Raw genomic sequence first — 115,343 nt, 5'->3', positions numbered from 1 at the left:
ACCGGCATTGGCGCAATGCCCGCACCATCTCCTCGCACAATCCGGTGATCTACAAGGCCCGATCCATCGGCGAGTATCTGGTCAACGGTGAGCTCCCGAGCTCTTTTGGCACCATCATCGCCCCACGGGAGTAAAGGCCCCGCGGTACGCCGCACCCGGATGCCGTGCGCTGAGCCGGTCGGCTCCGAAGATCTTATGCCGCAACGTGCCCGGCGTGTACTCGCGCTGAGCGAGGCCGCGGTCTCGCAGCACCGGCAGAACCTTGTCGGCGAATTCGGCAAACGATCCCGGGATCACCCAGTTGATCACGTTGATGCCGTCGACCCCGGCATCCTGCCACACCTGCAGGGTGTCGGCGATCTGCTCAGGCGTTCCCACCACAACGGAATTGCGAAGTCGTTGCAGCGCAAGATCGCCGACGGTCGGCTCCCGGTCGGTGATATGGCGACGAAGATGGTCGAGGAACCCGTGGGCGGTGTTGGTGCGGACGTCACGGAGTGGGGTTTCGGCGGGATATACCCGGCCGTTCTCGTCGACGATCGCCATATGTGCCGAGTACCCGTCCGGGCTCACATAGCGTTGATACTCGGCAAACTTCTCGCGCGCCTGTTGCTCGGTATCGCCGATGACAAAGCTCAGCCCCTGGTGGAAGGTGATGTCGCCCGGGTTACGTCCGGCAGCCTGTGCCAGCGCCCTCGTTTGCGTAATCTGCTGGCGGGCGATCTCCGGAGTGGGTGCCACGAGGAAGACGGCCTCGGCGTTGCGGGCGGCAAAGGCCCGACCGGGCCCGGAAGATCCGGCCTGAAACAGCAGCGGCGTTCGCTGTGGCGAGGGCGACGGCAGAAAAGGCCCCTCAACCCGATATCTCTCACCGGAGTGGAAGATCTTGTGGATCTTGCTCGCGTCGGCGTGCACTCCACCGGCCTTGTCGACGAGTAACGCGTCGTCGTCCCAGGATCCCTCCCAGAGTTTGTAGGCAACCTCGACATACTCGTCGGCCCACCGATACCGTTCGTCGTGATCTTCCAGCGCCTCGTACCCGAAGTTGCGATACCCGTTGTCCTGGGTTCCGGTCACGATGTTCCAGGCGATGCGTCCCTTGCTGATGTGATCCAACGTCGCAATCTGGCGGGCAAAGTTCGTGGGGTGTTGCTGAAAGACATTTGACGTCACGGCAAGGCCCAGATGCTGGGTGTGTGTGGCCAACGCGGCAACGAGCACTGTCGGGTCGTTACTGGGGATTTGCAATCCTTCTCGGGCGTATACCGAGTAGTCCGCATCGGCGTCTCCGTAGTGTCCCGAGACGTCTGCGAAGAAGATGGTGTCGAATCTGGCCTCCTCCAGCAGAGTTGCCAGATCGATCCACAGGTCGACATCGTTGAAATCACTCTGCTGCGCATCATTTCTGCGCCACTGACCGTGGTGGATATGACTGGTGGTGTTCATGACGAACGCGTTGAAGAACAGCCGCTTGGGCATCGCAACTTCCTGTAATCGAATACGGTTATGCCGCAGCAACAATCGATCGACTGTTCGGCGTATGCAACTATCGACGCGCGCATCGTGGACCGTCGAGGGTTTGTTGCAGTGAGATCCCAACGGGCTGCGACAAAGTTGGTCCGCCCCACATCTGGCCGTGGGCTTCACCGCGATACGCGCTCGCAGGTCAACAAAGATGACGTCCCAATACCTCGCCGAACCATTGCTGGTCGATGAGGAAGGCATCGTGGCCGTGTCCCCCGGAGTGGACCACCGGCTCACGACCACTCACACTGCCCGGAGAATGCCGGGCGATGAACCGCTGCTGATCGAGCGGGAAGAGCCGGTCGGAGTCGATCCCCACCACCAGCAGCGGATGTGTGGCGGCCGTCAGTGCTGCCCTCGCGCCGCCACGGCCCCGTCCGATGTCATGGCTGTTCTTCGCGTTGACCAAGGTGATGAAGCTGTTCGCATCGAAGGATTCCGCGAATTTCTCCGCGTTGGAGGCGAAATACGATTCAACCGCAAACTGTCCACCCCCATGATCTTGTTGCGCCCGCCCGAAACGGCGGTCGAAGTCGTCTGGGGCCCGGTACTGCAGCATCCCGATTCGGCGCGCCAAGGCCAGCCCACGGATGGGTGCGGTACCCAGCTGCCGGTAGTCGCCATGACGATAGTCCGGGTCCGCCCGGACCACGTCGATTTGCAGCGAGTTTGCGGCTATCTGCTCGGCGGTGGTCACCCAAGGTGCCGCGATCACCGCGACCAGGTCTGCCATATCACCTAGGCTCACATGCCATTCCATAGCGTGCATACCGCCGAAGGACACCCCGATGACCGCCGCCCACCGCTCGATGCCCAACTCCCGCCGCAACTGCGCCGCCGCGGCAACCTGATCTCGGATGGTGAGCGCGGGGAACCGGGCCGCCCAGCGTCGACCATCTGGGTCAATCGAGCCGGGTCCGGTCGATCCGGCACAGCCGCCGAGAACATTGGGAGCGATCACGCAGAACCGGTCGGTATCGAGCCCCAGGCCCGGCCCCACCACGTCCTGCCACCATCCAGGGGCACGATCATCGCCACTCAGGTGCGAGTTGGCGCCGAGTCCGTGAAAGACGAGGACACCGTTGCCTTTTGCCGAAGACAGCCGCCCAAAGGACTCGGAGAACATCTCCGCACCACCAAGCACGGCGCCCGATTCGAGTATCAGATCCCCGATGGCAACCGAACCGCCGGGAGTGGGGACGGGCGGCCTCGCCGCACCCCACCCCCGGCCACCGTCGTTGGTGCAACCACCGGCGACTATCCGGCCGCACTCACCGGTTGACGCAAGCCATATCCCTTCTCCTGCGGCAGATTAGCCGTCGGCCGCGACAGAGCGGGCGCGTCATGGTCGAGATCCAGCAGCGGCAACACCAGGTCGGCGAATCGCTCGGCTTCTTCGGCAAGCGGCCAGTTGGACAAGATCAGCGAGTCGATGCTGTATTACTCCTCGAGTTCGTGAATGCGATCGGCAACCTGCTTCGGGTCTCCGACGATGAACGTGCCCCAGCCCGCACCCTGCGGATCCAGCGGCGACCACGGAGTCACTCCCGACCACAGGTTGGGGGCGATCTCGAGGTCGCGCGCCTTGGGGACCCGCGATGCCTTGAGGGTGTCGATGCGGAACTGCACCTGCGGATCATCGCTGGACAGATCCTCGACACCCCCGGGCACTCCCTGACGCCCTTGAAGCGCCGCATCAGCGAAGGCACGCAAGCCCGGCCCGGTGGTCTGGTCGAGCAGCCACTGGGCGTGCGCCCATGCCTCCTCCTCGGTCTCGCGCTCGATCACACTTCCATGCACACCGAGTTTGACCTGACGTCCCTGCGCGGCCGCTGCCTTCTTGACATCGCCGAAGAGCTTGGCGAGTTTATCGGGACGATCCCAGAAGGCCAAGAACTCGTCGAGGACCCGGGCCGAATGCTCGATTCCGGCCGGTGAGGCCGCCGCACCCCAGATCGGGGTGTGCGGCAGCTGGATGGGCCCCAGTCCCAGTGCCTCGGTTCCGTTGACACCGTCGACTTCGGTGGGCGCACCCTCCGCCAATTCGGTGAGTTCCCAACACTTTCCGGGCTCGGTGATGGGTTTTCCCTGATAGACCTTCTTGAACAGCTCCCAGTACTCCTCGCTCACCGCGTAGCGCACGTCGTTGGAGATGTTGAGACCAAATGATCGAGAGATCGATTCTGTTCCGTTGACCGCATTGAACAGCAACCGGCCACCCGAGTGGTCCTCGAAGGTCAATGCCTGCTGGGCGAGATAGGTGGGTGAGATGACGCCGGGATAGACCGGCAGCAGGAAACGTAGCCGCTGTGTGAGCGGCAAGAGGGTGGAGGCGGTGGTCCACACGTCGTGGGCGTAAGTACCCAGGAGCGCTCCATAGTAGCCCCGCCGATCGATGGTTTGCGCCAGACGCTGCAATCTGCTGTGGTCCACCGGGTATCGTCCATCCTCCGCCCACGGATAACGACCGTCGACCGGGCTGATGTACCAGAGTACTTTTGTCATCGCCTCGCTCCTGTTGTTGACGTATTACCTTGTGAATCAGAGAATTCAGTGTGTGAACTCCACCCGAGAGCCGGCCCGATGTGCCACGCGATCTCACGGAGTATGTGGCGATAGTCCTCGTAGTCGAACTGGAAAGGAAGTTCAATCAGGTAGTCATCGGCTCCGGCGAATCCACGATCGGTCCTGATCTGTTCCACGATCTGCTCGGTGCTGCCGTAAAGGTCGGGAGCGATGATCGTGCCACCCGGATGTACCGTCTGGGTGCGTGCGGTACGTGCCTCGCGATAGTGAACCGCCCCGGGTTTGTCGGAGGCTCTCGAACCTGTGAAGGATGGAGAGCATGGCAGCACCACGCAATTACAGTGAGGAACTCAAGGAGCGGGCTACCCGGATGGCGGTGGAAGCGCGACGGGACCCGGAGTCCTCGCGCGGCGCGGTCAAGCGGATTGCCGATCAGCTTGGGGTGCATCCCGAGGCGTTACGCAACTGGGTTCGTCAGGCTGAGATCGACGGCGGTGTGCGGGCGGGCACCACCACCGAGGATGCCGATCGGATCGCGCAGTTGGAGCGGGAGAACCGCGAGCTGCGGCGGGCGAACACGATCTTGAAGCAGGCGTCGGCTTTTTTCGCGGCGGAGATCGACCGCCCACAGCGTTGATCGTGGAGTTCGTCGCCGCGTATCGCGATGAACACGCCAGTCGATCCGATCTGCGCGGCCCTGCACGGTACGGCCGCCCAGATCGCTGTGTCCACGGTGCGAGCCCACCTGAGCCCACAGAAGACCGAGGCGCCACGAGCAGTTCGTGACCGCGAGATGCTCGGTGAGATCCGCACCGTGCACGCCGACAATCTCGGTGTTTACGGTGCTCGCAAAGTACACGCCGAACTATGCGGAAAGGGGTTCGGCGTGGCCCGCTGCACAGTCGATCGATTGATGAAAGCCGATGGACTGCATCTCGAGCTCGCCGACACCGCCCCAACCACCACGCGGGCGCATCTCACTGGGTTACGAATACACTCGGTTCTGAACCGCGAGTTGAACGCCTCGGCCAGCGAAGTCGCCGAATACATCGAATAGTTCAACCACTGATTGTTCAATGCCCATCGTGATGATCCGGAGTTCGGGTACCGGTTCCTCGCTGATGAAGCGCAGGCTGCTGGTGCGCCGATGGGCGAGAGGACGGCGTGGCGGATCTGCTCGGCAAACAGTTGGTGGTCGAGTTTCGGGAAGAAGCGCGGCCGGAACGGGAAGAAGCCGGGCACGCCGGTGCACGACGATCTCGTCGAACGGGACTTCACTGCCGACTCCCCGAATCAGTTGTGGCTCAACGACATCACTGAACATTGGACCGATGAGGGCAAGCTCTACCTCTGCGCGATCAAGGACGCATGCTCGGGGCGGATCGTTGGCTACAGCATCGACTCCCGCATGCAATCGCGTCTCGCAGTGGCCGCGTTGAACAACGCGGTCGCCCGCCGAGGCAACAGTGTCGATGGTTGTATTGTTCACTCGGACAGAGGCTCTCAATTCCGCTCCCGGAGATCCGTGTTCGCGTTGAACCGCCACGGCCTGGTCGGATCTATGGGCCGAGTCGGCGCAGCCGGCGACAACGCGGCAATGGAATCGTTCTTCGCGCTACTGCAACGCAACGTCCTCGACCGGCAACGCTGGGCCACCCGCGAACAACTCCGGATCGCGATCGTCACCTGGATCGAACGAACCTACCACCGCCGACGCCGGCAAACCCGCCTCGGCCGATTGACACCTATCGAATACGAGACGATCATCAACCCAGCCGCACCAGCGGCATGACACCGCAACTGTCTCTATCGGTGCAGCAGTCCCGTCCGTGAACGGACACGCTGTGACGTTGCTGCAGATGTGCAGATGAGCGAGTAAGAGCACTGGGGCGATCCGTAGCAAGCGCCGCAGAGTGTTGTCTTGGCGGCGGTTGCTGTTGCCGTCCTACCTGCGCTCATGATTCTTCGTCCACGCTGCCAAGCTGCATCGCCAGACGGATTGATCTCGTTCTCCCCCGAACTGGTCAGGCCCTGGTGGTGGCCGCGCGCCACGGGCTTCACGTCGCTGTGTCAACTCGATTCAGGTCCGGGGGTGGTCTGAGTCAGACCCGGGTGACAGGTCGATCTGAGGCCGGAGTTTTCACGCTTGATCGATGCTGCTGCCGGCTGGTGTGATCTCGGTGGGGGTGTGAATGAGCCATCGGGCTGCAATGGGGGCTGCGGTTGCGGCGAGTGCTATGACGGTTGTGGCGCCAACCGCTAGCGCGGTGAAGATGAGACCACGTACCCAGGGGGAGATGTCGGTTGCTGCACTGAGGCTGGCGGCTGCGACCGCCACACCGACGACGACGAGTATCGACAGCGTGAGGACGACCGCGCCGGTCAGTCGTGCAGCTGTGGCGTTGATCCGTTGATGGCGTGTGGTCATGGTTTCCTTCGCGATCGTGGGTGACCCCGGATCTTGGACACAGGGTGGGATTTATGCTGCGTGTGGACGTGTAGCAGCGTAACGGTTTTCGTAAGTGAGTGGTGATTGGTGCCCGCACCACGAGTGTCTTCGGCGGTTGTTGTATCGCACGAGCCAGCCAAAGACTTCACGCCGGCAGGTGAGCTCGTCGGGCCAGGACTGCTCATCTTGAAGAACCTCGCGTTTGAGCGTGGCGTTGAACGCCTCGGCCATCGCATTGTCGGCGCTGGTGCCCACCGCCCCCATCGATTGGGTCACGCCGAGTTCGGAACACAGGTTGGCGTAAGCCTTGCTGGTGTAGACCGAGCCGTGATCGGAGTGGAAGACACTCCCGGACAACGACCCTCGCGTCTGCCGGGCCGCACTCAAGGCGCCGGCGACGAGGTCTGTGCGCATGTGATCGGCCACAGCCCAGCCCGCCAACCGTCGGGAGTAGCAGTCGATCACCGTGGCCAGGTACAGGTTGGAGCCATCGGCGATCGGTAGATACGTGATATCGCCGACATACACCCGGTTCGGTGCCGGAGCGGTGAAATCGCGTTCCACCAGGTCAGGAACGATGCGATCGGCAGGTTCAGGGATCGTGGTGACCACACGGCGGCGCCGCCGATAGCCGGTGATGCCGTGGGCGCGCATTACTCGGGCCACCCGCTTGTGGTTGACCCGATCCTGCAGCGGTACTCCGTCGTTGAGTTCAGCGGTGATCCGCGGTGCACCACAGGTGCTGTCACCATCGTGAACCTTTCGAATACGTTGCGCCAAAACATGATCAGCCTCCGCACGAGCCGCCCGACGCAGGGCTGCCTTACGCCACGCGTAGAACGAGGAACACGCGATCTCGAGGAGCGAGCCAGTGACGCAACGTGCCGCGCTCAACTCCGAGGTCAGCCGCGATGCCGCGCACCGTGGCCCCGGGGGTCGACTCGTACAAGTCCACCGCGTCCTGACGAAACTGCTCTGAATAGTGTCTCCGAGCCATACCTTGATCATCTCGCTTCTCCCCGCGAACTGCGGGATTCAACGTGTCCAAGGTCCCGGGGTCAGGTCCCGACAACCAAGCGAGCGGCGTTGTTCGGCAGACTGCGCAGGGCGGCTGGAATGCGGAGACGGTGGGCGATGCCGGCCAGGATGTGGCGGTAGCCGTGGTCGGCGGCCCACTGCCGTATGTGGGCCTGGTGTCGTGGGAGTCGACTGCCGGGCCGAAATGGATGTCGGAGCGTGAGAGCCGGGCGTAGTGGCGCAACGCCCGGCGAAGCGATCGGGCGTGCAGTGGTGAGGTGTCGAATTCGTAGTAGCGGCCGTCCAGTGACCAGTGCAGGGGCATTGTCGCTCACGCGCAATCGATGCAGGAAGCCAAATCTCAACGCGACATGATGTGGTCGCTGACTTGAAGCAGCGGGCCGGGAGGCCGACGAGGTGAAGTTGCTCAACTTTCTTCGTACTCACCGTCGGTCCCACTCTCGACGAGGCTGTGGCGCGACGAATGGAGCTGGAAGTCGCCGCCGGTATCGGCCGGTATCGAGGAACGACTGGCTCACCTCTCAGTCATCCTCGGACTGCGTCTCGACCCCGCCGACCGACCGGGACAGGCAGCTGATTATCGCCCAGATCGCAGCCCTACGCCCTCATCCGGATTCCTCGCGGGCGCTCCGCGCTGTCGAATTCGCACGCCAGCGGCGGACGCCGCATGAGATCCTCGGTCTCGGAGTGCTCGATCAGGCTCCGTCTCTGGTCGGAACCGCCGCGCAGACCGCGGACACGCTGGAGGAATGGGTGCCGGCGGGGGCCACGGACGACTTCACCGTCGTCATCGACGACCTCCACGACGGGATGGACGCCTTCGTGGACGACGGTCGTACCAGTCCTACGTCGGCGCGGTCTGCGCCGCGACGACTATCAGGGGGTCACGCTGCGCGACCATCTCGGTCTTCCGGAACAAATCGGCTCGGACCCCCGTAGGACGTGAGTGGCACCCATGTTCCTCCGTGTCAAAGCAAGCGAAGGCAATCACGAGACGGGGAGTTCGACCGGCCCGCAGGGCACTTGAGGCTGGGGCGCAGCGGCGATGCGCTCGGACCTGTGGGCACGACCGGGAAAAGGCGCGACTCGTCGATCACATACAACTCTGCAGCAGCCGGGCGCCTCAGACCGGCCGCCTGCCCTCGGCGCGACGCGTCGAGGGCAGGCGAGTGACGATGGCTATCAGTCAGGTCGGTCGGCTCGTTCGAGCCAGGCGAACCCGTCCATCACTTCGTGACGCCATCATCCGAGCCGGAGATCGTCTCTGCAGCCGTGGTCAGGGAGTCACGTCCGCCAGAGAAGCGCCCGTGTCTCGTTGTGAGATCACGCTTAGTGCCGAGAATTCCAGGGTCCATCGGTTTCCGTGAGTCGGGTACTTGGAAACCATCTTCTCGATCAGAGCGTCGGCATCAGCCGCGACCGAGCACTCGGCGGCGAAATCTTCGATGTAGGAGCGCGTTTCAGTGATCATGTCTGCCACTGCGTAGTCGTCGCCGTCCGGCCGACGATGTCCCGCCACGATCATCCGGGGCTCGAGTGATTCGACCAGGTCGATGGTGGCGAGCCAGTCGTTCCATTGCTCGGGTGTGCTCAACCCGAGCATGGGGTGGATCTCGTTGTAAATTGCGTCGCCCGCCACGACCAATCCAATTTCGGGCACGTGCACGATCGAGGTGGGGTTGATGTCAGCCTGCTTCACCTGGATGATATCGACGGAAAAACCGTCGACGTGCAGTGTGCGGCCTTCAATCGGCTCGGGTCGATGGTCTAGGGAGACGCACTTGTCCCCAAAGAGCATTGCCCACTGCGCCGTCTGCATCTCGAGGGTGTCCTCGAGGTTCTGGATCACGTCGGGTAGCGCGACAGTCCGCGCATTCGGAAACCGTTCTTGTAGCTCCCGCGCGCCGCCGTAATGGTCGGCGTGGGCATGCGTGATGTAGATCGTGGTGAGTGACTTCCCGGTCCGCTCGATCAGATCTCCGAGATCACGGACGTCATCCTTCAGGTACTGCGCATCGACGAGGATTGCCTCGGTCGGGCCGGAGATCAACACGGAGGTAGTCGGCGAGAACCTACCGGTGGGAATTCCGGGGACTTCGACCGCGGGGATCTCGGGCCAGCGTCCCACGTACACCGTCGCGTGGAGCGGTGAGGACGATTTGTGGTGTGAGGGGTCGGGTGACATTTCTGCTCTTCTCTTCTCGTCAGGCGTACGCGGGGCCGACGCGTGGGGTCGACCCGGTGCTCAATTCTGTTGCGCGGACTCAGCCGCCAGATCGGGGTTGATTGCCGCGAGTCCCGCCATCGCTTCCGGCGTGAGCTCGGGCTCTTTCAGGCCTTCGTACGGCGAGGGGGCGTTGTCGCGGACCCACTGCTTTTCTGCGGCCGACCCGAAGGGCGGCGCGGGAAGCCCATGCACCCGCCACAGGTCGATCGGCGTCTCGTCGATGTGCAATTCCCAGTCGAGACCGCGGTCTTTGATGTGTGGAGCGAGCTGGGTTTCGAAGAGCTGCATGACGATCGGTCGTGCGTCGACGGGCGTGGCCCGGGCAATGTGGTCGATGACGATGCGAACGAAGTTGTGGACGGGCTCTCCTCCGACATAAAAGGATCCCGACGGCACCTCCTTGAAGATCACGACGACGTAGAAGCGCGGCATTCCGCCATACTGGGCGTACCCGTCGGTCACTTCACTGGCCAATGCTTTCTTCTGCGTCTCCGAGAAGATTCCCTCGGGTGTGTAGATCGTCCAAAACGGCATGTCGACTCCTGTGTCGGTTACTTTGCTACGGCTTTCAGGGATTTCTTCGTGTACGGATCAGGTTTCAACCAACCGAAATTTCTGCACCTTTCCTGTTGCGTTTTTCGGCAACTCGTCGACAACGCGGATGTCTACCGGTCTTTTGAAGGGACTCAGGCGTTCGATGCACAGATCGTGAAGACGATCGACTGACAAGCTCTGGCCCGCGACTGCTACCACAAAAGCCACGACGATCTCGCCGAACTTCTCGTCGGGGAACCCCACCACTGCCGCCTCCTGAACTGCCGGCTCACAGCTGAGTACATCTTCGATCTCGCGCGGATAGATGTTCTCGCCGCCGCGGATGATCATGTCCTTCGCCCGTCCCACGATGACGAGGTACCCGTCATCGTCTAAGTGACCGATGTCGCCGGTCCGCAACCAGCCGTCGCGCGAGATGGTTTGGGCGGTCAGCTCAGGCTCGCCTAGATACCCGCGCATCACAGTGGGGCCTTTGATGAGCACTTCCCCATCGGTGCCCGGTGGGTTGAAGCCGCCGAGTTCGTTGGCTATTTGCACTTCCTGGCCGGGAATGGGCCGCCCGACCGTCCCTGGCTTCCGGTTCTCCACGGTGTTGGCGGTGGAGGCGCATGTGGCTTCGGAGAGCCCGTAGCCTTCGACAACCGGGAACCCGAAGCGCCTTTCGATTCTGGCCGTCAGCCCCGGCGGGCACGGTGCGGCGCCGGTGATGCCCAGTCGAACGGACGACAGTTTCGTTCGAACGTCGTCGCCGAGGTCGTCGAGCATCATCAGAATCGTGGGCACGGCCGAGAAAACGGTGACCTCGGTACTGGAGACGATTTCGAGGAAGCGATGGACCTCGAAGCGGGGCATGATGGTTGTCCGCGCATCTCCCAATAGAGGCGCAAGAATGCTGACGACGATTCCGTTGACATGAAAGAGAGGAAGGATGAGGACGAAGTTGTCAGTGGGAACAACGTTGAGTTCGCGAGCGATCTGGCTCGCCATGGCGTCGATGTTCGCGTGGACGAGCATGACCCCCTTCGACTTACCCGTCGTGCCGCTGGTGTAGACGAGTAGGGCGAGTCCTTCGGGATCGTAGTCTGGCGGGCTGATTCTCCCCGAGCGCTCCGTAGGGATGGAGTCGACGAGCAACTGATTGATTGCCGAGCTCACGTGAGCGTCGGAAATGACGAGCGATGCGCCAGAGTTGTCGAGCTGATGATCAAGTTCGGCCTGCGTGAGCACCGGATTCACTGGGGTGACCGCCGCACCGAGTCGCCACGACGCGAACATGAGAACCACGAACTGTATGCGATTGCCAAGCCTGAGTGCAACGACGTCGCCGCGGCCGATCCCACTCGCGCGAAGCGTTTGCGACGCGGCTTCGATACGCTCGAGAAAATCCCGGTTGGTGAGGACGGTGCCCGGTTCGGCGAGACAGACTCCGTCCGGTTCGTTCGCCGCCCGCCGATCTGGAAGCGACGGAAAGTTCGCAGCGGTCACTGCTGCCTGCCACCGTTGCTCTTCGTGCGAACCTCGGCTCGTTCTTCAGCCGTGTCCTCTCCTAGGAGAAACTTCCGCAGAAATGCGGCTTGATCTGTCGCGAGTTGTTGTTGCGCGGAACCGAGATAGAAGTCGAAATGTCCGGCTGTGTAGGTCTTGATGTCGCCATGCGGCGCTTGTTCGGCGTAGTGGAGCGTTTTCTCCGGGGGGGCGACTGAATCGGTTGTACTGACACAGAAAAGAATGGGAATGGCGATTTTTTTCGCGGACCGCCCGGGCCGATATCGGATTATGTTCGGCAAACTCCGCGCCGCGACATGATTTGTCCAGTGAAAGTCGGCCGGAATGAGGCCCTGATATCCGTTCAGTGCGTCCGGGGTGTTCATCAACGCCATGTGACCAGGCGCGGCAGCGATAGGCAGCGTCGATCCGCGCGCGCCGAAGCGTGCGAGTTGATCCAGGCCGACCCGGGCCATCATGGCGACGGTCGTCGAGAAGTCAGAGACCCCGGCTGACGCCGTGCCGTCTGTGAACGGGCATTGTGCAACTGCGGCCCGCAGTTCGGGATGTCGCGACGCCACGGTGATCGCGTGCCCCCCACCGAACGATGTGCCCCAGATGCCGATACGCGTCGAGTCGAAACGCGCGTCTGACGATACGAACGACAGCGCCGACTCCCAGTCTTCGAGCTGACTGGTGACCGACACGAGTTGCCGCGCAGTCCCGCCACTGTCGCCGAAGTTCCTGTACGTGAACGCGACAACAGCGATTCCCTCAGCGGCAAACCGCTTAGCAAATGGCTCCAGGCCCATCTCGCGGGTGGCACCCATTCCGTGGCCCATGACGACGACGGGCAGTGGCCGCCCGCTGGATGTGTTCGTCGGCGTGTAGAGCCATGCCCCGCAGAAGCTGTCGCCTGATGCAAAGCGAATCGTCTCGCGACGGGGGGAGGGCACTTTCTCGGATATCAACACCAATTCTCTTTCCTTTCTCAGGATTTACCGCACTCTCTGATCCGGTGCTCGTCGCGACGGGACCCGTCTCGGCCGAGGTCGACGGTGACGGCGTCTTCCGCGCTCGAGAGCCGGGGGCGCTCCTTCCGCCGGGCTCCTGCGTTCACGTTGAGGTCGACACTCGCAGATCAGAACTTCGTTCCAACACGGTACGTCTGTGTGAGTCGGGACACAAGGGCTACCGGGTTCGACGAGCAATCAGGACGGCAGCGCGTAGCTATCGTGGGCACCTGAATCGAGTGGTCACGGTTCGCATACGCTGACCATCGGGTCCGCAATCGCATGGAGGGAAGCCGGGTGTGACAGGTGCGAAAACGGTCGGTGCGCGGAACGCCGACGGGCCCGATGATCGAACTGAAGTGACGAGTCGGCTGGTCGAAGCGGCAACGAAAATGCTCGCAGACCACGGTCCGTCCGCGATCAAGGCGCGATCGGTGGCCGAGTTGGCCGGCACGTCGGCGACGACGTTGTACTACCACCTCGGGGGTATCCCTGAACTCCTCGCCGCAGTCGCGCGCGAGGGATTCGCAGCGCTCGAGCGCTCGTTCGCGCAGATGTCGGCTACTGACGACCCTGTTGCCGACCTGATGGCCATGGCGTCGGCATGCCGAGGCCACGCTCAGGGGAACCCGCACCTCTACGACCTGATGTTCGGACTGTCAACACGTGGCAGTTACAGGCCGAACCGGCCGATTTCCGCGGTGACCGACGTCCACCCGTTTCATTCTGCATACCAGCTCTGTGTCGACGCCGGGCATCGTCTGATCGGGAGTGGGCGAATTCGCGCACAGGATGACGCGGAACTGCTCATTGCGCAGTTGTGGAGCGCTGTCCACGGCTTCATCGAGCTCGAGCTCGCCGGAAACTTCAGCGATTACGACGACCCGCTGGTGGACGTGCTCCTCGAACTGACGGTCAATGTAATGGTCGGATTCGGCGACTCCCGTGAGTCGGCACTCCGCTCGGGTTTGGATGGGGTTGCGCGATACAGGGTGTGGGAATCGCGTGTATGACGAAAGCCCGCCCCGCGGTGCCGGACCCGGTCGAGTGGCACCGCGCCGATGTTGCCCATCCATCCCGGCGGAGGCGTGCCCGCGGCATCAGCGCTGAGACGTCACGCGAATCGGTCGCCCATCGCCGGAGTCTGCGGGATGCGGAACGTCACTTCACATCCTCACCCCGACCGAATCGGGAAGAGCCAGGACGATCTGATCCAGCTCACGGCCTACCGTCGACACCGCCTCCACTTCGAGACTCGACATCACCGAGCTGGGCCGATCCATGGAGATCACCGCAGCGATCGGAAGCGTCGCTGTAGAGAAAAGTCCTGAGCGGCGCGCCCAGAAAGTTCCACCGCGAAGCTTCCCGACATCGACCTCTTGTGGTAGAACGAAGTTCCATCGTTGCCGTTCTGCGACGCCATGCATCGCGGGCCCGTGCAGCGGTGACGGTCCGTACGAATTAGATCGCGTCGGGAGATGGGAGGAGCAGGCGGTGTCCAGCGTCCGCGACCGGCTTCTGGCGGCCACAGCCCGGCGTCCTGCGCGAGCTCGGGCCCACACAGGTGAAGGCACGCGTGATAGCGGATGCCGTAGGCACGTCGACGATTTCCATCTACCACCACTTCGGTGGCCTTCCTGAACTCCTTGCAGCGGTGGTCATGGAGGGTATCGCCGAGCTGGAGGCCGCTTTCGTCGAGGTCGGCGAGCTTGCCGCTGATCCCGCCGCCGAACTGTTTGGAATGGCGCAGAGCGTGCGCGAACTCGCGCAGTCGAACGTGCACCTCTACGACCTCATGTTCGGGTTGTCGATACGCGGTACGTACCGCCCCACGCCCACGAACATCACCGATCCGCCCGGCCGGTTCGCGCCGTGTTACAGGATGATGCGCGCAGCGTCAGGCCGTCTGGTCGGCACCGGTCGACTGCAACCGCTGTCCGCCGACAACGTCGCCGCCGAACTGATGAGTGTGGTCCACGGGTTCGTCACCCTGGAAGCGTCTGGCCACTTCGACGGGCACCTAGACCCGGCGCACACCGTCCTACGCCCGCTGTGCGCGCGCGTTCTCGTCGGGATGGGGGACGATCCTGAGCGCGCCGCGAGCAGCGTGGACAACGCGGTGCGGTGGTGGGCGGACCGCAAGGGTTTCGGCACGCGCATCAGATGACCCACGGTGCGAAGGTGGTACGACCGCTGTCGGACAAATCATCCGGCGCTGCGGACCCCGTCCGCGATGTGAACGCCGCCCGGGCGGATCGGTCGGCCGCAAGCACGGCTGGTCATCTCGGCGACGAACACGTGCCCGCACTCGTCGTGGACGAACTCGAATGCCTCACCCGGTGCATCGCAGCGCTCGTCACACCCCATCGCTCGTCACCCCATCGCTTCATCGCCAGGATGGCCGGGCCCAGATCACGGCCAAGGCGCTTCTTGAAGAAACTGGAGGACAAAGCATTTGGCGAGTCTCCGTCGAACAGCCCGAGGGCGTCCACCGCGGCGACATGACCTGGTTACGCGCCGGGAACTTCGCCGAGATGACCGCCTACGCACACAACTACTGGACCGGCACCGCCAGCGAAAGTCCCCGATGGGAGCTACTACTGCCGCTGCCGGTCACAGTTCGCTGAACCCACGGATGCCGTGACTGGCGGAATCACGAAGGGAGACAAAGACAAATGTCGAGTGGGGTGCTGCCGCCGTTCATCTACTACGGCGGGAAGGGCCGTCTGGCTGCCCGGATCGCCGCCATGCTGCCTGAGCACACCCAGTACGTCGAGCCGTTCGCCGGCAGTCTCGCGGTGCTGCTCGCCAAGGCACCCGCCCGGCTGGAGACTGTCAACGACCTCGACGGTGACCTGATGCTGTTCTGGCGGATGCTGCGCGATCACCCGGACGAGCTGGCCCGGGTCTGCGCCCTGACACCGCACTCGCGGGCCGAGCGGGACGCCGCGCTGGACCGACCTGCAGGCCTCGACGATCTCGAACGGGCCCGGCGAGTGTGGGTGTGCCTGTCGCAGGGCCGGTCCGGGACGCTACGGCCCACGGGGTGGCGGTTCACCGTCGACGACACCGCCAAGGTGCCCATGCCGCGGGTCTTGACCAGCTACGTCGACCGGATGACCGCGGCCGCCGACCGCATCCGCACCGTCTCTTTGGAGAACCGTCCGGCACTGGAACTCATCGAGGCCTACGGCCGGCACCGTAACACCGTGCTCTACGTCGATCCGCCCTACCTCGCTCAGACTCGCAGTGTCGGCGGCGCCCACAACTACCGGCACGAAATGCCCCGAACCGACCAGCACAACGAACTCGCCGCCGCACTCACCGCATGCCGTGCGAGCGTGGTCCTCAGCGGATATCCCAGCCCGCTCTACGACGAGCTCTATCGGGGCTGGCACCGCTACGCACTCGACTCGTCAACAAGTCAGGGCGGCACCCATCAACACCGCACCGAAGTGAACCACCCCGGGTTTCGTGCCGTTTCGTTGGTGGGCTACCGGGTGGTAGCTAGGGCCTTGACCCCGGCATCGTCGCCTGTCGGTCCCGGTTGCGGTGCTGTGGGCTGGGTACCGCCAGTGTTCGGGTTGGCCGGCCCCGAACCGCCGTTACCGTCACCGACCGCGGGTGGTTGTGGGGCGGTTTGTCCGGGGACGGTCACGATGGGTGTGCCGTTACCTTCGCCGGGGCCGGGCCCGATATTGGAACCGACCTGCGGGCCACCCGAGCCCGCACCATTCGCACCGGTCGTGGGTGCCGGGGTGTTGGTGGTTGGTTGGAAGGTGTTGGTGGGCACGCTGATGCACGGCCAGTTCGAGCCGTACTGGGCGCGCATCTGATCACACAACGCATCCGCGTGCGCGGGGGCCGGGTCACTGCCCAACGCGGCCACTGTGACCCCACCGCCGATCGCCAGCACGGCGGCGGCGAGCAGGCCGGCACCGAGCCGGCGACGAGGGAGCCGGTGACGCCCCCGACGAACACGTGGCGCCACCGGCTCCTCTGTCCCCGTTCGGCGGTCCGGGGTCATGTGTTTTTGCCCCAGATGAGGGCTGCGAGGATAGCGTCTGCGCCGGTCCAGAACCAGCGGCCGGCGATCGACATCAGCAGGAAGAACGCGAGAAACACTGGGATCACGCCCCATCGATCCGACCACTCACCGAGATTCGACAGGTTTGCTGCTGCCAGCACCAGCAGCACACACCCGGCGAGGAACACCACCACCTTCAGTACCGGTACCCCACCACTGGGGGTGTCCTCCGACAGGTCAGGGTCGCTGTTGATCGGCGCGCTGGTCGTTGCCGTCAACGACGGTGTGGAGTGTTCGGCGGGCGCCGCGTCAGCGTCGCTGCGGTGCGCCCCGCCCTCAGTGGCAGACATCGTTGGCGCGGTCGTCAGAACTCACGGTCCCTTTCGATCACAGGTAAAGGACTATTCACAGGTAGTGGGGTTGTCCGTAGACGTTGACGGTGTTGTCGTTCAGTGCCGTCGAGACGGCGACAGTGACGTAGGCGCGCACGGCGACCGGGCCCAGCATCCGTCGACTTTGACGTGCACGCCGTCGGCGGTGATGCCGGCTTTCCCGGTCTGCATCCTTTTGCTGCCGAACGGGATATCGGCGATCGTGCCCGGCCGCAACGTGGTCGCGATGTTCGGGGTGACCGTCGCCCCGATCACCACCGCGGGTGGGTAGGAGATGTTCATCTGCGCTGACGGACCACCCGAGATCCCCACCGTGGCGCCCGAAGTCACATCAGTGTTGCAGCCGATCTGAAACCCGGCCGCAACGGTCCCAGACTGCACCGGCACCGACCCGACACCGGCGATCACACCCTCACCCTTCAGCGACAGGAATCCCTCACGGGTCCAACTGGATTGGTTGAGCGGCGGCACACTACGCACCTGCTCCTGCGATTTGATCGCCGTGACCCGCCAGCCGTCATCGGCGACCTTGGAAACCTGCCGATCAGCAAAGGTGGCGGCGTGTGACGATCCCCCACCGATGACACTCGCGACCACCGCCATCGCGGCGGTGAGTACTGCCAGCACCCCGGGCATGAGGTCGGTGCGGCGCCGTGTGGCGCCGGCTGGTGTGGTGGTGCGCGTCGTCATTGACTCCCCTGCAACTCTCGGCACGTCCATGTTGTGGTCGTGTTCCGGGTGCCTTTAGCGGTTGGCGGTGTAGATCGTGCTGTTGCCGCCCGGCAGGGTGCGGTAGCTGATGTAGAGCGACTGGTTGTTCTGCGCGGCGATCCCGGACCGGTACTCGATGGCCTGGCCGACGGTGCGCCCATACTCGGTACGTCCAAACTGCGGTAACGCCGCATCGACCACACCGCCGATGTGCGCGTCATGAACCACCCGCGCCTCACCGGAAGTCAACTCCACCGCGCCCCCACCAGGCACCGGACTGACAGTGAACGCCGACGCAGCAGGCGCCACCGCGACCGCTCCCGCGGCCGACAACAGCAGACCGGCACCCACAACCATCAACCGACGCTTCACATTCACCACGACTACACACTCCCCTTGAGATAGACGAACGTCCCGCAACGTCGGACGATCTGACGCAACGCAAACTACCACACCATGCGCTACATGCAACCGCAGATGTGATGAGTTAAACATGCTGGGCGGTGTGCTCCCCTCGACGAGCATCACACCCCTGCCGAGAGCCAGACCCGACAGCAATGTGGTGATGGGTGCGCCGATAACTCAGCCGACGCCCCTGATGTAGCGGAGTCACCCCTCACTCCCCCAAGATCGGCCGCTGCCAGCGGGCTCAGGCAGTCGCCCGCGGTTGGGTGACAACGTAGGCGGTAGCAGTGACAGGCACCTGGGAGCGGCCGACCAGCGACGATCGCCAGGCCCGGATTGATCTGCGTGACAAGTGATCTGAGACAAGACGACTGACGCGGCCGATGAGCCGATCGACTGACAACGAATGCGGAAGGGACACGCGGAATCGTGCCAGGTCGAGGACCCCGGCCTCCCGAGTAGGTGTCATCAAGTCCCAAGTAGGGTGCCAAAGTCTCAGTTACGTTGTCACCCGACAATCACCGCGCTTCACTGATGTCGGGGCCGCGTGCCGTGCCTGCCCCGAATGAGCGGGTAAACGTAATATAGGTTATCGGCACTTGAAAAAGGCTGGGGGAGAACCCCTCTCGTAGGTGAGTGGCACAAGTTCCCTTCACCTTTCACCCGCCGTCGGTGGGCGAGCCTGCGGTGGCCTGGCGTGTTCTCGTTTCCGTGTGATGTGAGGGTTGTTGTCGCGAACTGTGGTGTCGCGCTGGGTGGTGCGTGCGTGTCAGTTGAGGTGTGGTGAGTCGGGTTCTGGTGAGGAGTTGCCGTCGGTGCCGTCAGCTCCATCTGCACCACTTGGTGCGATGCCGCCGGCGAAGCCGTTGCCGCCGTTGCCGCCTCGCCCGCCGTTGCCGCCGTGTCCGGGGTCGCCGCTGCTGCCGTCGGCGCCGAAGAGTCCGCCCGGTCCGCCGGTGCCGGGTGTTCCGCCGGCGCCACCGTCGCCGCCGTCGCCGCCCTGGCCGCCGAGACCTGAGAACCCGTCTGGTGTCTGCATGCTCCCGTCGCCGGCGTTGCCGCCGTTGCCGCCTTGCCCACCCGTACCGCCCGTGCCTCCGGCTCCGCCGGCGCCGCCCTGGCCGCCGTGACCGATGATCAGGCCGCCGGAGCCGCCCTGCCCGCCGGCACCACCGGCACCGCCGGCGGTGCCGGAGAAGCCCCGGCCGCCGTTGCCGCCGTTGCCGCCCCAACCGCCTGTGCTGCCAACACCGGCGTTGCCGCCGTTGCCGCCATGTCCGCCGACGCCGCCGTTACCGCCGTTTCCGCCGTTACCACCGACTATTTGGCCGTTGCCGCCGTTGCCGCCGTTGCCGCCAGCGGCTCCTGATCCTCCTGTTCCCCCGTTGCCGCCGTTGCCGCCGACGTAATATCCGTCGCCGCCGTCGCCACCGGTCCCGCCGGTGATTCCGGGGGTGGTGCTGTCGGAACCGTTGTCGCCGCCAAAGGCAGTCCAGTCCGAGCCAGACGGCCCACCGTCGGCGCCGTTGAGGGTGGGGTCGACGGTGCTCGAGCCGCCGGGGGCGGCACCGTCGGCGCCGAGGGCGCCTGCCCCTCCTGCCCCGCCGGGTCCGCCGGCGCCGAACAATCCCGCGCTGCCGCCGGTACCGCCGGCGCCTCCGGTGAAGTAGACGATCCCGTCGGCGTCGGCTCCTGTGCCACCTGTCCCGCCGTGGCCGAACAGCCAACCACCCCGGCCACCGGCCCCGCCGGTGCCACCGTGGACGCCGGTCACGCCGTCACCGCCGCGACCGCCAGAGCCCACCAGGCCGCCGTTGCCGCCATCACCCCCGCCGTAACCGTCGCCTCCGTTGCCCCACAACAGGCCACCGTTGCCGCCGTCGGGGTTGTCCGCGGTGCCCTCGGCACCATCACCGATCCACAGGATTCCGTTGGGCCCCAACACCTGCAGCCCGGTCACCGGATCGCGGGTCACGGTGAACAACACCTGCACCCGCACCGAACCATCGCGGCCGGACACGACCGCCGCGGGCACCGAGGTTGCTGACGGCGGCACAAACTCCACCACAGGCCCGTTCGAACCCGCCCACGCGGGTCGCGGCGACCGTGCTGTCGGCCCGCCCGTGGTGCTGTACCCGGGGTCTGTCGTGGCGCGGTGAACCCCCAAAGGGGCGTCGATAGTGCGGCCCGCACTGATGCCCGCAGTGCCCGACGATCGCCGCCACCCTATCGATACGGATGGTGGAGAGGTCAGGTGTGCCGCAGCGGTTGCTAGACGTGCTGCGAACACATCCGCCCCGCCACCAGTGGTCGGGTCGCCCGCCCGAGCGGTCACCGCGGCGATCAACCGCGCAGAATCAACGATGCGCACCTGCCCACCCCGCCATGCCACCGGCCCCCCGCCGTCGGCCGACAGTGCCTGCCCAGCGACCTGCTGCGACCACCACACCTGACCCGGCACCGTCGCGTGCGCAGCGACTCCGCCCACACACAGCAACGGCGCCGCCAGCACCGCCACCCCACCCGACACCACAACCCCAGACACCCTCATCGCCACACCTCTACCCGTCGAAACGTCGCAAGGCATCGACGACACCCGCGCTGCTGAACAGGAACAATATCTCTTCCAATAAAGTTTGACTACATCGAAAATGGGACAAGCGACCACCTGCGCCTCGGATTCCGCCACCTCTCTCTGTCGGTCCCCTCGCCGAGTGATGCGCTTGACGATCTCATCTACACTTGAGAACGTAAAGCACGGAGGAGATGTGATGAGAACTTATGGCCAGTACTGCGGGCTTGCTCGTTCTCTCGAAGTCGTGGGTGACCGATGGAACCTGCTCATCGTCCGTGAGCTGCTCATCGCTCCGGCCCGGTACCGCGACCTAATCCAGGGGCTCCCTGGCATCGCCACCAACCTGCTCGCCGACCGGCTCCGAGACCTCGAGACCGCGGGCGTCATCGAACGGCGACTCGCCGGTGAAGGCAGCGCCGTCGAATACGCACTGACCCCGTGGGGTGCCGAGCTACGTCAGCCGATCGCGAGCCTGATTCGCTGGTCCACCCCACTCATGCTCCGCGGCCCCGACGGTGACACCTTCCGCCTCGAGTGGCTCACCCTGGCCGTCCCCGCGCTCCTCGAGTCGCGAGTCCCGATCCGCCCGCGACCAGCTGTCGGCCTCGACGTCGGCGGTCCACTACTTCAACTCCACGCGACAGATCACGGCTTCGATGTCGGCCCCCGCGTCGAACGTGACCTCGCTGCAGTCCTGCGCACCGAGCCCGCGTTTGTCCTCGGCCTAGCCGCCAACGCACTGAGTCTCGACGACGCGAACGCCGCCGGGCTAATCGAGATCGACGGCGACGAATGGACCGTGCGCGGGTACTTCACCGACGAGACTGTCAAATGACCGATCAGCGCCATTAGATTCACTGCTGCCTGACGTAGTCTCTGTTATCGGCGAAATATATTGTGCCGCAAAGAGTTTCGTCACCAGTGACGAAACGTCACTGGACTGACTGGTCTGACACATGCACGCGGTGGGTGTTATTCGCGTAGGCGGAATCGGTGGCGTGCGTTGGCTACTGCTGAGCCGGTGCGTCCGAGTAGTGTCGCGGCTTCCCACACGGTGAGGTCGGTGCGCAGGGCGACGGCGATGTCCTCGGTGGTCCAGGGGCGTTGGTGTTCGCGCGCGTTGGCGCGGGTGTCGACCTGGCGGCGGTCGATGTAGTCCTTGGTGCGGGCTTTGCTGGCGTCGGTGGGTGCGCGTGGTGTGCGGCGGGCGTCGATCGCTCGCCGCTGCTCAATCGTCATGGCCCGGCGGCGCCGGGTTTCGGCAGCGGCTTTGGCTGCCCGGCAACGCTCACAGCGGCACTTGTGCCTGTTGTAGCCGCCGAGCGTGCCGTGTCGCGGATCAGTAGACCCGTCGAGCATGGATGGGTCCTCCGAAAGTGTCAGTCGTGGGGCGGGATAGCAACTATGGCCATGGCCACGGCAGGACGGAAAGTGCATTGATGATCCGCTTGGTCCATGGCCTTCGTTTCAGGCGTTCCAAAGGCTTCTCGTCGCCATCGTGGCGATGCTTGCCGGCTCCCGACACACAATCGATGCTACCGGGCGCTTCACATGTCTCCCTGCTCGTTTCATGATCTACGGCTCGTCTTCTTAACAGGATTCGAGTGTTGCCTGATCGTCTGCGATGCACCAGTTCAGATATCCGATGAGGTCGTCGAACTGCTGGTAGGGAGGCCTGCGGCAGGTGCTGTAGATCGCGGGATGCGTGGTGGCGTTGCTGTGGGCGAGGATCTGTCCCCCGCTGTCGGCACCGTCAGCTATTGGATAGAGCTGCCGCCAATCGTCGAGGTTTGCTGGAAGAGATAGTTCGGCCTGTGTATCAGCGGGCTCTGAGAGGTCGAAACACGCATTTCGGTAGTACATACGCGCTGCCCACGTACCGGGCTCGTCTGGTTGGTAACTGATGGGGAGGTCCATGCCTGGCTGGATGCGCGGATCGCCGAGCTCCTCAGTGCTCAGAATCGAATTGAAACCGTGCTGTTCGTACCAGCCGTTGGTGATCATCAGCAACTCGCGGTGTTGCGGAGATAATTCACTACCGAGCCGATCTTCCGCTGCTGCGATTTGTCCCGGGGTGGCTGGCGGGTGCAGCGCCGACGGCCCGTGCAGGTAGATCCCTGCATCTATGAGCCGCTGATGGAGCTCCAGTTGTGTGTGAATCAGGTCTGTCAAGATTGTCCGCACGATATCCTCGCTTTTCGGCTCGGCTAGTTGCCCGCTGGCATGCAGTTACTCCCTACCCACACGCCTTTGACGAAAAGGCGTGCCCGGTAGCCGACGGGGTACTTCGTGGCTTGGTTGCCGATCGCGGCGTTCACTGACTTATGCATGGGCATGAACGGATACTGTGTTGCTCCTGCCCACGTAAGGTCCGGAACGTGGCCGGCCTCGATACTGGCGTTGGGATAGAGGTCTGGGTGGGCTGCACGTTCAGCGGCCCGTGCCCTGGCCTCCCCGGTCCCAACACGGGGATTACCGATGCGGGTGAGGTAGCCGCCGGCTGGGATGTTCGCGTTTGCCCCTACGATGTACTGAAGCACTTCCGCACGGTACTCCCCGGAGTCGTTGCCCTGGGGTGTGCATACTGCCACGACTCCTTCACAGCGCGGTCCGATCTCGCCTTCCTCGCAGTCAGTTTTGGTGTCGGAGAACCGTTTCGAGAAGTTGCGGATCATGATCTCACGCAGGGTGGGTAGGACTCGGGTGCAGCCTTGGGAGGCGATCTGGTCGGTGGAGGCACCGAGCTGGTTCTGTTTGACCATGCCGTCGTCGCCGGACCACATTTGTTCCTTCAAGGATTGGATCTCGGAGGGGCTCAACCCGAGTGGTATGATGCGGCATTGGGCGATCGCTGCATCGGTGGTCTTTGTCTTCAGCGTGTGGTCGTCGACGGTGGGTCCACCGCTGTTCCCGGATCCGCAGCAGGCGCTGTGTTTGGCGGGGGCGAGGATGTCACCGATCGTCGGCAACGCGGTGCCGGGACGAGTGAATGTGCCGATCAGGGTGGTGCCTGAGTTGGTGAGGGTGAACCCAGCCGAGTCGCCTGTGCCGGTGTAGCCGAACGTGTTGGTGAGCAACGCCACCCGCTGCCCGGTGAGCGTTTCCAATGCCATGTCCGCCGATCCCAGCCGATGCCAGCGGGTCCCGAACGGCAGGGTCGCGGTGAACTCGAAGCGGGTGGGTGCTCCTGCCTGGTAGCGCGTGACCTCGATGATCTGGGTCTGGCCCATCATCGAGACCCGCAACGCCGACCCAGCGGTATCAGCGGGCAGCTGCAGCACAATGTCCTGACCGGCCAACGCGGTCGGAATACGGACGGTGCGCACCGCGGCCGGCGCAATCGACGGCGCGGGTGTTGACGGTGCCGGCACTGCGGTGCTCGGCGACGGGCTGCTAGCCGACGGCGGGGGCGTCGAGCCACCGGGTACCGGGACGATGGGTGTGGTTCCGGGTGCGGGGATGTCGGTGGCGCCGTGGGCATTGATGTTGGGTCCGCCACCAGGACCGGGGGTGGTGGTCGTCTGATCCGTCCCGGTGTTTCCGGAGGGTTCGTCTCAAGGGAGGATGAAACCTATGGCAGCGTCTGGATCGATGCGGTATTCGGCGGAGTTGAAGCGCGACGCGGTGGACATGGTCGAGCAGTTGGTGGCCCAGGGCTCCACCGAGTGGGCGGCGATGGGCAAGACCGCGGACTTGTTGGGAGTCGGCTCGGCGGAGAGAGTTCGGCAGTGGGTGCGTAAGGCGCCGTCGTCCGCCGCTGGCGGTGGTGCAGCGAACGCTGTCAGCGAGGAGATTCGACGGCTCAAGCGCGAGGTGGCCGAGCTCAAACGGGCCAACGGGATCTTGAAGGCGGCGTCGGCTTTCTTCGCGGCCGAGATCGACCGGCCACACCGCTAATTGTGAAGTTCATCCGCGCTCACCAGGGACATCGGGTGGGTGCGGATGGCCTTGTCTGGGGCGTCGATTCGATGTGCGCCGTGCTCTGCGAGCACGGTATCAGCATCGCCCCTTCCACCTACTACGAACACATCAACCGCGGTCCGAGCGCCCGTATGCTCGCCGACGCACAGGTCATCGATGCGATCTTCACTTTGCGTCAGAAGCGCCCGCTGATGCGGGTTCTGGGTTCACGCAAGATGTGGATAGTGTTGCGCAGCGGAGGTATTGATGTCTCCCGATGCACTGTTGAACGAGTGATGCGCGAGATGGGATGGCGTGGCGCGAGTAAGAAGAAGCGGGTGCGGACGACCATCCCGGACTCGGCAGCGTCGCGGCCAGCAGATCTGGTCGACAGACAGTTCTATGCTGCGGCTCCAAATCGGTTGTGGGTAGCCGATTTTACGTACTGCCGCACCGAGTCGGGGTGGGCGTACACGGCGTTCGTCATCGATGTGTTCGCCCGCAAGATTGTCGGCTGGAAAGTGGCCTCGGAAATGACGGTGAACCTGGTGACTGACGCTATCAACAAGGCGATCGACAGCCGAAAGCGTTGCGGTGTAGTTGATTTAACGAATCTCATACACCATTCAGGCGCGGGATCGCAATACACGGCGATTGTGTTTGGGCAGCGGTTGGCCGAGGAGGGAATCGCGGCTTCTATTGGCAGCATCGGAGATAGCTACGACAACGCGCTGGCGGAATCGGTGAACTCTGACTACAAGAACGAACTCGTCGACAACCAGCCGCGATTTCACGGCGCGACCGAACTGTCACTGGGCACGGCCGAATGGGTGGCGTTCTACAACCGGGAACGGCCACACAGCTACTGCGACGACCTCACCCCCGACCACGCCGAGCGACTCCATTACGATCGCATGCGCACCCTCAATCCGGAGGAGGCACTCACAACCTGAGCTCTCCGGAAACGCCGGGGTGGATCAATGCTCGCGCAACCCAGACGTCGGCGCGGTGGCCACTACCACCAACACAGTACCCGCTCAACCTCCCAGCCGACTCCGTCCCCAATATAGGAGACACGCCCTAACCGAGCCTCCAGCAAACCCGGGGCGATTCAATAGGCTTGGAACTTCGTGCGTTGCTCGGCGGTTGCGTTATCGGTCGGCAGGATCACGTGGCTGGGCACGGTGGCCGCCTTACCAGACCGATGATGGCTGCGAAACAGATCGATCTGCTGGCGCTGGGCTGACGCAAAGTCATCGTGGTCTTCGGCTGTACTGATGTTGCTCACCAGGAGTTTCAGGCCACTTTGACCAGCCCACCGCGCCGAGCGCAGCGAACCACCGCCGTACCAGATCCGCCCGCCAAGACCCGCACTGTGCGGCTCCACGCGATCCGAGGACAACTCGGTGACTCCACCCAAACCGATGGGGTATTCACCTCACAATGTGGCCGCCGACCGCGCCGGGTCGGCGAGGTCGGTATCGGCCTCGGCCCACGCCTCACGCAACGCTTCGACACCCTTGAGGCGCAGCCACGCCGCTTCGTTCGCGGTGATCGGGATCGCCCGCAGAAACCGCACCGGGTCCATCGGTGCCGGTAACCCCAGCGTGCCGAGATCATCGTCGGAGACCATGACTGCGGTGAAAGGCGCACCATCCCAGAGTGGTTCGCCGAGATCGAGGAGCGCGTCGGCCACCAGCACCAAGCCCTCGACGGCCGGGGCCGCGGCCAGTGTCGCCAGCCGTCGATGCAGGCCCGGCAGCGCAGTACCGGCGTGCATACGAACGACCAGTTCGGCCCGCGGGCCGCGCACCGGGTCCGGATTGAGGTCGGACGGATCGGTCATCGGATGCCGCGCACAACCGACCGTGACGTAAACGACCTCGGTGCCGAGAACAACGCGCACCACATCGATCGGCTCAACCCCGAGAAAGGTCACCGACGCACGCTGCGGCGTCCCGCCGAGCGAGTCGACGAGGTATCGGTTGATGGCATCGCTGGTGGAGTCGCTCACGACCCCCACGGTAATCGCAGCGGCGCCGTCAAGGCCGCGGGAGTCGACGGTGCAGCGGATTGGCACTCACCGGCGTCCGTCTGCGTGCTTCGGTGATGGACGAGACCACTGCGGGCGTCTCGGCGCTCGAGCGCGTCGCGTCCTGCAGCCGCATGGCGATACTCGCGCCGGCACCGAGCGCAGGTGCCCGCACCCTCCGCGTCGCCGCATCCCCGCAGTCGGGACAGGCGATCGCGTCAGGGACCGCAGTCATCGGATAGTGTCGTTCGACTATCGCGCACCGCCGGTCACACCGGAACACATAGGTCGGCATGTCAGCCACCCTAGCGCGATCGGCGTCATCCCGCCTCGGATTGAGCTGCGAACTCAGACAACGTCATACGCTCGTAACGCGCATTGGCTGCGAAACCAATACGAACGTAGTTGAATAGTTTCACCCGGAAACAACCACGTCGCACGGAGGTTCTGTCGATGCCCGAGCTTCTCTTTCCCCTCGATTCCGCGAAGCCCTTCACCGAGCAGCGTCACATCGGGCACAACCGTTGGCATCCCGACATCCCGCCCGCGGTGACCGTCAAGCCCGGGGACACCTTTCGCGCGCATTGCCGGGAATGGTTCGACGGCGCGATCCACAATGACGACTCCGCCGACGACATCCTCAACGCGCCACTCAACAACGTCCACACCTTGTCGGGTCCGTTCGCGATCGAGGGCGCCGAGCCCGGTGACCTGTTGATCGTCGACATCCTCGACGTCGGGCCCATCCCGCAGGAGGATTCGGGACCGCTGGCAGGTCAGGGCTGGGGGTATACCGGTATCTTCGCAAAGCTCAACGGTGGCGGTTTTCTCACCGAGCAGTTTCCCGACGCCTACAAGGCGATCTGGGACTTCGCCGGCCAGTCGGCCACGAGTCGCCATGTGCCGCATGTGAAGTACACGGGTATCGTCCATCCCGGTCTGATGGGCACGGCGCCGTCGGCGGAGTTGCTCGGCCGGTGGAATGCGCGCGAAGCCGCACTCATCGCCACCGATCCGAACCGCGTGCCCCCGCTGGCACTTCCGCCTGAGCCCGACGGCGCGATCCTCGGATCGCTGACCGGTGACGAGTTCACGCGGGTCGCGGGTGAGGGAGCGCGCACCGCTCCCCCGCGCGAGAACGGCGGAAACCAGGACATCAAGAACCTCACCAAGGGCACCCGCGTCTTCTATCCGGTCTTCGTGCCGGGCGCCAACCTGTCCTTCGGCGATCTGCATTTCTCCCAGGGCGACGGCGAGATCACCTTCTGCGGTGCCATCGAGATGGGTGGTTTCATGGATCTCCATGTCGATCTGATCAAGGGCGGGATGGAGACCTACGGCGTGAGCGAGAACGCGATCTTTATGCCGGGCAACACCGATCCGCAGTATTCGCAGTGGATCGCCTTCTCGGGCACGTCGGTCACCCTCGACGGTGAGCAGCGGTATCTCGACTCGGACCTTTCCTACCAGCGTGCATGTCTGCATGCCATCAACTATCTGACGAAGTTCGGGTACAGCCCCGAGCAGGCTTATCTGCTGCTGGGCTCGGCGCCGATCGAGGGACGCCTCTCGGGAGTGGTCGACATACCCAATTCCTGTGCAACCGTGTATATCCCGACCGCGATTTTCGACTTCCCGGTGGCCCCGTCGGCGTCGGGACCGGTGCAGATCGACCCGGGGATGGGCGCGCCGCATTCGGCGTTCTAGGGCGCGCGTCCGCTCAGTCCAGTCGGGGGATCGGACGTGAACATCGACGGTGCCGATCGGCCGTAGACCGGAACCAGCACCGGCACAGCCGGTCTCGAGGCTACTCGCTGCGCTCGTCACACCTCGACCAGAGGGCATAGGAACTCCGACCGGACCCGACTCCGCTCAGCCGGTCAGATCCATCGCCCCAAGGGCGCCAAGAGCACTCGCCAGTCGGGCCCCCGGCCCGTCGGCGTCGTCGATCACCCTGGCAACCGCGGACGAGCGCGCGATGCGCGCCTTGGACCGCGAATGGAGCATCGCGCCCCGTCGGGTGGCGAAGACCACTACTCTGCGTCGGTCGGTCTCGTCGGGCCGCCGGTGCACGAGGTTGTCGTCGATCATCCCGTCGATCAGCCGGGTCAGACTCGGCCCGGGCACCAAGGTGACTGCAGCCAGTTCCGACATCGACCTGCCCACCCCGCCCTCCAGAGCCGCCAGAACGTGCCACTGCGCCGTCGTGAGGCCGTCGAGTTCTGCACTGACCGCGGAGTCGAGTTGGGCCGCAGCAGCATTCAGCAGACGCGACAGCTCCTCGACGGCAGCGGCACGCGCGTTCGGGGCAGTGGACATGATGGGTCATCGTATCGTGATCGACTCCGGTGCGACAGCGCAGCCGGCGTTGCGCAACCGTCGATTCGTGGGACACTGTGCAGGTCAGCACGTATCCACCCGGGGAGTCGGTTGTGGCCTCACCAGTGGTTCTCAGAGGCGACGACGCCACCCTCGACGTCGCTCTCGCAGTGCCGCTGAGCGGTCCGGCCGGCATGTTCGGTCCCTCGTGCGAAGCGAGTGCCGAACTGGCCGTCGCCGATGTCAACGCGGCCGGTGGCATCCTCGACCGCCAGGTTCGGGTGCATCTCGTCGATGCGGGTGCGCCCCTGGACCGGTTGTCGGACACCGTCGACCGTCTCGTCACCACCGGACGCGTGGAGAGTGTGATCGGGTGGCACCTGTCCAACGCGCGCAACGTGATCACCCCGCACACGGCCGGGCGGGTGCCATACGTGTACACGACGTTCTACGAGGGCGGCGAGGACGCCGACGGCGTGTACATGGTGGGTGAGACCCCCGATCAGCAGTTGTTCCCGGCCATCCGCTGGCTGCGCGAGAACCGAGGAATCCGACGCTGGTGCGTGATTGGCAACGACTACGTGTGGCCTCGCGTGACCTCTGCACGTACCCGCGACTTTCTCCGTGGCGTGCACATGGACTTCGTCGGCGACCACTTCGTCCCGCTGCGCGGCCGGGATTTCGGGCCTGCATTGCAGATGATTGCCGATACCCGCCCCGACGGGGTGCTCGTCCTCATGGTCGGCGCCGACGCCGCCGCATTCCACCGCGCGTTCGCCGCGGCGGGTCTCGACGCCCGGCACATCCGACTGTCGATGATGATCGGTGAGGACGTGCTGTGCGGCTGCGGCGCCGAGGCCACCCACGACCTCTACACGGCGTGCGGATACTTCGAAAGTGTGGTCACCCCTGAAGGTCTCGAGTTCGGGTCCCGATACGAGCGTCGATTCGGTCGAACGGCACCGGCATTGAACAACATCGGCGAATCCTGTTACGAGGGTCTGATGTTGCTCGCGGCGCTGGCCCGGGCCGCGGGCTCCCTCGACACCGCCACGATCGGCCGAACGACGCGCGGCGTGACCTACAGCGGACCGCGCGGCGAGGTCGAACTCCGTGGCCGGCACACCCGTCAGCCGGTGTACCTCGCGCGAGCCGACCACCTCGCGTTCGACGTGATCACCGAACTGACCGCCTGACGCATCGACTCGTCGTCCGATCCGGACGTTCCACACCGGGGCGACGGTCGATTACGGTGTGCATGTGGTGAACATCCTGGCGGTCGCCGACGAGGTGGTGGAGTCACTCACCTTCGGGGTGGGCATCGAGACCAAACCCGACCTCATCCTGGGCGCGGGCGATCTCCCCTACAAGTATCTCGACGTGCTGTCGAGCCTGTGCGGTGCGCCATGTGTATTCGTTCCGGGCAACCATGACGGTGATCTGCGCGGCTACCGGCCCTCGCGTGTCGGCTGGACCCGCGCGGGATTGCCGACCAGCTATCCTGGACCGGAGTGTGCGGTCAACGCCGACGGTCGGACGGTGACGGCGGCCGGCGTCCGGATCAGCGGCCTCGGGGGCAGTATCCGCTACAACTCCGGCCCCAACCAGTACACCGAGGCGCAGCAGCGATTGCGGTCGTGGGTGTTGCGCGCTAGAGGTGGTGTGCGTGCCCCCCGCCCACACATCCTGCTCACCCATTCGCCGGCACGCGGCGTGGGCGACGCCGAGGACCGGCCGCACCGCGGGTTCTCGTGTTTCCATCCACTGGTCGACCGACTCCGACCGAGGATCATGGTGCACGGGCACATTCATCCCTATGGTGCACACCCGCGTGACCTGATCATCGGGACCGACACCGTGTCGATGAACGTCGTCGGCTACTGCCAGTTCGATTTCGACACCGACACCGGCGATTTCAGGATCGTGAGGCGCCGATATGGCTCGTGACACCGGATTCCCGGACGCCGACGCCGAGAACGACTTCCAGCGGATGCGACGGCAAGCCGAACTCGCCCGGCTGACACAGTGGTTCACCCGACAACCCGCCGACGTCAATGCGATCCTCCCCTTTGACGAGGTAGTCGCCGCATTGGGCCGCACCGGCGAGACCTACCTGGGACTGCAGACGGTCGAGGTGTCCTCGATCGTCGGAAGTGTGGACCGCACCAAGGATTTCGACCGCTACTTCCGCCCGACTTCGGTCCGGATTCGCAGCCGGTGGCAGCGACTCGCGGCCGCGCAGCGGCGTGGTGAATCGATGCCCCCGGTGCGGCTGTACCGGATAGGTGGAATGCATTTCGTCATCGACGGACACCACCGCATCTCGATCGCCATCGCCCGTCACCTCGACACCATCGAGGCCTACGTCACCGAGATCCATACCCGCATCTCCCCCGAGGGCATCAATGTGCCCGGAGACCTCCTCCTCAAGGACCACCGCCGACTGTTCCTGTCGCGGGTGCCGCTGTCGGGTGCACAGGCCGAAACCATCCGGTTCGCCGACCCCTTCGACTACGCCGAACTCGCAGAGGCGGTGGAGGCGTGGGGATTCCGTCTCAGCCAAGAGGTCGGCGAATTCCTCGGCCGTACCGAGGTGGCACGGCGGTGGTTCGGTGAGGAATTCCTGCCGGTCATCCGTATGGCCCGACGCGCCGATGTCCGGTCCGACCTCGACAGCGACGCCGAACTCTACCTGTGGCTCGCGTGCGAGCGCTATCGTCTGGTACGCAAGCACATCTGGGACGACGAAATCATCGACGAACTCCGCGAACAGCCGCGGCGCCGGCGCCGGTGATCACCGCCGCCGACCGCAGCGCTCACCCCTTCGACAGGGCCGGCCCGCCTGAAACCGAATTCGCCGGTGCACCACGCAGGCTGGTGCCGGTTTGTTGGTCGAAGATGGTGATTTTGGTGGGGTCGAAGTAGAGTTCGGCGGTGTTGCCGCGGCGGATGTGTGATTCGGGGGAGAGTCGGGCGATCATGTCGCCGCCGCCGAGGGTGGCGCCGGAGTCGGCGGATAGTTCGGCGAGTGCGTCATTCGCCGTGTGTTGGGAGTCGATGCGGAAGTAGGCGTAGTTGTCTGATCCCATGGATTCGAGGACGTCGATCCCGGCGGTGAATGTCATGCCGTGGGAGCGGGTGTCGGTGTCGATGAGGTGGGCGTCTTCGAGGTGTTCGGGGCGGATACCGACGAGGACCTCCCCGGTGCTGTTGACCCGGCCGGCGGCATCGGCGACGTGTTGCCGGTCGTGCAGGGTGATCGTGCCGATGGGGGTCGAGATGCCGTCGGCGCCGAGTCGTCCGGGTAAGAAGTTCATGGCCGGTGAGCCGATGAACCCGGCGACGAAGATGTTGGCGGGGTGGGTGTAGAGCTCTTGGGGGGAACCGATTTGTTGGACGTATCCCGAGCGCATGACCACGACCCGGTCACCGAGGGTCATGGCTTCGGTTTGGTCGTGGGTGACATACACGGTGGTGGTACCCAACCGTTGTTGCAGCCGGGAGATCTCTGCCCGCATCTGCACCCGGAGTTTCGCATCCAGGTTCGACAGGGGTTCGTCCATCAGGAACGCTTTCGGCGAGCGCACGATCGCTCGGCCCATCGCGACGCGTTGGCGTTGCCCACCGGACAGATTCGCGGGTTTGCGATCGAGGTAGGGGCCCAGGTCGAGGATGCGGGCGGCGTCGTCGACCTTCGCGGCGATCTCGGCTTTCGACAGTTTCGCCAGGGTCAGTGGGAACGCGATGTTCTCCCGCACCGACATGTGCGGATACAGGGCGTAGGACTGGAACACCATGGCGATGTCGCGGTCTTTGGGGGCGCGTTCGTTGACGCGTTGCCCGGCGATCCGTAGTTCCCCGCTGGTGATGTCCTCGAGCCCGGCGATCATGTTCAGGGTGGTCGATTTACCGCAGCCGGACGGGCCGACGAGGATGATGAACTCGCCGTCGGCGATATCGATATTCACCTCGTGTACCGCGGTCGAGCCGTCGGGATAGGTTTTGCTGACGTGGTCCAAAACGATGTCTGCCATGGGTTTATCCCTTCACCGCGCCGGAGGTCAACCCGGCCACGATTCGACGTTGGAAGAACAACACGAAGATGATGATCGGAATGGTGATCACGACCGCGGCCGCGGCGATCGACCCGGTGGGTTCCTCGAACTGGGAACTCCCGGTGAAGTTCGCGATCGCGACCGGCGCGGTGATCGCCCGTTCGGTCGAGGTCAACGACAACGCCAGCAGCAGGTCGTTCCACGCGAAGATGAACACCAGGATCGCCGCGGTCACCACCCCCGGCGCGGCCAGCGGGGCGATCACCTTCCGGAACGCCTGGAACGGGGTCGCGCCATCCATTTTCGCGGCCTTCTCCAACTCCCACGGGATCTCCCGGAAGAACGCCGAGAGCGTGTAGATCGCCAACGGCAACGCGAAGGTGATGTAGGGCAGGATCAACCCCGGCCACGTGTCGAACAACCCCAGGGTGCGTTCGATGTTGAACAGTGGGGTGACCAGCGAGATCTGCGGGAACATCGCAATCAACAACGCTGCGCCGATCAGCAGGCGTTTACCCGGAAAGTCCAGCCGGGCCACCGCATAGGCGGCCATCGTGCCCAACACCACCGCGATCACCGTGGTGATCAACCCGATACCGATCGAGTTGATCAACGCCGAGGTGAACGCGCTCGTGGAAAAGATCGACGAATAGTTGTCCCACGTCCATTCTTTCGGGATGAACGAGCCGTCGGTGACACTCGACGCGGGTTTGAATGACAAACTCACGATCCACAACAAGGGGATGATGGCATACAGGATCACCACCAGGTTGGCGATCGCCCACCACACTTTCGGTTTGGTACCGGTCTTCACCGCCCCTTACCTCCCCTCGTTGTCCGAGCCCGGTGCCGCAGTACCGAACCCCTTGATGAAGATGAACGCGATGATCGCCACACACACGAAGATCAGGATCGAGATCGCCGACCCCACACCCAGATTGAAACCCTTGAACAAATTGTCGTAGCCGAGCATCGACACCGAATAGGTGTTGTTCGACCCGGCAGTCAACACATAAATGTTGTCGAACACCCGGAACGCATCCAACGTGCGGAACAACAACGCCACCAAGATCGCCGGCTTCATCAACGGCAAAATGATCCGCCACAACCGCGTCCACGCCCCCGCCCCATCCACCTGAGCGGCCTTCAACAAATCATCAGGCACCAACGCCAACCCCGCCAGCAACAACAACGCCATGAACGGGGTCGTCTTCCACACCTCGGCCAACACGATGATCGCCAACGACGGCCACTGCTGGGTCAACGGGGCACTCCCATCCGGCAACAAATTCGCCAGATACCCCGTCCCCGGCGTCCACGCGTAATACCAGGAGAACGCCGCCGCGACCGTCACAATCCCGTACGGAATCAACACCACCGTGCGAATCGTGCCCCGCCCGAACAACGTTCGATGCATCACCAACGCGATCGCCAACCCCAACACGAACTCGATCACCACCGACACCACCGTGATCCCCAACGTCACCCCGAACGCCGTCCACCAATACCCATCCGACAACACAGTCCCGTAATTGGCGAACCACACAAACTCACGCTTACCCGGCGCCGACAAACTCGCCTTGTTCAACGACAACCACACCGCATAAACAATCGGATACCCCGTCACCACCGCCATCATCACCACCGCAGGCAACACCAACCAGAACGCCAACCGACGCTCGGCCTTCTTACCCTCACTCCGCTTCGGGGCGGCGGCCGCCGGTGCAGGGCGATCGATCACCGCGGTGGCCGGTGCGGCCCGCGTCGAGCCGGCTGCATCAGCATCCGGAACCCGGCCTGCCGCCGGTGATTCCGCAGGCGCTTCCCACACCGGGGAATGCACCGTGGGCCCGAAGGTGTGCGGAGCGGTCACGTCGAGACCGGGTTCGGCCGGGGCCGTGGGCTGTTCGCCCTCCGGCATCGCGTGCCGGCCGCGGCGTGAGGCCTCGTTGTCGTCGTTGGTCATGGGATGATGCCCTCCCCGTTGATCGCCTTCTGTACCGCATCGGCGAGCTGATCGACCAGATTCTGTGGGTCCCACGCCCCGACCGGTGACAGCTTGGCCTGAACCAGCGTCGAGATGGACTGATATTGCGGCGATTTCGGACGCAGCGCCGCGTGATCGGGTTCGAGCTGCAGCTTGATGTCGTCGGCCATGGGATAGGCCGCCCGGAACTCCGGGTCGGAGTAGAGCGACGAGATCACCGGCGGCGTACCCGCGTTGAGGCTGTAGTACTTCTGCGCGTCGGCGCTCGTCAGGCACATCGCCGCCTTGAACGCGAGATCCTTCTGCTGCGAGGTGCTGGCGACGGCGATGTTCAGTCCACCCAGCGTGCTCTTGGCGGGTAGATCACCCACCCCCGGATACGGCCGGAAGTCGAACTTCTGGCGCACGGCCTTGGTCACCGGCGCCAACTGCGCGTCGGTGGGCGAGTTGTTCGCGTCGGCAAACAGACTCTTGTACTTCTGCAGATCCGTCAGATACGGGACACTGCCCGCCGACGCGTTCTCTCGCATCGAGGCGAGCACGAACGGCCAATTCACCTCGTAGAGCGCCGATCCGTTCTCCATGCCGAGGCGCGAGCTGGTCTCATCACCGTTGGTCAGCGACGGATCGTGGCCCGGCGCGTTGGCAACCGCCTTGAGGATCTGCAGGGCCTTGACCGTCGCGGCACGGTGCGCCGGGGTGTCGTTCAGCGTCACCTTGCTGGGGTTGTCGGGATCGACGATCTGGCCGCCGGCACTGGCCAACACGGAGTTGAACCACACCATCAGACCTTCATATTGCTTGCCCTGCACCATGATCTGGCCGGGACCGCCCTTGCCGAGACTGACCTGGGCCTGTTCGAGCATCCGCTCCCAGTTGGTCGCGGCGGGCTGGCGAACCGTATCGGCGAGAACATCCTTGCGATACCAGAGCAGCTGCGTATTGGTCCAGATCGGGATGGCGTAGAGGCGCTGGGCAGCATCACCGGGGGTCTTCCACTGCGCTGTCTCCAGCGGACCCCCGAGCGTGCGCGCGGTGACCTGCGCGACGAGATCATCGGGCACCGGGACAAGCCAACCGGCGTCGGCGAACTCGGCGGTCCACACCACGTCCATGCCCATCAGGTCCAGGCTGTGATCGTTGCCCGACAGGCGTCGGGCCAGTTGCAGACGCTGATCGTCGGCCGCCTTGGGCAGCGCAGTGGTGACGATCCGGTATTCGCCCCCGGACTCCTTGGAGCACTTGTCCGCCTGGACCTTCACCGAATTCGCGCCATCGGCAGGCGGATACAGGTTCAGCACGCCTGCCTCGTACCCGGAGCCGCAGGCCGTCACGATCGGCGCCAGCGTGGCCAGCGCAGCCGCGGCGATGACCACCTTGCCGCGGATCCCCAAAGACGACTTCCGGTTTCGCGACCCGTCACCGGGGTCACGACTCGCACCGCCCATCCTGCGCCGCACGCGGCCTCCTCCATGTCGTGCACATGACGACGCCGACGCGTTGTGCGCGACGCGATCATGGCCGTCTCGGAGGTTACGCTATCCCGACATGCATGTGACGGGCAACACAATGTGTGCGGCCGTGCCAATTCGAGACCGTGTGGATCACGTGGATCACGGCGAGCCGATCAGGCCCGGGATCGCGTGACCCGTCTCAGGGGTTCAGTCGGGCCAGCATGTTCCGCGCCTTCTCCGCGCTCTTGGGATCACACAGCACGTCGTAACGTCCCGCCACCAATTGCATGGTCGAGGCGAAATCACGCTGACCGCGGGTCGCCGCATAGGGGATGGTCGCCGAGATCAGACCGAAGATGACACCGCCGACAAGACCGAAGAGGATCGGCACCAGCGGATTTCCGGAGACGACGATTGAGACCAGCAAGCCGAAGAACAGACCCAGCCACGCTCCCGACACGATGCCGCCACCGATGACCTTGCCCCACGTCAGCCGTCCGATGACGCGCTCGACTTGCATCAGGTCGACGCCGACGATGGTGACGTCCTCGACCGTGAAGTGCTCGTCGGACAGGTAGTCCACCGCCCGCTGAGCCTCGGCGTAGGTCGAATACGAGCCGATCGGCCAACCCTTGGGCGGCGTCGGCAGTCCCGGCGTCTGCCGCGACGGCTGCATGGGATTGGTCATTCTCACTCCTTGCGGGTCAGTCGGGTCCGCAACCGGCCTCGGGTCCTCGACCCGCCGCCGGCATGCATTCGTCCCCGGTGCGATGCCACTACCCTTACTCCCATGTCGGCGGTGAGCAAGGTGTTCGTGGCCAGGTTAGTCGGATTGGCCGTCCTTGGCCCGGACGGTGAATCGATCGGGCGTGTGCGCGACGCGGTGATCTCGGTGCGGTTGCCCGGCCAACAGCCGCGCGCACTCGGACTCGCGGTGGAACTGACCACGCGGCGACGCATCTTCGTCCCGATGCTCCGGGTGACCTCGATCGAACCCAATGCGGTGACACTCAACACCGGAACGGTCAGCCTGCGCCGACTGCATCTGCGCCCCGGTGAGGCACTGGCGATCGGGCAGATCCTCGACACTCGGGTCCGCGTCGTCGACCCCGATCTGCCCGATCTCGCCGGAATCGATGTGCCCGTGGTCGACCTCGGCATCGAGCGCACCCGTACCCGCGACTGGGTGGTGGCCCGCGTCGCGGTGCGTTCCGGCCGACGGGGGCTGCGCCGCGGCGAGACCCACGTCGTGGAGTGGTCCAACGTGCACGGTATGACGCAGAGCAGCCTCGACCTGCCCGGACAGGGGGTGGCACAAGCCCTCCTGCAGTTCGAGGGCATGCGTGCCGCCGACGTCGCGAATGCGTTGCGCGAGTTGCCCGTCAAGCGTCGCGACGAGATCGCCTCGGCTCTCGACGACGAGCGCCTGGCCGACGTGCTGCAGGAGTTACCGCCCGACGATCAGAAGGATTTGTTGTCGCATCTGGAGCTCGATCGCGCCGTCGACGTGCTCGAGGCCATGGATCCCGACGATGCCGCCGACCTGCTCGGCGAGCTCTCCGACACCGAGGCCGAGTCGTTCCTGGCGCGCATGGACCCGGAGGATTCCGAGCCGGTTCGGCGACTGCTCACCCACTCCCCCGACACCGCCGGCGGACTGATGACCTCCGAGCCGATCATCGTCACCCCGGCGACCACGGTCGCCGAGGCGCTCGCGCGGATACGCGACCCCGACATCAATCCGGCCGCCGCGAGCCTGGTCTTCGTCGTCCGGCCACCGACCTCCACACCCACCGGAAAATACCTCGGCTGCGTGCACGTGCAGGCGCTGCTGCGGGAGCCACCCGCCAACATCGTGGGCGGCATCCTCGACACCGATCTCGCCCACCTACGACCGGAGGACTCCCTGGAGACCGTGACCCGCTACTTCGCAACCTACAACCTGGTGTGCGGGCCGGTCGTCGACGATCAGCACCACCTGCTCGGCGCGGTCAGCGTCGACGACCTCCTCGATCAACTGCTGCCGCGTGACTGGCGCGAGACCGAGCCGATCGACCAGCCCGACGAGGTGCGGTCGTGAGCGAACCCCGGGGCCGCAGGCTGGACACCCCCCGCGAGCGTCGACGTCCGGCCTTCAACCTCGACTCCGACGTCGTCGGCGTCTACAGCGAACGCATCGCCCGATTCCTCGGAACCGGCCGCTACCTCGCAATCCAGACCGTGATCGTGGTGGTGTGGATCGCCATCAACCTGTTCGCGGTCTCGCTTCGATGGGATCCCTACCCGTTCATCCTGCTCAATCTCGCCTTCTCCACCCAGGCCGCGTACGCGGCGCCGCTGATCCTTCTCGCGCAGAACCGGCAGGAGAACCGCGACAAGGTTGCGCTCGAGGAGGACCGCACCCGGGCCGCGCAGACCAAGTCCGACACCGAGTTCCTCGCCCGCGAGCTGGCGGCGGTGCGCCTGGCCGTCGGCGACACCGTCACCCGCGACTACCTGCGCAAGGAACTCGACGACCTGCTCGACGACCTCGTCGACCGGCTCGCCAACCGCGACCTCGACCAGCCGTCGGATCACGTCTCCCGACGAGGTGGCCCCGACCGGGCGTAACACCGCACCCGAGACCACCGACTACACGTTCGGGTCGGTCGTTCCCCGTATCAGGGTGATCCCCGGGTTCCAATCCCTGAGTTCACCGACTGGGACATCCGACCCATATGTATGGTGGACCACAGTGCCGGTCGGTTGCCGCTCGTGTCACCCACGGGACCCGGCCCGACCGCATCCGCTCTCTCGGGGGGCGACGACGGGTGGACGTTGACAACGGAGTGAACGACGTGACAGGGCAGACAGCGCGTACGGGGAGTACCAGCGCAGCGCGGCGCGGATCGATGGCGCGCACAGTGCGCACGGGACAAACCCACGACCACGGGGACCCGCGATGAGGGTGCCCCATCCCTTCCACCGGTCCCGCGGCCCGCATCGTGGTTCGATGCTGACCCGGCGAACGTTGTCGGTCGGCGCAGGCAGTCTCCTCGTCGGCGCGATGGTCTTGGGTGCGGCCACCTCGAGTGCCCACGACGGCGGTGGCATCCCACTCGCCGCGAACGTCCCGATCGATGTGGCGGGAGTCGCTGCCGCACAACCTGTTTCATTGCTGGGCTTTGCCCCTCCGGCGGCCCGTCCCGACGCTGCCGACGTGGCGCCGCAGTTCCGGTTGTCGGCGGATCTGCCGTCGGGGCCACTCGGCATCCCGGGAATCGTGCTGCAGGCATACAAACTCGCCGCCGACCGAGAGGCCTCCGAGAACGCGGCGTGCAAGATCCCGTGGTTCCTGCTCGCCGGCATCGGACGCATCGAGTCCAATCACGCCGACAATGGCGATGTCGACCAGTACGGAACCACCCTCGCCCCCATCGAGGGGCCGGTGCTCGACGGTTCACTGGCGGGCAACGAGGTCATCCGCAACGAGGACGGATCGCATGCGCGGGCGATGGGACCGATGCAATTCATCCCGAGCACCTGGGCCGCCTGGGGCAGCGACGGCAACGGAGACGGCAAGGCCGATCCCAACAACATCTTCGACGCCACCTACTCGGCGGCGCGCTATCTGTGCGCGGGCGTGTCCGACATCATGGCCGACAGCAACAAGGTCGCCGCGGTCATGCGATACAACCACTCCCTGGCGTACGCGCAGAACGTGCTGGCCTGGGCGGCGGCGTATGCCACCGGAGTGATGCCGACGACCCCGATCCCGGAGATGCGCCCGCCGTCGAGTTCGTCGTCGAGTTCCCCGTCCCGGCCGTCCGCCCCGTCGAGCGGTGCACCCTCATCGGGTCCCTCGGCCCCGTCGACGACCACCCCGACCCAACAGTGTCTCGGCATGATCTGTCTGCCACCGGGGATCACGCTGCCCGGTCAGCCACCCGCGCCGGCCCCGCGAGCGACCCCGCAGACCACCCCGCAGACCACCCCGGCTCGCTGATCGGACGAATGCCGACAACGCCTGACCGCGCCTGCACCAGGGGTCACTCCGACGGAGAGGTCATCACCGGCGGTTAAGCTGGCAGGTGATGACTACAGCAGTGACGCCCAACGAATCCGCGGTTCGCGCCGCCCTGTCCAAGGTGCGGGACCCGGAGATCGGCAAACCCATCACCGATCTCGGCATGGTGAAATCGGTGGCGGTCAACGACGACGCCAGTGTCGACGTCGCGGTGTACCTGACCACCTCGGGCTGCCCGATGCGCGGCGAGATCAGCGGCCGGGTGGAAACCGCGGTCTCCGACGTACCCGGGGTCGGCGAGGTGCGCGTGACCCTCGACGTGATGGACGACGAACAACGCTCCGAGCTCCGCAAGAAGCTGCGTGGCGACTCCGCCGAACCGGTGATCCCCTTCGCCCAGCCGGGATCGCTGACCCGCGTCTATGCCGTCGCCTCGGGCAAGGGTGGCGTCGGGAAGTCGTCGGTCACCGTCAATCTCGCCTGCGCGCTCGCCGAGCGCGGACTGTCTGTCGGGGTGCTCGACGCCGACATCTACGGCCACTCGGTGCCCCGAATGCTCGGCAGCGACGCCAAGCCCACCCAGGTCGAGAAGATGATCATGCCGCCGATCTCCCACGACGTGCGATTCATCTCGATCGGCCAGTTCACCAGCGGCAACACCCCGGTCACCTGGCGCGGGCCGATGCTACACCGGGCACTGCAGCAGTTCCTTGCCGACGTGTACTGGGGTGACCTCGATGTGCTGCTGCTCGACCTGCCGCCCGGCACCGGCGACGTCGCGATCTCGATCGCCCAGCTGATCCCGGGTGCGGAGATCCTGGTGGTCACCACCCCACAGCAGGCGGCCGCCGAGGTCGCCGAGCGCGCCGGTGCGATCGCCCTGCAGACCCGGCAGAAGATCCTCGGCGTCGTGGAGAACATGTCGTGGATGGAACTGCCCGACGGTACACGGATGGAACCCTTCGGTTCCGGTGGCGGCCAGACGGTCGCCGACCGGCTCACCCAGATGGTCGGCGCGCAGGTCGATCTCCTCGGTCAGGTGCCACTCGAACCGGCATTGCGGGAAGGCGGCGACTCGGGCACACCGGTCGTGCTCGCCGAGCCCGACTCCGCGTCCGGATCGGCGTTGCGTGCGATCGCCGACAAACTCGCGGTCCGTCGACGCGGCCTGGCCGGCATGAGTCTGGGCATCGACACCACTCGGCACTGACGTTCACCTGCCGACACTTCGTCGATCAGCGAATTATGTTGCGTCCCAATCGGAGACGTCGTGATGACCGCGTGCGGGCCGGTGTTCGGACGAGTCCGCGGCACTCGGCTTCCTCAGCGACGGCCCGGGCTCACCGACGGGACCGTCGGGCATGGGCTTGGATACAGGCTTGATCGGCGGGGTGTCGGTGGCCGACTTGAGTACCGAGCCGGCGTCGGTGAAGGTCTTGAAGACCGAGTCGTCGCCGTCGAGCAGGTGCTTGGTGATCATCGATTTCGGTGTCATACCGCGTAGCTCGTTGAGATCGGCGAGCGGTTTGCGGAGGTCGTCGAAGTCCGTACCGAAGTCGTTCTTGAGCTGATCGGTCGCGCCGGTCGCATACTCGCGAACCTTGCGCAGCGACTGCATCGTCCACGAAATCGCTCCGGGCAACCGCTCCGGTCCCAGGATGACGAGTCCAGCGACGATCAGGATGAAGATCTCTCCCCAACCCACACTGTCGAACATGGCACTTCCCCGCTCTCGCGCGTCCGCTGGTGGTGGACGTTCTCAGTCACTCGCGGGCGTCATCGTGCCCTCGAAGGTACGCCCGTCGCGCCAGTAGGTGAACTTGACCGGCTCCCCGATCTTCGCGGTGCGCACGGCGACGGTCAATTCGTCGGCACTTTCGATGGTGCGGCCGTTGAACGAGACGACCACGTCGTTCTCCCGCAGCCCGGCCTGGGCGGCCGGGCCGCCGGCCACCACGTTGCGGACCTGGGCGCCGAGCACCCTGTCGTTGCGGACGTCGCTGGCGTTCACGCCGATCTGCGGATGGTTGACCTTTCCGTCGCGGATCAGTGCCTGCGCGATGGGGACCGCCTCACCGATCGGGATGGCGAACCCGAGTCCGATCGAGCCACCGCCCGGGACGAGTCCGGCGGTGTTGATACCCACCACCTTGGCCTGGGCGTCGACGAGCGGACCGCCGGAATTGCCGGGGTTGATCGCCGCGTCGGTCTGGATGGCGTCGATGACGGCGTCGGTGTCGGACTCGGAGTCCGGACGCAGCGGCACCGCACGATGCAGGGCGCTGACGATACCGCTGGTCACGGTGCGATCCAGGCCCAGTGGCGAGCCAAAGGCCACGACCTCCTCACCGATCTGGAGGTCGTTGGAATCGCCGAGTTGGGCGACGGTGAGGTTGTCGACGTTGTCGACCTTGAGCACGGCCACATCCGTCTTGGGGTCACGTCCGACGATGCGGGCGGGCACCCGGTTGCGGTCGGAGAAGACGACCTCGAGTTTGGCGGTCCGGTCGGACGCGGCGAGTGAGATGACGTGGTTGTTGGTGAGGATGTAGCCGTTGCGATCGATGACGAAGCCCGACCCGGTGGCCGATCCATTGGACAGTCGCACGTCGACGGCGACCACCGACTTCTCCACGGCCTGCGCCACCCGGGCCACCGACGACCGCGGTGCGTCACCGTTGTCGTCGCCCTGGGTCGACAGTTCGACGGTGTTGCTGTTGAGCGGGGCCGCGACCTCCGCGGTGAACCTGCCCATCAGTCCACCGACGACGCCGATCAGCAGTGCGATCACGGCCAGCGCCGCCAGCGCGTGCCATGCGATCCGACGGCCGAGCAGGACCTCGCGGATGCCCAGCTTGGGGCCGGCGGCGGTGGGAATCGCGGGTGCGGATTCGGCGACCGCAGGCCGGGCCAGCGTCGCCGGGCTCTCCGGATCGCGCCACGGGTCGGCCGGCGGTGCGGGTTCGTCGGGAATGCCGTAGGTGGCCAGCGGGTCACGCTGCAATGTCTCGCCACTACCGTCGGGACGTCCGAAGGCCTCGGCGAGAACCGGATCCGGCGGACCGACGGCGGGTGCGGGACGGTCGGGTGCCGCCGCGCCGGGCGCGAAGGAGCCCGCCACTCCGGAGGGCCGACCGAAGACCTGAGCCGTCGCCGGGGAGACCGGGGCGTGCCGAACAACGCGAGCGGACCCGTCACCCTCGGAGGAGTTGCCGGGCGCGACACTCGCCTCGTTCACCGTCGGCGCCGACCACGGCATGACGGGCGCGTTCGAACCCGCGGCCGGCGCCGGTGAGGCAGCGGCCTGCGGGTGCTGTGCTTGCGGTGTCGCGGAGGCGGGGGTTTGGGGCTGAGAAGCGTCGGGCCGGGAGACGTCGGGCTGGGAAGCGTCGGGATCCACGTGTCAGCGGCTCCGCCAACGCTGCATGCGACCTCGGTTCGAGTCGTGGCCGGGCGAGTCGTGGCCGGGCAGGGGCGTGGGCTCGCCGGGCACGCGACCGGGATGGGTGCGGCGCAGGGCGCCACGCTCGGCACCGTCGACCGGTCGACTCCTGTCGCGATGATCGGTCATGTCGAACTCGCGAGTGGGGATCTGACTGAGCTGACCCAGCAAACCGGTCGGAATGGGCATGGTTCCCGAGGAACGCAAGCGGGTCCGAGCCGCGGTCTGGGCCTCGACTGCCGCGACACACTCGGGGCACAGAGCCAGGTGGTGGGTGGCACGCATGTGGGCGGTCATACCGAGTTCTTCGTCGACGTAGGCTGCGACCGCCTCGGGCGCCAGATGCTCGGTGGGTGCGAATCGCCGGTCTCGTGGAGCACTCGGCCGGCGGTTCGGGGTGAAGGACGAACGTGCGGGTGTCCAGGCCGCCGGATTCCAGGCGCGGCGTCGGCGAAGATTGTCCGGATGCTCGATCCGGTCGGTCGCCGAACTCGCGTCCGACCGTCGTTGTGGGTCGTCCATCATCGTGTTCATCACCCCTTCTCCCCCGTCGTGACCCCGGCTTTCGGCGGGGACGACGCCCCAGCCTACCGAAAGACCCAACGATTGCGCGGTCGGTGGGGTTCCCGGCGGACGACACGTCGATGAGGGTCGTCGGTGGTCTTCGGTGTGGTCGACGTCGATGTCGTACTCAGTGACCGACCGCGACCGAGCGGCGGTCGCTGTGGCCACGGGCGAGGAGGAAATCGCGGATGGTCTGACGTCCGCGGTGGATGCGGCTGCGTACGGTGCCGAGCTTGACCCCGAGGGTCGCTGCGATCTCCTCGTACGACAGTCCTTCGATGTCACACAGGACGACAGCCGCGCGGAACTCGGGACTCAGTGAGTCCAGGGCTGCCTGCAGATCGCCGTCGAGGTTCGCATCGGCGAAGATCTGCTGCGGGTCGGGTGTGTCGGCGGGCACGCGATCGTATTCCTCGGGCAGTGCCTCCATGCGGATCTTGTTGCGCCGACGAACCATGTCGAGAAAGAGGTTGGTGGTGATGCGGTGCAGCCAGCCCTCGAACGTTCCCGGACGATAGTTCGACAACGACCGGAAGACCCGGATGAACGTCTCCTGGGTTAGGTCCTCGGCGTCGTGCTGATTGCCGGACAGCCGGTAGGCGAGCCGGTAGACGCGATCGGCATGCTCGCGGACCAACTCATCCCATGACGGCATGAGCAAGTCGTTTCCGGTGGCATCGAATCCCGCGGTTCCGCCGGGGACAATGTCTGCGGACGCCTCGTGGTCGCTCATCGTGGGTGGCCGGTTCCCTTCTCACAAACCATCATCGCGGTGACGCCGGATGGATTCACCATACTGAACCGGACACCGGGTGGTGATATTCCCCCTGTATCCGATTCGATGCCCTCACCCTCTCCCATCGTGGTGTGGTCGCCGTATGAGGGCCCTGAGTGTTGTCTGAGGAAGCAAACCCCGAGGTGCGACGCGGCAATCCGGGCGTGCCGTCGGCTGTTTGCGCCCGGCATGTCTAACCTTGCGAGCATGACCGATACCCAGCCGAGCGACCCGCGGGTGGCACTGATCGACTATGCCGAGTCGGCGATCGTGGAGGACGATGCGCTCGTCGCCGCCCGTGCCCGCGGGATCGAACTCGGTGCGATTCCGGTGAGTCCGTCGGTCGGCGCACTGCTCGCGGTGCTCGCCCGGGCGGTCGATGCGCATGCGGTCGCCGAGATCGGTACCGGGACCGGGGTCAGCGGGTTGTGGTTGTTGGCCGGAATGGCGACCGACGGGGTGCTGACCACGATCGATCCCGAGCTCGAACATCATCAGGCCGCGCGTGCGTCGTTCGCCGGAGCAGATATCGCGCCGGGTCGGACACGGCTGATCAACGGCACCCCGCGCGATGTGTTGCCGCGACTGTCGGACAGCTCCTACGACCTGGTGTTCATCGACGGGCCGCGGCTGGACATGCCGCGATTCGTGACCGAGTCGGTGCGGATGCTGCGGCCCGGCGGGATGCTGGTCATCCACGACGCGGCAGCTCAGGGTGCGGTCGCCGATCCGACGCGCACCGATCCGATGACCGCCGCGGCCCGCGAGGCCGCGATGCTGGTGGCCGACGACGATCGGTTGTTGCCGGTGGTGATCCCGTTGGGCCCCGGGGTGCTCGCCGCGGCGAAGTCGCGATGAGATGACAGCGGCGAAGTCGCGATGGGTGACAGCGGCGAGGGCCCCGTCGGGTTCTCAGACGTCGGTCGAGAAGCGCAGACCGCCGTCGGGGATTTGGACGCCGGGCCATACTCGCGCGCCGCGCAGCAGTTCGCAGCGGGCGCCGACCTCGGCGCCGTCGCCGATGACGGTGTCGCGGATGAGGGCGCGCGGACCGATGCGAGCACCGAAGCCCACGATGCTGCGTTCGACGACCGCGCCGGCCTCGATGACGGCTCCGTCGAAGACGACAGCACCGTCGAGGCGGGCGCGGGGACCGATCTCGGCGCCTCGGCCGACGACCGTTCCACCGATGAGTACCGCTCCGGGCGCGACGCCCGCGCCCTCGTGGACGAGGGATTCGCCGTGGCGGTCACCGAGGGCCGGTGAGGGCGCGATGCCGCGGACGAGGTCGGCCGAGCCCCGCACGAAGTCCTCGGGGGTGCCCATGTCACGCCAGTAGGCGTGGTCGACGTAGGCGTGGATGTGCCGACCTTCGGCGAGCAGGCCGGGAAACACCTCGCGTTCGACCGACACCTCGCGACCTGCGGGGATGTCCTCGATGACCGAGCGACGGAAGACGTAGGTGCCCGCGTTGATCTGGTCGGTCGGCGGGTCCTGGGTCTTCTCGAGGAAGGCGGTGACGCGGCCGGTCTCGTCGGTCGGCACGGACCCGAAGGCGCGGGGGTCGGAGACCCGCACGAGGTGCAGGGTGACGTCGGCGTCGGACTCGCGGTGGGTGGCCACGACGTGACGGACGTCGGTGCCGCCGAGGACGTCACCGTTGAATACGACGATCGTCGACGCGGTCAGTTCGGGGAGCACGTTGCGGATACCGCCGCCGGTGCCCAGCGGCTCCTCTTCGGTGACGTACCGCATGTTGAGGTCGAGTTTGGAGCCGTCGCCGTAGTACTCGGAGAACACGTGGGCCTTGAACGACGTCCCGAGCACGACATCGCGGATGCCGGCCTTGCGGATACGTGAGAGGAGGTGGGTGAGGAACGGCAGTCCCGCCGTCGGCAGCATCGGCTTGGGTGCCGAGAGGGTGAGCGGTCGGAGTCGGGTCCCCTTGCCGCCGACGAGTACGACAGCCTGCACATCGGACATGTCGATGTCGGGGACATCGTCGGCGCTGACCGCGGGGTTGTTCACCGAGAACTGCATCACGGGGTGTTCCTCTCCGAATGTGGATGATCGTGGGACGACGTGGTGCGCGCTGCGGCGCGTACGGCCAGACGTGACCGCACCGCCAAACCGGCCCGTAATGCCCATCGCAGCGGTGCCTGCAACACCCCTGGATGACGGTCGGCCTGGAAGCGATAGGCACTGCGATGGTGAGCGGGCAGCATCGCCTCGGGACGTTTGTCGGCGCTGTGTCCCTTGGTGTGGACGACCTCGGCTCCGGGCACGTAGACGTTGAGCCAGCCGGCGCGGCCGAGGCGGTCGCCGAGGTCGACGTCCTCCATGTACATGAAGTAGCGCTCGTCGAATCCGGAGATCTCGTCGAAAGCGGTGCGGCGCACCAGAAGACACGATCCGGACAGCCAGCCGACCGGGCGTTCGCTGGGCTCGACGTCGTCGGCACGGTAGGCCGCGGTCCACGGATTGGACTTCCAGATGCCGCCGAGGAGCGCGTGTCCGGTGCCCGAGACGAGGTCGGGGACGCGCCGCGCGGAGGGGTAGACCGAGCCGTCCGGCTCGCGGATGAGGGGACCGAGCGCTCCGGCCCTCGGCCACCGTGCCGCCGCGGCGACGAGCTCGTCGATCGATCCCGGTGACCATTCGACGTCGGGGTTGGCGATCATGACGAATTCGACGTCGTCATCGAGTTCGGCGACCGCGCGGTTGATACCGCCCCCGTACCCGACGTTGCCGCCGCTGTGAATCAGCGTGACGTTGCTGTGCTCGCGTTCGGCGGCCTCGGGGGCGCCGTCACCGGATCCGTTGTCGGTGATCACCACGCGCGGCGACGAAGAGGTGGCGTGCGACAGACTGCGCAGGAAGGTCTGCAGGTGGTCGCCCGACCAATAGGTCACCGTCACCACGGCCAGCTTCGAGGTCACCGGGTCAGCGTAGCCAACCGTCGGGGTCTGTCCCATTCGTCCGGGCTGCGCGGCGCCCGCTGTGGTCGAGGTCACCGTACCCGCGCACCACCGGATCGAGTGGCGTCGACGCCGAGGGCATCGGCCAGCGCGGCCGACCACTCACGCAGCGGGGTGAGCCCGGCATCGCGCCACGAGCGCGGTGAGAGCACCGAATACGCGGGCCGGGGTGCGGGCCGCGGGAATTCGGCGGTGGTACACGGGCGCACCCGGTCCGGATCGGCGCCGACGCCTGCGAACACCGCGCGCGCCACCGCATACCAGGTGACCGCGCCGAGGTTGGTGGCGTGCAGAATCGCACCGGCAACCGGCGCATGGTGGCCGTGACGTACCAACTCCCAGAGTCCGGCGGCGAGGTCGGGGGCATAGGTGGGTGAGCCGACCTGATCGTCGACGACGGACACCGTGTCGCGGCTCTTCTCGAGACGACGCATCGTGCCGACGAAGTCGGGACTGTCGGGTCCGCCGGTGTAGACCCACGCGGTCCGCACGATCGTCGACGACGGGTCGGCGGCGAGTGCGGCGCGTTCACCGGCTCGCTTGGTCGCGCCGTACACGCTCGGCGGGGTGGTCTCGGGGTCGGTGTCGTCGGGCTCGAGGGGTTGCTCACGAATGCCGGTCCCGGCGAACACGTAGTCGGTGGAGACGTGGATGAGCCAGGCCGAGGCGGCCGCGGTGATCTCGGCGAGGATCCCGGGCGCGACGGCGTTGACCGCTGCAGCCTTCTCGGGATCGGATTCGGCCTGATCGACGGCGGTGTAGGCCGCGGTGTTGAGGATGACGTCGCCCGCACCCACCCCGGCGAGCGCGGAGCGAATGGCGGAGGGATCGGCGAGGTCGGCGTCGGCGGAGGTGAGCGGCACCAGGGCGATGTCCGCATCGGCCTGGGCACGCAGTGCGGTACCGAGTTGTCCCGCCGCGCCGAGTAACCACACCGTACCGACGGGGCGGGGTTCGGCCGGCCGCGGATCGCTCCCGGAATCGCTGCGCACGCGGTCAGTGTGCCCCGGTCGCGCGGCGGCCACCACTCCGGCGCACCCGGATGGGCAGGGGGTGTGGCGATCACCACTCGATCGGTGTCCGGGGAAGGTTTGTCCGTCCACGATCCCTCGGCGTGTGCGACGCCGAGTTCACCACCACCTTCAGTAGCCTTGGCGGACGTAAACCACATCAGAAACGCCTGACACTCAGGCAACTGCTGCCCCGCACGACGGCAGCCACGACCGCAAAGGACTGCCCACTCGTGGACTCCCGCCCCGATGGTGCGCGTAGGCGACCGGCCGGTCACACGCGTGGCGACGAGGTCCGCGCGCGCCGCCCCCGGACCGACGAGTCGGCGCCCGAACGCCCCCGTTCCCCGAGGGGCGAGCACTCCGACCGCGCACCGCGAGCCGACGGGACGCGGCGACGGCGCCCGGCCGACCCGGATCGCGCACGAGGTGCCCAGCAACGGTCGTCCGGCGAGATCCACACGCGCGCAAACGATTCGATCGACAGCGACCACCGCGAGCCCACCGAACGGCCGCGTCGTCGGCGTCCGCCGGGACAGCGCCCGGCACAGGGCCGGTCGGCGCCGACACCGAATGCGCAGGCGGCGAAGCCGAACGCGCAGCGGGCGACCGGCGCTGCGGCCCCCGGGAACCCCGCACCCGAGAAACCGGTCCGACGCAAGCCCCGCCCGACCGGTGCCGACCGACCCGCTCCCAAGCCGTCCGCCAGGACGACCACCGCTGCCGCACCCGACGCGTTGGTCGAACCGCAGACACCCGGGCCTCCCCCAGCGCCGCCCCGCGGGGGCGGAGTGCTGTCGGGCTGGCGCGGTGGACGCGCGGCGGCTCGCGGGCTGATCGCAGTGCTCTCCGTCATCGTGCTGGTGTGCACCGGGTACGCCTGGAGCAGCATCAACAACCTCGAGTCCGACATCACCAGACTCGGCGGCCTGGCACTCGGCGGGGCCGACGACGGCGCCACCGACATCCTGCTGGTCGGTACCGACTCGCGCACCGACGCCAAGGGCAACCCGCTCTCGGCCCAGGAATTACGGTGGCTGCGCTCGGGCGATGACATCTCCACCAACACCGACACCATCCTGCTGATCCGCGTTCCCAACGACGGGTCGTCGGCCACGGCGATCTCGATTCCCCGCGACTCCTATGTCGAGGTCCCGGGAATCGGGATGAGCAAGATCAACGCGGCCTACGGCACCACCCGAGAAGGCGTGCGGCGCAAGGCCGTCGAGGCCGGGCAGAGCGAGGCACAGGCCGAGCGGGAGGGCACTCAGGCCGGCCGTGAGGCACTGATCGACACCGTCGCCAACCTCACCGGCGTCCACGTCGATCACTACGCGGAGGTCGGCCTGCTCGGCTTCGTGCTGCTCACCAACGCCGTCGGCGGCGTGGACGTGTGTCTCAAGAACCCGGTGAACGAACCGTTCTCCGGTGCCCACTTCCCCGCCGGACGCCAAACCCTCAACGGCCCACAAGCATTGAGCTTCGTCCGGCAGCGCCACGACCTCCCGCGCGGCGACCTCGACCGGATCACCCGTCAGCAGGCGTACATGGCCTCCCTGACCCAGAAGATCCTGTCGGCAGGTACCCTGACCGACCCGACCAAGCTCAACCAGTTGCAGGCCGCGGTGTCGCGGTCGGTGGTCATCGACGACGACTGGGACGTCCTGACCTTCGCCGAGCAACTCAAGGATCTCAGCGGCGGTCGGGTCAAATTTGCGACGATCCCCATCGTCGACGACCACGGGTGGAGCGACGACGGGCAGCAGAGCGTCGTCACCGTCGACCCGGCAAAGGTCCGGGCCTACACCAGTTCCCTGCTCGATCCCTCCCGCAACACCGGACGCCCCGAGTACACCGTCGACGTCAACAACGCCGGCACGGTGGACGGACTGGCCAAGAACGTCGCGGGCATCCTGACCGCCAAGGGCTATCAGGCGGGCAAACTCCTCAGCGATCCGGGCAACGAGCGCGATTCGGTGGTCCTCGCGAAGACCGCCGACGATCCCGGTGCCCGCCTGCTCGCCAAGGATCTCGGCGGACTGAACGTCGCCGCCGATCCGACCCTCGGGGACCACGAGTTGCGGGCCGTGCTCACCAACACCTACAGCGGTCCCGGCTCGGTGTCGGACATCGGCGGCGGCTCGACGGGTGGCGACTCCGGCGGTGCCGGCGGCGGCACCGCGACCCCGGCGCCGAGTTCGGCGATCACCGCGGGCACCGACGGCCCGATGTGCGTCAACTGACCGGACCGGTGGCGACCCCGTCGATCTCGTCGGCCGAGCCCGACGAGACAATGAACCGATGACCGCCACCACCATCACCGCCGCCGTCTTCGAGGGCATCGACGACCACTCGCGTCCCGCGCTGACCTTCTACGACGACGCCACCGGCGAGCGCACCGAGCTCAGCTGGGCGACCCTGGGTAACTGGGCGGCCAAGACCGCCAACCTCCTCGTCGACGAAGTGCTGCTCGAGCCCGGCGATCCCGTCATCGTCGACCTTCCCGAACACTGGCAGACCGCGGGCATCCTGCTCGGCTGCTGGTGGGCCGGCGCCCGGGTGCACACCCGCGCCGAGGCAGACCAGTTCGGCGATGCCACGGTCGGATTCACCGATCGAGACCACGTCGATGCTCATCCCGATGTCGAAGACCTGATCGTCGCACCGCTCGACCCGTTCGCCATGCCGGTGCCCGGCCTGCCGCCCGGCGTCTCCGACTACGGCACCCGGGTACGCATCCACGGCGATCAGTTCACCGGACCGGCCCATGCCGGTGATGCCCTGGACGGCCGCACCACCTCCGAGGTGCTCGACGCCGCGCACGCGGCCGCCGCCGGCGCCGGCGCCGGGATCAGGCCCGGCGGCCGGGTGCTCTCCACTCTCGAATGGGCAAGCGCCACCGGCATTGTCGACCATTTCCTGGCGCCACTGTCGGTGGGTGCCGGATTGGTGTGGGTGGCCAATCCGGACGGCGACCAGTCCGCGCGCGCAGCCACCGAACGGGCCGAGGTCGTGCTGACCTGACACACGCGTGCCCGCCGTACGGCACAGTGGTCTCATGCAGCTGCCCGCCACCCTGGCCCGTATCAACAAACGCGTCACCAACCCCATCCAACGCCGATGGGCACCGCACCTCGCGCCATGGGCGATGGTTGAGCACACGGGACGACACTCCGGTCGCCGCTACGCCACCCCGGTGCTGGCCTGGGCCCGCGACGACACCCTCGCCGTCGTGCTGGCCTACGGTCGCGACACCGACTGGGTGCGTAACGTCCTCGCCGCCGGTGGCTGCAACATCACCCGGCGCGGCAAGCACTTCCATCTGGTGCGGCCCCGGATCATCCCGGCCGACTCCCCCGACGTCGTGCGCGGTGCGCGTCCGTTCGCCTCGGCGTTCTCCTGGGTCCTCATCGGCACCCTGGAGCCGGCATGACCGACGATTCGCTCGACGACTTCTCGGCAGCCGACGAGACCTACCTCGGCACGACGCGGCGGGTGTACCGCAAGGGCACCGGTCCGGCGGTGATCATCATCGCCGAGATCCCGGGCATCTCCCCGGAGGTGGCCGATTTCGCGCGGCGCGTCGTCGACATCGGTGCGACCGCGGTGATGCCGTCGGTCTACGGCGTCGACGGTCGGGATCCCTCCCCGGCCGCGCGCGGAACCGTCAGGGCCGCAGCGGAAATGGTCGGGACAATCGCCAAGGCGTGTATCTCCCGAGAGTTCTCGGTCCTCGCGACCGGCAAGACCTCGCCCATCGTCGACTGGTTGCGCGCGCTCGCCGCCGACGAGCACCGGCGCTGCGGCGGCGTCGGGGTCGGGGCGATCGGGATGTGTTTCACCGGCGGCTTCGCCCTCGGCATGGCCACCGACGAGCGACTGCTCGCCCCGGTGCTGGCCCAACCGTCGCTGCCGTTCGCGATCACGCCACACCGGGCTCGATCGATCGACGTCTCCGACGCCGACCTCGCCACCGTCGCCACCCGCTGTGCGGCCGGACTACAGGTGATGGGGGTACGTTTCGAGGGCGACCGGATGTCCCCACCGTCGCGATTCGAGAACCTGCGACGCCTACTCGGCGACGCATTCATCTCGATCGAGTTGCCCGACTCGGCGGCCAATCCGGAGTCGCCGATGCCGACGCCGCACGCGGCACTCACCGTCGATCTCGTCGACGAACCGGGAGAACTCACCCGCGACGCCCTCGATCAGGTTCTCGACTTCCTCACGCGCCGACTGCAACTCGAGCGCGGCCCGGAGTCACCGGGCTGAGTGGCCCCGGTCACAGGGGCGGCCGGCGCAGGCGCGGGGACCCCGCATATCAGTCGCCCAGCAGCTTCTGACGCAGGGCCGCGTCCTTGTCGAGGACCATCTGTTCGAGACCGGACTGGAACGCCGACATCCGTGCTCGCAGTGCGGCATCGGCGGCCCCGAGGATGCGGACCGCGAGCAGCCCCGCATTGCGGGCGCCGCCGATCGAGACCGTCGCCACCGGAACGCCGGCCGGCATCTGCACGATCGACAGCAACGAATCGAGACCGTCGAGATGACGCAGCGGCACCGGCACGCCGATCACCGGCAGCGGGGTCGCCGCGGCGACCATCCCCGGCAGGTGCGCGGCACCACCGGCACCGGCGATGATCACCTCGATGCCGGCGTCGGCGGCACCGGTCGCGTAGTCGAGCATCCGCTGCGGGGTGCGATGTGCCGAGACCACACCCACCTCGAACGGCACATCGAACTCGGCGAGCGCCTCGGCCGCGAGTTGCATTGTGGGCCAATCGGAGTCGCTGCCCATGATCAGGCCGACCCGGGCGCGGTGCACATCCGCCCGGGTGTCGTCGGCCCGGGTGTCGTCGGCCTGCGCCCCGCTCTCGGTCTGCTCGCTCATCAGTGCCCTTCCCATCCGTCGGTCCACACCGCGTGCGACATCCAGTGCGCCGCCCGCTCGGCACGCTCCCGAACCGTCGCGAGGTCGTCGTCGCGTGCCCCGACGATATTCACATGCCCGATCTTGCGGTCCGGCCGCTCCCCCTTGCCGTACAGGTGCACCTTGGCGTCGGGCATCCGCGCCATCAGGTGATGGAGTCGCTCGTCCATCGACATCGTCGGCGCATCCGGTGCCCCGAGAATGTTGGCCATCACGGTCAACGGCGCGCTCGGGGCGGTGTCGCCGAGCGGATAGTCACACACCGCGCGCAGATGTTGCTCGAACTGCGAGGTGACCGCCCCGTCCATGGTCCAGTGGCCGCTGTTGTGCGGGCGCATCGCGAGTTCGTTGACCAGCAGCGTGCCCTCGGCGGTCTCGAACAACTCCATCGCCATCACCCCGACCACGCCGAGTTCGCGGGCCAGCCGCAGCGCCATCTCCTGCGCCGCCGCGGCGAGATCGGCGTCGAGATCGGGAGCGGGCGCGAGCACCACCGCGCACTGCCCCTTGCGCTGGATGGTCTCCACCACCGGCCACGCAGCACCCTGGCCGAACGGCGATCGGGCGATCATCGCCGACAACTCGCGGCGCATGGCCACCTTCTGCTCGGCGATCAGATCCACCCCGGCGTCGAACTGCTCGTCGAAGACCGCCAGCGCGGCGTCGCGGTCGTCGAGAATCCACACCCCGCGACCGTCGTATCCGCCACGGACCGCCTTGAGCACGATCGACCAGTCATGCCGGTCACCGAAGTCGATGAGGCGCCCGCGCGCCAACCCGAGATCGCCGGCCAGATCCGCGAAGTCGGGCACCGGCAGACCCAGTTCCGACAGCCGGACGCGCATCGCCTGCTTGTCCTGCGCGAAGTGCAGGGCCTTCGACGGCGGCAACACCGACACCCCGTCGGCCTCCAATGCCTGCAGGTGGGCCAGCGGCACGCCCTCGTGGTCGAAGGTCAATGCCACCGCACCCGCGGCGGCGCGGCGCAGATCATCGAGGTCGTCATGCGAACCCAACACCACATCGGCACTGACCTGCGCGGCCGGATCGTCGGGACCGGCGGCCAGGACACGCAGGCACTGACCGAGCGCGATCGCCGCCTGATGGGTCATCCGGGCCAGCTGACCACCTCCGATCATGGTCACCGTCGGCATACCGGCGAAGCGGCCGCCGACACGCGCGGAATCAGGAGCGGGAGGGGTCGTCGGCGCGCCGGGATCGTCGGCAGCGCCACCGTCGGATGAGCTCACGCGCTCCATCGTGGCACGCCCGCCATGTCCGATGCATGACCGACCGGGAGAAGTCACCGGCCGCCGCGAGTCCTACACTCGACTCTTGTGCCGTTCATCGATGACGTGGTGGCCCGCCTGCCCGAGCCGGTCCGGCACCAGCTCATGCGGCACCACGAACTCATCAAGTTCGCACTCGTCGGTGGCACGACCTTCGTGTTCGACGCGGCCATCTTCTACACCCTGACGCTCACCGTCCTCGAGACCAAGCCCGTCATCGCCAAGATCATCTCGGGTGTGCTCGCCACCATCCTCAGCTACATCCTCAACCGTGAGTGGGCGTTCAAGAATCGCGGCGGGCGGGAGCGCGCGCACGAGGCCTTCCTGTTCTTCGTCATCAGCGGCATCGGCGTCGTCCTGCAGGCCGCGCCGCTGTGGGTGGCCAACAACCTCTTCGACATCCGGGCCAATCTGTCGACCACCGAACTCGTCGTGGTCGACTTCATCCTCGGCTTCCTCATCGGCAACGTGCTGCAGATGGCGTTCCGCTTCTGGGCGCTACGACGATTCGCCTTCCCCGAGGAGAACCTCCGCGGCGGCGACGCCGGCTCCACCGACCTGCATCCCAACGCCGACGAACTCAACGATGAGGAACTCGGTCATGCCTGAGGTGAGTGCCTGATCCGGATTCGTCGGTGGTCTCCGACCCCTGCGCCGCCGAGGGCACCACGATCGAGAACACCGGCGGACGCCGATGCGCGAGTTCGAGGCGTCCGCCGTCGGCCTCGACCAATGCCCGGGCCAGAGAGAGCCCGACGCCCGTTCCCGCCGGTCCGGTGCCACTGCCCGCGGAGAAGCCGCGTCGGAAGATCGATTGGGCGATGTCGTCGGCGACACCCTTGCCCTCGTCGGCGACGGTGATGCGCACCATGTCGCCGGCGAGCTCGCCGACGTCGATCCGGCACCGACCGGCGCCGTGCTGCAGGGCGTTGTCGACCAGGACGCTGACGGCCTCGCGCAGCCGCCCGGGCTGCGCGCTCAACGCACACACCGGCCCGCTGAAGGCAACGGTCACCTCCCGGCCCTGGGCGACGAAGGCGTTCTCGAAGTCGCCGACGAGCCGCGTCAACAACTCGGTGACATCGATCGACTGCATCGGCGCCGGGTCGTCACGCGACGCCGCGACCATCTCGTCGAGTTCGCCGGAGAGCCGCTCGACCTGATCGAGGGCGGCCTCGGCCTCCCCGACGACCGCCGGATCGTCGTGCAACGACAGTTCGTCGAGACGCAATTGGATCGCGGTAAGCCGGCTGCGCAGCTGATGTGACACGTCGCCGACGATCTCGCCCTCACGTTCGAGACGTAACGCGATCTCGGTGTTCGCGTCGCCGAGGGCGCGCGAGACCCGGTCGAGTTCGACGATCCCGTATGTTCGCCACTCCGAGCGGAAGTCGCCGCGCGCCATCGCGGTGGCCCGATGGGCGAGATCGATGACCGGGTCGGCGATGCGTCCCGCGGTGACCGCCGCGACGACGGTACCCGCGGCCAGCGACGAGGCCACTACGATCGTGACAATGCCGACCGCGGCGAGCTGATCGCCGCGGACGTCGTTGCGGGGGATCTCCAGGATCAGCGAGCCGGCATCACCGAGGCCGATGGAATCCGAGATCGTCGCGCCGTCGATCTCGGCGCCCACGGCACGGGTGGCCGAATGCCCGTCGGTGGCCACATAGGTCAGGATCAGACGGCCCTGATCGGGGATCAGCGATCGCAGCGGCGGCGAATCCAGTAGTGCCGGATCGAGCGTCGCATCGCGCCCGTCGTCGGTCCGGATGAGTTGGTCCGAGATCGACTTGAGCCGGCTGTCGAGGGTCTGGTGGGCACTGTCGGCAACCCACCACCACGCGATCACCGACAGCGGAATGCCCAGTGCGGCACCGACCGCCAACAACATGGCGATCATCGTGTACAGGATGCGACGGCGCATGGAAGGGCCGCCGGTTACGGATCGAAGCGGAAACCGACGCCCCGCACGGTGACGATGTGGCGCGGGCGGTCGTGCCGGTCGTCGCCGATCTTGCGACGCAACCAGGAGATGTGCATGTCGAGGGTCTTCGACGACCGCAGATCCGCCGAACCCCACACCTCCGTGAGGATCTCGTCGCGGCCGACGACCTGCCCGGCGCGTTCCATCAGGAACCGCAGCAGATCGAATTCGCGGTTCGCCAACACCAGGTCGGTGCCGTTGAGCGTCGCCCGACGCGCCCGGGCATCCAACCGGAGATCGCCACCCTCGAGGACGACGTCATCGGGAGTCTGGCTGCGGCGCAACAGCGCTCGCACACGCGCGAGCAACTCGGCGAGCCGGAAGGGTTTACCGACGTAGTCGTCGGCGCCGGCGTCGAGCCCCACCACGAAGTCCACCTCGTCGGTGCGGGCGGTCAGCATCAGCACCGCGAGTTCGGGCTGTTCGACCCGCACCCGCCGACACACCTCGAGCCCGTCGATCTCGGGCAGCCCGAGATCGAGGATGAGCAGTTCGAACCGGCCGTCGGCAACCCGCTCGAGGGCCTGCGTCCCGGTGCCCACGACCTCGCAGCCGTATCCCTCGCGGGCCAGCGCGCGAGCCAGCGGTTCGGCGATGGCCGCATCGTCCTCGGCCAACAACACGTCGGTCATCGGCGTCTCCCCCATCTGCCGTGTCCGGCGTCGGTGCCGTGGGTCGCGCCCACATCGGCGCCGCCCATCCGAGTGTCGTCATCGAAGCGCTCGTCGTCGGGATCCGGATCGTCGGTCACCTCGAGCACCTCGTGGTAGAGCAGCGCGTGCACCCGCTCGACCTGGGGGATGTCGTCGAACGCCAACGGCTCGTCGGAGGCCGATTCGATGAGCAACGTCCCGGTACGCAGCAACCGATCGATCGGCCCGTGCCGGAACTCGACGGTGTTGATGCGCCGGATCGGGATGTCGATCCCCGATCGCGTGAGGATGCCGTGCCGGAAGATCACCCGGCGGTCGGTCAGCACGAAATGGGTGGTCTTCCAGGAGATCAAGGGCCGCAGGAAGAACCAGATCGTCGCGGCCGCCCACAGCACCGCCACGGCGACGTAGGCGATCAGGGCCCCGGTCCCGGTTAACGACGACGCGTTCACCAGCCCGGCGAGCAGGCCGGCGATCGCGGTCGCGAGGATGAACAACAGGAACGGACCGAGCAGACACTTCCAGTGCGGATGTCGGTGCAGGACGATCCGCTCGCCGGGTGCGAGGTTCTCCCGCGGATATGCCATGGCAGCAAGCATAGGCCGAGCGGCTGTCAACTCCGCCCGCTCGCCGCGGTCGCACTCGGGCCCTGTCCGATCTCGGTAGAATGACGCAGACCACAGCGACGAGAGGTTCAGGAGCTTTCATGACCTATCGCGATCCCCGGGATCCCCGCACCGCGAAGTACGAGCCCGGATACGCGCCGGAGTCGCGTGCCTACAGCCAGCAGGATCCGACGTATTACCAGGACCCGGGCCATGCCGGGCAGGGCTATCAGCACACCGGATACCAGGACCCCGGCTACGCGCAGCAGCCCCCGGGCCGGGCCGCGCGCCCGCGCCGCACCATCGGACCCGACATCAACGTGGGGATGTTCGTCGGCGGCATCGTGATGACCGGCGTCGTCACCGGCCTGGCCGCCTGGCTGGTCGCCTGGATCATTCGGGCGATCGTCGAGCGGGTGAATGCCGCGGGCAAGTTCGGCGTGTGGAATCCGGTGGCGCAGGACGAGTTCTGGTTCGCCATCGTCGGCTTTCTCACCGCGCTGGCCGCCGGCGCGCTGTGGTACGTGCTGCAGGTCATCACACCGTCGCCGGACCAGTTCTTCCGGTGGGTGGTCGGTCTGCTGATCGCCGCCGCGGTGATCATCCCGCTCGTGCTCTCGGCGCAGTTCTCGGTCGGCCTGGGTACTGCGGTGATGCACCTGGTGATCGGGTTGCCGATCTTCTCGCTCGTACCGGCGATGGGCCACAAATCCCGCAGTACCCGCTGACGTGTGCGCCGAGTGTCCGGCGCACACGCTCAGTCCGTGACGGGACGAAGGTGCACCACGTCACCCGCCGCCGCGGTGAAGCGTTCTCCCCCGTCGCGTTCGATGACGATGCGCCCGTTGTCGTCGACGTCGACGGCCTGCCCGACGATCTCGGTGTCGCCGGGTAGCAGTAGCCGCACGCGGCGCCCCAAGGTGTCGCAGCGCTGCCGGTAGGTCTCGGCGATCGCATCGAGTCGGTCGGGCCACCCCTGCTCGTCCAGCGCGCGCAGATACTCGATGGCCAGACCGGCCAGGTCGTCGACGCCGAGTTCACGGCAGGTTTCGATCCGCAGGCTGGTCGCCGTCGGAACGGGCAGGTCATCGGAGGTCAGGTTGGTGTTGAGTCCGGTGCCCACGACGACGACCCCACCGTCGGAGGAGGTCACGTATTCGGCGAGGATGCCCGCGATCTTGCGATCGTCGATCAGTACGTCGTTGGGCCACTTGAGCACCGGCCGCTGCCCGCTGTGCCGCTCGATCGCGGTCGCGGTTGCGATCCCGGTCGCGAGCGACAGCCAGCCCAACTGTTCGGTGTGCGCACCCACCGGCACCACCGCCGAGATGGCGAGCTGAGCACCGGCGGGCGCCGACCAGGTCCGCGCCCGACGCCCGCGCCCTGCGGTCTGGTCGGTGGTGATGCGCACCGTGCCCACGAGATCGGACTCGCCGGCGCGCGCGGCGAGGTCGGCGTTGGTCGAACCGGTCGAGTCGACCACCTCGACCCGTCGCCAGATGGTGTCGGCGAGATCGGTGGTCCGGGCGTCGATGGCCGACTGCAGACCGTGCACGGGAGACGTCGCTGGAGTGTTCATGACCACTGAGCCTACGACTGAGACCCACATCACCGCAGGTAGCCGACCGATCGCTCGGAAACATGAGGAATCTCTCACATTGGGGCAGTTGACGGGGCGCGCCACGATCTGGCTAGCATCGACGTTCATGACCACTGCTTCGTCCGATTCCGGCGCCGCGCCAGACATTCACACGACGGCCGGAAAGCTCGCCGATCTGCGTCAGCGACTCTCCGAGACCCAGCATCCGGTCGGCGAGGCCGCGGTCGAGAAGATCCACTCGCGGGGCAAGCTCACCGCCCGCGAGCGCATCACCCATCTCCTCGACGACGGCTCGTTCGTCGAACTCGACGCACTCGCCCGCCACCGCAGCACCAACTTCGGGCTCGCCGAGCGCCGCCCGCTCGGCGACGGCGTGGTGACCGGCTACGGCACCATCGACGGCCGCGAGGTCTGCGTGTTCTCCCAGGACGTCACCGTCTTCGGCGGGAGCCTCGGCGAGGTCTACGGCGAGAAGATCGTCAAGGTCATGGATCTCGCGATCAAGACCGGCCGTCCGCTGATCGGTATCAACGAGGGCGCCGGCGCCCGCATCCAGGAGGGCGTGGTCTCGCTCGGTCTCTACGGCGAGATCTTCCACCGCAACGTGCGCGCCTCGGGCGTCATCCCGCAGATCTCACTGATCATGGGCGCGGCGGCCGGCGGCCACGTGTACTCCCCGGCGCTGACCGACTTCGTGGTGATGGTCGACCAGACCAGCCAGATGTTCGTCACCGGCCCCGACGTCATCAAGACCGTCACCGGCGAGGACGTCACCATGGAGGACCTCGGTGGCGCCAACACCCACATGACGAAATCCGGTGTGGCCCACTACGTCGCCTCCGACGAGGAGGACGCCCTCGACTACGTCAAGGAACTGCTGGGCTACCTGCCGAGCAACAACCGGGCCGACGCTCCCCGACTGCCGGTCGCCGCACCCGCCGCCGGATCCATCGAGGACACCCTCACCGACGAGGACCTCGAACTCGACACGCTGATCCCGGATTCGCCGAATCAGCCCTACGACATGCACGAGGTCATCCGCCGCATCCTCGACGACGACGAGTTCCTCGAGGTCCAGGCCGAGCGCGCGACGAACATCATCATCGGTTTCGGACGCGTCGACGGACGCAGCGTCGGCATCGTGGCCAATCAGCCGACCCAATTCGCCGGGTGCCTCGACATCAACGCCTCGGAGAAGGCCGCCCGCTTCGTGCGGACCTGCGACGCCTTCAACATCCCGATCGTCACCCTCGTCGACGTTCCGGGCTTCCTGCCCGGCACCGATCAGGAATACAACGGCATCATCCGCCGCGGCGCCAAACTGCTCTACGCCTACGGGGAGGCGACCGTCGGCAAGATCACGATCATCACCCGCAAGGCCTACGGCGGCGCGTACGACGTGATGGGGTCCAAGCACATGGGCGCCGACGTCAATCTCGCCTGGCCCACCGCACAGATCGCCGTGATGGGCGCCTCCGGCGCCGTCGGCTTCGTCTATCGCAGCCGCCTCAAGGAGGCCGAGGCCAACGGGGACGACGTCGACGCGTTGCGCCTCGAACTCCAGCAGGAGTACGAGGACACCTTGGTGAACCCGTATGTCGCGGCCGAGCGCGGCTACGTCGACGCCGTCATCCCGCCGAGCCATACCCGCGGTCAGATCGCCACCGCCCTGCGCCTGCTCGAGCGCAAGATGGTCACCCTGCCGCCCAAGAAGCACGGGAACATCCCGCTGTGAGCGCCTCGGAGCAGACCGGAGCAGAGAGTTCGGAAGCCCCGGCGAAGCCGTTCCTCACCGTCGTACGCGGCAATCCGACCGACGAGGACGTGGCCGCGTTGGTCGCCGTTCTCGCCGCCGCGTCCTCCGGTGGCGGCGGGGAGCAGACCCCCGCGATCCGCGACGACTGGGGCAGCGCGATCGATCGGCTCCGCCCGCAATGGGGTGGGCCGGGTAGCTTCACCAACTTGCGATACTGATCGGGTGAACCCCGCCGGCAGCACTCGTCGTCACGACGTCGTCCTCGGTTCGGCCTCCCCGGCCCGCCTGTCGGTCCTGACCCGCGCCGGTGTGCATCCGCGCGTGCTGGTCTCCGACGTCGACGAAGACGCCATCCTCGACGACCTGACCGGGGTTCCGCCGAGCGACGTCGTCGCCCGTCTCGCGATGGCCAAGTCCGACGCCGTCGTCGCCACCCTGGTCGCCGAACGCGACGGCTCGGAATCGGCTGCGGCACAGGATGCTTCGATGCCCGACACGGTCGTGTTGACCTGCGACTCGATGCTGCTGTTCCGGGGTGCGCTCACCGGGAAACCGCATACACCCGACGTCGCGATCGCCCAGTGGAAGCGGGTCCGCGGACAGTCGGCGGAGTTGCTCACCGGCCACCACCTCGCGGTGCTGCGCGGCCTCGACGTCGTCGCATCGGCGTCGGAAACCGCCTCGACCACCATCGATTTCGCCGATCTCGACGATGCCGAGATCGAGGCGTATGTGGCCACCGGCGAGCCGCTGGAGGTTGCCGGAGGCTTCACCCTCGACGGTCTCGGCGGCTGGTTCGTCGACGCCATCGACGGCGATCCATCCTCGGTGCTCGGAATCGGTCTGCCCACCGTGCGCCGACTGTTACGTCGAGTCGGGATCGGCGTCGCCGAACTCTGGTGAGCCGGGGGTCGATCGGTTCTTCCTCGACGCCCTCAGCCGAACTCCTCCGGCCAGTACTCGGCCAGACATCCGATCGGCTGGCCCTGACCGCCGCCGCTGACCGACCCACCGAAGAATCCTCGGGAGATCGCCGCGATCCGCTGGGCCGAGGTGCCGTGCCCCTGTCCCGGCTGCGGATCACCGATCTTCTGGATCAGGGTCACCGCCTGCACGATGTCGGTGGCCGACAGCTCATCTCGCCGTAGCACGGTGGCCGCCCAGTTCCCGGCGAGACAGTCGGCGATGAGTTCGGAGTTCTCCCCCCGCGGCCCCCGCGAGTCCGACAGGCGACCTGCGCGAAGGATCCGATCGACGACCGCATGCCCGTACTCGTGCGCGACCACCGTCGCCGCGGTGAACTCACCCTGGAATCCGCCGATCGAATCCAATGGGCCCTCCACGAGGAACGTGCCGGTCCAGATCCCGACGAACGCCTCGACGGGCAGGATCACCGATCCCTCGACCCGAGTTCCGGCTCCATCGCGGGCCTTGTCCACACCACAGAAGAACGCGTTGGGCGTATCGGAAGCGACGACGATCGCACCGTCGGCGTCCTCGCAGCCGGACCGGTAGGTGTCACCGGCCTCGACCAGCACACGCCCCGGGGCGGGGTCACCCCACCCGAGTTCGCGGAACCACGGTGTCCAGGTGCTGTCGAGATCGTCGAGCACCGAGGTCAGGTAGCCGGAGACCTTCTGCTGCGCGTTGTCGCGGGTGATCGCACCGGTCATCAGGGCGGCCGAGGGTACCGGCAGGCCCGGGCATCGACTCCGCGTGCAGAGCCCGGGGACGGCTCCGTTCGCCTGCGGGGTACTCGCCGGCGACGAGGCCGTGCGACTACCCGTGGTCGAGGTCGTCGCGGTGGAGGTCGTCGCGCTCGTCGAATCCCCGCCACCCCCGTTCCCCGAGCAACCCGCCAGGGCAGCGATCGACACGGCGACGAGCAACACGGTCAGGACGGCGCGCAACCGGCGCCGTGACACCCCAGGGCGGATCATGGCGACGAACGTAGCAATTCCGGCGTGGCATGCCACGTTCTTGTCACCAGTCGAATGACACCCGGCTTGTGCGCACGCGTGTGGTCGCCACTGGGTAGGCTCTCCACGGGGACCGCGCAGGCCTCCGGGGTGTGTCGTGGACACATCCTGATCAGTCACCACCCTGGGAGGGGATCTCCAGTTGAGCGTCGAGACCGACCCGAATCCCAAGTTCGCCGGCTACGCCCACCCCGAACGGCTCGTCAGCACGCAGTGGCTGTCGGCCCACCTGGGCACCAAGGGACTCAAGATCATCGAGAGCGACGAGGACGTGCTGCTCTACGACATCGGCCACATCCCCACCGCGCAGAAGGTCGACTGGCACCTGCATCTCAACGACCCGGTGACCCGCGACTACATCAACGGCGAGCAATTCGCAGAGTTGATGCGCAGCAAGGGAATCGAACGCGACGACACCATCGTCATCTACGGCGACAAGAGCAACTGGTGGGCCGCCTACGCGCTGTGGGTGTTCACCCTGTTCGGCCATGAGGACGTGCGGTTGCTCGATGGCGGCCGCGACGCGTGGATGTCGGAGGACCGCGACACCTCTTTCGATGTCCCGGAGTACCCGCGGTCGGACTATCCGGTGGTCGATCGTGACGACACCCGCATCCGCGCCTTCGCCGACCAGGTGCGCGCGGCCTTGGGCACCGAGCCCCTCATCGACGTGCGGTCGCCGCAGGAGTACACCGGCGAGCGCACCCACATGCCCGACTATCCCGAAGAAGGGGCCTTGCGCGGCGGGCACATCCCCACCGCGCGTTCCATCCCGTGGGCCAAGGCCGCCGCTTCCGACGGACGGTTCCGCAGCCGCGCCGAGCTCGACGAGATCTACGGCGGGCTCGACCCGCACACCCCGACGATCGCCTACTGCCGCATCGGCGAGCGCTCGAGCCACACCTGGTTCGTGCTGACCCATCTGCTCGGTTTCGATCACGTCCGCAATTACGACGGCTCGTGGACCGAGTGGGGCAACGCGGTGCGCGTCCCGATTTCGGTCGGCGAGGAACCCGGCGACCCGCCGGCCGGCGCATGACGACTTCCGGCGAGCGGCCAGAACTGTCATGAGCCTGCCCGCAGCCCTCGCCGAGATCGTCGATGACTTTGCCGCCCTGGATGATTCGGACAAGGTCACGCTGCTGTTGGAGTTTGCGGGAGAACTTCCGGAGCTTCCCACCGAACTGACGACGGAGGCGATGGAACCGGTACCGGAGTGCCAGTCCCCGGTCTTCCTGTCGGTCGATGCCCACGACCCGGACGCCGTCCGCCTGTATTTCAGCGCGCCCCGCGAGGCGCCTACGACCCGCGGTTTCGCCTCGATCCTCCATCAGGGCCTCGACGGCGAGTCGGCGCAGACGATCCTCGACGTCCCGGCCGACTTCTACTACGACCTCGGTCTCGGTAAAGCGGTGAGTCCGTTGCGATTACGCGGCATGGCCGGAATGCTCGGTCGGATCAAGGCCCAGGTCGGCCGCCAGACCGGAACCGGGCCGCACGCCCCTGCCGGGCCGACGGGATGAAGTTCATCCAGATCCTCGAGGAGCCGATCGAACCAGGTGGCCTCGTGGAGTGGACCCCCTATGTGCCCGGCGGCCTGGGTAAGTGGAGTCGCGATCCGCGGCTGACCTCACACAATCACGAACAACACCTGCGGGGGGCCTTCGAGTATCGCGTCCGCACCCGCCGGGAGGGTGGGCGTGAGTCGTGGCTGGGTCTGCAGATCCACTTCGACGAGCCGCTGTCGATTCCGGCGCTACGAACGGCGTTGCGGCGCTGGATCGATCGTCACGAGGTGCTGCGCAGCCACGTGGTCATCAAGCATGACGGACTGGCCCGTCTGTCGACGCCGGCGGGCACCGTCGAACTCAAGATGGGCCGGATCGGCTGGTACAACGAGTCGGGGCCGCTCGTCGAACAGATCGCGGGCTCGTTCGACCGTGCGACCGCGCCGCTGCACTGGCCGGCGTACATGTTCGCCACCGTCGGACGGGAGTCGTCGTTCACGCTGCTGTTCGCCGCCGACCATTCGCTCGTCGACGGCTATTCGCTGATCATGGCGCAACACGAGTTGACGGCGTTCTACCGCTCGGCGCGCGACCACACCGAGCTCACGCTGCCCGAGGTCGGCAGCTACGTCGATTTCAGTGCCGCCGAGCGGCGACAAGCCGATCAGACCGGGGCCGACCATCCGGCGGTGGCCACCTGGCACGGCTTTCTCCAGGCCGGGCCGGGCGACATGCCGCGCGCGCTGCGCATGGCCCCCGCGCCCACCCCGGAGCCCGACGACTCGGACAACGAGTCCCCGCTGCTCCCCCAGGAGTCGGTGTCGGGCGTGATCGCCGACGACACCACCGCCAACAAGTTCACGGCGGTGTGTTCGGAGGCGGGCGGCTCGCTGACCGCGGGGGTGCTGGCGGCCTTCGCGATGGTTCATCAGAGCCTGACCGGTGACCCCGAGTTCCGGTGCGTCCTGCCGCGCCACACCCGCGACGAGGCCCGATGGCTGACGTCGCTGGGCTGGTATGTCGCGGTCGCACCCTTCTGGCTCGACATGACGGGCTCGCCGACCTTCGATCAGACCGTCGCCCGCGCGACCACCGAGCTCAAACGCTCCCGGCAGGGGGCGTCGCTGCCGTTTCTGCGCGTCGCCGAGCTGATCGGCTACCGCGGCGAACCGCGCTTCGTGATCTCCTTCATCGACACCCGGTACGCACCGGGCGCCGCCGTGGCCGACGCGGGCCGGGCCACCGTGCTCCGCAGCCACTCGTACTCCGCGGAGGAAGTCCTGATCTGGATCAATCGGACTCCGTCGGGATTGCGGTATTCGGCCCGGTTCCCGGCCGATCCGGCCGTCGGGGAGGCCGCCGGGCCCGACGACACGCGATTCGACGGCGCCCATCCCGACCGGGACCCCCTCGACCGCAGCGGGCCGGTGCCCGAGTTGCTTCGCGGTTTCGCCCGTATCGTGCATGCTCTGGCCGACGAGAGCACATTCAACGCGCGGATGTGACAACCACCTCCACCGAACGATTGCTCGGTGCGTTAGTGTGAAGCCCGGAGCACGCCCCCTAACCTCCAGGGGGTGCGCGATGTCGCTCGCGGAACCACCCCCCGCGGGTGGCAGTTCAATCCCCACGGCGCCGCACACGGTCGCCGACGAACACCGTGTGTGCCGCACCCCGGGGGCGCGGTGCACCTCGATGTATGGCCCAGGAGAACAACAGTGCCCACAATCAGCAAGGTCCTCATCGCCAATCGTGGCGAGATCGCGGTACGTGTCATTCGCGCAGCCCGTGACGCCGGCATCCCCAGTGTCGCCGTCTACGCCGAGCCCGACGCCGACGCGTTGTTCGTGAAGCTCGCCGATGAGGCCTTCGCCCTCGGTGGTCAGACCTCCGCCGAGTCCTATCTGGTGTTCGACAAGATCCTCGACGCGGCCGCCAAGTCCGGCGCCAACGCCGTGCATCCCGGCTACGGCTTCCTCTCGGAGAACGCCGACTTCGCCCAGGCCGTCCTCGACGCCGGGCTGATCTGGATCGGCCCGTCGCCGCAGTCCATCCGCGATCTCGGTGACAAGGTCACCGCCCGCCACATCGCCCTGAAGGCCAACGCGCCGATGGCACCGGGCACCAAGGACCCGGTCAAGGACGCCGACGAGGTCGTCGCGTTCGCCAAGGAGCACGGTGTGCCGGTCGCGATCAAGGCCGCCTTCGGTGGTGGTGGTCGCGGCATGAAGGTCGCCTACACCATCGAGGAGATCCCGCACCTGTTCGAGTCGGCGACCCGCGAGGCCGTCGCCGCGTTCGGCCGCGGCGAGTGCTTCGTCGAGCGCTATCTCGACAAGGCCCGCCATGTCGAGGCCCAGGTCATCGCCGACACCCACGGCAACGTGGTGGTCGCCGGTACGCGCGACTGCTCGCTGCAGCGCCGCTTCCAGAAGCTGGTCGAGGAGGCCCCCGCGCCGTTCCTGACCGATGAGCAGCGCACCAAGATCCACGAGTCGGCCAAGGCGATCTGCCGCGAGGCCGGCTATTACGGCGCGGGCACGGTGGAGTTCCTTGTCGGCGCCGACGGCCTCGTCTCCTTCCTCGAGGTCAACACGCGACTGCAGGTCGAGCACCCGGTGACCGAGGAGACCGCGGGCATCGACCTCGTCCGTCAGCAGTTCCGTATCGCCAACGGCGAGAAGCTGGAGTTCTCCGAGGATCCGACCCCGCGTGGTCACGCCTTCGAGTTCCGGATCAACGGCGAGGACCCGGGCCGCAACTTCCTGCCCGCACCCGGACCGATCACCAGGTACCGCGAGCCCTCGGGCCCGGGCGTCCGCGTCGATTCCGGCGTCGTCGAGGGTGATGTGATCGGCGGCCAGTTCGACTCGATGCTGGCCAAGCTGATCGTCGTCGGCGAGAACCGCGAGCAGGCGCTCGAGCGTGCTCGGCGTGCGCTCGCCGAGTACGAGGTCGAGGGTCTGGCCACGGTGCTGCCGTTCCACCGGCACATCGTGAGCAATCCGGCGTTCCTCGGGCACACCGACGACAACGGTGTGGAGACCTTCGACGTCTACACCAAGTGGATCGAAACCGATTGGGAGAACCCGATCGAGCCGTACACCGGTGGCGAGCCGATCGAGGACGACGAGGCCGCTCCGCGCCAGAAGGTGGTCGTCGAGGTCGGCGGACGCCGCGTCGAGGTCGCGTTGCCCGGCGATCTGGCACTCGGCGGCGGTGGCGGTTCGGCCAACGGGGTCATCCGCCGCAAGCCCAAGGCCCGCTCGCGCAAGAAGGGTGGGGGCGCCGCCGTCTCCGGTGACGCCGTGGCCGCACCCATGCAGGGCACCGTGGTCAAGGTCGCCGTCGAAGAGGGCCAGACGGTCGCCGCGGGCGAACTCGTCGTCGTGCTCGAGGCGATGAAGATGGAGAACCCGGTCACCGCCCACAAGGACGGCGTGGTGACGGGTTTGAGCATCGAGCCGGGTGCCGCCGTCACCCAGGGCACCGTGCTGCTCGAACTGAAGTAGTCACCTCCACCGAATGGAACCCGTCGAGATCAACGCCGGGACGTGGTATCTGCGTGGGCTTCGTGCCGACGAGCGGATCACCGACGTCCCGGCGTTGTCCGATCTGGGGATCGCCGATCCCGCGGCCTATGTCGCCGCCACCGATGCCGCGTGGCGCGATGACACCGGCTACGTGTGGGCGGTGTGCGAACCGACCACCGGTGAACTGCTCGCCGTCATCGGCGTCCTCCCGACGGCGGGGACGGCCTCGATCGTCGGCCGCTGCCGCACCGGTCACCATGCGGCGTTGGCTGCCGCGGTCGGGCCGGTTGCCCGATTCGCGCGCGGCGCACTAGATCTCACCGTCGGTGAACTCTCCCCTGACGGGGTGATCACCGACGCCATCCCGGCCCTCTGAGGCCGCTACGGTTCGTCCCGGTCGACGCCGGAGGCCAGATCACCGCATTCGACCGACTCGACGATCTCGGGGTGCGCCCGAAGATAACGTGCCGCACCCACATCCCCGTCGAGCGAGGCGAGGACGCCGTCGAGGTGATCGGCACCGAGTAGGACCGGATGGCCGGGCCGTCCGTGGTAGACCGCGCGCACGATCTTCTCCGGTACGCCCGCAGCGATTTCCACGATCCGGGAAACCACCGCCGCGGTGACATCGGGCATGTCAACAACATGTAAAACCACGCCGCCCGGATCCTCCCGAACCACCGGCGCGCACAGCACCGCGCGCACGCTCGCCGACAGACCGATAACCCAGTCCTCGACGACGATCGCCGTCGCCCGGCCCGGCGGCGTGACGATCGCCGCGCCCATGGCGACGACCACCTCACCGCAGCCTCCCGCACTCAGCGCGCGCACCGCATTGTCAAGCCAAAGACCTTGTTCGGCAAGTATTTTCGGCATTCCGTATCGCCGGCCGGCCCCGGCGGCGAGCACCGCTCCCACCACCACCGCATCCACCTCCGCCGCTCGGCCCCGCACACCCTCCCACCACTGTCCTCGGCCGGGCGAACCGATGAGGTCTCGATGTCGGCGATGCCCGATTTACTCCGGCGCAATATACGATCGCGCGGTCGCCGAATCGGTTGTGGGGGTCCACTATTTACCTGCCGGTGGGCCGGACGTGCGCTACGCCGTCGGCTCACCGGCAGCCATGATCTCACCGTCACGAGGAGTATGTCGATGGCCACGGATTCGGCTCCGGCCGCCGCCCCCCAGGGACGCCGCAAGCGCGTCCATCCGGTCGATCAGGTACCACCGTTCGGCAAACTCGTCACCCTCGGGTTCCAGCACGTGGTCGCCTTCTACGCCGGCGCCGTCCTCGTCCCACTGCTGATCGCGAACGCCATCGGGCTCGACGATCAGGCGCTCACCATGCTCATCACCGCCGACCTGTTCACCTGCGGCATCGCCTCGCTGCTGCAGGCGGTCGGCATCTGGAAGATCGGTGTTCGGCTCCCGCTGCTGCAGGGCATCACCTTCGCGACGCTCGCCCCGGTCATCAAGATCGCCAACGATCACGGTGGTGGTCGGGTCGGCCTGCTGACGGTGTACGGCGCGGTGATCTCGGCCGGCGTGTTCACCTTCCTGATCGCACCGTTCTTCGCCAAGCTGATCCGCTTCTTCCCGCCGGTGGTCACCGGCACCGTCATCACGATCATCGGCATCAGCCTGATCCCGGTCGGTGCGGGCGATGCGGTGACCGACCCCAACAGCGCGACCGGCGCACACGATGCGGGCAACGGCCGGTGGGTCGTCTACTGCATCTGCACCATCGTCCTGATCGTGCTGATGCAGCGATTCTTCCGTGGCTTCTGGGCGACCATCTCGATCCTGCTCGGCCTCGGCGTGATGACCTTCGTCGCATGGTGTTTCGGCGACGCCCACTTCGACCGGGTCGCCGAGGCGAGCTGGGTCGGCTTCACCCCGCCGTTCGCCTTCGGATGGCCCCGATTCGATCTCATCGCGATCGTGTCGCTGATCGTGGTACTCATGGTCACCGCGGTGGAGTCGACGGGGTCGGTCTTCGCGACCGGGGAGATCGTTGGCAAACGGATCCGCAAGGAGGACATCGCCGCCACCGTCCGGGCCGACGGCATCGCCACCATCATCGGCGGCAGCTTCAACTCCTTCCCGTACACGGCGTTCTCCGAGAACGTCGGCCTGGTTCGGATGACCGGGGTCAAGAGCCGGTTCGTCGTGGCCTGCGCCGGCGGCATCATGATCATCCTGGGCGTCCTGCCCAAGACCGCGAACATCGTCGGGTCCATCCCCTCCCCGGTTCTCGGCGGCGCCGCACTCATCATGTTCGCGACGGTCGCGATCGTCGGCATCCAGACGCTGACGACCGTCGACTTCACCGACCACCGCAACCTGTCGATCGCCGCGACCTCCATCGCCGTGGCCCTCTACGTCCAGTTCTCACAGTCGTCGGCCCCGACAACCATCTTGGACAAGGGGGCGGAGGTCAAGGTCCCGGAATTGCCCGGCGTCGACATCGCCGTTCCGGGCATCCTGCAGATCCCCTTCTCCACCGGCATCACCATGGGTGCGATCACCGCGATCCTGATGAACATCCTGTTCTTCCACATCGGCAGCAAGGGACCGGCCGTCGCCGGGGGCGGCTCAATCACGCTCGACGAGGTGAACACGATGAGCAGGGAGAAGTTCCGCGAGACCTTCGGCGAGGTCGTTCAGGGCGTCGACTGGGTTCTCGACAGGGCTTGGGAGCAGCGGCCTTTCGACGATGTCCACGATCTGCGCAGCGCCTTCCAGGAGGCGATGCTCACCGGCAGCGACACCCAACAGCTCGACCTCATCCAGGCCTTCCCCGACCTCGGCGCCGAGGACGAGGAAACCGGCGAGCTGATCGCGGTCGACCACAAGGGTCTGTCGCACCTCGAGGAGACCGAGCACGAGAACGTCGTGAATCTCGCTGCCGCCTATCGGGAGCACTTCGGGTTCCCGTTGGTGATCTGCGCCCGCGAGACCGAGCGTTACGACCGCGTGCTGCGCAACGGCTGGTCCCGCATGGACAACTCGGAGACCTCCGAGAAGTCGTTCGCGCTCATCGAGATCGCCAAGATCGTCAACTATCGCTTCGACGATCTGGTTGCCGATGCCAACCCGCTGACGTCGGTGCGATTCGGCCGTCAGCCCGAACTCTCCTAGGCTGATCGGCGTGCGACGAGTCGACTGGCGCGGGTTGCCCAGTTTCAACGAGCTGACCGAACGGCAGGCCATCGGCACGCTCTACGAGTGTTGTAGTTCGTCGATCTGGGCGCTGCGTGTGGCCAAGGCCCGACCCTTCTCCGACGACGAGGCATTGCTCTCCTATGCCGATCTCATCCTGGCCGAGCTCACCGATGCCGACCTCGACGAGGCCCTGGCCGGTCACCCCCGGATCGGCGACCGCCCGGACAACGCGTCCTCCACGCGTGAGCAGTCCGGGGTGACCGGCGCCGATCCGGCGGTGTTGGTCGAACTCAAGGAGCTCAACAAGGCCTACGACGAGAAGTTCGGGCACGTGTACCTTGTCTTCGCCAATGGGCGGCCGGCGGCGGAGTTGCTGGCCATCCTCAAGGAGCGGATGCGCAACGACCCGGCGACCGAGCGGAGGGTGCTGCGGATGGAGTTGGCCAAGATCAACCGAAGTCGACTGCAGCGCATGCTCACCCCGGCGATCGAGTATGTTGACGACTGAGAATCGCAGGCGATCCACGAGGAGCGAACCACCGAGATGACCGGTCTGTCCACCCATGTCCTCGACGCGGTCTCCGGTGCACCCGCGGTGGGCGTCGTGGTCTCCCTGCAGGATGCCGCGGGCGGCGAAGTCGCCTCCGGCGTCACCGATTCCGACGGTCGCATCGCGCAGGTGAACAGCGACCCGCTCGTGCCCGGCATCTACCATCTGGTGTTCGACACCGGAGAGTGGTTCGCCGACAACGACATCCGGGGATTCTATCCGGAGGTCGACATCTGCTTCACCGTCGACGATCCCGAACGGCATCACCACGTCCCGCTGCTGCTGAGCCCGTACTCGTACTCCACCTATCGCGGTAGCTGACCGGGCGCGCACACCGGTATTCGGGGATATCCTCTATGCTCGGCGGTGCAGTTGGTTCGCCGCCCCGTCTGTCGTGGCCTCCGATGTCGTGGGGCCCCGCGTCCGGGTCCGGCGTCGTAAGAGGGAATCCGGTGCGAATCCGGAACTGTCCCGCAGCGGTATGTCGGAACGACCGCCGTCATCGAGCACTGGACGCATGCGTCCGGGAAGCGACGGCCACTAGGACCGCGACCTGATGGTCGCCCGCCGACGAGTCCGAAGACCTGCCTGCTGTACCGGCCGCGCCGCGGCCGGTGGCTCGTCGCCTCGTGGAATGGGCGCAGGTCGAAGCGAGTGCCAGGTGATGCGCGGATGCCGTGCACGTTCTCTCCGGCGTCCCTTCGGCACGCCCTGCAACGGCGGCGGACCGTCGGAAACCATTGCAGGAGTGCACCACCCATGTCCCAACGGACGACCCCGTTTTCCGCCACCGTGCTCGGCACACCACGCATCGGGCCACACCGTGAGCTCAAGCGCGCGATCGAGAGCTACTGGGCCGGGCGCATCGACGCCGCCGGCCTCGAGACCGTGGCCGCCGGGCTGCGGCGCGACACCATCGCGGCGCTCACGGCGGCCGGCCTCGACTCGATTCCGGTCAACACCTTCTCCTACTACGATCAGATGCTCGACACCGCCGTGCTGCTCGGCGCCCTGCCCGAGCGGGTCGCACACATCACCGATCCCCTCGACCGCTACTTCGCAGCGGCCCGCGGCACCGCCGACGTCACACCGCTGGAGATGACCAAGTGGTTCGACACCAACTACCACTACCTCGTGCCCGAGATCGGTGACGCCACCGCCTTCTCCCTGCACCCGGAGAAGGTTCTCGCCGAGGTGGCCGAGGCGCAGGCCGCCGGCGTGACCGCACGCCCGGTCGTCATCGGGCCGATCACCTTCCTCGCGTTGTCGAAATCCGCCCACGACACCGCAGACGAGGGCTCTCCGCTTGATCGCGTCAACGAGCTGCTGCCGCTGTATCTCGACCTGCTGGCCCGTCTCGCCGCGGCCGGGGTCGAGTGGGTACAGATCGACGAACCGATCCTGGTCACCGATGCCGCAGACCGCCTCCCCGCGCTGGCCGGATCGGTGTACTCGACCCTCGCGCAAGCGAACTCACGACCGGCACTCTGCGTCGCCACGTACTTCGGCGACGCCCGCGACAGTGTGCGCGCCCTCGCGCGCACCGGTATCGAGGCGGTGGCCGTCGATCTGATCGAGGGCTCGGTCGAAACGGTGGTCGGCGTTCCCGAACTGGCCGACATGCTCGTGGTGGCCGGCGTGGTCAACGGGCGCAACATCTGGCGAACCGATCTCGAGAAAGCGCTTGCCACCCTGGGCACCCTGCTCGGGTCGGCGGGGTCGTTGGCGGTGTCCACCTCGTGCTCGACGCTGCACGTGCCGTATTCCGTCGAACCCGAAACCGAACTCGACGACAACCTGCGCGGTTGGCTGGCCTTTGCGGCCGAGAAGTACCGCGAGGTCGCGATCCTGTCGGAGGCGCTGCGCCACGGTCGGCCGTCTCAGGCCGACGCGTTCGATGCCGCTGCCGCGGCACTGGCCACCCGCGAATCCGATCCGCGCGTGCACGATCCGGCGGTGCGTGAGCGTCTGGCCGCCCTCACCGACGCCGCACGCACGCGCGGCGATGCCTCGGCCCGCGCGGCTGCGCAGACCGAGCGGCTGAATCTCCCGCCGTTGCCCACCACGACCATCGGCTCCTACCCACAGACCTCGGCGATCCGACTGGCGCGCGCCGCGCTGCGCTCCGGTGGGATCGACGACGCCGAGTACGTCCGTCGGATGCGGGCGGAGATCGCCGATGTGGTTGCGCTGCAGGAGGAGATCGGGCTCGATGTGCTCGTCCACGGCGAACCCGAACGCAACGACATGGTGCAGTATTTCGCCGAGCAGCTCGACGGCTTCTTCGCCACCGCCCACGCCTGGGTGCAGTCCTACGGGACTCGGTGCGTGCGTCCGCCGATCCTGTTCGGCGACGTGTCCCGCCCGGCGCCGATGACCGTCGACTGGATCGCCTACGCCCAGTCGCTGACCGGCAAGCCGGTCAAGGGCATGCTCACCGGACCCGTCACGATTCTCGCGTGGTCGTTCGTGCGTGACGATCAGCCCCTGTCGGACTCGGCCGACCAGATCGCCCTCGCGATCCGGGACGAGACGATCGATCTCGAGCGGATCGGCATCGGCATCATCCAGGTCGACGAGCCGGCCCTCCGTGAGCTGCTCCCGCTGCGCGACGCCGACAAACCCGCGTACCTGGACTGGGCGGTGCGGGCATTCCGCCTGGCCACCTCGGGTGTCGACGACGCCACGCAGGTCCACACCCATCTGTGCTACTCGGAGTTCGGCGAGGTCATCGGTGCGATCGCCGAACTCGACGCCGATGTCACCTCGATCGAGGCGGCACGGTCGAGCATGGAGGTCCTCGCCGACCTCAATGCCATCGGATTCGCCAACGGCGTCGGGCCGGGTGTATATGACATCCACTCACCGCGTGTCCCCGACGTCACCGAGATCGAATCGTCGTTGCGCGCGGCGCTCGATGCCGTCGGGCCGCAGCGCCTGTGGGTGAATCCGGACTGTGGCCTGAAGACTCGCGGCACCACCGAGGTGACCGCGGCGCTGACGAATCTGGTCTCGGCGGCCAAAACCACTCGCGCACTGGCCAACTGAGCACGACAATCAGCTGAGCCGATTGCGGAGCGGGAGAGCTCGGGTGCGCGCCCCGGGTGCGCTCCGCAGTCGGTCGGCAGATGCCGTACCGACCAGTGTGAGGTCGCTTGTCGGCCGCGAGCAATCCCGCGGCGGCGAGTGCGATCGATCCCGTGCAGACACTGGTCACGTACTGCGCGGAACGCCCGAGGTTAGGAGAGCTCTCTGCGAAGAATGGCGGCGCCCTGGGCGAGCGCGACCATCTTCTGCCGTGCGACACCACGAGCAAGCGGCGCCATGCCGCAGTTCCCGCTGGCGTAGAGCTTGTCCTTGTCGACGAAGGGGAGTGCTTTGCGCAGTGTCGCTGCGACTTCCTCCGGCGTCTCGATGGTGTCGCTGGCCACGTCGATCGCTCCCAGCATGACCGTCTTGCCACGGAGTAGTTCGATTACCTCGACAGGAACCCGCGAGTTGTGACTCTCCAGGGACACGATGTCGATCGATGATTGTTGCAACAGTGGAAACGACTCTTCGTACTGGCGCCATTCGGGCCCCAGCGTTGCCTTCCAGTCGGTGTTGGCCTTGATGCCGTAGCCGTAACAGATGTGGACGGCGGTTTGGCAGCTCAGTCCTTCGGTGGCCCGCTCGAGTGCCGCGATGCCCCAGTCCAGTTCGTCGAAGAACACGTTGAATGCGGGCTCGTCGATCTGGATGATGTCGACGCCGGCCGCCTGCAGATCCGTTGCTTCTTGGTTCAGGATGGTCGCGAACTCCCACGCGAGCTGCTCGCGGCTCCGGTAGTGGTCGTCGTAGAGGGTGTCGATCATTGTCATCGGGCCGGGGAGGGCCCATTTGATCGGCTGATCGGTTTCGGCGCGAAGACGCTTCGCATCCTCTGCGAAGACCGACTCTTCGCGACTCACCGCGCCGACAACCGTCGGGACGCTCGCGTCATAGCGGTCACGAATGCGCACGGTCTCGCGGCGGTCGAAATCGACGCCACCGAGGTGCTCGATGAACGTGGTCACGAAGTGCTGACGTGTCTGTTCACCATCGCTGATGATGTCGAGCCCGGCCCGACTCTGATCGTGTGCCGCGAGCGTCTGGGCGTCGAGCTTCCCCTGCCGCAGTTCGTCGCCGTGTAACTTCCACGGGGACCAGAGCTTCTCCGGCTCGGAGAGCCACGCGGGCTTGGGCAGGCTGCCGACGATCGTGGCGGGCAGAAGTGTATTCATCTCGGATACCTCAGTTCTCGCGCCGATCAGGCCGATTGCTTTGTCGCCCAACGAGCAAGGACATCGCCGTACGGTTTCATGAGCCTCACCTCGGTGAATTTTCCCTGGGTGGCCGCGAGCTGGGTGCGTTCGACCCGGTCGTAAGTCACCTGCGGGAGTGAGTAGTTGCCGTAGTCGAGACTCGGCCGGTACACCTGCGCCGCCGCGGTGTTCGCGCTGTAGATCTCGGGACGGTAGATCTTCTGGAACGTCTCCATCGTCGCGACCGTTCCCGCGAGCGCGATGAACGAGTAGTCGTTGAGCAGGTCACCGCGGTGGTAGAAGGCCAGCGGCGCAACGGAACCCGGAGGCATGAAGTAGCGGACCGTGAGCCCCATCTTGCCAAAGTAGTCATCGGTGAGCGACAGCGCGTCCGACACATACTCCACCCCTAGAATGGGGTGATGGTTCGTGAGGCGGGTGTAGGTCCGCGACGTCGAGACGCTGATGCAGATGACCGGCGGCTGGGAGAACCGTTGGCGGTACTCGTCCGATTCGAGGAAGCGCTGAAAGACCTGCCCGTGCAGATCGCCGAAGTCGCTGGGGATACCTGTCGCCTGGTGCCCGGGGAGCCGAACGCTGAAGTCGTAGTCGCGAATGTAGGAGGAGAAGTTGTTTCCGACGATGCCCTTGGTACGGGTTCCCGTGGCGGTCTCGACGATGTCCACGTCGAGCACCTCGATCACCGGAAATGCGGCGTCGTCCCCTACCGAGGCGAGATGTAGGTCCACCGAGACGATGTCGAGTTCGAGTTCGTAGCGGTCACCGCGCGGATTGTCCCAGTGGAGCAGTTCATTGACCCTGGTGTTCATCATCGTCACGGCATTGCGAAGATTCTGCTCACGGTCGTCGCCGCGTGCGAGATTCGCGAAGTTCGTCGTTCCACGTGAGCTGCTCGACGGGGTGTAGCCCTCGTCGAAGCGCGTCGTGCCGATGCTGAAGACACATTCGTTTGTCATGTTGATCAGATGCCCCATCCACTTGCGCGGCGTTCGACGACGACAGGCGTCACCGCACGATTCACTGTCTGAGTTTCGCGGCACTTCGATCTGACTTCCCATGATCGAGGCCTATCGGCGCGACCGATGGCACATGGGAGCCAGTGGCCCGAAGTGGCGTTGACAGCAGTGTATGAAGGCGCCTCTCCATAGCCTAATTACACGTAGCGATACCTGGCGATAGGAATCAGCTATGTCAGCAGATCGACTCCGAAGCTCGAGACCACATCGCGCATCTCCGCCACGAATCGCTCGGCTTGGGCGGTCAACGAGACCGACGCATGTCCGATCCAGCCGATCTCGATGCGCTCGTCCACCTCGAGCGGCACAGCGACTATCGACGGGTCCAGATCGTCGGAGATGATGCCGGTCGAGATGGTGTACCCGCCGAGACCGATCATCAGGTTGAAGATGGTTGCTCGGTCGCTCACGCGGATGTCTTGCTTGGATGAACGCGTGGAGAGGATCTCTTCGGCGAGATAGAACGAGTTGTTCCCACCCTGGTCGAACGTGAGCCGCGGGAGGTCGTCGAGATCCTTCAGCGTGACACTTGCCTTGCCTGCGAGGTGGTTCGTGCGGGCGATGAAAATGTGCGGTGTCGTGAAGAACAGCGGCGTAAAGGTCAGCCCCGCTTCGCGGAGCAGCTTGTTGATCACGTTTGCGTTGAAACCGTTGCGATAGAGCACGCCGACTTCACTCCGCAGAGTGCGGACATCTTCGATGATGTCCCAAGTCCGGGTCTCGCGAAGGCTGAACGCGTATTCGGCGGCCTCAGAGGCTTTCACCATGCGAGCAAAGGCATCGACGACGAAGGAGTAGTGCTGAGTGGAAACGGCGAGGAGTCGGCGCGAGGGGCCGCGCCCGAGGTACCGCTGTTCCAGTAGTTCCGCTTGCTCGACGACCTGGCGCGCGTAGCTGAGGAACTCCGCCCCGTCGTCGGTGAGGGTGACTCCCCGGTTCGAGCGGACGAACAGTGAACGTTCGAGCCGGCTTTCGAGGTCCTTGAGCGCGGCGGACATGGTCGGTTGAGCCACATAGAGCATGTCCGCCGCGGCACTGATCGATCCCTCCGCTGCCACCTCCACGAAGTAGCGCAACTGCTGCAGCGTGATTCCACGCAGCGCCCCTGCGGCGTGCCGTGCCATATCAGAAGACTAACGAACCGCCGTGGAGATCCGAAGTCCACACGGTCTCCACCAGACCCAGGTCGGTTCGCTTCGGCGCCACAGTTCTTCATCTGATCAACAGCCCACTCGCCTTCTACGTGCGCACGTCGACCGATGGTGACCGACCGGGGCCCGAGGCGTCCACCCACGCCGGGCGCCTGTCGCGTGTCCTGCACCCCGTACTCGTAACGCTCGCAGCACAACTGGCCTCCGACGACCCCCGCCGCCAGGGGGTGGACACCCCACCCTCGCCCGGTCCCCGCCTCTCCGGCGTCCGCCGCCTGACAGGCCACAACACGAGGAGACACCATGAACTCCCCGCGCCCTGCTTGCCTGCCTCAGTGAGCGCCCGCGAGGTGCCCACTGAGGCGCTCGAGCCGCTCGGCACTGTCGGGGTTCAACCCGATGATGTTGGCGCTCTTACCCTTTGCCGCGTACTTGGTGACGACGGCGTCGAGTGCCGCGACGGTGGACGCATCCCAGACATGCGACGCACTCATGTCAATGATCACGGTCGTCGGGTCGGCCGCATAGTCGAACTGGTAGACCAGGTCGTTGCTGGACGCGAAGAACAGTTCTCCGCGCACCTGATACAGGCACGTGTCGGGATCCGGGTGATCCACCACGACGACCTCGGTGACGTGGGCGACCCGCCGCGCGAAGAGCACCATCGCGGTGAGCACACCGACGACGACACCGTAGGCCAGGTTGTGTGTGGCCACCGTGACGGCGACGGTGACGAGCATGACCACCGTTTCGCTCTTGGGCATGCGCCGCAACGTCGTCGGGTTGATGCTGTGCCAGTCCATCGTGCCGACCGACACCATGATCATCACGGCGACGAGCGCGGCCATCGGGATCAGCGCGACGATATCGCCGAGACCCACGACCAGGATCAGCAGGAAGACACCGGCGAGAAAGGTCGAAATCCGGGTGCGCGCACCGGAACTCTTGACGTTGATCATGGTCTGCCCGATCATCGCGCAGCCGCCCATGCCGCCGAAGAATCCGGTGACCACGTTCGCCACGCCCTGCCCCATCGCCTCGCGTGACTTGTTGGAGTGGGTGTCGGTGAGGTCGTCGACGAATTTCGCGGTCATCAACGATTCGAGCAACCCGACCAGCGCCATGGTGAACGCGTACGGCGCGATCACCGACAACGTGTGCCAGGTCAGTGGCACGTCCGGCAGGACCAGTGAGGGTAGGTGCTCGGGCAGTTTGCCCTCGTCACCGACATCGGGCACCGACCAGCCGACCGCGAGCGTCACCACGGTCAGCGCAACGATCGCGACGAGCGGCGCCGGGATGACGCTCGTCAGTCTCGGCAATCCGACAATGATCAGAACACCCACGGCGACAAGCGGATACACCAGCCACGGCACGCAGATCAGATGGGGCAATTGGGCAGCGAAGATCAAGATGGCCAGCGCGTTGACGAATCCCACCATGACGCTGCGCGGAATGAACCGCATCAGCCGGGCGACGCCGAGGCCGCCGAGGATGAGCTGGAACACCCCGGCCAGGATGACGGCGGCGATGAGGTACTGCAGCCCATGGCTTTTCACCAATGGGGCCACGACGAGGGCCACCGCACCGGTGGCCGCGGAGATCATCGCCGGGCGGCCACCGACGATCGCGATCGTGACCGCCATGGTGAACGAGGCGAACAGACCCACGCGCGGATCGACACCGGCGATGATCGAGAACGAGATCGCCTCCGGGATGAGCGCGAGCGCGACCACCAGCCCGGCCAGAACCTCGGTGCGCAGCCGTCGCGGTGAACGCAGCGCCGCCCACACCAACTGGTCGTGCGCGGGAGAGGTCGTCGTGGACAGTGACACGCGCGGGGACATGTGCTCCGACTCCGTTCCGGCGCGCCGGGACATCCGGTGTCACCGCGGGATCACCTGGTGGCACGCAACCCGGCACACCTTACCGGAGAGTGCGGAGCGGCTCGCACGCTCGCAATTCGACGTCAGAAGGTGAGCGAGATGGTCAGGGGAAAGGGCGTGGTCGACGTGTGATGCCCGGTCACCGGAACGCCGGAGTAGCCGTGGTCGGTGAGGGTGAGTGGGGTGAGCGTGGTCGGCCGCCCCAGGTCGACGATCCAGTAGTGGGCGATCCCGGCATCGGCGTACTCGCTGCGCTTGGTGACGTGATCAGTCCGTCGAGAGCCTGGCGACACGATGTCGATGGCGATCGCCACGTCCGCCGCGGCCAGAGGTTCGGGTGCGTCGCTACGACACACGACGATATCGGGCACTCGGGCCGTAACCGGCGTCGCAGGATCGATGACCACCTCGACCTCCGAGAGCGCTTCCCAGCCAGTCGGAAGCGCCTCGTCGACCTGGGCACACAGCCGGAAGACGGCGCGCGCGTGTGCCTTCGTCGGTCGTGGCGACACGATGCGCACACCCTGCTGGAGTTCGACCCGATACTCGGGTTCCTCGGGCAACGCACGCCACTGATCCAGCGACATCAAGCCGAGCTGGACGTGTGCAGCGGCCATGCATCACATGGTACGACGATGCCGCGCCCCGGCGCCCTGAACGACCGACCTCGGCTGGTAACTACCGACCGCGCGTGCGGGCGACATCGGACGGTGCCACGCCGTACCTCTTGCGGAATGCCGCCGCGAACCGGCCGGTGTGGGTGAATCCCCAGCGCATCGCGACGGTGGTCACCGAATCCGCGTCCTCGCAACACAATTCGTCGTGCACACGGTGTAATCGGATGTCGGTGAGGCATTCTCGCGGCGATTTGCCGACGTAGTCACGAAACCCTTCCTGCAGACGGCGCACGCTGATCCCGGCCACCTCCGCCATGTCGGCGGCCGTCCACGGCCGGGCCGGATCGGCCCGCATCGCATCGAGCACCCGGGTGACGATCCGCGGTTGCGGGCGCGTGTGCTCGGCGGGGTCGTCGGGAACCGCGGCCAACAAGAAGGCGTCGGTCAACGAGCCGGCGAGTTGCTCGGCGATGAGTGGGTTCGCCAACAGCGGGTCGTCGGCGGGCTGGCCGGCGATCGAGCGGACCAGCCGGAACCAGCTCGCCCCTTCCGGCGAGTGCAGGTCGAGCTGTTCGGGGATCGTCGTGTCCGGACGCCCGGTCACCCGACAGGCCTCGCGCTGCAGTAAGTCGCGGTCGATCTTGACCCCGACGATCGTGCAGGTACTCGACCAGCGGGTGATCTCGGCGGGCGTGTCGGGCGGGTTGATCGTGGCGAGACCACTCGTGGAGACCACCGAGGTCCCGGCGACGCTGGTTTCCAGGACTCCCCCGAGCGGGACGTTGATGCCGTAGGCGCCGGGATGGTCGGAGTGGATGGCCACCTCGGCTCCCCACCCGATCCGCGCGATACGCAACGGTCCGAGCACGGTGACCGCGACGTCGACGTCGAGGGCGGTTCCACCCGCGTCCCGCGGACTCAGTTCATGCGGGAAGTACGCGTCGGAGACCGCCGCCGACGCCGCTTCCCACTCCGGATCCCCCGGGATGCGAAGCCGCTCGATCTGGCTCATCGGACACTCCTCACGACTTCGCCGCGCAATGTGGATCGTCATCGCGTTCAGCGGATCGTGGACACCGCGGCCGTCGCCTTATGTTCTACCTCACATCCTGCCTCATCGAAAGGAGAGATCACGTGGAACGCAAAGCCCTACAGAATGTCTTCGGCCAGTTCGCGAGTGGCGTCACCGTCATCACGTGTGCGAATTCCGACGGCGAGCCGCACGGTGCAACGGTTACGGCCTTCACCGCGGTGTCCCTCGAACCGCGCCTGTGTCAGGTGACGTTGACGCGAAAGTCCAAGGCGTGCAACTACTTGACCGACGCACCGTTCGCGGTCAACATCATGGCCGCCGACCAACTCGACATCGCGATGCACTTCGCCGGGCGGCCCGCCCAACCCGGCCCCACCTGGGTCGACGGCCCGACCGCCCCAGTCCTGTCTGGCAGCGCCGCGGTACTCAGCTGTGTACCGTGGCGCAGCTACGACGGCGGCGACCACATCATCTACATCGGCGAGATCGTCGATGCCCATACCTCGGGGAAGCCTCCACTGCTCTACTACCGCAGTACTTTTCACGATCTCGGCGAGCCGAGCGTGAATTCGCTGTGGACGCTGTGCGCCGACGACCCGCACTCGGGCTGGTTCGACTCGACGACCACCTTCACCCCATTTCACCTGGCCCACAACGACGATCCCGAACACACCACCGCATCCGCCTGATTCATCACGGTTTTCATCCCATCCATCAGAAAGAGGTATCAATCATGACCACGATCGAACGTCCCGCGGGCGACCCGACGGCCACCGGCGCCCCGCAGACCAACCCGGCTGCCGACGCCCCCGCCAACAACACCAAGAATTTCGCGACCCGGCCGATGACCGGCGACGAATACATCGAGTCGCTCAAGGACGGCCGGGAGATCTGGTTGCACGGCGAGCGCGTGGAGGATGTCACCACCCACCCGGCGTTCCGCAACCCCATCCGCATGACTGCGCGCCTCTACGACTCGATGCACGACCCGGCCACCCGCGACAAGGTGACCGCGCCGACCGACACCGGCAACTGCGGCGTGACAATGCCGTTCTTCAAGGCCTCCACCAGCTCGGCCGATCTCATCAAGGAACGCGACGCGATCGCCGAGTGGGCGCGCATGACCTACGGCTGGATGGGCCGCTCCCCCGACTACAAGGCCAGCTTCCTCGGCACCCTGCACGCCAACAAGGATCTCTACGCACCGTTCGAGGCCAACGCCGAGCGCTGGTATCGCGAGTCGCAGGAGAAGGTCCTCTACTGGAATCACGCGATCATCAACCCGCCGGTCGATCGCCAGCTGCCGCCCGACGAGGTCGGCGACGTGTTCATGAAGGTGGAGAAGGAAACCGACGCCGGGCTCGTGGTGTCCGGCGCGAAGGTGGTCGCGACCGGCTCGGCGATCACCAACTACAACTTCATCGCCCACTACGGCCTGCCGATCAAGAAGAAGGAGTTCGCGCTCATCTGCACGGTGCCGATGGACGCACCCGGCATCAAACTGATCTGCCGCTCGTCGTACACCCAGCAGGCCGCGGTGATGGGCTCGCCGTTCGACTACCCGCTCTCCAGTCGGATGGACGAGAACGACACCATCTTCGTCTTCGACAAGGTGCTGGTGCCGTGGGAGAACGTGTTCATGTACGGCGACGTCGAACGCATCAACGCGTTCTTCCCGCAGTCGGGTTTCCTGCCGCGCTTCACCTTCCAGGGGTGCACCCGTCTCGCGGTGAAGCTCGACTTCATCGCCGGCCTGCTGATGAAGGCCCTCGACTGCACCGGCTCGGGTGGGTTCCGCGGTGTGCAGACCCGCGTCGGCGAGGTGATCGGCTGGCGCAATCTCTTCTGGACCCTCACCGATGCCATGGCCCACAACCCCGAACCCTGGATCGGCGACACCGTCATCCCACGCCTGGAGTACGGCCTGACCTACCGCATGTTCATGATGCAGGGCTATCCGCGCATCAAGGAGATCATCGAACAGGACGTCGCGTCGGGGCTGATCTATCTGCCCTCGAGCGCCGCCGACTTCAAGAGCCCGACCGTGCGGCCCTACCTCGACAAGTACGTCCGTGGCTCGAACGGCATCACCGCCGTGGACCGCGTGAAGGTCATGAAGGCACTGTGGGATTCGATCGGCTCCGAATTCGGTGGCCGCCACGAACTCTACGAGCGCAACTATTCGGGCAACCACGAGAACGTGAAGGCCGAGTTGCTCTTCGCCGCACAGAATCGCGGCGGGGTCGATCAGATGAAGGGTCTCGCGGAGGCCTGCCTGGCCGAGTACGACCTCGACGGCTGGACCGTTCCCGACCTCATCGGCAATGACGACGTCAGCTACTTCGGGAACTGAGACTGCCATTTCTGGAAACAAGACCCATTTCGGGGAACAAGACAAGGACAAGCTCATGCACACCCTGATGGTCGCGTACCGGCATCCGGACGACCCGGCAGCATTCCGCCAGTACTACGCCGACACACATCTGCCTCTGGCACAGAAGATTCCGGGGGTCCGCGCGTCTCGCTACACCCTCGAGGTCGCGACTGCCGACGGTTCTCCCGCGCCGTACTTCGCGGTGTTCGAGGCCGATTTCGACAGCGCGAAGTCGATGGGCGAGGCGTTGGAGTCCTCGGCCGGCCAGGCAGCCCAGGCCGATGTGGCCAACTTCGCGTCGGGCGGCGCGGAGATCATGCATTTCCCCGCACGCCACGGCTCGCCCTCGGTATAGTCCGCTCCGATCGGCGCCTCCCGCGGTCACGGCATGACGTCGTGGCCGCGGGACACCGCCCGTATGCGACACCTGAACGCATCAACGGCCGCGATGAGGAGGTCGGTTCGATGCATGGCGCAGAGCCCCACGATCAGCACCCCGCCACCGGCTCGGTCGTGCTCCACAGTGAGGATGTCGAAGAAGCCACCGAGCAGGTCGGCAGACTCTTCCATCCGCACCAGCTGACCCGAGTCGAGAAGATCGGGCATTTCGAGGCCGATCTCAGCGCGGTCGCGATCGGCCCGGTGGTTGCCGGACGCATCCACTACAACAGCAACAGTGATCTGTACTGCCCGTCCATCGACGGCTATCACGTCAACATCGCGACCGGCGGACCGCTGCTGTCGGAATCGGAGGGTGACCGGACCACGGTCGAACACCTCAATGCGGTTGTCTACGACCACGAGACCGATGCACGGCTGCTGACGCCACCGTCGAGTCGACTCAACATCGTCGCCCTCAAGGTGACCCGCGAGACCATCGAGTCCGTGTTGGGCGACATGCTCGGATTCCCGGTCGGGCGACTGCGGCTGCGCGGCAGGCTCGATCTCTCCCGCGCCGACGGTTCTGCCTGGCGATCTCTGGTGCTCTCCACCCATGCCGGCCCCGAGCCCAATCCGATGCTGAGCAATCCGGCCGTGGCCGACCCACTGAACTACGCGATCGTGGCAGGTCTGCTGTCACTGATCCCGCACGATCAATCATCGGCGCTCGCCGCCGAACCGCTGTCGACAGCGCCTGCGACGATTCGCAACGCCGTGGAGTTCATCGAGGCGCACGCCGAACTGCCCTTGACCCCGATCGTCATCGCGAAACATTCCGGCGTCAGTGTTCGCGCACTGCAACGCGGCTTCCGTGAACACACCGGCCAAAGCCCGATGCAGTACCTCCGCGGCGTGCGCATGCGCCGTATCCATCACGATCTGCTCGATGCGGATCCCGAATCGAGCACGGTTGCGGCGGTCGCGGGACGTTGGGGCATCGTCCACCTCGGACGATTCTCGGTGGAATACAAGCACTCATACGGCATCAGCCCATCAGAAACGTTGCACCGCACCAGTTTTGGTCTCACCGACCGGAACCGGTAGTCGCCGCCGCCACTGTCGCCCAACGGACAGGGTCGTGCCGCTGCACGGATAGTTGTGGTGCGCATCACGTCGATACGGTCGAGTGACACAGTCCATTACCGAGTAGGAGGTACTCGAGATGACAGCTCTGACAACCCCGGCACTCGAACCGGCCTCGACGCTCGACCTCGTCGTGGACGAGGTCCGCACCGAGTGCTCCGGGGTCGTCTGCGTCAGTCTGATCGACACCGACGGCCAGGAGTTGCCTGCGTGGCAGCCGGGTGCACACATCGACCTCATCCTGGGCAACGGCATCACCCGCCAGTACTCGCTGTGCGGCGACACCGACGATCGTGCGCGCTACACGGTCGCCGTACTCGACGACCCCCGGAGCCGGGGCGGTTCGCGATACATCCACCGCCAACTCCGCAAGGGCGATCAGATCTCGACGTCCCTGCCGCGAAACACATTCCGCTTGGTCGACGCCGCCGAGTACATCTTCGTGGCGGGCGGAATCGGGATCACCCCACTGCTACCGATGATGGCGCACGCACGGCGCGTAGGCCGCCCGAGTCGTCTCGTCTACGCCGGCCGGGACCGGGCGCGGATGGCGTTCGTCGAACAGCTCGCGGCCAATCCTGTCGTCGACTTCCGCGTGTCGGGCGAAGGCAGACGACTCGATCTCGCCACCGTCCTCGCAGACATGACCGAGCACTCGCATCTCTATGCGTGCGGACCGGAACGACTCCTCGACGAACTACACGACCTGTCGCGCGCCGCGAGCCTCGGCCACCGCGTGCACATGGAGCATTTCGGTGGCATCGCCGTCGAACTCGACGCCGACTCCGAGCGCGCCTTCGACGTCGAACTGGCCCGCAGCGGTGATGTCCTGCGAATAGCCGCCGATCAGACGATCCTCGATGCCGTACTCGCACACGGCATCAAAGCCCCCAACAGTTGCGCCGAGGGCGTCTGCGGGTCGTGCGAGACCACCATCATCTCCGGCGAGGTCGATCACCGCGATCAGATTCTCGACGACGACGAGAAGGCCGACAACGAGGTGATGATGATCTGCTGCTCCCGAGCAGCATGCGACCGTCTCGTCCTCGACCTCTGAGCCGATACCGACTCACCACCCACCCATCGATCCCAGCCCACCCATCGATCAAGAGGACCCATCATGACCGAAACCACTGTCCACGAGTCCGATTCAGCAAACGGCCGGTGCCCGGTAACTCACTTCGCCGCGGAGTTCAATCCGTTCGACGAGGCGTACCTGCAAGACCCGTACGCGGTCTTCGCCCACGCACGAGCCGAGGAACCGGTCTTCTACAGCCCCGAGATCGACTACTGGGTGGTGAGCAAGTACGACGATGTCCTGTCGATCTTCCGCGATACGGAGTCCTACAGTGCCACCGCAGCCGGCGAACTGATCAAGCCACCTTGCCCGGCCGCGATGGAGAAGCTCGCCGCCGTGGACTACGTCCCGTCCACCATGCTCGTCGACGAGGATCCGCCTCTTCACACCAAGCGCCGCCGTGTCCTGCGCAAGGGCGTGACACCCGACAAAGTGGCCGAGATCGAGCCCTACACCCGGCGATTCGTCCAGGCCTGCCTGGACGACATCGTCACTCGTGGTCAAGCGGACATGGTGTCGGACATGACGTTCCAGGTCCCGGCACAGACAGCCTTCGTGCTCATGGGTGTGCCCGAGGCCGAGGTGGAGCGCGCCCGGCGGTACGCCTCCCGTTTCGCCCTGTGGATCTGGGGACGGCCATCCGACGAGCAGCAGGTCACCCTCGCCGAGGAGTTCGCCGCCTACCTCACCTATGCGCGCGAGCACATCGACCGGCTCATCGCAGATCCGGGCGACGACTACATGAGCAACGCCATCAAGGCGTGGCAGAAGGCGGGTAACGACGACGTCTGGGATCGGACGTACCTCGCCTCGATCATGCAAAGTCACCTATACGCGTCCCACGAGACGACCACCAACGCCATGGCAAGTGGCTTCAAGGTGCTTCTCGAACATCCGGACCAGTGGCGGGCGATCTGCGCCGATCCGTCGTTGATACCCAACGCCGTCGAGGAGATCCTCCGATACGCGTCGTCGGTGCCGGCCTGGCGCCGAGTGACGACGCGACCGGTGACCATCGGAGACTTCGAGATTCCGGCCGGACAGCGCATTCTGGTCCTCACCGGCTCCGCCAATCACGACGAGGCACATTTCGACGACGGCGACAGCTTCGATATCGGCCGCGCCAATGCCGAGGACCATCTGGCGTTCGGCTGGGGGATTCACCACTGCCTCGGTCAGGCACTGGCACGGATGGAGATGACGGTGATGCTCGAGGAGACCGTCGCCCGTCTACCCCACCTGCAGTTGGTGGCCGATCAGAAGTGGACCTATTCGCCGAACACCTCTTTCCGTGGACCGGAATCGGTTCTGGTGGAGTGGGATCCGGCGCAGAACCCGATCCCCGCGGACCGACCCTGACCAACCTGGCACACCGGCGGGCCTCCATCTCGTATCGTCATCATCCGTGAGCAATCCGACGACGGAGATCATCGAGGCGGCCGCGGACACACCACGATTCGTGGCCGGCTTCACCGGGCCGCCGGGCGCGGGCAAGACCACCATCGCCCGCCGCGTCGTCGCCGAGCTCACCGAAAGGTTCGGCGACGACGCGGTCGGCTATCTACCGATGGACGGGTTCCATCTGGCGACCACCGTGCTGCGGCGTCTGGGCCGTACCGATCGTCGCGGCGCGCCCGACACCTTCGACGTCGACGGATTCGTCTCGCTGCTCCGCCGCGCGGCCGCCCCCGGAAAAGAGGTCTACGCACCGGATTTCGATCATCGCGGGGTCGGGGGCGGCGTCGCCGAGCCCATCGCGGCGGCGCTGATCATCCCGGCCACCGCGAAGGTGCTTGTCGTCGAGGGCAATTACCTCGCCCTCGACGGTGAGTGGTCGCCGGTACGCGACCTCATCGACCGTCTGTGGTTCGTTGACGTCCCCGATGATGTTCGGCGGGAACGACTATCGGTTCGCCATGTCGGCGCCGGCCGCAGCGCCGAGAACGCCCGGCGGTGGATCGAGTCGGTCGACGACCCCAATGCCGCCCTCATTCGCAGCTGCCGGCACCGGTGTGACGTCCTGCTCGACGGCACGTCGTGAGCGTGGCCGCCATTCACTGACCAGCACGCCGAGAACGATCAGCACTCCACCGAACAGGGCCGCGGGCGGGAGCCGGTCGCCCGCGAGACGCCCGAAGATCCCCGCCCACACCGGTTCTCCGGCGTAGATCACCGTCGCCCGGGTCGGGCTGACGTGGCGCTGGGCCCAGTTCATGGTCAACTGGATGACGATGCTCGCCGACGCCATCGCCAGCGCGGCACCCAGCCAGACCCAGGAGAACGACGGAACATCTTCGCCGGCAACCGGCATCGCGGCAAAGCAGAAGACGCCGCCGGCGAGCAACTGGATGATGGTGACGCGGGCGATGTCGACCTTGCCCGCGAAGAACCCGATCAGCACGATCTCCCCGGCACAGGCCACCGCTCCGATCAGGGTCGCCAGTTCACCTGTGCCGAAGCCGATCCCGCCGCCGGTCCCACCGGCGAGCAGCATCAATCCCGCGAAGGCCGCCACCACGCCCACCCAACTCATCACGCCCGGGGCCTTGCGGAAGATCGCCCATTGCGCCACCGGCACCAACGGGACGTACAACGCGGTGATGAACGCCGAGGCACTCGAGCTGATGGTCTGCAGGCCGAAGGTCTGCAGACTGTAGGCGACGGCCATCATCGCCCCGATGGCCAGCCCCGCACCCATGTCCGCGCGGGTCACCCCGCGCAACTTCCGCCCGAACACCATCAGCCCGAGGAGCCCGGCGAGCACGAACCGCAGCCCGACGAAGAACAACGGCCCGCTGTGCTGCACTGCGGTGTGGACGACGAGGAAGGTTCCTCCCCACACCGCGGTGACCGCGAGCAGCGCCGACTCCGGCCGGAGCACCAGCTCCGGATTGCGCAACATAGTGCACCTGACCATGGTCGACAAGCTATCGGTACTATAGTGCGCATGGCAAATCGGGCGGACGTGTTGGCGCATGTGTCCCACAACCTTCGACACTTCCGCCAGGAGTCCGGCATGAGCCAGGCCGCACTCGCCGACGCATCGGGCATCAGTCGCCGGATGATCGTCAAGGTCGAGGGCGGCGACACCAACATCAGCCTGGCCAGCCTCGACCGCCTCGCCGAGGCACTCGACGTCACCTTCGTCGACATGGTGCGCGACCCGGACACCCTCGGCGACGGGCCGACCGACCTCAACGTCCTCGCCTGGCGCGGCGACCACGAGGCGAGCGTCGGCCGGCTGCTCGCCAGCGTCCCCGCCTCCCAGGAATCGCAGTTGTGGGCGTGGACGCTGGGCCCCGGCGATCGGTACGACGCCGAGCCCGATCCACCCGGATGGTGGGAGATCATCGTGGTGGCCACCGGCCGGTTACGCATCGAATTCGAGTCCTCGGCCACCGAACTCGGCCCCGGCGAGAGCATCAGCTTCCCGAGTTCGCAGCCGTACCGTTATCTCAACGCCGCCGACGAGGTCACCCGTTTCGCACGCAGCGTCGTGCGCTGAGACCCCACCGCCGACATCAGGAGGCCGATCCCGGGTGACCGACCCACAGCCGTCCGGAAAACATCCGCACGAGCCGCATCCGCATGATGCCGACGAGACCGCGGCCGCGCGGCATCTGGGCCATCTCGGGGCACTGCTCCTCGACGCGGGACTGTCGGTCACCGACGTCCGCGCCGCACTCGAGCAGGCGGCCGAGACACACCCCCGCACGGCCCGGGCGTTGACGTTCTCGGTGCTGCCCGAAGCCGTTCTCGTCACCAGGCCCGAGACCGGCACGGTCCGGATGTTCCACTCCGACGCCACCGAGCTCTCGTTCCGGCAGTCGGCCCACGCGAGCAGATTGGTCCACGAGACGACCTCGGCGGCGGTGCCGCTCGACCGCCTACCCGAACGGATCGACCGCATTCGTGCGATGCCGCGCACCCACCCGCAACTGTCCTGGATTCTCGGCAGCGCACTGGTCGCCGGCGGGTTGGCCACGGTGTTCCGCTGCCCGTGGTGGGCGATCCTCGTCGCGATGGCCGCCGGCGGACTGGTCGGCATCGGAAAGACGATCCTCGACCGGATCGAGAGTGGTGCGGCGATCATGCCGTTCGTCGCCGCCTTCGTCTCGACCCTCGTCGTCGCCTCCGTCGCGTCGGCGGTGGGTGCCGGCTCGGTGCCGCTGTTCGGGGTGTGCGCGCCGATCGCGATCCTCGTGCCCGGCGCACTGATCACCAACGCCCTGCTGGAACTGACGGCCACCGACATCGTCACCGGCTCCGCGCGCCTGCTCTACGGACTGATCATGCTCGGCTTCATGGCCGGCGGCATCGCCGCAGGCGCCGCGGTGACCGGCCTACGGATCGATCCGGATTCCGCAGCCCTGGTCGGGCAGATCTCCTCGGTGGCCGGCAGTGACGGATGGCAGGCACTACCACCGCTGTGGCTGTCGTGGATCGGCGTCGTCGCACTCGCCGTCGGCGTCGGCTGCGCCTTCGGCTCCGGGCTCAAGCTCACCGCGCTCAGCGTCGGCGTGATGGTGTGCACCTACGCGGTGCTCACCGGGGCATCCGCCTGGGTCGGCAATGTGGTGGCCACCGGGGTGAGCGCCGCGGTGCTGTTCGTCGCGGCCCGAATGATCGAACGACTCACCGTCGCCGTCCCCGCGACCATCTCCTTCCAGCCCGCATTCCTGCTGCTGGTGCCCGGCACCGTGGGGCTGGTCGCCCTCGCCTCCTTCGACACACACGCACTTCAGACGACGCCCGCGACCTTCGCGAGCCTGTGCATCGGCATCAAGATCGGCGCGCTGGTCGCCGAGATCGGAACACCCGGCGACCGCGGCCGGCGGGCCTAACCGATCTCGATGAGCAGGTCCCCCGGCGCCACCGAGGTGACCGCGCCCACCGCGACGCGAGTGACCTTCCCGCCGACGGGCGCGGTGATGGTGGCCTCCATCTTCATGGCCTCGATGGTGCCGATCGCCGCACCGGCAGCCACCTCGTCGCCGACCTCCACCGAGATCGACACCACACCCGCGAACGGCGCCCCGACCGAACCCGGATTCGCCCGGTCGGCCTTCTCGGCAGCCTGCACCGCGGAGTCGATCGAACGGTCACGCACCGCGATCGGGCGGAGTTGGCCGTTGATCACACACATCACGGTCCGCATGCCGCGCTCGTCGGCGTCGCTGATCGCCTCGAGGCCGATGAGCAGCACCACACCGGGTTCGAGTTCGACGTGGTGTTCTTCGCCGTAGCGCAACCCGTAGAAGAACTGGTTCGCCGAGAGCCGTGAGGTGTCGCCGTAGGCCTCCTGGTGTTCGGTGAACTCCTTGGTGGGGCCGGGGAACAGCAAGCGGTTCAACGTTTCCTGCCGGGTCCGCCCCGCGACGTCGAGCGCGGCGGAGTCCTCGGCGGCGAGGTCGACGACCGGCTCGGCGGGGCGGCGGCCCTCGAGTGCCTTGGTGCGCAACGGTTCCGGCCATCCGCCGGGCGGGTCTCCCAGCTCACCGCGCAGGAATCCGATCACCGAGTCGGGGATGTCGTAGGCGGCCGGGTCGTTCGCGAAGTCACGCGGCTCGATGCCCTGCCCGACCAGTGCCAATGCGAGGTCACCGACCACCTTCGAGGACGGGGTCACCTTCACCAGACGGCCCAGCATCGCATCGGCGGATGCGTAGGCCTCCTCGACGGCCTCGAAGCGATTGCCGAGGCCCAGGGCGATCGCCTGCTGCCGCAGGTTGCTGAGCTGGCCGCCCGGGATCTCGTGCGAGTACACCCGCCCGGTGGGCCCGGGAATGCCGGACTCGAACGGCGCGTAGACCTTTCGGATCGCCTCCCAGTACGGCTCGAGGTCGCACACCGCACCCAGATCCAGACCGGTGTCGTGCTCGGAGTGCGCGAAGGCGGCCACGATCGCCGACAGCGGGGGCTGGCTGGTCGTGCCCGCCAGCGCCGCCGATGCCCCGTCGACCGCGTCGGCACCGGCGGTGACCGCCGCCAGATAGGTGGCGAGCTGACCACCGGGGGTGTCGTGGGTGTGCACGTGGATCGGCAGATCGAATTCGTTGCGCAGGGCGGTGATCAGTTTGGTCGCCGCGGGCGCACGCAGCAGGCCCGCCATATCCTTGATGGCCAGGATGTGCGCTCCGGCGTCGACGATCTGCTCGGCCAGCCGCAGGTAGTAGTCCAGGGTGTAGAGGTCCTCGGCCGGGTTCGCCAGGTCACCGGTGTAGCTCATCGCCACCTCGGCGACCGCTGTGCCGGTCTCGAGGACCGCGTCGATCGCCGGGCGCATCTGCTCGATGTTGTTGAGCGCGTCGAAGATCCGGAAAATGTCCACGCCGGTGGCGGTGGCCTCGGCGACGAAGGCGGTGGTCACCTTCGTCGGATACGGGGTGTAGCCGACGGTGTTCGCGCCGCGCAGCAGCATCTGCAGGCAGATGTTGGGCATCGCTTCGCGCAGCTGCGCCAACCGATCCCACGGATCTTCCTTCAGAAAGCGCAGCGCCACATCGTAGGTTGCGCCACCCCAGCACTCCACCGACAGCAGCTGCGGGGTCAGCGCCGCCACATACGGGGCCACGGTGATCAGCGCCGAGGTCCGCAACCGTGTCGCCAGCAGCGACTGGTGGGCGTCGCGGAAGGTCGTGTCGGTGACCCCGACGGCCGGCGAATCACGCAGTGCCCTGGCGAATCCCTCCGGGCCCAGCTCGGTCAGCCGCTGCTTGGAACCAGCAGGCGGCGCACCGAGCACCGAGCGCTCCACGGTGGGCAGCTTGTCCCGCGGATACACCGTCGACGGCCGCTCACCGTGCGGCTTGTTGACGGTCACGTCGGCGAGGTACTCCAGGATGCGGGTACCGCGGTCGGCCGATCCGCCGGTGGTCAGCAACCAGGGTCGCTCGTCGATGAACGACGTCGTCACCCGCCCGGCCCGGAAATCCGGGTCGTCGAGAACCGCCTGCAGGAACGGGATATTGGTGGCCACACCACGAATCCGGAACTCCGCCAACGCCCGTCGGGCCCGGCGCGCGGCGGTGGCGAAGTCCCGGCCGCGGCAGGTCAATTTGACCAGCATGGAATCGAAGTGGCCGCTGACCTCACCCCCGAGGTTGGCTCCGCCGTCCAGGCGGATACCGGCACCACCCGGCGTGCGGTAGGCGGTGATCCGCCCGACGTCGGGCCGGAAGCCGGCGGCCGGGTCCTCGGTGGTGATCCGGCATTGCATCGCCGCGCCGTGCACGGTGATCGCGTCCTGCGTCAGACCGAGGTCGGCCAACGATTCACCCGAGGCCACCCGCAGCTGCGCACCCACCAGATCCACATCGGTGATCTCCTCGGTCACCGTGTGCTCCACCTGGATTCGCGGATTCATCTCGATGAAGACGTGTCTGCCCTGCTCGTCCACCAGGAACTCGACCGTACCCGCACACGAGTAACCGATCTGCCGGGCGAAGGCGACCGCGTCGGCGCAGATCCGTTCGCGCAGCACCGGATCGAGATTGGGCGCCGGGGCCAGCTCCACCACCTTCTGGTGGCGGCGTTGCACACTGCAGTCCCGTTCGAACAAATGGATGACGTCGCCGTGGGTGTCGGCGAGGATCTGCACCTCGATATGACGTGGATTGATGACGGCCTGCTCGAGGAACACCGTCGCGTCTCCGAAGGCCGCCTCCGCCTCGCGCGAGGCCGCCTCGATCGACTCCCGCAGGGTCGAGGGGTCGTCGACGCGCCGCATGCCGCGGCCACCACCGCCGGCCACCGCCTTCACGAACACCGGGAACTGCATCTGTTCCGACGCCGTCACCAACGCATCGACATCCGACGACGGCTCCGAGGAGGACAGCACCGGCAGACCCGCGGCCCGTGCCGCCGCGATCGCCTGCGCCTTGTTGCCGGTCAGGTCGAGTACCTCGGCCCTGGGGCCGACGAAGGTGATGCCGGCCGCCGCGCATGCCCGCGCGAGACCGGCGTTCTCCGAGAGGAACCCGTAGCCGGGATACACCGCATCCGCGCCGCATCGCTGCGCCGCGCCCACCACCTCGTCGACCGAGAGATACGCGCGGACCGGATGCCCGGGAACGCCGATCTGATAGGACTCGTCGGCCTTCAACCGATGCAGGGAGTTGCGATCCTCGTAGGGGAAGATCGCGACCGTCCGGGCACCGAGCTCGTACGCCGCGCGAAACGCCCGGATCGCGATCTCGCCGCGGTTGGCCACCAAAACCTTGTCGAACATGCTGCTCATCCGTTTCTGTCGTTGTCCCGCTACAAATGGACCCGATGCACATGCCCCCACGGTGACCTTATCCCGCGGAGCCCAGCAGCAGGGCAACCAGTCCTAAGCAATGAGAACGCGTTGCGGCGGTCCGTCGTAGGACGACAGCGGACGGATCAGGGCATTGGCCGCGGTCTGCTCGACGATGTGCGCCGTCCAGCCGGTGATCCGGCTCATCACGAAGATCGGTGTGAACGAAGCGATGTCGAAGCCCATCAGGTGATAGGCCGGTCCGGTCGGGAAGTCCAGATTGGGCTTGATGCCGGTGCGACTCGACATCTCGTCGGCGAGCTCGTGATAGATCGCGAGCCACCGGGTATCGCCGAGATGGTGCGAGATCTCCTCGAGCGCGGCGTGCATCGTCGGCACGCGGGAATCGCCATTCTTGTACACGCGATGACCAAATCCCATGACTTTCTCTTTTCGAGACAGTTTGGCCTCCAACCATTCCCGTGCACGTTCGGGACGATCGATTTCGATCATGTCGTACATGACCGCCTCGTTCGCCCCGCCGTGCAGCGATCCCTTGAGTGCTCCGATCGCCGCGGTGACCGCACTGTAGATGTCGGATTGCGTGGAAGTGACCACGCGTGCGGCGAACGTGGAGGCATTGAAGCTGTGTTCGGCATAGAGCACCATCGACTTCTCGAATGCCCGAACGATCACGGGATCGGGTACCTCACCGAAGCACATATTCAGGAAGTTCTCCGAATAGCCCAGTCCGTGATGCGGCCCAATCGGATCGAGGCCACGGCGGCGGCGCATGTCGGCCGCGACGATGGTCGGCAGCACCGCGAACATGCGTTGTGCCTTCTCGATATTCGCCGCCGGCGACGCGTTGTCCTCGTCGGGATCCTCGGTACCGAGGAAGCTGATCGCGGTCCGCACCACATCCATCGGATGGCAGTTCTCCGGAATGCGAGCCAGCACGGCCTGGGTCGAACGGTCGAGCCGACGGAGCGCTCGCTCCCGCTGCGTGAAGGCCGCCAGCTCGGCATCGGTCGGCAGTTCGCCGTGCCAGAGCAGATAGGCAACCTGCTCGAACGAGCAGTGCGCTGCGAGATCCTGAACCGCGTAGCCGCGGTAGGTCAGGGAATTCGACTCGGGCACCACCTTCGAGATGGCGGTGGTGTCGACGACCACGCCGGCGAGACCCTTGTAGATCTTCGGGGTTGTTTCTTCGGGAGCGGGCTGAGGGGTGACGGACTGGGGAGACACGGAAGCTGTCTTACTGGTCGGTGTCACGGCCGGGTTCCTTCCAGAGTGAAGTTGAACAGTTCGGAGTCGAACGTGTTGTAGTCGGCGTACCGGAGCAACTCGTACAGTCTGCTGCGGTGTTGCATCTCGTCGAGTAGCCCGGATTGCGTTCCCACGGAGTCGATCTCGCGGAGTCCGCGCTCGACTGCACCCATCGCGATCCGCAAGGTGGTCACCGGATAGATCACCGCGTTGTAGCCGACATCGCGCAACTGCCCGGTGGTGAGCAACCGAGACTTGCCGAACTCGGTCATGTTCGCCAGCAGCGGCACATCGACAGCAGCACGGAACTTTTCGAACTCGGCGAGATCGGTCAGCGCCTCGGTGAAGATCAGATCGGCGCCCGTGTCGGCGTAGGCCTTGGCCCGCTCGATCGCGGCATCAAGACCTTCGATACCCGCGGCGTCGGTGCGGGCACAGATGACGAAGCTGTCGTCGCGGCGCGCCGACACCGCCGCGCGCAGCCGGCGCAGCATCTCGCCGGTGGGCACTACATCCTTGCCGTCGAGGTGACCGCACCGTTTGGGGTTGACCTGATCCTCGAGATGACAGCCGGCCAGCCCGGCGTCCTCGAGTGCGGCGATGGTACGGGCCGCGCTCATGGGCTCACCGAACCCGGTGTCGGCGTCGATCAGGCTAGGCAGGTCGGTGGAGTTCGCGATCTGTGCGCCGCGCCCCGCAACCTCGGTCAGGGTGGTGAGTCCGATGTCGGGGAGACCGAGGTCCGCCGAGAGAACCGCCCCGGAGATGTAGATGCCCTCGAAGCCGATATCGGCAATCAGTTTTGCCACCAGCGGCGAGAAGGCACCGGGCCAACGCTGTAATTCGCCCGATGCCAGGGCCGCGCGCAGAGCCTTGCGTTTGTCACCCGGTGAAGTGCGGGCCGAGAACAGTCCTGAGGTCGGCTCGCTCATCAGAAGATCCCCGAGCCGATGGTCGGCGCCTTGTCCAGAACGGTCGGCTCGACGCGCACATTGAGCGCGCCGAGCTCGCCCGCCCCGAGGTCGCCGAGCCCGGCAGCAGCCACCAGGAATCGCTGCTGCTCCTCCGCGTCGACCACCCCCTGCGCCATCGCCGCGAACTTCGCCTCGTAGGCGGCTCGCGCGAACGGCGCAGCGCCGAGCGGGTGGGCGTCGGCGACCGCGAGTTCATCGGTGATCACCTCACCGTTGGTCAGTGTGATCACGGCCTTGGCGCCGAACGCCTTCTCGGCCGGATCGGTGGAATGGTATCGGCGAGTCCACTCGGGGTCCTCGACCGTGGAGATCTTGCGCCACAAGGCAATCGTGTCCGGGCGGGCGGCGCGCTCGGGGGCGTAGGACGCCTCGTGATGCCACGTGCCGTCCTGCAAGGCAACCGCGAAGATGTACATCACCGAGTGGTCGAGGGTCTCCCGGCTGGCGGACGGATCGAATTTCTGGGGGTCCCCCGAGCCCGTGCCGATCACGTAGTGCGTGTGATGGCTGGTGTGCAGGACGATCGACTCGATGTCGTCGAGGTTGCCGATGCGCTCGCGCATACGCCGCGCCAAGTCGATCGGAGCCTGGCTCTGATATTCCGCGGAATGCTCCTTGGTGTAGCTGTCCAGAATGGCGCGCTTCGGTTCTCCCGGGCCAGGAAGCGGGATCCGGTAGGTCTTCTCGGGGCCACCGAGCAGCCACGCGATGACACCGTCCTCACCCTCCCAGATCGGCGCCGGTGCCCCCTCGCCGCGCATCGCGCGGTCCACCGCCTCGATGGCGATCTTTCCGGCGTGCGCCGGTGCGTAGGCCTTCCAGCTCGAGATCAACCCCTTGCGGGACTGACGCGTCGCGGTGGTCAGGTGCAGTGCCTGTCCGATCGCCTGGTAGATCGTCTCCTCGTCGAGCTTGAGCATGGTGCCCAAACCCGCTGCGACGGACGGTCCGAGATGGGCGACGTGGTCGATCTTGTGCTCGTGCAAGCACATTCCGCGGACCAGGTCGATCTGGATCTCGTAGGCGGTGGCCAGACCCCGGATGAGATCGGCACCCGAGGCACCCACGTGCTGGGCCACCGCGACCAGCGCCGGGATGTTGTCACCGGGATGGGAATACTCCGCGGCGAGGAAGGTGTCGTGGAAGTCGAGCTCGCGCACCGCCACGCCGTTGGCCCACGCCGCCCACTCCGGCGAGTAGCGGCCATCGACGCCGAACACGGCCGCACCAGCGGCACCTGCGGCGGGCGGGTGCGCCAGGGCCTGCGCCCGAGCGCTGGTGACCGGGCGTCGGATCACCGAGGCTGCGCTGACCGCGGCGTTGTCGATGATGCGGTTCACGACCATCTCGGCGGTCTCGGCGGGCACCGCGACCGGGTCGGTGGCGACCTCGGCGATCTTCTGCGCGAGATGCTCGGCTTGCGGGAAGTCCTCGGAGCTGCGGTGGGTCCGCACGTCGTGATTGATCATGTTTGCACCGTACGCAGGCCCGGAAGGTACGCGAAAGACCTGGCAGATGTGTATTTTGGTGGATCTGTCCGTGAGATTCTGCAAATGTTGTGAACATCGCGGCGGGTACTGTGCCTGCCATGGCGAAGATGTTCGTGGGCGCGCGACTGCGCCGACTCCGCGACGAGCGCGGGCTCTCGCAGGCCGCGCTGGCCCGGCGCATCGAGATATCGACGAGCTACGTGAACCAACTCGAGAACGACCAGCGCCCCATCACCGTGCCCGTCCTGCTCGCCCTCACCCGCGAGTTCGAACTCGACGCCGACTACTTCGCCACCGACACCGACGCGCGGCTCGTCGCCGACCTCGCCGAGGCGCTCGGCGCACACAGCGATTCCGCCGAGGTGACGCGCGCGGAGATCACCGAACTCGTCGGACGCATGCCCGCGGTCGGACGAACACTGGTGGCGCTGCACCGCAGGCTCACCGCCGCGACCACCGAGCTCGAAACCTATGGCGGCCGGATCACCGACCCGGGAATCGCGAATGAACCCATGCCGTTCGAGGAGGTGCGCGACTTCTTCTACGACCGCAAGAACTACATCGGCGCACTCGACGAGGCCGCCGAGCGACTCTTCGACGACGAGGACCTGCACATCGGCGGGCTCGATCTGCAACTGGCGCAGGTGATACGGCGGCGCTTTGACATCCGCGTGTCGATCACCCATGACGCCGACCCGCATTCGGCGGTCACGGTACCCAAACGCCGATTCGACGCGGGCGAGAAGGTGATTCATCTCGCCGGCCGCCTGAGCGCCGGACAACGCGCTTTCCAGCTCGCCACCCAGCTGGCGCTACTGGATCAGGGCGCCACCATCGACGACATCCTCGCCGGTGCCGAGAACCTCAGTGCTGCAACGATCCCGGTCGCACGCATCGGTCTCGCCAACTATTTCGCCGGAGCACTGCTGCTGCCCTACGAGCGATTCCGTTCCGCCGCGGAGAGCGCCCGCTACGACATCGAACTGCTCAGCGTGGGCTTCGAGGTGGGCTTCGAGACGATCTGCCATCGGCTCTCGACCCTCCAGCGACCCGGCAGTCGCGGCATACCGTTCATCTTCGTCCGCACCGACCGGGCCGGGAACATCTCGAAACGGCAGTCGGCGACGGCGTTTCATTTCTCTCGCGTCGGCGGCAGTTGCCCGCTGTGGGTGGTGCACGATGCCTTCGCCACTCCGGGACGCATCGTGACCCAGGTGTCGCAGATGCCCGACGGCCGTTCGTACTTCTGGCTCGCCCGCACCACCGGCGACCCGCACGGCTTCCTCACCCCGCGCACCGGCTTCGCGATCGGCCTCGGCTGCGACCTCGCCCACGCCGATCGACTGGTGTACTCGACCGGCGTCGATGTCACCGACACCCGGATGGCCGTGCCGATCGGAGCGGGATGCAAGGTGTGCGATCGCCCGGCATGCCCGCAGCGGGCCTTCCCCCAGCTCGGCCGGGCCATCCACGTCGATGCCACCATCGGCGACGCCGTCCCCTACCGACCGGCGCCCATGTGACCCCTCCGGCAATACCACCGATCGCTCGTTCGGCGGCGTCGGATAGCGTGAGCGGCGGAGGTTGATGCTGGTGTCGGCGACGAATCGCGCTGGGGGTTACGAGTCAGTGGGTCCCGGCTCAGGGGGTTCTGGCTCAGGGGGTTCTGGATCAGCGGATCCTGGGTCCGGGAGCCATCCGCAGACCCACCCGCGCGCAGCCGTCGCGGTGCTGTGCGCGGCCGGGATCGTGGTGGCGTTGATGCAGACGATCATCGTGCCACTGATCCCGCAGCTGCCCGACCTCCTGCACGCCGCACCGTCGGACACCACCTGGGCACTCACGATGACCCTGCTGGCCGGCGCGGTGATCACCCCCATCGGCGGTCGACTCGGTGACATGTACGGCAAACGACGAATGCTGCTCGCCAGCATGGGATGCGTTGCAGCCGGATCGATCCTGTGCGCGCTCTCCGGTGCACTGCTGCCCTTCCTCATCGGACGCGGACTGCAGGGACTCGGATTCGGCACCATCGCACTGGGCATCAGCGTGATGCGCGACATCGTGCCGGCCCGCCACCTCGGCTCCTCGGTCGGCACGATGAGCGCATCACTGGGCGTCGGCGGAGCGCTGGGATTGCCGGTGAGTGCGTTCATCGCCCAGAACATCGGATGGCACGCCCTGTTCTGGTTGTGCGCAGGCGCCGCCGGAATGGCCGCGGTCGGGATCGCCCTGACCGTCCCGGAGAGTCGCGGTCGGGCCGGGGGCCGATTCGATTTGCTCGGCGCCGCCGGTCTGGCGGCGATGCTCGTGTGTCTGCTCCTTCCGCTCTCCAAGGGCGCGAGCTGGGGGTGGACCTCGCCTACGACGCTCGGCGTGGTGATCGCCTTCCTGATCGTCGCCGTCGCCTGGTGGCGCTGGGAGCGCCGCCGCGACACCCCGCTGATCGACCTCGGCGTCGCCCTCGACACGCCGGTCCTGCTGACCAACATCGCGTCGGTGGCCACCGGGTTCGCGTTCTACTCGATGCAGTTGATGCCCATCCAACTCCTCATGGCGCCCACGAGCGCACCGATCGGTCTGGGCTTCGACATGCTGATGGCCAGCCTCGTCCTCGCCCCCAGCGGCATCCTCATGTTCGTGTTCTCCCATGTCAGCGCCTGGCTGACCGACCGCGCGGGCCCCCGGGTCTCGCTGGCCGTCGGCGGCCTGGTCATCGGCCTCGGCTACGTCGTGTTCCTCGTCCTCCTGCTCACCGGCGGATTCACGTGGTGGATCATGCTCATCGTCGCCTGCCTCACCGGAGCAGGCCTCGGGATCGCCTACTCGGCCATGCCCGCGCTGATCATGCGCGCGGTGCCGGTCGCGCAGACCGGCGAGGCCAACGGGGTCAACGCACTCATGCGTGTGGTCGGCACGTCCACCTCGGCCGCGGTGGTGGGCATGGTGCTGACCTGGTCGACGGTGCAGATCTCGATACCCGGCGGCGCGATCGTCGTGCCCGACACCAACGGCTACCTCATCGCGTCGATCGTCTCGCTGGTCGCGTGTGTCGTGGCCGCGGCGCTGGCCATGGCCATCCCCACGTCGCGTCGACTCGAGGTCGAGACGATCGACGCGCTCGGTGGTCGCGACCCGTCTATCCCTGATGGCCCTGACGGTGCCGTGGGCACCACAGACACTGAAGGCCCCGACCGGGCGCGCGAGATCCGCGGCGAAATATCGCCGTAACCGAGCCGTCGTAGCGTGTGGCGGTGGCTGGAACCCTCATTCACAACGCACACGTCATCACCGTCGACGAGCACCGCCGCGAGCTGTCGTCGGCATCGGTGCTGATCGACGGCGCCACCATCACCGCGGTGTCCACCGACCCGATCGACGACCTGCCCGCCGAGGTGATCCACGTCGACGGCAGCGGCTGCGTGCTGACCCCGGGTCTGGTGAACACCCATCACCACCTCTACCAGTGGATCACCCGGGGTCTGGCCGCCGATCACACGCTGTTCCAGTGGCTGACGACGCTCTACCCGATCTGGGCCGGGATCGACGAGACCGCGGTGCACACCGCCGCTCTCGGTGGCATCGGCCAGCTGGTGATGTCGGGCTGCACCACCACCACCGACCACCACTACGTCTTTCCCCGGGAGGGCGGTGATCTCCTCGGCGCCGAGATCGGTGCCGCGGCCACCATCGGCCTGCGATTCCATCCGACCCGCGGATCAATGGACCTCTCGGAGAAGGACGGCGGCCTGCCGCCCGATTCGGTGGTGCAGGGCATCGACGAGATCCTCACCGCCTGCACCGACGCCGTCGCACGCTGGCACGACCCGAGCCCGGAATCCATGCTGCGGATCGCTCTCGCACCGTGCTCCCCGTTCTCCGTCACCACCGACCTGCTCCGCGAGTCCGCCACGCTGGCACGCGAACTCGGTGTGCGGATGCACACCCATCTGGCCGAGTCGCCGGACGAGAACACCTACTGCGACCAGCATTTCGGCTGTACCCCATTGCAGTACATGGAGTCGGTCGGGTGGGTCGGCGACGACGTATGGTTCGCGCACGGCATCGAATTCGCCGACGACGAGATCGCACGCCTGGCCGCCACCTCGACCGGGGTCGCGCACTGCCCGACCTCCAATGCCCGTCTGGGCAACCGGATCTGCCGCACCCGTGAGCTCGTCGATGCCGGTGTACCCGTCGGACTCGGCGTCGACGGCGCGGCCTCCAACGAGTCGGCGCGACTGCTCGAGGAAGCGCATCAGGCGGTGCTGATGGCGCGCGCCCGCGGCGGCCCGACCGCTCTGACCACCCGCACCGCGATCGAGTTGGCCACCCTCGGTGGCGCCCGGGTCCTCGGGCGCGACAAGGAGATCGGGTCAATCGAGGTCGGCAAACTCGCTGATCTCGTGCTGTGGGACATCAGCGGACTCGCGCACGCGGGCATCGACGATCCGGTCGCCGCCCTGGTCCTCGGCGCCATCCCACCGATTCGCGGAACCTGGGTGGGCGGGCGCCGTATCGTCACCGACAACGACCTGGTGACCGCCGACCTCGACGCGGTGGCCGCCGACTGTGCCGCCGAGCATCGTCGCCTGCTGGACAAGGCCGGATAGGAGGAGTCGTGGACCTCAACACCATCAGCTCGTATCGACACGCACACACGCGCGACGACCTGACGCTGGCGCCCGGTGAGCGGATCGTCGCGGGCGGAACGTGGTTCTTCAGCGAGCCGCAGGTGGACGCGACCGGCGTCGTCGACATCACCGGGATGGGGTGGTCCGATATCGAGGATCTGCCCGATGGCGGTCTTCGTGTCGCGGCCACCTGCCCGATCGCGACTCTCGCCTCGTTGCCCGAGCGGCCCGGCCGGCGCGCCCACCCCCTGTTCTTCCAATGTGCGACAGCATTGTTGGCGTCGTTCAAGATCTGGAATGTGGCCACTGTCGGCGGCAACATCTGCCGCTCGTTCGCGGCCGCGTCAATGGTGTCGTTGGCCGTCGCACTCGATGCCGAGGCACTGATCTGGTGTCCCGGCGGGGGTGAGCGCCGCGTGCCGGTGGCCGAACTGGTCACCGGTAACGGCACCAACACCCTGGCACCGGGAGAGGTGCTGCGTGCCATCGACTTTCCGGGCTATGCGCTGCGCGCACGGACCGGCATGCGCAAGATCGCACTCGCCGAGCTCGGGCGCTCCGGTGCGGTGGTCACCGGGCGCGTCGACGAGGACGGCACCGCGGTCTTCGGCATCACCGCGGCCACCGGGTGGCCTACGGTACTGCGCTATCCGACGCTGCCCGATGCGGAGGTACTGCGCGCCGACATCGACTCCGCGCCCGGCTATTACACCGATCCGCTCGGCTCCGCGGACTGGCGCCGCGCGGTCAGCGCGGTGCTCGCCGACGAGATCCGCGCAGAACTCGCCACCGACCCCGGTCGGGGGTGGTGACCGTGCACATGGAGATCAACGGCGAATCCGTCGACACCCGACCCCGCCCGGGGCAGTGCCTGCGAACCCTGTTGCGCGACAACGGCCATTTCGAGGTCAAGAAGGGCTGCGACGCCGGCGACTGCGGCGCGTGCTCGGTGCTGGTCGACGGCACACCGGTACACTCGTGCATCTTTCCGGCGGTGCGCGCCGACGGGGCGTCGGTGACCACGGTCTCGGGCCTGGGCACCCCGGGCGCTCTGCATCCCATGCAGCAGTCCTTCGTCGACAACTTCGGGTTCCAGTGCGGTTTCTGCACCGCGGGGATGATCGTCACCGCGTCCACCCTCGAGCCCGCCGACCTCGAGGACCTACCGCGGCGGATGAAGGGAAACCTGTGCCGCTGCACCGGCTATCGGGCCGTCGATGCCGCCATCCGGGACGGCGTGGCCCGAACCGAACGCGCCCATTGTTCGGAAACCCCGACCGCCGCCGAAACCTGTGCGACCTCGTGCGGCGTCGGCGCGTCCGCCAATCCTCTTGCCGCGCAGCGCGTCGTCACCGGCACCGAGCCGTACACCTTCGACATCGATGTGCCCGGTACGCAGTTCCTGCGCGTACTCGGCTCCCCGCATCCGCACGCCCGGATCACCGCCATCGACACCGCGGCGGCATCGTCGGTGCCCGGCGTCTCGCTCATCCTGACCCACGAGAACGTGAGCACCCGCCGGTTCTCCACCGCCCGGCACGAGTCCCGCGACGACGATCCCGACGACACCCTCGTCCTCGATCCGGTGGTGCGATTCGTCGGTCAGCGCGTGGCCGCCGTCGTCGCCGACACCGCGGCGGCCGCCGAGGAGGCGTGTCGCCTCATCGAGGTGACCTACGAGCCGTTGCCCGCCGTGTTCGATCCGGAGGAGGCCCGGCTGCCGGGCGCGGCACTCGTGCATCCCGACCGCACTCCCGAGGATCGTGTCGTCGATGCCGGCCGCAACGTGATCGCGGCATTCCACGACGGGTTCGGTGGTGATGTTGTTGCCGCACTGGAGGACTCGGCGGCGCGGGTCGGGGGTACGTGGAAAACCGGGCGGGTGTCGCACGCCCAGTTGGAAACCCACGGCACCCTCGGCTGGATCGATGACGACGGCCGTCTGGTGCTGCGGACCAGCACCCAGGTGCCGTTCCTGGTGCGCGACGAACTCGCGCTACTGCTCGAGATGCCGCCCGAGCGGATTCGGGTCTTCGCGGCACGCGTCGGTGGTGGTTTCGGCGGCAAACAGGAACTGCTCACCGAGGATCTCGTCGCGCTGGCCGTCCTGCGCACCGGCCGGCCGGTCGCCTACGAGATGACGCGCACGGAGGAGATGACGCGCACCACCTACCGGCATCCGTTCCGGGTGGGTGTGGAACTCGGCGCCGATGAGACGGGGCGACTGACCGCGATGAAGGTCGACGTCCTGTCCGACACCGGCGCCTACGGCAACCACGCGATCGGGGTGATGTTCCATGCGTGCGCCGAATCGGTGTCGGTCTACAACTGCCCGGTGAAGCGGATCGACGCCGAGGTCGTCTACACCAACAATCCACCGTCGGGTGCGTTCCGCGGATACGGGTTGGGACAGGTGATCTTCGCGATCGAGAGTGCGATGGACGAGTTGGCGCTGACGCTCGACATCGATCCGTTCGAGCTGCGCAGACGTAATGCGGTTGCCGACGGCGATCCGCTGCTCATCGCCCACCCCGAGCCCGAGGACGACCTGGTGTACGGCAGCTACGGTCTCGACCAGTGTCTGGACCTCGCGCAGGCCGCCCTGGCACGCGGCAACGGTGTGGCCGCGCCGGCCGGTCCGCAGTGGCGGGTCGGCGAGGGGATGGCGCTGGCCGCCATCGCGACGATGGCCCCGCGCGGGCACCATGCCACCGTCACGGTGGCTGTCGACGCCGACGGCCGCTACCACATCGGTTCGGGCACTGCCGAATTCGGCAACGGCACCACGACCGTGCAGGCGCAGATCGTGGCGAGCACGATGTCCACCGAGTTGTCCCGTGTATCGTTGCGCCACGGCGACACCGACGCCGCCGCCTATGACACGGGGGCGTTCGCGTCGGCCGGCACCACGGTGGCCGGCAAGGCCGTCTTCGGCGCTGCCCTGCGATTGCGCGAACTGCTGGTCGAGGCGGCCACGAGGCTGTCGGGCCGCGATGCCACCGAGGTGCGCCTGAGCCCGGACGGAGCAGTCGTCGACGCCACGGTGCTCGGCTTCGGCGAGCTGCTCGCCGCCATCGACGCCGAGCACCGTCAGGACTCGGCGACCGGACCGCGCGCCGTGGCCACCGGCATCGAACGCGGCGATCTGCGCTCGATCGCGTTCAACGTCCAGGCTTTTCGGGTCGCGGTGAACACCGAGACCGGCGCGGTGGCGATCCTGCAGTCGGTGCACGCCGCCGACGCGGGCACGGTGATGAATCCCCAGCAGTGCCTCGGCCAGGTGGAAGGCGGTGTGGCGCAAGCCATCGGCTCGGCGCTGTACGAGGAGATCATGCTCGACGGCAAGGGCGTACCGCTGACACCGGTTCTGCGGACCTATCGGGTACCGCAGATGGCCGACATCCCGGTCACCGAGGTGATGTTCGCCGAGACCTCCGACCGCCTCGGGCCCTACGGCGCGAAGTCGATGAGCGAGTCGCCGTTCAATCCGGTGGCGGCAGCTCTGGCCAACGCCATTCGGCGCGCCATCGGCGCCCGCCCGTACGAGACGCCGATGTCCCGTGACCGGATCTGGCGACTCGGTCGGGGATGAATTTTCGGTCACCCGAACTTTTTGTTTCGCCTCGCTTGATCACCGGCCGTTGGTGTGCCACATTGGGCTGGTGAGCCAAGTGGACACCCGCGAGAGCGGATCGGAAGCCGAGTCGACGCGCGGCCGCATCCGCGGTCGTCGCATGCGCTCGCTGCGTCACGTGGCGCTGTTCGGTCCGGCCTTCGTCGCGGCCATCGCCTACGTCGATCCCGGCAACGTGGCCGCCAACATCACCGCGGGCGCGCGCTACGGCTTCCTGCTGGTGTGGGTGCTCGTCGTCGCCAATCTCATCGCGATGCTCATCCAGTACCAGTCGGCCAAACTCGGCATCGTCACCGGCCGCAGTCTGCCCGGTCTCCTCGGGGAGCGGCTGAGTCGCCGCAAACGCCAAGCATTCTGGGTGCAGGCCGAGGTGGTGGCGATTGCCACCGACCTCGCCGAGGTCCTCGGCGGTGCGATCGCCCTCCAACTGCTGTTCGACCTGCCCCTCGTGCTGGGCGGGGTGATCGTGGGTATCATCTCGACGCTGATGTTGTTGCTGCAGAACCCTCGCCGCCAACGCGTCTTCGAGTCGGTGATCGTGGGCATGCTGGCGATCATCGTGGTCGGCTTCCTCGCCGGGCTCGTGGTGAACCCGCCGACCGCCGGCGACGTGCTCGGCGGGATGATCCCCCGTCTCGAGGGGCCCGAGACGGTGTTGCTCGCGGCATCGATGCTGGGTGCCACGGTCATGCCGCACGCCATCTACGTCCACTCGGCGCTGGTCATCGATCGCCACGGGGTCACCGAAAGCCTGCCCCGGCGACGCAAACTCGTGCGCGTCACCCGGTGGGATGTGGTGATCGCCCTGACCATCGCCGGCGCCGTCAACATCGCCTTGCTGCTCCTGGCCGCGCAGAATCTGCTGGGTAAGGAGGGCACCGACACCATCGAGGGCGCCTACCATGCCGTGGCCGACTCGATGGGGCCGGGAATGGCGACCATCTTCGCGATCGGTCTGCTCGCGAGCGGCCTGGCCGCGACCTCGGTGGGGTCGTCGGCGGGTGCGGCGATCATGGCCGGGCTTCTGCACAAGCGGGTGCCGCTGCTGGTTCGCCGACTGGTCACGCTGATCCCCGCTCTCGTCGTTCTCGCGATCGGGGTCGATCCCACATGGGCACTGGTGCTCTCGCAGGTGGTGCTGAGTTTCGGAATCCCGTTCGCGATCATCCCGCTGGGCCGGTTGACGGCCGACCGATCGATCATGGGCGAGTTCGCCGACGGCTGGCCGCTGCGCATCCTGGCCACCGTCGCGTCGGCAATGATCGTGCTGCTCAACATCGCATTGATCGTGCTGGTGTTCACCGGCGCGTGAGGTGACCGGCGACACCCACACACGCCGAACTGTTGACACCCGCAGCCGGTCCGGCTATCACTGTTGAGGCGCTCGATGCGCCCGACGTCCAACCCTGCCGATGTTCGACCCGAGGAGGTGAGATCGCGAATGCCTGCTGGTGACAGTTGCCCCGGCCATCCACCGTTCGTGTGCTCGTCCTCCCGTCGCCCTCACGCCTGAACCACCATGTGGTCCGGGCCGCACGGCCACCCGTATCGGGCATCGGGAGCCTCTTCGAAAGGCGTTGCCCGCCATGACCATCGAGACCCCCGAAATCCTTCTCCGGATCGGCGTCGCCCTACTGTGCGGTGCCCTCATCGGCCTGGAGCGTCAATGGCGTTCCCGCACGGCCGGTTTGCGGACCAATGCCCTGGTGAGTCTCGGTGCCGCACTCTTCGTCGTGATGGGTGCCTTCAGTTTCCACGGACCCGACGCCGATCCGACCCGCGTTGCGGCGCAGATCGTGTCGGGTATCGGCTTCCTGGGTGCGGGTGTCATCATGAAGCAGGGCGTATCGATCTCCGGACTCAACACGGCGGCCACTTTGTGGGCGTCGGCAGCGGTCGGCGCGCTCAGCGGTGGCGGTCTCGTCGAGATCGCGGCCATCGGCACCGCAACGGTGATGATCGCCAATACACTGTTGCGGCCCCTCGGTCGGCTCATCGACCGGTACCCGGGTGACACCGGCCGCGAATCACCTTCGGCCGATTATCTATTCGAGGTCACCTGTCCGCAGAACCACGAGGCTGCAGTGCGGGCCATGGTGTTCGACGCCGTGCATCGCCCGGAGCTCACGGTGCGCTCGATCGCGGCGAAGGACGAGCCCGCCGGCGTGGTGACCATCACCGCACAGGTCCACAGCGCCGAGCGCAACGACCGGGACATCGAGGATGCGCTCGCCGCGGTGGTGCGTGCCGAGCCCGTCATCTCGGTGCGGTGGTCGGCGTCGGAGAGTCCCGGCACCGACTGACCACCGCACCGGACGGTCCCGCTGCGTCGCCGGAGTCAGGCCAGGAGCCCCTTGGCGACGTGGGTCACCTGGATCTCGTTGCTGCCGGCATAGATCATCAGCGACTTGGCATCGCGCGCAAGTTGTTCGACGCGGTACTCGGCCATGTAGCCGTTTCCGCCGAAGAGCTGGACGGCCTCCATCGCGACTTCGGTGGCCGCCTTCGACGAGTAAAGCTTCATCGCCGACGCCTCGGCCAGGCTCAGCGGCTTACCGGCCTTGGCCCGCTCGATCGCACTGAAGAGCATGTTCTGCACGTTGATCCGCGCCACCTCCATCTCGGCGAGTTTGAGCTGGATCAACTGGAAGCGCCCGATCTCCTGGCCCCACAGCTTGCGGTTCTTCGCGTAATCGACACTCAGACGCAGACATTCGTTGATGATGCCCATCGACAGCGCCGCGATTCCGATGCGCTCGGCGGTGAAACCGGACTTCGCCCCCTCGGAGCCGCGCGCGTCGGACCCGGTGTCCTCTGTCTCGCCGAGCAGGCGGTCCCGGCCGAGGCGGACGTTGTCGAAGAACAGCTCGCCGGTGGGCGAACTCATCATGCCCATCTTCTTGAATGCCTTGCCCTGGGTGAGCCCTGGCATCCCCTTGTCCAGGACGAACGAGAGCACCTTGCGATCGCGCATCGGGGTGTCCGAGCCGTCGTCGAGCTTGGCGAAGACGACGATGGTATCGGCGTACGGGCCGTTGGTGATGAAGGTCTTCTGCCCGTTGAGCAGATACTCGTCACCGTCGCGGCGCACGGTGGTCTTCATGCCGCCGAGGGCATCGGAGCCGGAGTCGGGTTCGGTGATCGCCCAGGCCCCGACCTTCTCCATGGTGACCAGTTCGGGCAGCCACCGCTTCTTCTGCGCGAGGGTGCCCTTGCCCCGGATCGCCGACGCCGTCAGACCCATGCTGACACCCATCGAGCCGACGAGACCAAGGCAGACCCCGGCCAGTTCGATGTTGACGATCATGAACATCGAGCCGGCCATGCCGGCTCCCCCGCCGCCCGAGGGCTTCTCACCGGCCGCCTCGGCCTCGAGTTCCTTTTCGAGCGCATCCTTGGCCATCGCGTCGACACCGAAGGTGGACAACAGCTTTCGGGTGATGTCGTAGGGCGGGAGCTGACCGGTCTCGAGTTCGTCGATGTGCGGGCGGATCTCCTTGTCGATGAATGCCCGCAAGGCGTCGCGCACCATCAGATCTTCTTCGGACCACTCGAACATCGACACCTCGCAGGATCATCGGACAGCAGCGTCGGCTGCCATGAGAACTTGTTTCAGTCCAACTGTGTCAGTCGTCACGATCAGCGTCAAGACACAGAATGGCCAATATGTTTCTTCCTATGCCCCAACAGTTGGCAAGGATAATCCACTCAATCCGGACACCCGCTTGACCTGCACTTTCACAACTGATCTCCTTATCACCGACGGTGTATGGAACCCGGTGTGATTCCGGGACGGTTGCGCCACTGTGAACTCGTACTCACGGGTCAGTCAGACACATCGCCGTCGACCCACAGCCAGACAACCGGGGCGCATCACCCCGAGGAGGTCCCGATGAGTACTCACGTCGCCACACCGCATCCCGGTGTCGCCGTCTCCCCCGAAGCCCTGTCGCGCACACGCGTTGCACTGATCTTGGGGATCACCGTCCTGTTGGCCCTCCTCGCGTATTACTTCATCGGTGTCGACGAAGGCATGAGCTCGGTGTTCGGACACACCATGGTCGTGCACGAGTGGGTTCACGACGCCCGCCACTTCCTCGGCTTCCCCTGCCACTGAGCCGGATTCATGACCGAACTCCGCGTCATCGGGCGCGGAGCCCTTGCCGGACTGATCGCCGGCATCCTGGGCTTCGTCTTTGCTCGTGTCTTCGCCGAACCCGTCATCAACAAGGCCATCGACTACGAATCAGGCCGCGACGACATCCTCAACGCACTCAACCAGGCAGCCGGTCGGGCGACCGAACCCGATGGTCCGGAGATCTTCAGCCGGACGATCCAGTCGACCGTGGGCATCGCCACCGGCATCATCGGCTTCTCCGTCGCGATGGGCGCTCTGGTGGCCGTTGCCTACCTGATCCTCATGGGCCGTACCGCACTGCGCGCGCAGTATCTGTCCTGGCTCATCGCAGGCTTCGGCTTCCTCGGTATCTACCTGCTGCCGTTCGTGAAGTACCCGGCCAATCCGCCGGCGATCGGGCACACCTTCACGATCGACACCCGCGGTCAGCTCTACCTCGCAATGGTCGCGATCTCACTCGTCCTACTCGGCCTCGCGGTGTACGTCGTGCACCGTCTGCACCGCCGGATCGGAACGCAACGTGCGATTCTCGTGGCCGGAGTCGGCTTCCTCATACTGTTCGGCATCGTTCTGGGCGTCCTGCCATCGCTCGGTGATCTGTCAGCAAACGTCGACCACTCCAGTGAGTTCGGCTTTGCACGCGCCGCCACCGAGACACCGCAACCCATCACCAACATCCTCGATCACCCACTCACGATCGACGGAAGGGTCTATGCGCCAGGGCAGATCGTCTATCCGGGCTTCGACGCCGACGTGCTCTGGAAGTTCCGGTGGTATTCGATCCTGAACCAGGCTCTCGTGTGGCTGGTCATCGGAATGGTCTTCGGTGCCCTGATGAACCGGATGCATCCCTCGACCCCGCAGACCGTCGGCGAGCAGGCTACGCTCGTCCGGCAGTGACCACTCTCGATGACCTCGGCCCCTTCTTCGCCGTCCGCACGCATGCCCGCGGGCAACGGTGTGATGCCCCGTGGCTCACAATGGCCGCTCTCATTGAGGATCCGCACATGCTGGAGGCGCGGGTGGAACGTGTGCGCGCCGCACTCGGGGCCGGCGCCGCGGCACCCGTCGAGCAGAGGGTGGCCGCATCGGTGACCCACCTCGGGCTGGTCGCCCGTCTCATCGCTCCGATGATCGCCGTGGCTGCGCTCGACGAACCGCCGATCTCGGTTGCGGCGGAGGACCTCTGGTGGCAGGACGAACTGGGCGGGCCGTATCCGCTGTCGGTCACCGCCGCCGCGACCGACGTGCGGCCCAACCCGGCCGACGGAGTCGTCGGTGCACTCACCGACGCCGTCGGCGACGGCTTCGGCGTGAGTGGGCGAACGCTCTGGGGCAACGTCGCCTCGGCGACCAACAGCGCCGCCAGACTCATCGCGACGGCGCGCCCCGAACAGGGCGCTCTCGCCGTCGCCGCGGCCGACCGTGTTCTCGCCGAGCCCCATGTCGAGGACGGGCGGTTACGCGCGGGACCGAGATTCCGCCGGCGCAGTTGCTGTTTGATCTATCGGGTCAGCGGCGATCGGGGCGCCGTCTGCGGTGACTGCGTACTCATCTGACCCACCCACCTTCTCGGCAGACCCCACGAACGCACCAACGTCCGCCCTGCACGTGTGCACGGGGCGGACGTTGGTGCAGAGATCAGCTGTGTGCCGCGGCCGGCGTCGCCACCCGCTGAGATGAACCGGACCGGCTCAGCCAGGTCATGATGCCCGCGAACGTCGTCGTCAGGACGGTCCACAGGATCACCTGATTGGCGATCACATACACCCGGAAGTCTCCGATCACAGCTCCCGGGAATCCGGGGAAGACGATCGTGTCGCCGTTCATGACCGGCTCGGGAACCTCGTGGAATTCCGGCAGTAGCGCGATCGCGATGGTCACGACCACCAGGTAACCGACGGCGGCTGCCGCCGTGGCCGCGAGCCCTCCCCAGCGTTGCCGCAGCCAGAGCGCGAGCACGACCGCCGCGATCACCGCGACCACCGAGATGACGGTGAGGGTGAGATACGCCGTCGACCGGGCACCGATGGTGTCGTCGTCGCCGACGGCCGGCGGGTTGGCCGGATACGCGAAGAACGGCACCCCGAAGACCGCGACGAAGCCGAGGAGCCCGATCAGGGCCGCGGCCCAACGTGGGTCCGCTCCGGTGCGGTGATGCGCCAGGTAGGTCCACAGGATCGTGAACGCGATTGCGAAGAACGCGCCCATCGACACCGCGAACACGATGGTCCCCACACCCGCGCCGATGTTCTCCTGCACCGAGCGGGTGAACACCTCGGCGCCGTGCTCGTGGCCGCCGTGCCCGTGCGCGGTCATCAGGGCCTCTTCGGCCTCACTGCGTCCGTCCTCGTAGTCGATGGCCTTGGCCACCTGCGGCTCGATGAAGATCCGAGCGAAAACGTAGGCGACGATCCCGGCGACCAGTCCTGACAGCAGGCCGGCGCCGATGAATTTCTTCTCCATGTTCGGTTGTCTCCCGTGCTCGTTCGATCAGTGGCAGGGGAAGCCGAGGAAGTGCCGGGAGTCGTGCACGAATTCATGGATGTGGGTGTCGTTGCCGAACACCGACCAGGCACCTTGGTCGTAACCGATGAAGTAGTAGGCCATCGCGGCGAGGATGAACGTGGCGGTCAGCCACAGGGCTGCCGACGCGACGGAGAGGTCGGGTACCGCAAGGGCCCGTGCCTTGTTCTGGTGGGTGGTTGCAACCATCGGAGGTCCTTTCGTGGGATGACGCGTCCCAGCGCTTGTCGGATCGATGCTCGGCGGAATCCTGACTCGTCGGGCGGGGGTGACTCCCCGGCCCGGCTCACAGTGGCGCGACCGTCCCGGACTCACACCGGGTTTCCGTCAGCATCTGGCGAGAACTCTATACCCGACAAATGTGACCGGCACGACCCATCGGACAAACCGAGCAGAACACCGCCACTGCGATTTGTCGGAGGGGGCATGGATGATGGGTGAATGGCTTC

109 protein-coding genes, 4 pseudogenes and 2 riboswitches (2 of these 115 only partly in view) are annotated in these 115,343 nt (G+C 66.5%); of the genes and pseudogenes, 59 read left to right on the top strand and 54 right to left on the bottom strand.

Going from position 1 to position 115,343, the window contains the following annotated elements; translation table 11 throughout:
• On the top strand, positions 1-134 hold the 3' end of the coding sequence (locus J6U32_RS12730) for an acyl-CoA dehydrogenase (protein ID WP_208795754.1). The gene continues 1,102 nt to the left of window position 1, outside the view; only the last 134 of its 1,236 coding nucleotides appear in the window; the start codon falls outside the window, past its left edge; the stop codon is at positions 132-134.
• On the opposite strand, the gene J6U32_RS12725 is transcribed toward J6U32_RS12730, so the two are convergent.
• The 4 genes from J6U32_RS12725 to J6U32_RS12710 form a co-directional block, all read right to left on the bottom strand.
• Positions 115-1,479, bottom strand: coding sequence for an NtaA/DmoA family FMN-dependent monooxygenase (locus J6U32_RS12725; protein WP_208796093.1), 1,365 nt, complete (start codon positions 1,477-1,479; stop codon positions 115-117). The two genes, J6U32_RS12730 and J6U32_RS12725, sit on opposite strands and share 20 nt — an antisense overlap.
• Positions 1,480-1,666: 187 nt before the next feature.
• Positions 1,667-2,650, bottom strand: a complete 984-nt coding sequence (gene metX / locus J6U32_RS12720) for a homoserine O-acetyltransferase MetX (protein ID WP_244332852.1) — start codon at positions 2,648-2,650, stop codon at positions 1,667-1,669.
• 131 nt (positions 2,651-2,781) lie between these two features.
• The gene (locus J6U32_RS12715) at positions 2,782-2,943 is read right to left on the bottom strand and encodes a hypothetical protein (RefSeq protein WP_208795752.1); all 162 of its coding nucleotides are present in this window, start codon (positions 2,941-2,943) and stop codon (positions 2,782-2,784) included.
• A 21-nt stretch (positions 2,944-2,964) separates the two neighbouring features.
• Complete coding sequence (locus J6U32_RS12710; RefSeq protein ID WP_208795751.1) at positions 2,965-4,029, bottom strand: LLM class flavin-dependent oxidoreductase; 1,065 nt, start codon at positions 4,027-4,029, stop codon at positions 2,965-2,967.
• 340 nt (positions 4,030-4,369) lie between these two features.
• On the opposite strand from J6U32_RS12710, the gene J6U32_RS12705 reads away from it, so the two are divergent.
• The 3 genes and pseudogenes from J6U32_RS12705 to J6U32_RS12695 all read left to right on the top strand — a co-directional run.
• The gene (locus J6U32_RS12705) at positions 4,370-4,687 is read left to right on the top strand and encodes a transposase (RefSeq protein WP_208795750.1); all 318 of its coding nucleotides are present in this window, start codon (positions 4,370-4,372) and stop codon (positions 4,685-4,687) included.
• Positions 4,688-4,843: 156 nt separating this feature from the next.
• On the top strand, positions 4,844-5,107 hold the full coding sequence (locus J6U32_RS12700; RefSeq protein WP_208795749.1) for an IS3 family transposase: 264 nt from the start codon (positions 4,844-4,846) through the stop codon (positions 5,105-5,107).
• A gap of 18 nt (positions 5,108-5,125) precedes the next feature.
• A pseudogene (locus tag J6U32_RS12695) lies at positions 5,126-5,842 on the top strand (IS3 family transposase); the annotation flags it as partial.
• A 348-nt stretch (positions 5,843-6,190) separates the two neighbouring features.
• On the opposite strand, the gene J6U32_RS12690 reads toward J6U32_RS12695, so the two are convergent.
• From J6U32_RS12690 to J6U32_RS12665, 6 genes and pseudogenes are all read right to left on the bottom strand, one after another.
• Positions 6,191-6,478, bottom strand: a complete 288-nt coding sequence (locus J6U32_RS12690; RefSeq protein WP_208795748.1) for a hypothetical protein — start codon at positions 6,476-6,478, stop codon at positions 6,191-6,193.
• A 51-nt stretch (positions 6,479-6,529) separates the two neighbouring features.
• Positions 6,530-7,496: pseudogene (locus tag J6U32_RS12685) on the bottom strand (IS3 family transposase).
• Positions 7,497-8,813: 1,317 nt separating this feature from the next.
• Positions 8,814-9,722: an MBL fold metallo-hydrolase gene (locus J6U32_RS12680; protein ID WP_208795747.1), complete on the bottom strand. Its 909-nt coding sequence runs from the start codon at positions 9,720-9,722 to the stop codon at positions 8,814-8,816.
• A 60-nt stretch (positions 9,723-9,782) separates the two neighbouring features.
• Positions 9,783-10,298, bottom strand: coding sequence for a tautomerase family protein (locus J6U32_RS12675; protein ID WP_208795746.1), 516 nt, complete (start codon positions 10,296-10,298; stop codon positions 9,783-9,785).
• A gap of 57 nt (positions 10,299-10,355) precedes the next feature.
• Positions 10,356-11,804, bottom strand: coding sequence for a class I adenylate-forming enzyme family protein (locus tag J6U32_RS12670; protein WP_208795745.1), 1,449 nt, complete (start codon positions 11,802-11,804; stop codon positions 10,356-10,358).
• Positions 11,801-12,778: an alpha/beta hydrolase gene (locus tag J6U32_RS12665; protein ID WP_244332851.1), complete on the bottom strand. Its 978-nt coding sequence runs from the start codon at positions 12,776-12,778 to the stop codon at positions 11,801-11,803. The genes J6U32_RS12670 and J6U32_RS12665 overlap by 4 nt, the downstream gene beginning before the upstream one ends.
• Before the next feature lie 431 nt (positions 12,779-13,209).
• On the opposite strand from J6U32_RS12665, the gene J6U32_RS12660 reads away from it, so the two are divergent.
• The 4 genes from J6U32_RS12660 (at position 13,210) to J6U32_RS12650 (ending at position 16,653) form a co-directional block, all read left to right on the top strand.
• The gene (locus tag J6U32_RS12660; protein ID WP_208795744.1) at positions 13,210-13,830 is read left to right on the top strand and encodes a TetR/AcrR family transcriptional regulator; all 621 of its coding nucleotides are present in this window, start codon (positions 13,210-13,212) and stop codon (positions 13,828-13,830) included.
• Positions 13,831-14,477: 647 nt separating this feature from the next.
• Positions 14,478-14,984, top strand: coding sequence for a TetR-like C-terminal domain-containing protein (locus J6U32_RS12655; protein WP_208795743.1), 507 nt, complete (start codon positions 14,478-14,480; stop codon positions 14,982-14,984).
• 334 nt (positions 14,985-15,318) lie between these two features.
• Positions 15,319-15,444, top strand: a complete 126-nt coding sequence (locus tag J6U32_RS27665; RefSeq protein ID WP_280118983.1) for a hypothetical protein — start codon at positions 15,319-15,321, stop codon at positions 15,442-15,444.
• A 48-nt stretch (positions 15,445-15,492) separates the two neighbouring features.
• Positions 15,493-16,653, top strand: coding sequence for a DNA adenine methylase (locus J6U32_RS12650; protein ID WP_208795742.1), 1,161 nt, complete (start codon positions 15,493-15,495; stop codon positions 16,651-16,653).
• A gap of 187 nt (positions 16,654-16,840) precedes the next feature.
• Here the strand turns inward: J6U32_RS12650 and J6U32_RS27405 are convergent, their stop codons facing one another.
• The 4 genes and pseudogenes from J6U32_RS27405 to J6U32_RS27660 form a co-directional block, all read right to left on the bottom strand.
• The gene (locus tag J6U32_RS27405; protein ID WP_244332849.1) at positions 16,841-17,194 is read right to left on the bottom strand and encodes a hypothetical protein; all 354 of its coding nucleotides are present in this window, start codon (positions 17,192-17,194) and stop codon (positions 16,841-16,843) included.
• A 55-nt stretch (positions 17,195-17,249) separates the two neighbouring features.
• A pseudogene (locus J6U32_RS12640) lies at positions 17,250-17,839 on the bottom strand (MspA family porin).
• Between the two features lie 141 nt (positions 17,840-17,980).
• On the bottom strand, positions 17,981-18,304 hold the full coding sequence (locus J6U32_RS12635) for a hypothetical protein (RefSeq protein ID WP_208795741.1): 324 nt from the start codon (positions 18,302-18,304) through the stop codon (positions 17,981-17,983).
• 817 nt (positions 18,305-19,121) lie between these two features.
• Positions 19,122-20,327 (bottom strand): hypothetical protein, encoded by a 1,206-nt coding sequence (locus J6U32_RS27660; protein ID WP_432276998.1) that lies wholly within the window; start codon positions 20,325-20,327, stop codon positions 19,122-19,124.
• Positions 20,328-21,123: 796 nt separating this feature from the next.
• Between J6U32_RS27660 and J6U32_RS12625 the strand changes: the two genes are divergently transcribed.
• Complete coding sequence (locus J6U32_RS12625) at positions 21,124-21,762, top strand: winged helix-turn-helix transcriptional regulator (RefSeq protein ID WP_208795739.1); 639 nt, start codon at positions 21,124-21,126, stop codon at positions 21,760-21,762.
• A 137-nt stretch (positions 21,763-21,899) separates the two neighbouring features.
• On the opposite strand, the gene J6U32_RS12620 is transcribed toward J6U32_RS12625, so the two are convergent.
• The 3 genes from J6U32_RS12620 to J6U32_RS12610 all read right to left on the bottom strand — a co-directional run bounded on the left by J6U32_RS12620 (position 21,900) and on the right by J6U32_RS12610 (position 24,253).
• A complete protein-coding gene (locus J6U32_RS12620; protein WP_208795738.1) occupies positions 21,900-22,166 on the bottom strand; it encodes a hypothetical protein in 267 nt (88 codons plus the stop codon).
• A 351-nt stretch (positions 22,167-22,517) separates the two neighbouring features.
• Complete coding sequence (locus J6U32_RS12615; protein WP_208795737.1) at positions 22,518-23,099, bottom strand: SMI1/KNR4 family protein; 582 nt, start codon at positions 23,097-23,099, stop codon at positions 22,518-22,520.
• A 35-nt stretch (positions 23,100-23,134) separates the two neighbouring features.
• A complete protein-coding gene (locus J6U32_RS12610) occupies positions 23,135-24,253 on the bottom strand; it encodes a hypothetical protein (protein WP_208795736.1) in 1,119 nt (372 codons plus the stop codon).
• Between J6U32_RS12610 and J6U32_RS12605 the strand changes: the two genes are divergently transcribed.
• On the top strand, positions 24,246-24,452 hold the full coding sequence (locus J6U32_RS12605) for a hypothetical protein (protein WP_208795735.1): 207 nt from the start codon (positions 24,246-24,248) through the stop codon (positions 24,450-24,452). The genes J6U32_RS12610 and J6U32_RS12605 overlap by 8 nt on opposite strands.
• Positions 24,453-24,500: 48 nt before the next feature.
• A protein-coding gene (locus tag J6U32_RS12600) for an IS3 family transposase (protein WP_208795734.1) occupies positions 24,501-25,780 on the top strand; the annotation gives its coding sequence in 2 pieces (ribosomal slippage) (positions 24,501-24,786 and positions 24,786-25,780; 1,281 coding nt in all).
• Positions 25,781-25,938: 158 nt separating this feature from the next.
• Here J6U32_RS12600 and J6U32_RS12595 read toward each other — a convergent pair.
• Positions 25,939-26,247 (bottom strand): hypothetical protein, encoded by a 309-nt coding sequence (locus tag J6U32_RS12595; protein WP_208795733.1) that lies wholly within the window; start codon positions 26,245-26,247, stop codon positions 25,939-25,941.
• A gap of 18 nt (positions 26,248-26,265) precedes the next feature.
• The gene (locus J6U32_RS12590; protein WP_208795732.1) at positions 26,266-26,841 is read right to left on the bottom strand and encodes a suppressor of fused domain protein; all 576 of its coding nucleotides are present in this window, start codon (positions 26,839-26,841) and stop codon (positions 26,266-26,268) included.
• 59 nt (positions 26,842-26,900) lie between these two features.
• Here J6U32_RS12590 and J6U32_RS27710 point away from each other — a divergent pair, with 59 nt between their 5' ends.
• Both J6U32_RS27710 and fmdA read left to right on the top strand, forming a co-directional pair.
• Positions 26,901-27,101, top strand: coding sequence for a hypothetical protein (locus J6U32_RS27710; protein WP_208796360.1), 201 nt, complete (start codon positions 26,901-26,903; stop codon positions 27,099-27,101).
• Between the two features lie 211 nt (positions 27,102-27,312).
• Positions 27,313-28,566, top strand: a complete 1,254-nt coding sequence (gene fmdA, locus J6U32_RS12580) for a formamidase (protein ID WP_208795731.1) — start codon at positions 27,313-27,315, stop codon at positions 28,564-28,566.
• A gap of 165 nt (positions 28,567-28,731) precedes the next feature.
• On the opposite strand, the gene J6U32_RS12575 is transcribed toward fmdA, so the two are convergent.
• Entirely contained in the window at positions 28,732-29,178 is a 447-nt protein-coding gene (locus J6U32_RS12575) for a MarR family winged helix-turn-helix transcriptional regulator (RefSeq protein WP_208795730.1), read from the bottom strand.
• A gap of 113 nt (positions 29,179-29,291) precedes the next feature.
• On the opposite strand from J6U32_RS12575, the gene J6U32_RS12570 reads away from it, so the two are divergent.
• The 3 genes from J6U32_RS12570 to J6U32_RS12560 all read left to right on the top strand — a co-directional run bounded on the left by J6U32_RS12570 (position 29,292) and on the right by J6U32_RS12560 (position 31,972).
• Positions 29,292-30,374 carry a substrate-binding domain-containing protein gene (locus J6U32_RS12570; protein WP_244332845.1) on the top strand — a complete coding sequence of 361 codons (1,083 nt, stop codon included), beginning with the start codon at positions 29,292-29,294 and terminating at the stop codon, positions 30,372-30,374.
• Positions 30,375-30,438: 64 nt separating this feature from the next.
• On the top strand, positions 30,439-31,125 hold the full coding sequence (locus J6U32_RS12565) for a metallophosphoesterase family protein (RefSeq protein WP_208795729.1): 687 nt from the start codon (positions 30,439-30,441) through the stop codon (positions 31,123-31,125).
• Entirely contained in the window at positions 31,115-31,972 is an 858-nt protein-coding gene (locus J6U32_RS12560; protein WP_208795728.1) for a chromosome partitioning protein ParB, read from the top strand. Before J6U32_RS12565 ends, J6U32_RS12560 begins: the two co-directional genes overlap by 11 nt.
• A gap of 22 nt (positions 31,973-31,994) precedes the next feature.
• On the opposite strand, the gene J6U32_RS12555 is transcribed toward J6U32_RS12560, so the two are convergent.
• From J6U32_RS12555 to J6U32_RS12535, 5 genes are all read right to left on the bottom strand, one after another.
• Positions 31,995-33,212, bottom strand: coding sequence for an ABC transporter ATP-binding protein (locus J6U32_RS12555; RefSeq protein WP_208795727.1), 1,218 nt, complete (start codon positions 33,210-33,212; stop codon positions 31,995-31,997).
• A gap of 4 nt (positions 33,213-33,216) precedes the next feature.
• Complete coding sequence (locus J6U32_RS12550) at positions 33,217-34,047, bottom strand: carbohydrate ABC transporter permease (protein WP_208792839.1); 831 nt, start codon at positions 34,045-34,047, stop codon at positions 33,217-33,219.
• Positions 34,048-34,053: 6 nt separating this feature from the next.
• Positions 34,054-35,199 (bottom strand): carbohydrate ABC transporter permease, encoded by a 1,146-nt coding sequence (locus tag J6U32_RS12545; protein WP_244332843.1) that lies wholly within the window; start codon positions 35,197-35,199, stop codon positions 34,054-34,056.
• Positions 35,196-36,614: an extracellular solute-binding protein gene (locus J6U32_RS12540; protein ID WP_208796089.1), complete on the bottom strand. Its 1,419-nt coding sequence runs from the start codon at positions 36,612-36,614 to the stop codon at positions 35,196-35,198. The genes J6U32_RS12545 and J6U32_RS12540 overlap by 4 nt, the downstream gene beginning before the upstream one ends.
• Before the next feature lie 259 nt (positions 36,615-36,873).
• Positions 36,874-37,362 carry a general stress protein gene (locus J6U32_RS12535; RefSeq protein WP_006368495.1) on the bottom strand — a complete coding sequence of 163 codons (489 nt, stop codon included), beginning with the start codon at positions 37,360-37,362 and terminating at the stop codon, positions 36,874-36,876.
• A 102-nt stretch (positions 37,363-37,464) separates the two neighbouring features.
• On the opposite strand from J6U32_RS12535, the gene J6U32_RS12530 reads away from it, so the two are divergent.
• The 4 genes from J6U32_RS12530 to J6U32_RS12515 all read left to right on the top strand — a co-directional run bounded on the left by J6U32_RS12530 (position 37,465) and on the right by J6U32_RS12515 (position 41,890).
• Positions 37,465-38,754, top strand: coding sequence for a magnesium transporter MgtE N-terminal domain-containing protein (locus tag J6U32_RS12530; RefSeq protein ID WP_079929308.1), 1,290 nt, complete (start codon positions 37,465-37,467; stop codon positions 38,752-38,754).
• A complete protein-coding gene (locus J6U32_RS12525) occupies positions 38,751-39,284 on the top strand; it encodes a DUF1003 domain-containing protein (protein WP_079929307.1) in 534 nt (177 codons plus the stop codon). The genes J6U32_RS12530 and J6U32_RS12525 overlap by 4 nt, the downstream gene beginning before the upstream one ends.
• 331 nt (positions 39,285-39,615) lie before the next feature.
• A complete protein-coding gene (locus tag J6U32_RS12520; RefSeq protein ID WP_208795726.1) occupies positions 39,616-40,659 on the top strand; it encodes a lytic transglycosylase domain-containing protein in 1,044 nt (347 codons plus the stop codon).
• An 88-nt stretch (positions 40,660-40,747) separates the two neighbouring features.
• Positions 40,748-41,890: an Mrp/NBP35 family ATP-binding protein gene (locus tag J6U32_RS12515; protein WP_208795725.1), complete on the top strand. Its 1,143-nt coding sequence runs from the start codon at positions 40,748-40,750 to the stop codon at positions 41,888-41,890.
• 33 nt (positions 41,891-41,923) lie between these two features.
• Here J6U32_RS12515 and tatB read toward each other — a convergent pair whose 3' ends face one another.
• From tatB to sigE, 4 genes are all read right to left on the bottom strand, one after another.
• On the bottom strand, positions 41,924-42,397 hold the full coding sequence (tatB, locus tag J6U32_RS12510) for a Sec-independent protein translocase protein TatB (protein ID WP_014359597.1): 474 nt from the start codon (positions 42,395-42,397) through the stop codon (positions 41,924-41,926).
• 42 nt (positions 42,398-42,439) lie between these two features.
• Positions 42,440-44,080, bottom strand: a complete 1,641-nt coding sequence (locus tag J6U32_RS12505) for a S1C family serine protease (protein WP_208795724.1) — start codon at positions 44,078-44,080, stop codon at positions 42,440-42,442.
• Between the two features lie 3 nt (positions 44,081-44,083).
• Positions 44,084-44,656, bottom strand: a complete 573-nt coding sequence (locus tag J6U32_RS12500; protein ID WP_208795723.1) for a hypothetical protein — start codon at positions 44,654-44,656, stop codon at positions 44,084-44,086.
• A 157-nt stretch (positions 44,657-44,813) separates the two neighbouring features.
• The gene (gene sigE, locus J6U32_RS12495; RefSeq protein WP_208795722.1) at positions 44,814-45,419 is read right to left on the bottom strand and encodes an RNA polymerase sigma factor SigE; all 606 of its coding nucleotides are present in this window, start codon (positions 45,417-45,419) and stop codon (positions 44,814-44,816) included.
• A 249-nt stretch (positions 45,420-45,668) separates the two neighbouring features.
• Here sigE and J6U32_RS12490 point away from each other — a divergent pair, with 249 nt between their 5' ends.
• Positions 45,669-46,319 carry an O-methyltransferase gene (locus J6U32_RS12490; protein ID WP_208795721.1) on the top strand — a complete coding sequence of 217 codons (651 nt, stop codon included), beginning with the start codon at positions 45,669-45,671 and terminating at the stop codon, positions 46,317-46,319.
• A gap of 54 nt (positions 46,320-46,373) precedes the next feature.
• On the opposite strand, the gene J6U32_RS12485 is transcribed toward J6U32_RS12490, so the two are convergent.
• The 3 genes from J6U32_RS12485 to rfbD all read right to left on the bottom strand — a co-directional run bounded on the left by J6U32_RS12485 (position 46,374) and on the right by rfbD (position 49,431).
• Entirely contained in the window at positions 46,374-47,444 is a 1,071-nt protein-coding gene (locus tag J6U32_RS12485) for a sugar phosphate nucleotidyltransferase (protein ID WP_231387033.1), read from the bottom strand.
• Positions 47,445-47,500: 56 nt separating this feature from the next.
• Positions 47,501-48,400, bottom strand: a complete 900-nt coding sequence (locus tag J6U32_RS12480) for a glycosyltransferase family 2 protein (RefSeq protein ID WP_208795720.1) — start codon at positions 48,398-48,400, stop codon at positions 47,501-47,503.
• Positions 48,401-48,471: 71 nt separating this feature from the next.
• Entirely contained in the window at positions 48,472-49,431 is a 960-nt protein-coding gene (gene rfbD / locus J6U32_RS12475; RefSeq protein ID WP_208795719.1) for a dTDP-4-dehydrorhamnose reductase, read from the bottom strand.
• A gap of 251 nt (positions 49,432-49,682) precedes the next feature.
• Between rfbD and J6U32_RS12470 the strand changes: the two genes are divergently transcribed.
• Genes J6U32_RS12470 through J6U32_RS12455 form a run of 4 tightly spaced genes read left to right on the top strand, consistent with a single transcriptional unit; the run spans position 49,683 to position 53,721 of the window.
• Positions 49,683-51,692: an LCP family protein gene (locus J6U32_RS12470; protein WP_244332841.1), complete on the top strand. Its 2,010-nt coding sequence runs from the start codon at positions 49,683-49,685 to the stop codon at positions 51,690-51,692.
• 58 nt (positions 51,693-51,750) lie between these two features.
• Positions 51,751-52,473: a TIGR03089 family protein gene (locus J6U32_RS12465; RefSeq protein ID WP_208795718.1), complete on the top strand. Its 723-nt coding sequence runs from the start codon at positions 51,751-51,753 to the stop codon at positions 52,471-52,473.
• 34 nt (positions 52,474-52,507) lie between these two features.
• Positions 52,508-52,882 (top strand): nitroreductase family deazaflavin-dependent oxidoreductase, encoded by a 375-nt coding sequence (locus J6U32_RS12460; protein WP_208795717.1) that lies wholly within the window; start codon positions 52,508-52,510, stop codon positions 52,880-52,882.
• Entirely contained in the window at positions 52,879-53,721 is an 843-nt protein-coding gene (locus J6U32_RS12455; protein WP_208795716.1) for a dienelactone hydrolase family protein, read from the top strand. The genes J6U32_RS12460 and J6U32_RS12455 overlap by 4 nt, the downstream gene beginning before the upstream one ends.
• Positions 53,722-53,770: 49 nt before the next feature.
• On the opposite strand, the gene purE is transcribed toward J6U32_RS12455, so the two are convergent.
• Together purE and J6U32_RS12445 are read right to left on the bottom strand one after the other, a co-directional pair.
• Positions 53,771-54,340 carry a 5-(carboxyamino)imidazole ribonucleotide mutase gene (gene purE / locus J6U32_RS12450; RefSeq protein WP_338837610.1) on the bottom strand — a complete coding sequence of 190 codons (570 nt, stop codon included), beginning with the start codon at positions 54,338-54,340 and terminating at the stop codon, positions 53,771-53,773.
• Positions 54,340-55,638: a 5-(carboxyamino)imidazole ribonucleotide synthase gene (locus J6U32_RS12445; RefSeq protein WP_425324127.1), complete on the bottom strand. Its 1,299-nt coding sequence runs from the start codon at positions 55,636-55,638 to the stop codon at positions 54,340-54,342. The genes purE and J6U32_RS12445 overlap by 1 nt, the downstream gene beginning before the upstream one ends.
• 78 nt (positions 55,639-55,716) lie before the next feature.
• On the opposite strand from J6U32_RS12445, the gene J6U32_RS12440 reads away from it, so the two are divergent.
• The gene (locus J6U32_RS12440) at positions 55,717-56,277 is read left to right on the top strand and encodes a GtrA family protein (protein WP_208795715.1); all 561 of its coding nucleotides are present in this window, start codon (positions 55,717-55,719) and stop codon (positions 56,275-56,277) included.
• On the opposite strand, the gene J6U32_RS12435 is transcribed toward J6U32_RS12440, so the two are convergent.
• From J6U32_RS12435 to J6U32_RS12425, 3 genes are read right to left on the bottom strand one after another with little or no spacing between them, the layout of a single operon-like run.
• On the bottom strand, positions 56,249-57,595 hold the full coding sequence (locus tag J6U32_RS12435; protein ID WP_208795714.1) for a sensor histidine kinase: 1,347 nt from the start codon (positions 57,593-57,595) through the stop codon (positions 56,249-56,251). The two genes, J6U32_RS12440 and J6U32_RS12435, sit on opposite strands and share 29 nt — an antisense overlap.
• A gap of 14 nt (positions 57,596-57,609) precedes the next feature.
• Positions 57,610-58,287 (bottom strand): response regulator transcription factor, encoded by a 678-nt coding sequence (locus tag J6U32_RS12430; protein ID WP_026920209.1) that lies wholly within the window; start codon positions 58,285-58,287, stop codon positions 57,610-57,612.
• Positions 58,284-58,895 (bottom strand): PH domain-containing protein, encoded by a 612-nt coding sequence (locus tag J6U32_RS12425; RefSeq protein ID WP_208795713.1) that lies wholly within the window; start codon positions 58,893-58,895, stop codon positions 58,284-58,286. The genes J6U32_RS12430 and J6U32_RS12425 overlap by 4 nt, the downstream gene beginning before the upstream one ends.
• Positions 58,896-59,014: 119 nt before the next feature.
• Between J6U32_RS12425 and J6U32_RS12420 the strand changes: the two genes are divergently transcribed.
• Positions 59,015-59,641, top strand: a complete 627-nt coding sequence (locus J6U32_RS12420; RefSeq protein ID WP_208795712.1) for a hypothetical protein — start codon at positions 59,015-59,017, stop codon at positions 59,639-59,641.
• 29 nt (positions 59,642-59,670) lie between these two features.
• Here the strand turns inward: J6U32_RS12420 and J6U32_RS12415 are convergent, their stop codons facing one another.
• Positions 59,671-60,498, bottom strand: a complete 828-nt coding sequence (locus tag J6U32_RS12415) for a biotin--[acetyl-CoA-carboxylase] ligase (protein ID WP_208795711.1) — start codon at positions 60,496-60,498, stop codon at positions 59,671-59,673.
• A gap of 121 nt (positions 60,499-60,619) precedes the next feature.
• On the opposite strand from J6U32_RS12415, the gene J6U32_RS12410 reads away from it, so the two are divergent.
• From J6U32_RS12410 to J6U32_RS12400, 3 genes are read left to right on the top strand one after another with little or no spacing between them, the layout of a single operon-like run.
• The gene (locus J6U32_RS12410; protein ID WP_208795710.1) at positions 60,620-62,248 is read left to right on the top strand and encodes an acyl-CoA carboxylase subunit beta; all 1,629 of its coding nucleotides are present in this window, start codon (positions 60,620-60,622) and stop codon (positions 62,246-62,248) included.
• A complete protein-coding gene (locus tag J6U32_RS12405) occupies positions 62,245-62,487 on the top strand; it encodes an acyl-CoA carboxylase subunit epsilon (protein WP_208795709.1) in 243 nt (80 codons plus the stop codon). The genes J6U32_RS12410 and J6U32_RS12405 overlap by 4 nt, the downstream gene beginning before the upstream one ends.
• Positions 62,488-62,491: 4 nt before the next feature.
• Complete coding sequence (locus J6U32_RS12400; protein ID WP_208795708.1) at positions 62,492-63,172, top strand: Maf family protein; 681 nt, start codon at positions 62,492-62,494, stop codon at positions 63,170-63,172.
• 32 nt (positions 63,173-63,204) lie between these two features.
• On the opposite strand, the gene J6U32_RS12395 is transcribed toward J6U32_RS12400, so the two are convergent.
• The gene (locus J6U32_RS12395) at positions 63,205-64,209 is read right to left on the bottom strand and encodes a neutral zinc metallopeptidase (RefSeq protein WP_244332840.1); all 1,005 of its coding nucleotides are present in this window, start codon (positions 64,207-64,209) and stop codon (positions 63,205-63,207) included.
• A gap of 181 nt (positions 64,210-64,390) precedes the next feature.
• On the opposite strand from J6U32_RS12395, the gene J6U32_RS12390 reads away from it, so the two are divergent.
• The 5 genes from J6U32_RS12390 (at position 64,391) to J6U32_RS12370 (ending at position 69,665) form a co-directional block, all read left to right on the top strand.
• Entirely contained in the window at positions 64,391-65,287 is an 897-nt protein-coding gene (locus J6U32_RS12390; RefSeq protein ID WP_208795707.1) for a sulfurtransferase, read from the top strand.
• Between the two features lie 28 nt (positions 65,288-65,315).
• Positions 65,316-65,771 (top strand): SufE family protein, encoded by a 456-nt coding sequence (locus J6U32_RS12385; protein WP_208795706.1) that lies wholly within the window; start codon positions 65,316-65,318, stop codon positions 65,769-65,771.
• Positions 65,768-67,261, top strand: a complete 1,494-nt coding sequence (locus tag J6U32_RS12380) for a condensation domain-containing protein (RefSeq protein ID WP_208795705.1) — start codon at positions 65,768-65,770, stop codon at positions 67,259-67,261. Before J6U32_RS12385 ends, J6U32_RS12380 begins: the two co-directional genes overlap by 4 nt.
• 213 nt (positions 67,262-67,474) lie before the next feature.
• Positions 67,475-69,268 (top strand): acetyl/propionyl/methylcrotonyl-CoA carboxylase subunit alpha, encoded by a 1,794-nt coding sequence (locus J6U32_RS12375; RefSeq protein WP_208795704.1) that lies wholly within the window; start codon positions 67,475-67,477, stop codon positions 69,266-69,268.
• A gap of 13 nt (positions 69,269-69,281) precedes the next feature.
• Positions 69,282-69,665, top strand: coding sequence for a hypothetical protein (locus J6U32_RS12370; protein ID WP_208795703.1), 384 nt, complete (start codon positions 69,282-69,284; stop codon positions 69,663-69,665).
• A gap of 5 nt (positions 69,666-69,670) precedes the next feature.
• Here J6U32_RS12370 and J6U32_RS12365 read toward each other — a convergent pair whose 3' ends face one another.
• Positions 69,671-70,198 (bottom strand): nucleotidyltransferase family protein, encoded by a 528-nt coding sequence (locus J6U32_RS12365; protein ID WP_208796084.1) that lies wholly within the window; start codon positions 70,196-70,198, stop codon positions 69,671-69,673.
• Between the two features lie 246 nt (positions 70,199-70,444).
• Here J6U32_RS12365 and J6U32_RS12360 point away from each other — a divergent pair, with 246 nt between their 5' ends.
• From J6U32_RS12360 to metE, 4 genes are all read left to right on the top strand, one after another.
• Entirely contained in the window at positions 70,445-72,433 is a 1,989-nt protein-coding gene (locus J6U32_RS12360; protein ID WP_208795702.1) for a solute carrier family 23 protein, read from the top strand.
• Positions 72,434-72,443: 10 nt separating this feature from the next.
• Complete coding sequence (uraD, locus tag J6U32_RS12355) at positions 72,444-72,965, top strand: 2-oxo-4-hydroxy-4-carboxy-5-ureidoimidazoline decarboxylase (protein ID WP_208795701.1); 522 nt, start codon at positions 72,444-72,446, stop codon at positions 72,963-72,965.
• A gap of 36 nt (positions 72,966-73,001) precedes the next feature.
• Complete coding sequence (gene uraH / locus J6U32_RS12350) at positions 73,002-73,328, top strand: hydroxyisourate hydrolase (RefSeq protein WP_208795700.1); 327 nt, start codon at positions 73,002-73,004, stop codon at positions 73,326-73,328.
• Positions 73,329-73,431: 103 nt separating this feature from the next.
• A riboswitch (cobalamin riboswitch) is annotated at positions 73,432-73,598 on the top strand.
• A gap of 168 nt (positions 73,599-73,766) precedes the next feature.
• The gene (metE, locus tag J6U32_RS12345; protein WP_208795699.1) at positions 73,767-76,055 is read left to right on the top strand and encodes a 5-methyltetrahydropteroyltriglutamate--homocysteine S-methyltransferase; all 2,289 of its coding nucleotides are present in this window, start codon (positions 73,767-73,769) and stop codon (positions 76,053-76,055) included.
• A gap of 191 nt (positions 76,056-76,246) precedes the next feature.
• On the opposite strand, the gene J6U32_RS12340 is transcribed toward metE, so the two are convergent.
• The 6 genes from J6U32_RS12340 to J6U32_RS12315 form a co-directional block, all read right to left on the bottom strand.
• Positions 76,247-77,269: a methionine synthase gene (locus J6U32_RS12340; protein ID WP_208795698.1), complete on the bottom strand. Its 1,023-nt coding sequence runs from the start codon at positions 77,267-77,269 to the stop codon at positions 76,247-76,249.
• Between the two features lie 26 nt (positions 77,270-77,295).
• Positions 77,296-78,267 (bottom strand): putative oxygenase MesX, encoded by a 972-nt coding sequence (locus tag J6U32_RS12335; RefSeq protein WP_208795697.1) that lies wholly within the window; start codon positions 78,265-78,267, stop codon positions 77,296-77,298.
• A 230-nt stretch (positions 78,268-78,497) separates the two neighbouring features.
• Positions 78,498-79,451 (bottom strand): LysR family transcriptional regulator, encoded by a 954-nt coding sequence (locus J6U32_RS12330; RefSeq protein WP_208795696.1) that lies wholly within the window; start codon positions 79,449-79,451, stop codon positions 78,498-78,500.
• Between the two features lie 359 nt (positions 79,452-79,810).
• Complete coding sequence (locus tag J6U32_RS12325) at positions 79,811-81,325, bottom strand: SulP family inorganic anion transporter (RefSeq protein WP_208795695.1); 1,515 nt, start codon at positions 81,323-81,325, stop codon at positions 79,811-79,813.
• Between the two features lie 122 nt (positions 81,326-81,447).
• Positions 81,448-81,981: a Uma2 family endonuclease gene (locus J6U32_RS12320; RefSeq protein WP_208795694.1), complete on the bottom strand. Its 534-nt coding sequence runs from the start codon at positions 81,979-81,981 to the stop codon at positions 81,448-81,450.
• A gap of 61 nt (positions 81,982-82,042) precedes the next feature.
• Positions 82,043-82,993 (bottom strand): AraC family transcriptional regulator, encoded by a 951-nt coding sequence (locus J6U32_RS12315; RefSeq protein ID WP_208795693.1) that lies wholly within the window; start codon positions 82,991-82,993, stop codon positions 82,043-82,045.
• 122 nt (positions 82,994-83,115) lie between these two features.
• Between J6U32_RS12315 and J6U32_RS12310 the strand changes: the two genes are divergently transcribed.
• From J6U32_RS12310 to J6U32_RS12280, 7 genes are all read left to right on the top strand, one after another.
• Positions 83,116-83,703, top strand: a complete 588-nt coding sequence (locus J6U32_RS12310; protein ID WP_208795692.1) for a flavin reductase family protein — start codon at positions 83,116-83,118, stop codon at positions 83,701-83,703.
• A gap of 44 nt (positions 83,704-83,747) precedes the next feature.
• The gene (locus J6U32_RS12305) at positions 83,748-85,367 is read left to right on the top strand and encodes a 4-hydroxyphenylacetate 3-hydroxylase family protein (protein ID WP_208795691.1); all 1,620 of its coding nucleotides are present in this window, start codon (positions 83,748-83,750) and stop codon (positions 85,365-85,367) included.
• Between the two features lie 55 nt (positions 85,368-85,422).
• A complete protein-coding gene (locus tag J6U32_RS12300; RefSeq protein ID WP_208795690.1) occupies positions 85,423-85,743 on the top strand; it encodes an EthD family reductase in 321 nt (106 codons plus the stop codon).
• Between the two features lie 110 nt (positions 85,744-85,853).
• A complete protein-coding gene (locus tag J6U32_RS12295; protein ID WP_208795689.1) occupies positions 85,854-86,873 on the top strand; it encodes an AraC family transcriptional regulator in 1,020 nt (339 codons plus the stop codon).
• Positions 86,874-86,991: 118 nt separating this feature from the next.
• Positions 86,992-87,969, top strand: a complete 978-nt coding sequence (locus J6U32_RS12290) for a PDR/VanB family oxidoreductase (RefSeq protein WP_208795688.1) — start codon at positions 86,992-86,994, stop codon at positions 87,967-87,969.
• Positions 87,970-88,032: 63 nt separating this feature from the next.
• Positions 88,033-89,349, top strand: coding sequence for a cytochrome P450 (locus tag J6U32_RS12285; RefSeq protein ID WP_208795687.1), 1,317 nt, complete (start codon positions 88,033-88,035; stop codon positions 89,347-89,349).
• Between the two features lie 46 nt (positions 89,350-89,395).
• Positions 89,396-90,031, top strand: a complete 636-nt coding sequence (locus tag J6U32_RS12280) for a nucleoside/nucleotide kinase family protein (protein WP_244332839.1) — start codon at positions 89,396-89,398, stop codon at positions 90,029-90,031.
• 78 nt (positions 90,032-90,109) lie between these two features.
• On the opposite strand, the pseudogene J6U32_RS12275 reads toward J6U32_RS12280, so the two are convergent.
• Positions 90,110-90,892, bottom strand: a pseudogene (locus tag J6U32_RS12275) (DMT family transporter); the annotation flags it as partial.
• Between the two features lie 45 nt (positions 90,893-90,937).
• Here J6U32_RS12275 and J6U32_RS12270 point away from each other — a divergent pair.
• Positions 90,938-91,495, top strand: coding sequence for a helix-turn-helix domain-containing protein (locus J6U32_RS12270; protein WP_208795686.1), 558 nt, complete (start codon positions 90,938-90,940; stop codon positions 91,493-91,495).
• A gap of 34 nt (positions 91,496-91,529) precedes the next feature.
• On the top strand, positions 91,530-92,834 hold the full coding sequence (locus J6U32_RS12265) for a threonine/serine exporter family protein (RefSeq protein WP_208795685.1): 1,305 nt from the start codon (positions 91,530-91,532) through the stop codon (positions 92,832-92,834).
• On the opposite strand, the gene J6U32_RS12260 is transcribed toward J6U32_RS12265, so the two are convergent.
• The 4 genes from J6U32_RS12260 to prpD all read right to left on the bottom strand — a co-directional run bounded on the left by J6U32_RS12260 (position 92,831) and on the right by prpD (position 99,941).
• Positions 92,831-96,220, bottom strand: a complete 3,390-nt coding sequence (locus tag J6U32_RS12260) for a pyruvate carboxylase (RefSeq protein ID WP_208795684.1) — start codon at positions 96,218-96,220, stop codon at positions 92,831-92,833. The genes J6U32_RS12265 and J6U32_RS12260 overlap by 4 nt on opposite strands.
• A 102-nt stretch (positions 96,221-96,322) precedes the next feature.
• On the bottom strand, positions 96,323-97,477 hold the full coding sequence (locus tag J6U32_RS12255; protein WP_244332837.1) for a bifunctional 2-methylcitrate synthase/citrate synthase: 1,155 nt from the start codon (positions 97,475-97,477) through the stop codon (positions 96,323-96,325).
• A 23-nt stretch (positions 97,478-97,500) separates the two neighbouring features.
• Positions 97,501-98,430: a methylisocitrate lyase gene (gene prpB / locus J6U32_RS12250; protein ID WP_208795682.1), complete on the bottom strand. Its 930-nt coding sequence runs from the start codon at positions 98,428-98,430 to the stop codon at positions 97,501-97,503.
• Complete coding sequence (gene prpD / locus J6U32_RS12245; RefSeq protein ID WP_208795681.1) at positions 98,430-99,941, bottom strand: 2-methylcitrate dehydratase PrpD; 1,512 nt, start codon at positions 99,939-99,941, stop codon at positions 98,430-98,432. The genes prpB and prpD overlap by 1 nt, the downstream gene beginning before the upstream one ends.
• 119 nt (positions 99,942-100,060) lie before the next feature.
• On the opposite strand from prpD, the gene J6U32_RS12240 reads away from it, so the two are divergent.
• The 7 genes from J6U32_RS12240 to J6U32_RS12210 all read left to right on the top strand — a co-directional run bounded on the left by J6U32_RS12240 (position 100,061) and on the right by J6U32_RS12210 (position 110,533).
• Positions 100,061-101,485, top strand: coding sequence for a short-chain fatty acyl-CoA regulator family protein (locus J6U32_RS12240; RefSeq protein ID WP_208795680.1), 1,425 nt, complete (start codon positions 100,061-100,063; stop codon positions 101,483-101,485).
• A 205-nt stretch (positions 101,486-101,690) separates the two neighbouring features.
• Entirely contained in the window at positions 101,691-103,193 is a 1,503-nt protein-coding gene (locus J6U32_RS12235; RefSeq protein ID WP_208795679.1) for an MFS transporter, read from the top strand.
• A gap of 17 nt (positions 103,194-103,210) precedes the next feature.
• Positions 103,211-104,575 carry an 8-oxoguanine deaminase gene (locus tag J6U32_RS12230; protein ID WP_208795678.1) on the top strand — a complete coding sequence of 455 codons (1,365 nt, stop codon included), beginning with the start codon at positions 103,211-103,213 and terminating at the stop codon, positions 104,573-104,575.
• Between the two features lie 8 nt (positions 104,576-104,583).
• Entirely contained in the window at positions 104,584-105,408 is an 825-nt protein-coding gene (locus J6U32_RS12225; RefSeq protein WP_208795677.1) for an FAD binding domain-containing protein, read from the top strand.
• A 2-nt stretch (positions 105,409-105,410) separates the two neighbouring features.
• A complete protein-coding gene (locus J6U32_RS12220; protein WP_208796082.1) occupies positions 105,411-108,188 on the top strand; it encodes a molybdopterin-dependent oxidoreductase in 2,778 nt (925 codons plus the stop codon).
• Between the two features lie 70 nt (positions 108,189-108,258).
• Positions 108,259-109,542, top strand: a complete 1,284-nt coding sequence (locus tag J6U32_RS12215) for an Nramp family divalent metal transporter (RefSeq protein WP_208795676.1) — start codon at positions 108,259-108,261, stop codon at positions 109,540-109,542.
• A 274-nt stretch (positions 109,543-109,816) separates the two neighbouring features.
• Positions 109,817-110,533, top strand: a complete 717-nt coding sequence (locus tag J6U32_RS12210) for an MgtC/SapB family protein (RefSeq protein WP_208795675.1) — start codon at positions 109,817-109,819, stop codon at positions 110,531-110,533.
• Positions 110,534-110,568: 35 nt separating this feature from the next.
• Here J6U32_RS12210 and J6U32_RS12205 read toward each other — a convergent pair whose 3' ends face one another.
• Positions 110,569-111,789, bottom strand: a complete 1,221-nt coding sequence (locus J6U32_RS12205; RefSeq protein ID WP_208795674.1) for an acyl-CoA dehydrogenase family protein — start codon at positions 111,787-111,789, stop codon at positions 110,569-110,571.
• 333 nt (positions 111,790-112,122) lie between these two features.
• Here J6U32_RS12205 and J6U32_RS12200 point away from each other — a divergent pair, with 333 nt between their 5' ends.
• Genes J6U32_RS12200 through J6U32_RS12190 form a run of 3 tightly spaced genes read left to right on the top strand, consistent with a single transcriptional unit; the run spans position 112,123 to position 113,927 of the window.
• A complete protein-coding gene (locus J6U32_RS12200; RefSeq protein WP_208795673.1) occupies positions 112,123-112,347 on the top strand; it encodes a CbtB-domain containing protein in 225 nt (74 codons plus the stop codon).
• Positions 112,348-112,356: 9 nt separating this feature from the next.
• On the top strand, positions 112,357-113,268 hold the full coding sequence (locus J6U32_RS12195; RefSeq protein WP_208795672.1) for a CbtA family protein: 912 nt from the start codon (positions 112,357-112,359) through the stop codon (positions 113,266-113,268).
• Positions 113,265-113,927 carry a (2Fe-2S)-binding protein gene (locus J6U32_RS12190; protein ID WP_208795671.1) on the top strand — a complete coding sequence of 221 codons (663 nt, stop codon included), beginning with the start codon at positions 113,265-113,267 and terminating at the stop codon, positions 113,925-113,927. Before J6U32_RS12195 ends, J6U32_RS12190 begins: the two co-directional genes overlap by 4 nt.
• An 82-nt stretch (positions 113,928-114,009) precedes the next feature.
• Here J6U32_RS12190 and J6U32_RS12185 read toward each other — a convergent pair whose 3' ends face one another.
• Both J6U32_RS12185 and J6U32_RS12180 read right to left on the bottom strand, forming a co-directional pair.
• Positions 114,010-114,834, bottom strand: coding sequence for a CbtA family protein (locus J6U32_RS12185; RefSeq protein WP_208795670.1), 825 nt, complete (start codon positions 114,832-114,834; stop codon positions 114,010-114,012).
• 27 nt (positions 114,835-114,861) lie between these two features.
• The gene (locus J6U32_RS12180) at positions 114,862-115,083 is read right to left on the bottom strand and encodes a CbtB domain-containing protein (protein ID WP_014359551.1); all 222 of its coding nucleotides are present in this window, start codon (positions 115,081-115,083) and stop codon (positions 114,862-114,864) included.
• Between the two features lie 34 nt (positions 115,084-115,117).
• Positions 115,118-115,279, bottom strand: a riboswitch (cobalamin riboswitch).
• A gap of 56 nt (positions 115,280-115,335) precedes the next feature.
• Between J6U32_RS12180 and J6U32_RS12175 the strand changes: the two genes are divergently transcribed.
• Positions 115,336-115,343, top strand: partial view of an ATP-dependent helicase gene (locus J6U32_RS12175; RefSeq protein WP_208795669.1) — the beginning only. Its footprint extends 4,669 nt past the window's final position; 8 of the gene's 4,677 nt are visible here — the first part of the coding sequence; its start codon is at positions 115,336-115,338; its stop codon lies off the right edge, out of view.

It is taken from the genome of Gordonia polyisoprenivorans (genome assembly GCF_017654315.1).
GTDB classification, from domain to species: Bacteria; Actinomycetota; Actinomycetes; order Mycobacteriales; family Mycobacteriaceae; genus Gordonia; species Gordonia polyisoprenivorans_A.
The sequence above is the reverse complement of the archived record's forward strand: the minus strand, read 5'-3'. Positions and strand labels throughout refer to the sequence as shown.

Excerpts from the sequence above, each read along its gene's own strand:
- J6U32_RS12430 (WP_026920209.1), bottom strand. The coding sequence starts at position 58,287 with ATGACCGACGTGTTGTTGGCCGAGGACGATGCGGCCATCGCCGAACCG.
- J6U32_RS12635 (WP_208795741.1), bottom strand. The coding sequence starts at position 18,304 with ATGGTTGTGGGTGCCGGTCTGCTGTTGTCGGCCGCGGGAGCGGTCGCG.
- J6U32_RS12360 (WP_208795702.1), top strand. The coding sequence starts at position 70,445 with ATGGCCACGGATTCGGCTCCGGCCGCCGCCCCCCAGGGACGCCGCAAG.
- J6U32_RS12655 (WP_208795743.1), top strand. The coding sequence starts at position 14,478 with ATGGAGGGTATCGCCGAGCTGGAGGCCGCTTTCGTCGAGGTCGGCGAG.
- J6U32_RS12410 (WP_208795710.1), top strand. The coding sequence starts at position 60,620 with ATGACCACTGCTTCGTCCGATTCCGGCGCCGCGCCAGACATTCACACG.
- J6U32_RS12260 (WP_208795684.1), bottom strand. The coding sequence starts at position 96,220 with ATGTTCGACAAGGTTTTGGTGGCCAACCGCGGCGAGATCGCGATCCGG.
- fmdA (WP_208795731.1), top strand. The coding sequence starts at position 27,313 with ATGCCCGAGCTTCTCTTTCCCCTCGATTCCGCGAAGCCCTTCACCGAG.
- J6U32_RS12500 (WP_208795723.1), bottom strand. The coding sequence starts at position 44,656 with ATGAACACGATGATGGACGACCCACAACGACGGTCGGACGCGAGTTCG.
- J6U32_RS27405 (WP_244332849.1), bottom strand. The coding sequence starts at position 17,194 with ATGTCTGCCACTGAGGGCGGGGCGCACCGCAGCGACGCTGACGCGGCG.
- J6U32_RS12180 (WP_014359551.1), bottom strand. The coding sequence starts at position 115,083 with ATGGTTGCAACCACCCACCAGAACAAGGCACGGGCCCTTGCGGTACCC.
- J6U32_RS12490 (WP_208795721.1), top strand. The coding sequence starts at position 45,669 with ATGACCGATACCCAGCCGAGCGACCCGCGGGTGGCACTGATCGACTAT.
- J6U32_RS12520 (WP_208795726.1), top strand. The coding sequence starts at position 39,616 with ATGAGGGTGCCCCATCCCTTCCACCGGTCCCGCGGCCCGCATCGTGGT.
- J6U32_RS12675 (WP_208795746.1), bottom strand. The coding sequence starts at position 10,298 with ATGCCGTTTTGGACGATCTACACACCCGAGGGAATCTTCTCGGAGACG.
- J6U32_RS12700 (WP_208795749.1), top strand. The coding sequence starts at position 4,844 with ATGCTCGGTGAGATCCGCACCGTGCACGCCGACAATCTCGGTGTTTAC.
- J6U32_RS12620 (WP_208795738.1), bottom strand. The coding sequence starts at position 22,166 with ATGACGATTGAGCAGCGGCGAGCGATCGACGCCCGCCGCACACCACGC.
- uraH (WP_208795700.1), top strand. The coding sequence starts at position 73,002 with ATGACCGGTCTGTCCACCCATGTCCTCGACGCGGTCTCCGGTGCACCC.
- J6U32_RS12195 (WP_208795672.1), top strand. The coding sequence starts at position 112,357 with ATGACCGAACTCCGCGTCATCGGGCGCGGAGCCCTTGCCGGACTGATC.
- J6U32_RS12465 (WP_208795718.1), top strand. The coding sequence starts at position 51,751 with ATGACCGCCACCACCATCACCGCCGCCGTCTTCGAGGGCATCGACGAC.
- purE (WP_338837610.1), bottom strand. The coding sequence starts at position 54,340 with ATGAGCGAGCAGACCGAGAGCGGGGCGCAGGCCGACGACACCCGGGCC.
- J6U32_RS12290 (WP_208795688.1), top strand. The coding sequence starts at position 86,992 with ATGACAGCTCTGACAACCCCGGCACTCGAACCGGCCTCGACGCTCGAC.
- J6U32_RS12330 (WP_208795696.1), bottom strand. The coding sequence starts at position 79,451 with ATGGCACGGCACGCCGCAGGGGCGCTGCGTGGAATCACGCTGCAGCAG.
- J6U32_RS12535 (WP_006368495.1), bottom strand. The coding sequence starts at position 37,362 with ATGACCAATCCCATGCAGCCGTCGCGGCAGACGCCGGGACTGCCGACG.
- J6U32_RS12285 (WP_208795687.1), top strand. The coding sequence starts at position 88,033 with ATGACCGAAACCACTGTCCACGAGTCCGATTCAGCAAACGGCCGGTGC.
- J6U32_RS12340 (WP_208795698.1), bottom strand. The coding sequence starts at position 77,269 with ATGAATACACTTCTGCCCGCCACGATCGTCGGCAGCCTGCCCAAGCCC.
- J6U32_RS12485 (WP_231387033.1), bottom strand. The coding sequence starts at position 47,444 with ATGTCCGATGTGCAGGCTGTCGTACTCGTCGGCGGCAAGGGGACCCGA.
- J6U32_RS12185 (WP_208795670.1), bottom strand. The coding sequence starts at position 114,834 with ATGGAGAAGAAATTCATCGGCGCCGGCCTGCTGTCAGGACTGGTCGCC.
- J6U32_RS12210 (WP_208795675.1), top strand. The coding sequence starts at position 109,817 with ATGACCATCGAGACCCCCGAAATCCTTCTCCGGATCGGCGTCGCCCTA.
- J6U32_RS12445 (WP_425324127.1), bottom strand. The coding sequence starts at position 55,638 with ATGGAGCGCGTGAGCTCATCCGACGGTGGCGCTGCCGACGATCCCGGC.
- prpB (WP_208795682.1), bottom strand. The coding sequence starts at position 98,430 with ATGAGCGAGCCGACCTCAGGACTGTTCTCGGCCCGCACTTCACCGGGT.
- J6U32_RS12335 (WP_208795697.1), bottom strand. The coding sequence starts at position 78,267 with ATGACAAACGAATGTGTCTTCAGCATCGGCACGACGCGCTTCGACGAG.
- J6U32_RS12370 (WP_208795703.1), top strand. The coding sequence starts at position 69,282 with ATGGAACCCGTCGAGATCAACGCCGGGACGTGGTATCTGCGTGGGCTT.
- J6U32_RS12460 (WP_208795717.1), top strand. The coding sequence starts at position 52,508 with ATGCAGCTGCCCGCCACCCTGGCCCGTATCAACAAACGCGTCACCAAC.
- J6U32_RS12435 (WP_208795714.1), bottom strand. The coding sequence starts at position 57,595 with ATGCGCCGTCGCATCCTGTACACGATGATCGCCATGTTGTTGGCGGTC.
- metX (WP_244332852.1), bottom strand. The coding sequence starts at position 2,650 with ATGTTCTCCGAGTCCTTTGGGCGGCTGTCTTCGGCAAAAGGCAACGGT.
- J6U32_RS12325 (WP_208795695.1), bottom strand. The coding sequence starts at position 81,325 with ATGTCCCCGCGCGTGTCACTGTCCACGACGACCTCTCCCGCGCACGAC.
- J6U32_RS12425 (WP_208795713.1), bottom strand. The coding sequence starts at position 58,895 with ATGGCATATCCGCGGGAGAACCTCGCACCCGGCGAGCGGATCGTCCTG.
- prpD (WP_208795681.1), bottom strand. The coding sequence starts at position 99,941 with ATGATCAATCACGACGTGCGGACCCACCGCAGCTCCGAGGACTTCCCG.
- J6U32_RS12240 (WP_208795680.1), top strand. The coding sequence starts at position 100,061 with ATGGCGAAGATGTTCGTGGGCGCGCGACTGCGCCGACTCCGCGACGAG.
- J6U32_RS12295 (WP_208795689.1), top strand. The coding sequence starts at position 85,854 with ATGCATGGCGCAGAGCCCCACGATCAGCACCCCGCCACCGGCTCGGTC.
- J6U32_RS12625 (WP_208795739.1), top strand. The coding sequence starts at position 21,124 with ATGAGAACTTATGGCCAGTACTGCGGGCTTGCTCGTTCTCTCGAAGTC.
- J6U32_RS12320 (WP_208795694.1), bottom strand. The coding sequence starts at position 81,981 with ATGGCCGCTGCACACGTCCAGCTCGGCTTGATGTCGCTGGATCAGTGG.
- J6U32_RS12515 (WP_208795725.1), top strand. The coding sequence starts at position 40,748 with ATGACTACAGCAGTGACGCCCAACGAATCCGCGGTTCGCGCCGCCCTG.
- J6U32_RS12420 (WP_208795712.1), top strand. The coding sequence starts at position 59,015 with ATGACCTATCGCGATCCCCGGGATCCCCGCACCGCGAAGTACGAGCCC.
- J6U32_RS12650 (WP_208795742.1), top strand. The coding sequence starts at position 15,493 with ATGTCGAGTGGGGTGCTGCCGCCGTTCATCTACTACGGCGGGAAGGGC.
- J6U32_RS12555 (WP_208795727.1), bottom strand. The coding sequence starts at position 33,212 with ATGGCAGACATCGTTTTGGACCACGTCAGCAAAACCTATCCCGACGGC.
- sigE (WP_208795722.1), bottom strand. The coding sequence starts at position 45,419 with ATGAGCGACCACGAGGCGTCCGCAGACATTGTCCCCGGCGGAACCGCG.
- J6U32_RS12200 (WP_208795673.1), top strand. The coding sequence starts at position 112,123 with ATGAGTACTCACGTCGCCACACCGCATCCCGGTGTCGCCGTCTCCCCC.
- J6U32_RS12725 (WP_208796093.1), bottom strand. The coding sequence starts at position 1,479 with ATGCCCAAGCGGCTGTTCTTCAACGCGTTCGTCATGAACACCACCAGT.
- J6U32_RS12380 (WP_208795705.1), top strand. The coding sequence starts at position 65,768 with ATGAAGTTCATCCAGATCCTCGAGGAGCCGATCGAACCAGGTGGCCTC.
- J6U32_RS12530 (WP_079929308.1), top strand. The coding sequence starts at position 37,465 with ATGTCGGCGGTGAGCAAGGTGTTCGTGGCCAGGTTAGTCGGATTGGCC.
- J6U32_RS12300 (WP_208795690.1), top strand. The coding sequence starts at position 85,423 with ATGCACACCCTGATGGTCGCGTACCGGCATCCGGACGACCCGGCAGCA.
- J6U32_RS12315 (WP_208795693.1), bottom strand. The coding sequence starts at position 82,993 with ATGAGCCAGATCGAGCGGCTTCGCATCCCGGGGGATCCGGAGTGGGAA.
- J6U32_RS12690 (WP_208795748.1), bottom strand. The coding sequence starts at position 6,478 with ATGACCACACGCCATCAACGGATCAACGCCACAGCTGCACGACTGACC.
- J6U32_RS12270 (WP_208795686.1), top strand. The coding sequence starts at position 90,938 with ATGGCAAATCGGGCGGACGTGTTGGCGCATGTGTCCCACAACCTTCGA.
- J6U32_RS12395 (WP_244332840.1), bottom strand. The coding sequence starts at position 64,209 with ATGATCCGCCCTGGGGTGTCACGGCGCCGGTTGCGCGCCGTCCTGACC.
- J6U32_RS12455 (WP_208795716.1), top strand. The coding sequence starts at position 52,879 with ATGACCGACGATTCGCTCGACGACTTCTCGGCAGCCGACGAGACCTAC.
- J6U32_RS12680 (WP_208795747.1), bottom strand. The coding sequence starts at position 9,722 with ATGTCACCCGACCCCTCACACCACAAATCGTCCTCACCGCTCCACGCG.
- J6U32_RS12305 (WP_208795691.1), top strand. The coding sequence starts at position 83,748 with ATGACCACGATCGAACGTCCCGCGGGCGACCCGACGGCCACCGGCGCC.
- J6U32_RS12705 (WP_208795750.1), top strand. The coding sequence starts at position 4,370 with ATGGCAGCACCACGCAATTACAGTGAGGAACTCAAGGAGCGGGCTACC.
- J6U32_RS12575 (WP_208795730.1), bottom strand. The coding sequence starts at position 29,178 with ATGTCCACTGCCCCGAACGCGCGTGCCGCTGCCGTCGAGGAGCTGTCG.
- tatB (WP_014359597.1), bottom strand. The coding sequence starts at position 42,397 with ATGTTCGACAGTGTGGGTTGGGGAGAGATCTTCATCCTGATCGTCGCT.
- J6U32_RS12385 (WP_208795706.1), top strand. The coding sequence starts at position 65,316 with ATGAGCCTGCCCGCAGCCCTCGCCGAGATCGTCGATGACTTTGCCGCC.
- J6U32_RS12560 (WP_208795728.1), top strand. The coding sequence starts at position 31,115 with ATGGCTCGTGACACCGGATTCCCGGACGCCGACGCCGAGAACGACTTC.
- J6U32_RS12545 (WP_244332843.1), bottom strand. The coding sequence starts at position 35,199 with ATGACCAACGACGACAACGAGGCCTCACGCCGCGGCCGGCACGCGATG.
- J6U32_RS12205 (WP_208795674.1), bottom strand. The coding sequence starts at position 111,789 with ATGTTCGAGTGGTCCGAAGAAGATCTGATGGTGCGCGACGCCTTGCGG.
- J6U32_RS12710 (WP_208795751.1), bottom strand. The coding sequence starts at position 4,029 with ATGACAAAAGTACTCTGGTACATCAGCCCGGTCGACGGTCGTTATCCG.
- metE (WP_208795699.1), top strand. The coding sequence starts at position 73,767 with ATGTCCCAACGGACGACCCCGTTTTCCGCCACCGTGCTCGGCACACCA.
- J6U32_RS12660 (WP_208795744.1), top strand. The coding sequence starts at position 13,210 with ATGCTCGCAGACCACGGTCCGTCCGCGATCAAGGCGCGATCGGTGGCC.
- J6U32_RS27665 (WP_280118983.1), top strand. The coding sequence starts at position 15,319 with ATGACCTGGTTACGCGCCGGGAACTTCGCCGAGATGACCGCCTACGCA.